Here is a 114,048-nt window from a genome sequence, read left to right on the forward strand (position 1 = left end):
AAGCAGCCACCCTTTAAAGAAAGCGTAATAGCTCACTAGTCGAGTCGGCCTGCGCGGAAGATGTAACGGGGCTCAAACTACACACCGAAGCTACGGGTTCATCGCAAGATGAGCGGTAGAGGAGCGTTCTGTAAGCCTGTGAAGGTGAGTTGAGAAGCTTGCTGGAGGTATCAGAAGTGCGAATGCTGACATGAGTAACGACAATGCGAGTGAAAAACTCGCACGCCGAAAGACCAAGGGTTCCTGCGCAACGTTAATCGACGCAGGGTGAGTCGACCCCTAAGGCGAGGCTGAAAGGCGTAGTCGATGGGAAACAGGTTAATATTCCTGTACTTCTAATTACTGCGATGGGGGGACGGAGAAGGCTAGGCCAGCTTGGCGTTGGTTGTCCAAGTTTAAGGCGGTAGGCTGACTGTTTAGGTAAATCCGGACAGTTAAGGCCGAGAGCTGATGACGACTCTTCTTATGAAGAGGAAATGGTTGATGCCATGCTTCCAGGAAAAGCCTCTAAGCTTCAGGTAATTAGAAATCGTACCCCAAACCGACACAGGTGGTCGGGTAGAGAATACCAAGGCGCTTGAGAGAACTCGGGTGAAGGAACTAGGCAAAATGGCACCGTAACTTCGGGAGAAGGTGCGCCGGTGAGGGTGAAGGACTTGCTCCGTAAGCCCATGCCGGTCGAAGATACCAGGCCGCTGCGACTGTTTATTAAAAACACAGCACTCTGCAAACACGAAAGTGGACGTATAGGGTGTGACGCCTGCCCGGTGCCGGAAGGTTAATTGATGGGGTTAGCGCAAGCGAAGCTCTTGATCGAAGCCCCGGTAAACGGCGGCCGTAACTATAACGGTCCTAAGGTAGCGAAATTCCTTGTCGGGTAAGTTCCGACCTGCACGAATGGCGTAACGATGGCGGCGCTGTCTCCACCCGAGACTCAGTGAAATTGAAATCGCTGTGAAGATGCAGTGTATCCGCGGCTAGACGGAAAGACCCCGTGAACCTTTACTGTAGCTTTGCACTGGACTTTGAGCCTGCTTGTGTAGGATAGGTGGGAGGCTTTGAAGCGAGGACGCCAGTTCTCGTGGAGCCATCCTTGAAATACCACCCTGGCATGCTTGAGGTTCTAACTCTGGTCCGTTATCCGGATCGAGGACAGTGTATGGTGGGCAGTTTGACTGGGGCGGTCTCCTCCTAAAGAGTAACGGAGGAGTACGAAGGTGCGCTCAGACCGGTCGGAAATCGGTCGCAGAGTATAAAGGCAAAAGCGCGCTTGACTGCGAGACAGACACGTCGAGCAGGTACGAAAGTAGGTCTTAGTGATCCGGTGGTTCTGTATGGAAGGGCCATCGCTCAACGGATAAAAGGTACTCCGGGGATAACAGGCTGATACCGCCCAAGAGTTCATATCGACGGCGGTGTTTGGCACCTCGATGTCGGCTCATCACATCCTGGGGCTGAAGCCGGTCCCAAGGGTATGGCTGTTCGCCATTTAAAGTGGTACGCGAGCTGGGTTTAGAACGTCGTGAGACAGTTCGGTCCCTATCTGCCGTGGACGTTTGAGATTTGAGAGGGGCTGCTCCTAGTACGAGAGGACCGGAGTGGACGAACCTCTGGTGTTCCGGTTGTCACGCCAGTGGCATTGCCGGGTAGCTATGTTCGGAAAAGATAACCGCTGAAAGCATCTAAGCGGGAAACTTGCCTCAAGATGAGATCTCACTGGAGCCTTGAGCTTCCTGAAGGGCCGTTGAAGACTACAACGTTGATAGGTCGGGTGTGTAAGCGCTGTGAGGCGTTGAGCTAACCGATACTAATTGCCCGTGAGGCTTGACCATATAACACCCAAACAATCTGTTGTTTGGTAAAGACCAGCCGAAAGCTTGGTTGAACCGCAAAATACCGATCACATACCCATTCGGGGAAACGACTAGACACCGGTTCCCCACCCGAATTGCTTGACGACCATAGAGCGTTGGAACCACCTGATCCCTTTCCGAACTCAGAAGTGAAACGATGCATCGCCGATGGTAGTGTGGGGTTTCCCCATGTGAGAGTAGGTCATCGTCAAGCACCTATACCCAGAACCCCCAGGCCTAACCGCCCGGGGGTTTTGCTTTTGCAGCAGAAATAAAAGGGATAGGCTGCTCTTTCTTGCGTGGCCTACTGGCTAATTTGGTAAGGCGATATAGCAGCCGTATAGACAGCTGCTATACAAAAGCTTTCTATGGCTTTTCGGCTATGAATGTGGCACGCAGTGGAGCCGGAAGACCTTCTATAGTGCGGCTCATATCAGTAGTGTCAAGAAAGTCGGGCAAAGATTGAAATTTCATCCATTCAGTAGAGCGCTGCTCCTGAATAGAGGTTCTGCTAATATCCGCCAGTCTTATATTTTTGAATCCCGCCCGACGCAGCCATAGTTCTAATGCTGCAGGCGAGGGCAGGAACCAGACATTTCTCATTTGAGCATAACGATCTTCTGGTACCAGTACAGTCTGCTCGTTTCCTTCTACAACTAATGTCTCGAGTACTAATTCACCTGATGAGCGCAGACATTCTTTCAGTGCTAGAAGATGATCAATAGGCGAGCGTCTATGGTAAAGCACGCCCATCGAGAAGACGGTATCGAACCCGTTGAGAGAAGGGGGAAGCTCTTCAAGCGTTAGAGGAAGACTCCAAACTGGAATATCGGGCAAATACTTTTTCATGGCCATAAACTGACATAAAAAGAGCCAGTTAGGATCAATCCCGATTACTGTATGAGCGCCGGCACCTACCATGCGCCATGCGTAATAGCCGTTCCCGCAACCTACATCCAAGACAACCTTATTGTTCAGATCCAAGTGTTTGGACACGCGCTCCCACTTCCAGTCGGAACGCCATTCTGTGTCGATGTGAATACCGAAGACATCGAAAGGGCCTTTGCGCCATGGTGATAATTGAAGTAGCGCGTTTTTTAAGGTTTGTTGAGTCTCAACGTCTAAAGGCTTTTCTAGACAAAACCTATCCTTTAAAACAATCGAATCGGGTTTTAAGTCAGGCAGGGTCTTGAGAGCCGTTTGCCATCTCGCGAGGTCGCCATGACCTTTTTCAAGCTTTGCTGCAATCGCAGGTGGCAGACTGGCTAACCACTTTTCTAAGGGGCCTTCACCCAAGCGATTGGCAAGGCCTTCAATATTTAGTGTATTGATCATGGAAGAGCTATAAATGAAGCGAAGTTGAAGCATTGAAACCAAGGGATAACCGAGCTAAAGCCAGCCTCTTTCAAGCGCGCACGATGTGCTTCAATGGAGTCGATCATCATGACATTCTCCAAAGCGCTACGCTTTTGAGCGATTTCCATTTCGCTGTAGCCGTTAGCTCGCTTAAATGCAATGTGAAGGTCGTTAAGCAGTACTTGCTCTTCCTGAGATTCAAATCTGATCTTTTCCGATAGAAGCAAAGCGCCCTTTGGGTGAAGGGTACTGTGAATTTTACGCAACAGGCCTAGGCGTTTTTCAGGGGCGATAAACTGCAAAGTAAAATTCAAAGCCACTACTGACGCAGGCTGAAAATCCAGCGAAAGGATATCCGTTTCAACAATATCAATAGGTAGCAGTTGCTCATACATTGAGCTTTGCGCAGACATGTATTCACGGCAACGCTCAATCATGGCCGCTGAATTATCAACCGCAACAACCTTTGTTGATTCACTCTGAACGTGCCGTCTCAGCGACTGGGATACTGCACCTAGCGAGCAGCCTAGATCATAGAGAATCGTATTAGGCTGAGCGAATTGTGCAGCAATAACGCCTATATTTTCGACGATAGTGGGATAGCCTGGTACTGAACGCTTGATCATGTCGGGGAAGACCCGAACGACATCTTCGTTAAACGCGAAGTCGGCAACAGTAGCCTGTGGCTTGGCAAATAAACGGTCCTGCTCACTCATTAAGAGGTACCACTAGAAAATGTAAATGGTGTAGCCGAGCGGCGAGTGGCTATTTTACTTCGATACGACAAGTAAAGGCCTTTTCGGGAGCGCTATCTGCGTCCCATGGCTGCTGATATTGCAGCTTAAGCTCAGTCGCTCCTGATTGAATTGCTTGGAAGCGCCAGGAAGATATTCCTGCCGAGCCTATTCCATCTTCGCTCTCGTCAGAGGATGAAAATACTTCAGGCCCTAGGCTTTTCAGCACGGAAGGAACCGTGTTTTCGAGCTTCCATCTATAGCCTGTTGTAGGGTCGCTGGGAAGTGAGAGGTGTAGCTCTTGACCTTGTGTTAGTAAAAGAGGTTTACAGCGCGTGCGCTCGTTGATTGCGACGGTATGCTCGGGGCTGCTTGCACAGCCGGTCATTAGCAGCGTTGTCAATAAAGCGCAAAGCGTAGCTGATTTTAACATTCGTATCTCCAACCAAACTCTTCAACCGGCTGCAAGGATAACGAAGTTAAGGTAGGCAAGGGCAAGCTTGTACACAAACTGCCCTTGCTAATGGATTAAAAAAGGATTTTGGCTACATCTGCAAAACGCTTTGCAAAGTGGACAGTCAGCCCCTCCTTCAAGTACTCAGGAAGCTCTTCGAAGTCTCCTTTGTTAGCGTCTGGCAAAATAAGCTCAAATATTTTCTGCCGACGTGCTGCGATAACTTTTTCCCTGACGCCACCAATGGGCAAAACCTGGCCGGTTAAAGTTAGCTCGCCTGTCATGGCTACGTTTTTCTTGGGTGCCTGATTTCGTGCCAAAGATAACAAGGCGCTGGCCATGGTAATACCGGCACTTGGTCCGTCTTTAGGAGTAGCACCTTCTGGAACATGCAGGTGTACAAAGGCTTGGTCGAAGAACGTAGGATCTCCCTTGAACTCCTTCAGGTGGGAGGTAACGTAGCTGTATGCAATTTCAGCAGACTCTTTCATGACCTCGCCCAATTGACCGGTCAGTTTGAATCCACGGTTTAAGGTATGAATGCGCGTAGCTTCTACAGGTAAGGTAGCGCCTCCCATGCTGGTCCAAGCCAAGCCGGTGATAATGCCTACGCCGTTTAGAACCTGTTCCTTACGGAAAACAGGCTTCCCTAGATAACTTTCGATGTCACTCGCCCCAACCTTTATTCGGAGCTCAGGTTCCTCAATGAGCTGTAGAACAGCCTTACGCACCAACTTACCCAACTGTTTTTCAAGTTGGCGTACGCCAGCCTCTCGAGCATAGCCTTCAACGATACTTTTCAACGCACTGTCGCTGATGATCAGGCGCTCTTTAGGCACACCGGCTTTTTCCAATTGCTTGGGCCACAAGTGGCGTTTGGCAATCGCTTGCTTTTCTTCCGAGATATAACCTGAGAGGCGAATGACTTCCATGCGGTCCAGAAGAGGCCCAGGAATGGAGTCCATGGTGTTTGCGGTGCATACGAACAATACATTAGATAGGTCTAGCCGCAGATCCAGATAGTGATCCAGGAAATCTACATTCTGTTCAGGGTCCAGCGTTTCCAGCAAGGCAGATGCAGGGTCACCTTGATAGCTGGCTCCCATCTTGTCTATTTCATCCAGCATAATGACTGGATTCATTACTTTCACATCACGTAAAGCTTGAACAAGCTTGCCCGGCATGGCTCCGATATAAGTGCGACGATGCCCCTTAATCTCTGCTTCGTCTCGCATACCGCCTACGCTGAAGCGATAGAAGGGGCGGCCCAGTGATTCAGCAATTGACTTGCCGATACTGGTTTTACCTACGCCGGGGGGGCCTACCAGTAGCACGATTGAGCCAGATACTTCTCCTTTGAAAGCGCCAACAGCCAGAAACTCAAGAATGCGACTTTTGATGTCATCAAGACCGGCATGGTGACGATCCAGTACCTTGCGTGCACGTTTCAGATCAAGATTGTCCTTGCCCTGAATACCCCAGGGTAAATCGGTTGCCCAATCCAGATAGTTGCGCGTGACACCATATTCAGGCGAGCCGGTTTCAAGGATAGACAGCTTATTAAGTTCGTCGTCGATGCGTTTACGTACCGGTTCCGGCAGAACTTTGCCCTCCAGGCGTTGCCTGAAGCTTTCTAGATCGCTGCTGCGATCATCTTTCGTTATACCCAGCTCTTGCTGGATCAGTTTGAGCTGCTCTCGAAGGAAGAACTCTCGTTGCCGCTCATTGATTTTTCGGTTGACCTCAGCAGACAGTTCTTTCTGCAGGCGTCCGACCTCAACCTCTTTACGCAGCAATGGCAAAACCTTCTCCATGCGCTTAAGGATCGGGACGGTATCCAAAACCTGCTGCAGTTCCTGGCCTGGTGCGGTTGTCAGGGCGGCAGCGAAATCTGTTAAAGGCGAGGGGTCGTTGGGGCTGAAGCGGTTGAGATAGTTCTTTAGCTCTTCGCTATAGAGTGGATTGAGCGGAAGCAGCTCCTTGATGGCATTGATCAGCGCCATGCCATATGCCTTGACCTCATCGCTTGGGTCAGTCGGAGTCTTGGCATGCTCAACTTCAACAAGGTAAGGGTGCTTACGTCTCAGCCAACCGCTGATCCTGACGCGTGAAAGCCCCTGCGCTACGAATTGCAGCTTGCCGTTTTCCCGACTGGCATGATGGATACGAACCAGTGTGCCGTGCTCTGGCAGGTTATCAGGGTCGAAGCTGTTTCCATCCTCGGGAGGATTGTCCATATAGAACAATGCCAGACAGTGATGATCGGTTTTGGCCACCAGCTCCAACGTTTCGGCCCAAGGCTCTTCATTCACAATAACAGGCAATACCTGCGCTGGGAAAAAAGGCCGGTTATGGATGGGAATGATGTAAAGCTTGTCGGGAAGATTTTGTCCAGGCAGTGCAAGGCCGGTCTTTGAACCGTCGCCACTGATGATTTCGGGAGTATGTTCCTGATCGCTCATTGACTTACCTTAGAATGACTATTTGCGACCAACATGGGGAGGGCTTTGAAGCTTTTCAATGTGGTCGATGGCTACTCTAGACTTGACCGCAGATAAATAGGCAAGTGCGCTTCATTTGAGTAAGTGCACATAAACAAACTGGCTCCGTCCTATGTTGTTTGCTTGGCTATTATCTCTGGAAGGGCGAGGTAAAGAGCGTGCCGCCTGCAAGCCTGCACTGCTCTTGGCGAACGTGTTTATGCTTTTGCAAGGTTAGGCGATAACCAGACGTTGATTGTCTATCTTGATGAAAATGACATGACGGAAAACGTTTCTGATGTCATGGAAAGGTTGCGTGTTTTAGCGCGTTATCCTGCGCCGGACCCAGTTTTCAACACATGTTGTATTACGCCTGTGAAGAACTGTTCTCGTTACGGCAATGACCAGCCTCTTTCCAAAGCTCTGTTGACGGGCCTGCTTCAGGCGCTTTATGCCCTTTAGATCGATAAGTGATCATTTCCATTGCCGGGGCGTTGGATTTTGAGGCGATTGAGTACTATTTAAGTGTTCACCTTGATCGCCGAATCACGATGGCGAATTAGCCTGTCAAGTCTCGCTGAGCCTAGTCATTTCCATATCCAGTTTAGGACGTTACAGGCATGACGCCGTATTGATAGCTGTTGAAGGCTCGCCTGGGTTAGACGCTCCATCTGCTGAGCGAGACGGAGATACCCTTCAGGCGAGTAGCGGCCAGATGCGGCGTTTCCTGCCTATTGGGCTTCGCCTTGGCTAGAGAGCGCTAGATTCCTTTACAAACATCATAGCGCCTCAACTATCCCGACACTGTGCCGATAAGGACGAGTAGGTAATTGCCAAGCCGTGTTCGAAGGATAACCTCATGTCTTCATCTATGATGCGTATAGCGCGGTGGCTAACCGGTGGGCTTATGGCGCTCTCTGTTCCGGCATGGGCCACTCAAGTGCATATCGCAGTTATCGATGGACAGGATAATCCGTTAGCGGATTCGGTTGTTACGTTAAGTGGAGGCACTAAACCTGCTGTGCTCCAGCCTGCGGTCATGGGTCAACGGGAACGTCGTTATGTGCCGCATGTACTGGCGGCTCATACCGGAACGCAGGTCAGTTTCCCTAATAGTGATAATGTTCGTCATCAGGTGTATTCCTTTTCACCTGCCAAGCGATTCGACTTGCCTCTTTATCACGGCATTCCAGCTGATCCAGTAACATTCGACAGACCAGGCGTTGTCGTATTGGACTGCAATATTCATGATTGGATGGTGGGTTATATCATTATTACCGATGACCCATGGTTTGCTGTCAGTAACGAAAAAGGTGAAATAACGTTCGATTTGCCACCCGGCAAGTACCATGTCTCTTTATGGCACCCCTTTGCAAAGGCCAGACAGCTGACTCATGGAGGGGATCTGATTGTATCGGCCACTGCGGCGGGCACAACTCGATACGCTATTGAGATAACGCCTGATAATGGACCCTCAGAGCCGGCGCCGAGTGCGTTGGAGCAAGCCTTTCGGAGCGCTGCCGATGACGCTGCGAAATAGCTTTCAGGCGCGCATCGCTAGCGCCATGTTTATCCTGGCGTTGCTAACCATTGGAACGGTTTATTTTGCCGTAAAGGCTGCTACCCAATCATCTGTACGGGCCGAGTCGCTTTCACAGCTCAATACCGGCGCTCGGGTATTCGAGCGTCTTGTGGAGATGCGCGGACGGCAACTGCATGACACGGTACAGGTTCTGACATCCGATTTTGCTTTCAAAGGAGCTGTCGCTTCTAGAGATGGGCTAACGATAACTTCAGCGCTAGCTAATTATGGCGCTCGGATCAAGGCGGATGAGGTGTTGCTGCTTGACCTGACGGGAAGGGTAATCAGTAGTACCGTTTCGCTCTATACAGTTGGGTCGATATTTCACGAGGGTAACAAGATCCAGGTAGACGGTGCGACTGATCAAACGATGCGTATCGTTTCTCTGCAACGTGTTCCGCATCTGATGGTAGAGGCTCCTGTACTTGCTCCTCTACCAGTTGCGCGCGTGGTAATGGGCTTTGCCATGGATCAGAGCCTGGCGAGCGAATTGCGCTCGCTAAGCGGCCTGGATGTGTCTTTTATTGCGCAAGAGGGGGGCGTTCCAGGTGAGCCGATCAGTACCCTTTCGGATCAAGCCGCTGACGAACTGCTAAGCCATCCGGCCAATGAAATCAGGCTAGGCAAACCGTTGCCGCTCAGATTGGATGGTCGTAACTATCTGACGGAGCGGCTGACGTTAACTGATGCCGATACCTTCAAGGTATCCGCTTTTCTGCATCGCCCGCTCGACGAAGCCATGAAAGCGTTTTCTCCTCTGATGCATCAGTTGTTCTGGATAGCCATACTGACGCTTGTCCTGGCGCTGGGTCTGGCTTTACTTATTGCAAGAGGGGTTGCTGAGCCTGTTCGACGATTGGCAGCTGCTACCCAGCGGATCGGTAACGGCGATTACACCACGCCAATTGCCCTGGCGCGAAGTGATGAGTTTGGCCGGTTAGCCAGCACACTTGACACCATGCGGATCGGAATCGCCGAACGAGAACGGCAATTGAGTCATAACGCACTCCATGATGCGCTTACAGGGCTTCCCAATCGGGCGTTGGCCATGGAGCGACTGTCTCACGCCATTGCGGGAGAACAGTCTGTTGCGGTCATGTATCTGGGGCTTGAGCGTTTTCGGGAGGTCAATCAGAGCAGTGGTACTGCAGGGGGAGATGTGGTTCTGCAAACCATTGCAGATCGACTTAAACGTCTTGTAGGAAATGGAGATTGTGTTTCTCGTCTGGTTGGCGATGAGTTCCTGCTCCTGCTCAATCTAGGTACGCCTGATACTGCTCTGGCAGCTGCTGAAGAAATTCAGCAGGCAATTGCTTTGCCTATTGCTGTAGGGCTGAACGAATTCAAGATGAGCTGCCGCGTAGGAGTGGCTTGCTACCCTCAGGATGGTCATGAGGCCCATGAGTTGCTCCTGCGGGCCAGTATTGCAATGCGGGACGCAGGCAGCCAGGCCGGGCGTCTGCAGCTTTACGAGAATGGTCGGGATGATGCTTATTATCGTCAGATCAGTCTTATCAGAGATCTTCAGCATGCAGGCTCAAGGGGTGAACTGCTCTTGCATTATCAGCCCAAGCTGAGTCTGGATGGACGGGGGCCTTTCATGGCTGAGGCGCTTCTACGTTGGCAGCATACTCAGTTCGGTATGGTATCGCCTGGGGAATTTATCCCGTTGGCTGAGCGTACCGGCAGCATCACCCTATTGACGATTTGGGTAGTCGAGGAGGTGTTTCGGCAGTTGGAAGAGTGGAACGAGCGAGGCCTTACTGCACGAGTGTCTCTCAATATATCCGCTGCTGACTTGGTTGATGGCGATCTCCCCAATCGTTTGGAGCGACTACTTAAAGGTTCGACTGTGCGAGCAGACCAGCTTGTTCTGGAGGTAACGGAAAGTGCCATTATGCAGGATCCTGAGCGGGCAGTAAGCATTCTGCAACGTCTCCGGGATCAGGGTATCAGTCTGTCCGTAGATGACTATGGCACCGGCTATGCCTCATTGGCTCATTTGAAACGTCTGCCGGTAAGCGAGTTGAAGATCGATCAGTCGTTTATTCGTGACCTGAGTGATAACAGCGAGGACGCTGTGATTGTTCGCTCCACTATCGATATGGGGCATAACCTTGATATGAAGGTTGTTGCCGAAGGTGTGGAATATGCTCAGGCGCTGGAGTTGTTGACGCTATGGGGCTGCGACATGGTGCAGGGCTACCTGATCAGTCGTCCGCTGCCGGCGCAGGCGTTTGAACATTGGATGAATGACCGCCGTGTTCAGACCCCTGTTGAGGCGCTAGCACTGTGACGCGCTCATGGATCGCCGTGGTCGCGATACTGCTTGTCATGAGCTTCCGACCCGCTTGGGCGAATGATGGGTATCTGCTGGCTACCCTGTTCCGACGCAAAACAGATTACTTGCGCGTCTTGCGCCTATGCGCAAAGACATTATTCATCAACGATAAGCGTGTGAGGCGCAACCAATCGGTTGCACCTGTCTCTTTCGTCGCTCAATCAATCCTGCTGACATAGAAGGTTAAGACCTTGTTTCAGGAAGCGTTTTTGATTGTCAGTGGCTATCCCAACTTGTTTGCCAATTCCGTAGAATGCTCATCCGGCTACGGTTGCACTTCGTCTGATGACGCTTTTGTCGTTTGGTAGCCCAAGGTAATACCTAGTTTGATCCAAACACGCCAGTAAACTGGTAGTTCCAAAGACAGAATGGAACTCTGTCTGGTGCATACCTGATGGGTTGCCCAACGGTGACGGCATGTGCGTCGCCCTCTGCCAACGTGGGAGCGATGAGTAATTGATCCCACAACAACAAATAATGAGGGAATAATGAGCGTCAATACTCCAACGTTGATCACTTTCCTGATCTATATCGCTGCCATGGTCCTGATCGGCTTTCTGGCATGGCGATCTACAAAAAACTTCGACGATTACATCTTGGGGGGAAGAAGCCTCGGTAGTGTAGTGACAGCGTTGTCCGCCGGTGCTTCGGACATGAGCGGCTGGCTGTTGATGGGCCTGCCAGGCGCTATTTTTCTCGCCGGTATTTCTGAAAGCTGGATTGCCATTGGCCTGATAGCAGGTGCCTGGCTGAATTGGCTTCTGGTTGCAGGTCGGCTACGTGTCCATACCGAGCACAACAATAATGCTCTGACACTGCCAGACTATTTTACGCATCGCTTTGAGGATCACAGTCGTGTCCTGCGTATTTTCTCGGCAATCATCATCCTGGTTTTTTTCACCATCTACTGTGCTTCCGGTATTGTGGCTGGGGCTCGTCTGTTTGAAAGCACCTTTGGCCTCTCGTATGGGACAGCCTTGTGGGCGGGTGCACTGGCGACCATTCTCTATACCTTTGTAGGTGGCTTTCTGGCAGTAAGCTGGACGGATACTGTGCAGGCTACGCTCATGATCTTCGCCTTGATTCTGGCGCCAGTCATGATACTCAATGCCACAGGTGGTCTTGAGCCAGCATTTGCTGCCATCGAAAGCGTAAACCCCGCCCATTTCGACCTTTTCAAAGGGGCTACCTTCGTTGGCGTTATTTCATTACTGGCCTGGGGACTGGGTTATTTTGGCCAGCCTCATATCCTGGCACGCTTCATGGCTGCAGATTCGGTCAAGTCAATGCGCTCAGCACGTCGAATTGGTATGACCTGGATGATTCTGTGCCTGGCGGGTGCGGTGGGTGTAGGCTTCTTTGGAATTGCTTATTTTGCCGCGCATCCTGAGCAGGCTGGCGCAGTGACAGAAAACCCTGAGCGGGTTTTCATCGAGCTGGCGAAGCTGCTGTTCAATCCATGGGTGGCCGGTGTTCTGCTGTCAGCCATTCTGGCAGCTGTCATGAGTACGCTAAGCTGCCAGCTGCTGGTCTGCTCAAGTGCGCTAACTGAAGATTTCTATAAGGCTTTCCTTCGCAAGCACGCATCCCAGAAAGAGTTGGTGTGGGTAGGACGTCTCATGGTTCTTCTGATTGCAGTCATTGCGATCGCAATCGCTTCCAATCCTGAAAACCGCGTATTGGGACTGGTCTCCTACGCCTGGGCAGGTTTTGGTGCAGCCTTTGGTCCGGTTGTCCTCTTCTCGCTCCTATGGAAGGGAATGACACGTAACGGTGCATTGGCCGGCATGATCGTTGGTGCTGTGACTGTGGTGGTCTGGAAGCAGCTGGGATGGCTTGGCCTGTATGAAATTGTGCCTGGCTTTATTCTTGCGAGCCTAGCTATTGTTGTATTCAGCCGACTGGGTAGCGCTCCGAGCGCATCAATGAAGCAGCGCTTCGAGGTCGCGGAGCAGGAATACCGCAATAGCTGAGAGGTGTGTCAGCTAAGCGTAAAGAATGGTGAGCAGGGGTAAAGTCGTTCGAGAAAGAACGATGTGCCGGGTAGTGTTAGCTTTAAAGGCTCCTTTGAGGAGGAGCCTTTAAATAAGCTGATCGACCCACGAGGTAAACCATGCGTCATCGTGTTTTGCTAGTGACTACTTTAGCGGTCAGTTTGCTGCTGAGCGGCTGCTGTGGATGGTGGGGGCCTCATGGAGGTCACCATAGAAGTCCCGGTGGGCCAGGGCCAGGATTTGAACAAGGGCATGGCCGTCCGTAAAAAAGCCGGAGCAATTGCTCCGGCTTTTTTATCGCTGCTTTGTAGCGTCAAACCTGGTACGTCATTTGCTCAACCGATGGTTATCGGTCAAGTATTTATCCAATAGTGTTCGGAGAATAATCATGCCATGGCTTTTTCGACATAGCCGCTGGACAACAGGCTTGTTGCTGATTGTGAGCCTAAGCGTAGCCGCAGCGCCTGCACCTTTCTTCAAATGGCGTAGCAAGTTCAACGGGCAGGTGGTATGTCAGAGGACATCGCCCGGCGATGGATGGGGACGACTGGCAGGGCCGTTTCGAGATATCGGCTGTCAGCAGTCTGGAGAGAAGCCGTTACAGCGATGGGACAGGGTAACTGCTTCCCCACGGTCCTGAGGAAGCAGTATTTATCAGGTCAAGGCGTCTCGTTGGTGTACAGGGCGGCCTTGATCAAGTCCTGCCCGATCTGTTTCTCGAAGTGCTGCCATACAGGTTGCATGGCTGCTCTCCAGCGCTGACGCTGATCATTGGTTAACGTGATGACTTCATTGTTACCAGCACTCACGATCTTGGCCTTGTCTTTCTGATTGAGTGCGTCTGCCTGTCGATTCACCTCATAGGTCACTTCGCCAAGAATAGTTTCCAGCTTGATGCGAACGTTAAAAGGAATCTGGCGCCAGAAGCTGGCGTTGGTAATGAGCATGTAATCCAGAGAGCCATGGTTGCTCTCAGTGATATAGCGCTGCTGCTCGTAAAGATGCTTGCTATAAAGGTTGGTCCAAGGGTTTTCTGCCGCGTTGATGGTCCCGTCAGCAAGTGCCTGGTTTACCTTGCTGAACGACAGCTTGACGGGCGTAGCACCCAACGACTGGAATTGAGACTCAAGGACGTCCGAATCCTGAATGCGAACCTTTAGGCCTCGCATGTCTTCCGGCTCACGCAGCGGCTTCTGAGCGGAAAGCTGCTTCATTCCGTTATGCCAGTAAGCCAGCCCTGCGATGTTCTGCTTTTCCATGGACAGGAGCAGCTGTTGTCCGGTTGGCTTGCTTTGGAACCGATCCAGTGCGGCCTGGCTGTCAAACAGGAAGGGTAGGTCAAACAGCTTCAGTTTGGGTGAATAAGTACCCAGTTTGGCCAATGCCACTGCCAGCATTTCTACCTTGCCATCTTGAAGCGCCTGAATTTCTTCCTTATCGCCATACAAGGATGAGTTGGGGTATACCTCTACCTTGACGGTCCCTCCCAGCTGTTCCTCTACCTTCTTCTGAAACAGTAGCGCCCCCTGGCCTTTAGGCGTATCTGGCGCGGCAACATGCGAGAAACGGATAACGATAGGGTCGGCTGCCATGCTTATTACAGGAGAAAGCATGGTGAGCGTGCATACCAGGAGTTTGGAAAGAGAGCGGTACATGTAGAAGTCCTTGAGGCGCATCAAGTAATTGCCAGTTCCAGGTTTGGCGGGGGCGCCACTTTATCAGTGAGATCCGTCTCAATCGAGTGCCGACAGGCAGGCGACGTATGGTCATTCCGACCTTTTGACAGAACGCAAGACAAACACGGCGTCTAAGTTCAATAGACTTCAGGAGGATCGTTCATGACTTCTACCCCTTCGGCGGCACATGGCTTTGCCATTCCCTACCTTCGCTACCACGACGCTCCCGCTGCCATTGACTGGTTGCGCCTGACGTTTGGGTTCGAGGTAAAAAGCCTGATCTCGAATGAATATGGCAGTATCGAATATGCACAGCTTGTTTATGGACAGGGAATGCTCATCGTAACGTCCGTGCTGCATAACGATGTGGATGCTTATATGGTCCAGCCGGAACAGGCCAGAGGCGTGACTCAAGGAGTGTATCTGGTAACCGATGAACCTGATGTCTTATGCGAGCGTGCCAAGGCATCGGGTGCCGATGTGATCATTGATATCCGTGAGGCGCCTTATGGAGGCCGTTCCTTTACTTGCCGGGACCGTGAAGGGCATCTCTGGAGCTTTGGCAGTTTTAATCCGTGGAGGGATAAGCCTGCCAAAACATCGGGTAACGGGTATGCCACCGAAGGGTACACGTCATGAAAACGGTTCGTTTACCTAACGGCACAACTGTCCCTGCGCTTGGCCAGGGTACTTGGCATATGGGTGAACAGGCATCAGCGCGCGAAAGAGAGATACGCGCTCTACGCCGTGGGATCGAGCTGGGTATGACCTTGATCGACACGGCTGAAATGTATGCCGAAGGAGGTGCTGAACATGTCGTTGGCGAAGCCATTCAAGGTCAGCGTGACAGTATTTTCCTAGTCAGCAAAGTCTATCCCCACAATGCGAATCGCGAGGGTGTTTTGCAGGCATGCGATCGCAGCCTCAGTCGTCTGCGTACAGATCGTATCGACTTGTATCTTTTGCATTGGCGGGGAAGAACACCGCTGAGCGAAACGGTAGAAGCATTCGAGACGCTGCGAGAACAAGGCAAGATTCTGCATTGGGGCGTGTCGAATTTTGACGTGGACGATATGCTTGACCTCGCGGACGATCGCTGTGCCGCGAATCAGGTCCTGTATAACCTGGAGGAGCGAGGCATTGAATTTGACCTCCTGCCTTGGTGCCAACGGCAGAAAATGCCTCTTATGGCTTATTGTCCGGTAGGGCAGGGTGGCGGCATGCTCCAGCATCCAGCTCTTCTGGCCGTCGCGGAGCGACTTGAGGTTACACCGGCTCAGGTAGCGTTGGCTTGGGTGCTTCGACAGCCTGGGGTGATCGCCATACCCAAGGCCGTCGGGCTTGATCATATCGAGCAAAATGCCAAATCTGCGACGCTTCAACTATCGGAGCACGATCTGGCATTACTTGACGCGGCGTTTCCTCCGCCCCAGCGAAGGCAGCGGTTAGCGATGGTATGAGTATGTCATCAGGTTTGGCCCCTGATAACGGCTCTCAGAGGAAACCGGTTGGGGTGACAGGCCTCTGCTACGGCACGAGGTAATGGCAGTGGCTCATTGTTCAACCAAGCCGCCAACAGCTCGCCGGAAAGTGGCGCGGTGATCAGGCCGCGAGAACCGTGTCCTGCGTTGACAAACAGGTTATTCAGCCAAGGTACCGGACTCTCCGGTACTTGCCGAGCATCTTTGCCGAGAATGGAATAAGTATGCGCAAAGGCGGCAGCATCAGCTATCGGGCCCACGACTGGAAGATAGTCAGGGGTCGTACAGCGAAACGCAGCCCGTCCTTCCAGTGTTGCTGGATCCAGTTGATCGGCGCCAAGTGCCTTGGCCAGCACGGGTGAGAGGGCATTAAGTAATGCAAGATTACCTTTATGTTCTTCAGTGCACAGCTCAAGATCGTCACGCTTGAAGTCGAAGCTGGCTCCCAGTGTATGGAGATGATTCCGTGAAGGAGCAATGTACCCTTCAGCGCAAACTACGCATTGCAGTGCCTGGCTTGCGCGTGTCGCTGGCAAATGAGTTATCTGTCCACGAATACGCTTGAGTGGTAGTTGGGCGTTCTCTATCAGTGTTGCCGTCTCGGTCGCGCTGGCCACCACAACAACAGACGCTTGAGCTAAAAGTGCTTCATTGCCGTACACCTTCCATTGGGTGTGGTGACACTCGAGCCGAATAGCCTCCTGATGGGTCATCAGCGTGATATTGGGATGCTGCAGTAAAAATCGACAGAGCGCAGGTGGATGAACCCAGCCCGACTCCGGAAAGTGAACTCCCCCTTGGGAAAGCTCAATTCCAGAAAGCTTTGAGGCTTCATCAGCACTGACTCGGCGCAGTAAAGCTGATGGCAACCGTTCTGCCAGTTGCTGCTGACGTTTGTCCTCGGCAGGGTCAGTAGCCAGTTGTATCGTACCGCACCCATCCCAGTTCAATGTTTTGTCCAGACCTTCCAGCAGACGACGGGTATAGCCAAAACCGCTTAAGGCTAAGCGGGTAAGCGGTGTGAAGTGAGGGGAGAGTTTAAGGTATAGAACGCCTTGCAGATTGCCAGACGCCTCTGCTGCAGAAGTTGCATGGCGCTCCAGAACCGTTACCTGCCAACCGCGCGTTGCGAGACTGGCCGCTGTCGAAGCGCCTGCCAGCCCTGCACCTATTACTATGGCTGTTCTAGGGCCAATATGGAGCGGCGGCCGCTCAAACCATGGTTTGACAGAGCCGGGTACCGGCGCCACAAGACTGCCTTTGAGCATTTCCCGCTTATGTCCAAAGCCTTGTACTTTCTTCATTGCAAAGCCCGCCTCTAGCAGACCGCGGCGAACAAATCCGGCACAAGTAAATGTAGCAAGTGTTGCATCATCAGCCGACAGCCGGGCTAGTTGCCCAAACAGAGCGCTTGTCCACATATCCGGATTCTTGGCTGGAGAAAATCCGTCAAGAAACCAGGCATTACATCGAGCATCCAGCTCCGGCAGACAATTGAGTACATCCCCTACCAAAAGCGTTAGCGTAACTCGGCCATCATCTAGGGAGAAACGCTGAAAGCCAGCATGTACGGCAATGTATTGAGCCAACAGAGCGTCGGCGTAATCCACTAATTCAGGCCAAAGGGCCAGAGCTTTTTTCAGGTCTGAAGCACTCAGCGGGAATTTTTCAACGCTAACGAAGTGCAGCCGTGCCTCAGCGGGTGCTGTCTGTGTAAAGAGCTGCCAGGCACAAAGAAAATTGAGTCCCGTTCCAAACCCTGTCTCACCAATCGTAAAGACCTCACCTGCATGAAGCGCGGCGAAACGACGTGGGAGCTCATTTTGAGCCAGAAAAACGTAACGGGTTTCTTCAAGGCCACTCGCCTTGGAAAAATAGACATCGCCAAAGGAGCGGGAGATCGGTTGACCCTGATCGTCCCAGTCCAACTCAGCGTGAAAGGTATCTGACATCGACTGCACTGCTTATTTGGGCCAAGCAAAGCGCAAGTCTAGCCGATCCGAACGCGAGATTTTAGAGGAATTAACCAGCTCGCTTTTGAATTTCAGCGGCCTGGGTCATTCTGGAGATATACCGTCCGATCTGGTGCTCGGCCTCCTCACGGGAAAAAAAAGGTCCTTCGAGCGTACCTTCTCGCGTTGTGAAGAAATAATTGCCATTAACCCAGCTAATGCGCTCGCTGCGAAAATGAGTGGCTGAAGTACTATCTTCAGTGCGCTTACCAAACATGACTGATCTCCGAACCGATTTACTTTCTGACCGCGCAAAACAGCGTTGGTTTGCTTTACCGTCAACTATTTTGGCTATGGATATATTGCCAAGCGTTTCCAGAATGGCAGGGTTACAGCGCGAGTCGTATCACTAAAGGTGTAGGTGATAATTCGCTACCTGAAAAGCTTGAGATATAACCGCTGAACATTAGAGTTCAGTTTTTAGGTATCTGTTGCATCCATTCATCCAGACACGGTTGATTGGTAGTCGCCTCGCTGTTATCTGTATATACATCCACCCTGTGTTCGAAAGACCTTCTTCATTCAACTACGCAAAAACGGGCTTCTTTTGTTAAGGCCCGTAGCGGTACTGTGACCCTCCATGCACGCTACTCGAATTCTGGAAGATCCGTTTTATTACCTGAATAATTTCCATACGGTACTGGCCTGGACCGGCGAGCGTTACAGTGATCTTCTGAATGAGACGGAGAGGGTGTTTCTCCAGGTTTTTCCTTCGCTTCCTAAAGTCTCGCAGGCCCTCTTGGTTAGAATGGTCATGCGCAAAGGGGCGCTGTTCCGAGGCAGCAAGCTGTGCTACCAGGAGATTGGCTGCCCCCATCAAGCAGTGTTGCCACTGGTTGGGCTGGGCTGGGTATCGGATAGGCCAGTACTTTCTCTAGAGCAACTGTTCGGGTTACTGAAAAAGGCAGAATTGGCTCAGGTCTTTCCTGAGCAGTTATCTCGCTCATCTTTAAAGAAGTCAGAGCAGCTTGAAGTGCTCAAGGCTGACTTTAATGATCCGAGGCTGCTGACGGAATGGTGCAGCTCGCTGGATGACCGCGTCTATGAAATTACCGTCACAAACATATGTGACCGATTAAGGCTTATGTTTTTCGGTAATTTACATCAGGACTGGAGCGAGTTCGTCTTATCGGATCTCGGAATTTTCCGTTATGAAAAGGTGGAATTTTCTGATTCATCACGAGGCTTCCGTGTCCGCAAAGACATCGATGATTACGTAGCACTGTATGACTGTCGTGAGCGCTTTCGTGACGGAACTGCATTGGACGACATTCTAGATGTGCTCCCCAGATTACCGTTAGATAATGATTGGCTGGAGGCACGCAGAGGTAAACTGACTTATGAGGTTGCCTACTGCTGTGAACAGCAGGGTAACTTTACTGCCGCCCTGGATCTCTATCAGAGTTGCCGGCATCCTGGCGCAAGAATTCGCGCTATCCGTGTACTCGAAAAAACCGAGCAGTATAAAGCCGCTTTCGAACTGGCCTGCCAGGCAGAGCGAGCTCCAGAAAGTGATAGTGAAGCCCAGCTATTGGCCCGTATGTTACCCCGGCTGCGGCGTAAGCTGAGTATGCCCAAGTTGCCCAAGCGCATCGAACGCTGCGTTGAGCGTATCGACCTGACGTTACATCGTCTGGATGCTTGTCGTCCCGTTGAGTTATGTGTTCAAGAGCATCTGTCGGAACCTGATGCGCCGGTCTTTTATGTTGAAAATATCCTGATCAATGCGCTACTTGGTCTTTTATGCTGGGACGCAATTTTTGTTCCTTTGCCTGGAGCCTTCTTTCATCCTTTTCATCGCGCTCCTGCCGACATTCATATGCCGCAATTCGCAACCAGGCGTGCACAGCAATTTGAAGCATGCCTGTCTCAGCTCGAAAGTGGCTGTTATAAGGAAACCATCAAACGCAACTTCCTGGAAAAGCAGGGTATCCAGGCCCCTTTTATTGCATGGGGAGCCGTAACGGCAGAAGTGTTGGAGCTAGCATTGCAGTGCTTGCCTCCCCAGCATTTACGCGTGTGGTTCGAGCGAATACTTCAGGATGTAAAGGTCAACCGGACAGGATTTCCAGACTTGATCCAGTTCTGGCCCCACGAGCGACGGTACCGCATGATCGAAGTGAAGGGGCCGGGCGATCGTCTCCAAGATAATCAGGTTCGCTGGTTGGATTACTGTATGGCTCATGAAATGCCGGTATGTGTGTGTTATGTGCAATGGGAGGAGTCTGTTGCGTGCAGTACAGCGTTGCTGTAAGAGCTCTGTGTGAGTTTGTTGCTAAGCAGGGAGACCTTGATCTACGTTTCACGCCATCACCGACAGCCCTTGAGGGCATTCAAGGACATGGCATCGTTACCGCACGTCGAAAGCAGTCTTACCAGCGGGAGGTAGCGCTGGAGGGTGAGTACAGGCATCTTCGCATCAAAGGGCGGGCCGATGGATACGACCCGGAGCTGAACCGGCTCGAGGAAATCAAAACTTACCGGGGCGACCTGACTCACATGCCGCCCAATCATCGTCACCTGCATTGGGCGCAAGCGAAGATATATGGATGGCTGTTATGCCAAAAATTGTCGCTTCATGAGCTTGAGCTGGCTTTGGTGTATTTTGACGTAGGCAGTCAGAAGGAAACTACTCTGCTTGAGCGGTTTACATCTGGAGTGCTTAAAGAGTACTTCGAACGGCAGTGCAGCCTGTTTCTGGACTGGGCTGAGCAGGAACTGACTCATCGCGAGCACCGCCAGCGTTGCCTGGAGACGTTACCCTTTCCACATGTCTCCTTTCGTACGGGGCAGCGTGATCTTGCCGAGGCTGTCTATAAAGCGGCCCATGTAGGCTGTAGCCTCATGATCCAGGCGCCCACGGGGATAGGCAAAACCATTGGCACCTTGTTTCCATTGCTCAAGGCTATGCCACGGCAAAATCTGGACAAGGTCTTTTTTCTTACCGCAAAGAATTCTGGTCGGCAGTTGGCTTTCAATGCGATGGGCGCTATCACCCAAGCCGCACCAGAGCTTTCGCTGCGTATTCTGGAACTGAGGGCACGCGACAAGGCATGTGAACACACGGATAAAGCATGCCATGGTGAATCCTGTCCTCTGGCCAAGGGGTTCTATGACCGTTTGCCCCAAGCCCGGCAAGCTGCCTTGAAGGGAAAGGTACTGGATCATGACTCGCTACGCACCATAGCGCTTAGGTGGCAGGTTTGTCCCTATTACCTGAGTCAGGAGGTGGCGCGCTGGTGCGATGTCATTGTAGGGGATTACAACTACTACTTTGACAGCAGCGCTATGCTTTTTGCCTTAAAGGAGCAGAGCCAATGGCGGATCGGAATCCTCGTTGATGAAGCTCATAATCTATTGGAGCGTGCGCGGGGGATGTATACCGCCTCTCTGGATCATGCTGTGGTAGCGTCACTTCGCAAAGAAAGACCTCCAGGGCTGAAGCAACCACTGGATCGGATCAATCGTTGCTGGAATGCCTTAATCAAGGAACAACCCTCAACCTATCAGGCATACGACGAAATTCCTGCGAAGTTGTTATCCGCGCTGCAAAAAGCGATTTCAGCTATAAACGACCTGCTTAACGAGACGCTGGCTCCACTGGATGCCACGCTTCAGCGTTTTTATTTTGATGCAATTCAATTCGTTCGGATGGCTGAAAGTTTTGGTGAGCACTCACTGTTCGAATTACTAAAAAAAAATGAGCTGGCACGTAAACCAGCCGTGCAACAGTCCGTTGTAACCATACGGAATGTGGTCCCGGCACCTTTTATCGGCCCGCGATTCAACGCAACCCATGCCGCTATTCTTTTTTCCGCGACCTTAAGTCCGCCTCACTTCTTGCGGGATACGCTTGGGCTTGCAGCGGGTACACCTTGGGTTAACGTAAAGTCCCCGTTTGCGGCGGAACAATTATCGGTTCGTCTCGTAGACAACATTTCGACGCGTTATCAACACCGAGAGCAATCCCTGCGGCCCATTGCAGAGTTAATGGCTTGGCAGTACAGACAGGAGCCAGGAAATTATCTGGCTTTCTTTAGTAGCTTCGACTATCTCGAAAAGACTGCATCGTTATTTTCCAATCTTTTCCCGGACATTCCGCTTTGGCTCCAGGCACGGCAGATGAATGAGGCAGACAAGACCCAGTTTCTACAACGGTTTACAAACACCAGCAGCGGTGTTGGTTTCGTAGTGCTAGGGGGGAGTTTTGGCGAGGGTGTCGACCTGCCAGGGCAGAGGCTGATAGGAGCTTTTATCGCAACACTTGGGCTTCCTCAGATCAATCCTGCCAATGAACAGATCAGGACGAAGCTCGACCGACAATTTGGTGCTGGTTATGACTATGCCTACTTTTATCCAGGTATGCATAAGGTCATTCAGGCAGCAGGCCGGGTCATAAGGACAACCTCTGATCGCGGTGTGCTGTACCTGATTGATGACCGTTTTGCTCAGTCCAAGGTCAGACGGCTATTGCCTGAGTGGTGGAAGGCGCAAACCTTTCGATGGCCTCACAGCGTTAACCGAAAATAAGTCTGAAGGAAAAAGCGTCGGCTGAAGAGGCGGTAGTAGGAGAGGAGACTCAGGACCTGAACGAGTTGTCCAGGCCCTGAGGTGAGGCACTGTTAGCGAGCCATTGCTACCAGTACTTCAGAGGCAGGAACATTGAAGTCTACCGACATCATCACGCTCAGCGCAGTGATCGTAACGATGGAGAAGACGAACAATTTTCTTGCCCAGGCATTGTCATCGTTGGTCTTGTAGCCCATTAGAGCCATGCGCAACCAATAAACGCCCATGGCTGCTGCAACCACCAAGTACTTATAACCGGCGTAGCCCCCAATCGTGAGCGCTAGCGTAGCGGCCAAAAAGGCCAGGATATAGACCGTAATATGGCGCTTGGTTACAGGGATACCCTTCATGACTGGCAATACCGGAATTGAAGCTGCCCGATAGTCGTTCAGTCTGAAGATTGCAATAGCGTAGGAGTGCGGCATTTGCCAGAGGCAGAAAATCAGCAGAAGGATAGCGGCACCCATATCGAACTCATTGCTAACGGCGCAATAGCCGATTACAGGAGGAGCCGCACCCGACAGGCTACCCACTAGGGTGCCATACACAGATTTACGCTTCAGGCACAGGCTGTATAGACCCACATACACAACGAATCCCATGAGCCCAAAGGCTGCGGATAGCGCATTTACCTTGAAGTAAAGAAGCGCGATACCCGCAATGCCCAAGAGCGTGGCATAGGACAATGTGACACTTGGAGAGATAAGTCCTTGGACGAGGACACGATTTTTCGTCCGTTCCATGACCTTATCAATGTCACGGTCAATATAGTTATTGAAGACGCAGCCGGAAGCGATGACCAGAGACACCCCTACTGCGGTAGCTAAGAAAAGTGCTAAGTCGATGCTTCCTTTCGAAGCAAGGAAAAAACCTCCGGCAACCGAGATCAGGTTGCCGAAGATAATGCCTGGCTTCGTTATAAGTAGGTATTTCTTGATCATCGAAGCGACTCTTAGTGGGCCAGCATGTTGCTATGCATGCCGTGAATGATCCACAGCGAGCCCGCGACCACGATAACAGTAATCAGAATAGTGAAAGCAAAAGCGATCACATTCCAGCGCTGCTCGGACGACGTGTTCATGTGCAGGAAGAACACTAGGTGTACAAAGATCTGCACAAGTGCCATCACCCAGATCACGATCAGCGTAGCCGACTGTGACAACACAGGGTTCATGACAATGCCGAATGGGATCACGGTCAGGATGACGGACAGAACGAAGCCGATAATGTAAGACTTCACAGTGCCGTGGCTAGAGCCCGCATGGACGATATGTCCGTGTTCGTGAGCCATTACATAACCCCCATCAGATATACAACGGTAAACACGCAGATCCAGACGATGTCCAGGAAGTGCCAGAAGAGGCTCAGGCACATCAGGCGGGTCTGGTTGGTCGCAGTCAGACCTTTCTGGCTAACCTGAATCATCAGGATTGCCATCCAGATCAGACCGGATGTGACGTGCAGACCGTGAGTACCGACCAAGGTAAAGAACGCAGATAGAAACGCGCTACGCTGAGGGCCAAAACCTTCTGCAATCAGGTGGTGGAATTCGTTGATTTCCATCACGATGAAGCCAAGGCCGAATAGGAAAGTAATCGCCAACCAACCCAGGACTTTGCTCTTCTGCTCTTTATGCGCAGCGATCATGGCAAAGCCATACGTGATACTACTGAACAGCAGCAGGAAGGTTTCTACCAGAACATAGGACAGTTCAAAAATTTCTTTACCGGTAGGACCACCGGCAAAGCTACCGCTCAGGACAGCATAGGATGCGAAAATAGTCGCAAACAGGATGCAGTCCGTCATCAGGTATAGCCAGAAGCCGAATACAGTCATGGATCCGGCATCGTGGTGCCCATGCTCCTCAGCATGGGCAACTTGGTTATGAAGAACTTGACTAGACATAGGTTTAAGCCTGACTCGCTGCTAGTTTCTGGAGATGTTCATTCTCGATACGTGCCACTTCAGCGGCAGGTACGTAGTAGTCGATGTCATCGTCGAAGCTGCGAACGATAAAGGTAGCGATCATGCCGACGAATCCAACAGCAGCTAGCCACCAGATGTGCCAGATAAGAGCAAAGCCGAGGGCTAGACTGAACATACCCATGATGAATCCAACGCCTGTGTTGCGCGGCATGTGAATGTCTTTGTAGTCAGCAGCTTTACGCTCAGCCAGACCTTTTTCCTTAGCTCCCCAGTACGCGTCGATATCATCAACAACCGGCTGCTCTGCGAAGTTATAGAAAGGTGGCGGAGAAGAAGTAGACCATTCCAGTGTACGGCCACCCCATGGGTCACCGGTTACATCCTGGTTCAGTTTACGGTCACGGATGCTGACATAGTACTGAAGCAACTGGCATAGGACGCCACACAGGATGATAGCTGTACCAATAGCCGCCACGATCAGCCAAGGATGCCAGTCCGGGTTGTCATAGTGGTTCAGACGACGAGTCATACCCATGAAGCCCAGTACATACAGCGGCATGAAGGCTACATAGAAGCCAACCAACCAGCACCAGAAGGCGTATTTACCCAGTCTTTCATTAAGTGTGAAACCGAAGGCTTTCGGGAACCAGTAGGCAACACCTGCAAAGTAACCGAATACAGCGCCACCAATGATCACGTTATGGAAGTGAGCGATCAGGAACAGGCTGTTGTGCAGAACGAAGTCGGCACCTGGAACAGCCAGTAGAACGCCAGTCATACCACCGATACTGAAGGTGACAATAAAGCCAATCGTCCACAACATGGGAGTAGTGAAGCGGATACGGCCTTTATACATGGTGAAGAGCCAGGTAAAGATCTTCACACCAGTCGGGATGGCAATAATAGTCGTAGCGATACCGAAGAACGCATTGACGTTAGCGCCGGAGCCCATGGTAAAGAAGTGGTGCAGCCATACGATAAAGGACAGCACGGTAATAGCCAGCGTAGCCCATACCATGGATACGTAGCCGAACATGCGCTTGCCGCTGAATGTAGACGCTACCTCAGAGAACACGCCAAAGGCGGGCAGAATGAGGATATATACTTCCGGGTGACCCCACGCCCAAATCAAGTTGACGTACATCATGGGGTTGCCACCAAGCTCGTTGGTGAAGAAGTGCATGCCCAGATAACGGTCAAGCGAGAGCATAGCCAATGTGGCGGTCAGAATCGGGAAAGCTGCAACGATCAGAATACTGGTGCACAGGGCGTTCCAGGTGAAGATCGGCATTCTCATTAGAGTCATGCCAGTGGTACGCATTTTTAAAATGGTTACCACAAAGTTCACACCTGTTAACAACGTACCCAGGCCCGAAAGCTGCAATGCCCAGATGTAGTAATCTACCCCTACGCCCGGGCTATATTGAATACCCGATAGTGGTGGATAGGCTACCCAGCCGGTTGCTGCGAATTCACCTATGGCTAGAGACAGGTTGATGAGGATCGCACCTACCGCGAACACCCAGAAGCTGAAGGAGTTCAGGAAGGGGAAGGCAACGTCCCGCGCGCCAATTTGCAGCGGCACGACAAGGTTCATCAGGCCAGTCACCATCGGCATGGCCACGAAGAAGATCATGATCGTGCCGTGTGCGGTGAAAATCTGGTCATAGTGATGCGGAGGCAGATAGCCTTCTGCACCGCCGGCTGCGATAGCCTGCTGTGCACGCATCATAATGGCGTCGGAGAAGCCGCGGAGCAGCATGATGAGCGCCACCAGGATGTACATCACCCCGATTTTCTTGTGGTCAACTGTCGTGATCCATTCGGACCACAGGTAACCCCATTTCTTGAAATAGGTGAGGCCGATAAATACGGCTATCACACCCAGAATCATGGCACCGACCGCACCTACGATGATCGGTTCATGATAAGGAATGTCTGCGAGACTTAATTTTCCGAACATGATTTACTCCGCCGCACCTTCGTGCGCACTCTTATTCATTGCCTGATCCATTACCTGATCTACACGCTTGCTGTAATCGCCTTTCAAGTATTTATCGATGATGTCCTGGAAAAGGTGAGGAGCCACGGATGAGTAATACTCGATCGGGTGCTTCTCGCTGGGCATGGCCAGGTCTGCATAGACCTCAGAGCTCAGTGTCTTGGGAGAAGCCTTGACCTTGTCGACCCACGCGTTGAATTCTTCAGGTGTCGTAGCGTGTGCGATGAACTTCATATCCGAGAAGCCAGCGCCGCTGTAGTTGGCCGAGCCACCGCCATATTGGCCAGTTTCATGAGCCATCAAATGCAGTTGGGTCTGCATGCCACCCATGGCGTAAACCATGCTGCCCAAGGCCGGAATAAACAGAGTGTTCATGACGGTATCGGAGGTGATGCGAAAGTTAACCGGCGTGTTGGCCGGGAATGCAATCTCGTTGACCGTAGCGATGCCCTGTTCCGGATAAACGAAAACCCACTTCCAATCGGTAGCAATAGCTTCGATGGTAATCGGCTTGACGTCAGAGTCGAGTGGCCTGAAAGGGTCAAGAGAGTGGCTGGTCTTCCAGATGAGCACGGCCAGAATAGCCACGATCACCAGCGGAACACCCCACACCACCACTTCAATCTTGGTCGAGTGCGCCCAATTGGGTGCGTAATCGGCATCCTTATTGGAGGCGCGATATTTGATTGAGAAAAGGATCGCCATGACGATGACTGGGATAACGACAATCAACATCAGGCCAGTGGCAGTCAATATAAGGTGTTTTGATTCTAAACCTACTGGGCCTTTAGGGTCTAAAAGCGTCATGTTACAACCACTGAGTAAACCAGTGGCACCTAAAGCCAATAGGCTAGAAAAAATACTATGTTTCTTTTTTCTCATCTCACGACCTCGGTTGAGGGGCACTCTTCGTTTCAGGGGGATAGCCAGTAATCGGTACCATCACTTATTTAAGTGCGGCGCAGAAATAGGTCAGGCTGATGAAGCTTTGGGTGTCGCGGTCATTACAAACGTGTCGATGACGTGGTGCGTCATTGAGTCACATGTAAGGATATGTTACGACCGAAATCCATTTGAGCCAAGCTGAGCCAGTCTTGGGCCTACGTCTGGATTGCACGTTTCACCAGTCCTCCTTACCTAGCCTGCGTAGAGTGCGGGCTTGTTCGGGCCTTAATGTTGAAATCGATCGCAACTGGAAAACAGGACTCTCCCAGACAGGCTACGCGCTCGTGGTATTACCAAGCATAGCAGGGGATACATTTAAGGCTTGGCCGTGCCATGAATCTTATTCACGTCAGTGCCGTGTACCAAAAAATAACGCTGCAACTTGGGTAGCGTAAGCTGTACCAATAAGCACGAGGCCTATGCGGACGCGCTAATGGGCAGCATCCGGACCAATCTCGCTTGCTTACCAACCCGGTGGACTTGAAGCCATCTGCTTGCGAGCGAGCATATTGTTGCAAGTTGAAAATTCACCCTGCCTTATGTAGGCATATTGCTATCAATCAGGTGTTTTTTCTCTCTCTCAAGAGCGCTTCAAGGCACGCCTTATTGGGCCGTGCGCAGTTTAAGTTCATCTAGGGTTCACGTCTATCATTGAGTCGCTTTTAGGCGATACAAGGAGCTAGCTAAGTCCTTGATTTTTCAATACCTGCTTCAATATGTCGCACCTTGGTTGAGAGATTGTTGATTGTAGGGAATTGACAGCAGGCAAGCACTACAAAAAGAAGCGGGAAAGGAGTCGAAGCGAGAGTGCTAAAAATAAAGATTGTTACATATTATGAAATTATGTTTTGTCATGAAAGTGCGCTGACAAGCATACGCCAGCGCAACTCAAATAAGGTTTGGTTTCTACGAAGTCAGTTCTGTTATGCATATTGGGGCTTTCTTATTTAAAAGACTATTTATTAAGTTCAGGTAATTAATTTAGCAGCATACCTTTTAATAAAGGTTTCTAGTTCAAGTATGACCCCATTCTTTGCACATCTTGAAGCCATCTCAATCGTTGTTCCTCGCTACTTGCTCTTATTGGTGCGAATTCCAGATGTTCACGAATCTGTATGCCACACACATCCAAGGCCTCTCGCATCATGAGGCGATGCGGAGAAAGTCCTCTCAGGCGCTTCCAGGGAGTGGGCAGGCTGTCAGCAGTGACGATAAGGTCAGCGCTTCGGCCTGATAGAAGTTGTTCACCTCCCCAGATCTGATCGCGATAAGCGAATGCAAAGCCTGGCAAGAAAACACGCTCGATAAAGCCGCTTAAAAGGGCAGGTAGACCACCCCACCAGATGGGGTAAACAAATAGAAGATGTTCTGCCCAATGAATCAGTCGTTGAGCTTCCAGCAAATCTTCTTCAAGAATCTGGCTCTTATCGTAGCCTTCTCGAAGTACCGGGTCGAAACTAAGCTCTCCCAGTCGTAGTTCACGTACCACATGATTATGTTGGCGAGCCCCTTGTATATAGGCTGCGCTCAGCGCATGACAGAAGCTTTCGCTCTTGGGCGAGCCCTGGATAACCAGGACTCGTTTGCCATCGCCCTCTAGAGGTGTTGCGCCCGTTCTTGGCTCAGCCATGGCTGCCTGCTTCCAGCATGGTTTCAGGCCTTACCCACTCATCGAACTGCGCCTCGTTCAGATGACCAAGCTCAAGGGCCGCTGTTCTGAGGGTCTTATTTTCGGCATAAGCCTTCTTCGCAATTTCAGCGGCCTTGTCATAACCAATGTGGGGGTTCAAGGCTGTTACAAGCATCAGACCTTGCTCAAGGTGAGCTGCCATTTTCTCGGCGTCAGGCTCCATGCCGGCTACGCAATGTTTGTTGAAATTGCGGCAGCCGTCGGCCAGTAAGCGAATGGATTCAAGAATGTTATAGGCAATGACAGGCTTGAAGACGTTCAGCTGCAGATGCCCCTGGCTGGCAGCGAAAGTGATGGTGGTATCGTTCCCCATTACCTGGCAGGCCAGCATGGTCAAGGCTTCCGCCTGGGTTGGATTGACCTTGCCGGGCATAATGGAACTGCCAGGCTCATTGGCTGGTAGCTTGACCTCGGCAAAGCCTGCCCTGGGGCCGGAGCCCAGCAGGCGCAGGTCGTTACCAATCTTCATGAGGGCTACGGCCAGCGTTTTCAGTGCGCCTGACAGTGCGCTAAGTGGTTCGTGACCTGCCAGGGCAGCAAACTTGTTGGGTGCAGTGACAAAGGGTAGGCCGGTAAGTGATGCAATTTCTTTTGCAATAGCCTCGTCGAAGCCTTTGGGAGAGTTGAGGCCAGTTCCTACTGCCGTTCCGCCCTGAGCAAGTTCATAAATGGCTGGAAGGGCTGCACGAATGGCGCTCTGAGCGATGTCGAGCTGAGCGACGTAGGCCGATACTTCCTGGCCGAAAGTAATAGGTGTTGCGTCCATCATATGGGTACGGCCAGTTTTGACCAGACTCATATGGCGTGCGGCCTGCTGGGCCAGACCTCCGGAAAGCTCATCGATAGCAGGCAGCAGATCTCCCAGTACGGCTTGTGCAGTTGCGATGTGCATGGCAGTCGGGAAGCAGTCGTTGGAGCTTTGGCCGCGGTTGACATGGTCGTTAGGGTGCACAGGCTTCTTGCCGCCCTTGCCCTGGCCTGCAAGTTCATTGGCGCGCCCCGCAATCACTTCATTGACGTTCATATTGCTTTGGGTGCCGCTGCCGGTTTGCCAGACAACCAAGGGAAACTGATCATCATGACGCCCTTCAAGCACCTCATTGCTTGATTGCTCGATAAGGTCCGCTATCTCTTGCGGCAATTCGCCTAGCCCTGCATTCACCCGAGCCGCTGCTTTCTTGATCAGCGTAAGTGCATGCACGATCGCCAGCGGCATTTTCTGGCCACCAATGGCGAAGTTTTCCATGGAGCGCTGTGTCTGAGCTCCCCAATAGGCATTTTCGTCGACTTCTACAGGACCTAGGCTGTCGGTTTCGGTACGGCTCATGATGCTCTCCTGCATGCAGATTTGGGTGGTCGGCGCGCTGGCCAATGAAAGGCCTTCAAGTAGTGATGAGAAACCAATAGAGCCAAGGCTAGCGCTTATCGGTGATTAGTCTATTCAGATGTGGGGTGGGTTCCGAAAACATCAGGCGGGTCAGATTTCAGCTGGATTTACCATTGAAGATGCTGAAGCTTGCCTGAACGGAGCCGGAATACGACTTGAGTCATCGGGAAACACGTGGGCAGAATACGGATCTTTTAGCTATCGCTATTCATGTTCAAAGGATGTCCGATGAAGACTTTTCGTGCTGTCTGCACCGCTGTGATGCTCTCTGGTGTCAGTGGCCTGGCCCTGGCTGATGCGGCTAGCCATGCTGCCCAAGCCGAGCGGTTTCTAAAGCTGGCCAACGCCGACAAGCTCACTACACCGGTTTATGCCCAAGTGCATGAATTGTTTGATCAGCATTTCGCCCAAGCCAAGGCTCCGGGCAAGAAGGCTGTTCTTGAAAGCTACGTTGCTCGTGCTAATGCAACACTGGACAAGTCGATTGGTTGGGACAAGGTTAAGCCTGATCTGGTCAAGCTCTATACTCAGAACTTCAGTGAAGCCGAGCTGAAAGACTTGATCGACTTCTACCAGTCTCCACTGGGTAAGAAAATGATGAACACGCTACCGCAGATCTCCATGCAGTCTGCCCAGCTGACCCAGGGCAAGCTCGAGCAGGCAGTTCCCCAGGTCAACAAGCTGCTGAGTGATATGGATAAGGAGCTGGGTGTTAAGCCACAGGCTGCTCCTGAAGGTAGCGGTTCTAAGAAATAAGCGAGACCTATCCATGAGTATGCGCGACCGTATTCTTTCAACGTTAAGCATGCTGCAGCCGCAGCATCTTGATGTTGTTGACGAAAGCCACATGCACAGCCGTGGTCAGGAAACCCATTACAAGGCTGTAGTGGTCAGTGAACAATTTGAAGGGTTGAATGCCGTTAAGCGGCATCAGAAGGTCTACGGGGCGCTGGGTGGGCTGATGGGTGAGTTTCATGCCCTGGCGCTTCATACCTACACACCCGAAGAGTGGGCCAGGCAAGGAATGGCACCTGAGTCGCCGACATGTCGCGGTGGCAGCAAGCATGACGGACTGCACGACTAGAAATGGCTGTGTTCCGCTTGAGGGCTCTGTTCAAGCCCGTTGCGCTTCCTTAGACTTGTCGCTCCAGCGCCGGCCTTTGCCGGCGTTGTGCATTAACCGGTCCGTCCCTTACGAGGACGACCACTGGAGAAGTCGACATGTCTGGTTCTATTGTTGTAGCTGCACTGTATAAATTTGTCACCCTTGAAGATTACGTCGAGCGCCGTGAGCCCTTGCTTACTGTCATGTTGGACAATGAGGTAAAGGGCACCCTGCTACTGGCGCAAGAGGGCATCAATGGCACCATTGCTGGCTCTCGGGCCGGAATTGATGCGGTTCTGGCTTTTTTGAAGGCAGACTCGCGTCTGGTTGATCTTGAGCACAAGGAATCCTATTGCGATGAGCAGCCGTTCTATCGGACCAAGGTCAAGCTCAAGAAGGAAATTGTCACCTTGGGCGTGCCGGGCGTCGATCCCAACAAGAAGGTTGGAACCTACGTAGATCCGAAAGACTGGAATGCGCTTATTTCAGACCCTGATGTTGTATTGATTGATACGCGCAATGATTACGAGGTCGGTATCGGGACCTTTACCAATGCGGTGGATCCCAAGACCAAATCCTTCCGCGAGTTTCCTCAGTATGTCAGGCAGAATTTTGATCCTTCCCGTCATAAAAAAGTGGCCATGTTCTGCACTGGTGGTATCCGCTGCGAGAAAGCATCGAGCTTCATGCTCAATGAGGGCTTTGAAGAGGTCTATCATCTTAAGGGTGGTATTCTGAAATATCTGGAAGAGGTGCCGCAGGAGGACAGTCTTTGGCAGGGGGACTGTTTTGTGTTCGATAACCGTGTAACGGTCAGGCACGATCTGAGTGAAGGGGAGTATGATCAGTGTCATGCTTGCCGGACGCCCATATCAGCTGCAGATCGGGAATCTGAGCACTACGTGCCTGGCATTAGCTGTCCTCATTGCTGGGACTCATTGCCAGAAAAAACACGTATCAGCGCACGTGAGCGTCAGAAGCAGATTGAGCTGGCCAGGCAGCGGAATCAGCCGCATCCCATTGGCCGGGATCCCCGACAGGTTTCCAAGCTATCGCAGGAGGCTTGACCTATGAAGGCGCGATTGCTCTATGTAATGGATCCTATGTGTTCCTGGTGCTGGGGGTTCGCGCCTGTCATGGAAGCACTGGCTGAGCAGGCACGTCTCTATGGCGTGCCCATGCATCTTGTCGTAGGTGGGCTGCGTAGAGAGCGAGTCGCCATGGATGCCGCAGCGCGGGTGCGTACTCTGTCTTATTGGCAAGCAGTCGAGGAAACTACAGGCCAACCCTTCACGGTTGACAATGCGCTGCCTGAAGGGTTTGTCTACGATACAGAACCGGCCTGTCGAGCACTAGTTGCAGCAAGAGGATTGGATGAGCAGGCGGTATGGCCGCTGGCAAAGCTTATCCAGCGTGCTTTTTATGTAGAAAACCGCGATGTTACCCAGCCGGCTGTTCTTGTTGAGCTGGCGGAGAAGGCAGGGCTGCCTCGCATTGAGTTTGCTCCGGCTTTCGATGCCCCAGAAACAAGAGCCGCAACCCAGGCGGACTTTGACTGGGCTCTCAATTTAGGCATTGCAGGCTTCCCAACCTTGCTGGCGGAGCGTGAGGGTCAACTAGCACTTGTCACCAATGGTTATCAGCCCCTCGATAACCTCTCCGAGCTTTTGGGCATGTGGTTGGTGCGCGGTACTGAGTTCTAGTCCGCCTATTGTCTTTAAACCCTCATGATCCCTTGAGGTCTATCAAGGTACGTTCTTGCTTATGGCTGCATATCAATGATTAGTATATCCAATACTGTTTCCCTGCCAGATACTGAAGTGGAATTGACGGCGGTGCGTGCTCAGGGGGCGGGCGGCCAAAATGTAAACAAGGTATCCAGCGCCATTCATTTGCGTTTCGATATCCGGGCTTCGTCGCTCCCGGATTTTTATAAAGAAAGGCTGCTAGCTCTGCAGGACACGCGTATTACGCGTGAAGGTGTTGTGGTACTCAAGGCGCAGCAATACAGAACGCAGGAGCAGAACCGTGAAGATGCATTAACGCGTCTTGCTGAGCTTATTCAGAGTGTTACCCGCGTTCAAAAAACACGTCGTCCAACCAAGCCAACGCTGGCGTCCAAAAAGAGACGACTCGAAGGAAAGACCAAGCGCAGTGCAGTCAAGGCAGGGCGTGGCCGGGTTGATTTTTCATAGAGGAGTTTGTACGGACATTTGATTTGTCTGCAGTGTTTCCTGAGCATGACTCCCTTCTTTTGATGTAAGCCTGCCTTTTTGATGGTAATCAGATTATCTGGCGCCTCGGCTGTCTTTCACCGGGACATCAGCGATTTACGTTCCTGTCCATGATCAAGCGGCATCAGTACTGAGATAGCCGTTAAGACCTTTGTCGAATAGTTACCAAGGCGCTCAGCCAGTAAAACGGAACTACAAAAACAACAAACTTCTCCGTTGAGGTAACCGCCATGAGTGCCGCATCCCTCTATCCCGTACGTCCTGAAGTAGCCGCCCTGACGCTGACTGATGACGCTAGCTATAAGGCTCTATATCAGAAGTCCGTGATTAATCCAGACGGATTCTGGCGGGAGCAGGCCCAGCGGATCAGCTGGACAAAGCCATTTACTCGCGTCAAACAAACTTCATTTGACGATCACCATGTCGATATCAAGTGGTTTGCCGATGGAACGTTGAACGCGTCTTACAATTGCCTTGATCGCCATCTCGAAACGCGGGGTGATCAAGTGGCTATTATCTGGGAGGGCGATGATCCTTCCGAGCATCGTCACATTACCTATCGTGAATTGCACGAAGAGGTCTGCAAGTTTGCTAATGCACTGCGTGGCCAGGATGTACACCGTGGTGACGTAGTCACCATCTATATGCCGATGATTCCAGAAGCAGTGGTAGCCATGTTGGCGTGCGCTCGCATCGGTGCGGTGCATTCTGTCGTCTTCGGCGGCTTTTCTCCTGAGTCATTAGCGGGTCGTATCAGTGACTGTCGCTCTAAAGTCATCATCACTGCGGACGAGGGTATCCGAGGCGGCAAGAAAACACCTCTGAAAGCCAACGTTGACGAGGCCTTGACCAATCCGGATACATGCTGTGTTCGTAAAGTCATTGTATGCAAGCGCACGGGTGCTCCCATTGCCTGGCATGCGCACCGCGACGTCTGGTATCACGACGTAACTCAGGTTGCCTCCGCGCACTGCGAGCCCAAGGAGATGGATGCCGAGGCGCCACTGTTCATCCTGTATACCTCAGGCTCTACCGGTAAACCCAAGGGCGTCATGCATACTACTGGCGGCTATATGGTTTATGCGTCACTCACGCATGAGCGGGTGTTCGACTATAAGCCAGGCGAGGTTTATTGGTGTACGGCTGATGTAGGCTGGATTACCGGTCATAGCTACATTGTCTACGGGCCTTTAGCCAATGGGGCTACCACGTTATTGTTCGAAGGGGTCCCCAACTACCCGGACGTAACCCGTGTCGCCCAGATTATCGACAAGCATCAGGTAAATATTCTATATACCGCTCCGACGGCTATCCGAGCGATGATGGCCCAGGGGGATGCGGCTGTTCGAGGGGCCGATGGTAAAAGTCTGCGCCTGCTGGGGTCAGTAGGTGAGCCGATCAACCCTGAGGCGTGGCACTGGTACTACAAAACCGTAGGACAAGAGCGCTGCCCGGTTGTTGATACCTGGTGGCAGACCGAGACGGGCGGAATTCTGATCAGTCCATTGCCTGGCGCTACGGCCTTGAAGCCTGGCTCCGCCACACGGCCTTTCTTTGGTGTTCAGCCAGCACTTGTCGATAATGAAGGCAATATCATTGAAGGGGCTGCGGAGGGCAATCTGGTTATTCTAGATTCCTGGCCGGGACAGGCGCGCACGATCTACGGTGACCACGATCGTTTCGTGGATACCTATTTCAAGACATTCAAGGGTATGTATTTCACCGGGGACGGCGCCCGTCGTGACGAGGATGGTTATTACTGGATTACCGGTCGCGTTGATGATGTCCTTAATGTTTCGGGACACCGCATGGGTACGGCAGAGATTGAAAGCTCAATGGTTGCACATCCCAAGGTGGCCGAAGCTGCTGTGGTAGGAATGCCTCACGATCTTAAAGGGCAGGGGATCTATGTTTACGTTACCCTTAACTCAGGTGAAGAGCCTTCGGAAGCGTTACGTCAAGAGCTCAAGCAGTGGGTGCGTAAGGATATAGGGCCTATTGCAACGCCTGACATCATTCAGTGGGCGCCGGGGCTGCCCAAAACACGCTCCGGAAAAATCATGCGTCGGATCCTGCGCAAGATTGCTGTAGGTGAATATGACGCGTTGGGCGACATTTCAACCTTAGCCGATCCAGGTGTTGTTCAGCAGCTTGTTGATACCCATCGTGGCATGAATCAGGCTGTAGCATGAGTACGTAACAACGGATGCGCCGAAATGAGGCCATGAGTAACATCTAGGCTTCATTTCGGCGCATTCTCTCTTCCCTGGCTCTACACGAATTGAGCTAAGCAGCGGTTTCATAAGGAAATATTGTCCTTGGGCGCGCTTATTGCTTCGTATATCTATTTTTAATTTTTTTCAAGCATGCTATCGTATAGCCTGTCAAGACTGTTTAGGTCTGTCTAAAACCCTTCTGTAATTACTTGTCGCATAGACGAAATAACCCTTACTAGGCTGCCGCTAGAATGCCGCTACCCACGCTGCTGCATTGCTGGTGCCATGCATGTGCATAGAGTATTGCCATGCGTATTGGTAGCCTGGGCTATTAACTAACGTCCGCAGCCCATTCCTTCGTAGGAGCTTGCATGAAAAAGCTGGCATTGCTTGGCGCTCTCGCGCTGTCTGTCCTCACCAACGTATCTGTAGCGGCCGATGGCAAGCCGGTTCGCATCGGAATTGAAGCAGCGTATCCGCCCTTTGCCTCGAAAGCAGCCGACGGCAGCATCGTGGGTTTTGACTATGACATCGGTAACGCGCTGTGTGCTGAAATGAAGGTCAAGTGCCAGTGGGTTGAGCAGGAGTTTGATGGTCTTATCCCTGCACTCAAAGTACGCAAGATCGACATGATCCTGTCATCGATGTCCATCACCGATGAACGTAAGCGTTCCGTTGACTTCACCAATAAATATTACAATTCGCCAGCCAAGCTGGTGATGAAGGAAGGCGCTCAGGTCAACGATATCAAGACTGACCTGAAGGGTAAGAAGCTAGGTGTACAGCGTGGCAGTATTCATGACCGCTTTGCTATCGAGGTACTGGAGCCTGCCGGCGTGAGCATCACCCGCTATAGCTCTCAGAATGAAATTTATCTTGATCTGACCGCGGGCCGTCTCGACGGCACATTGGCCGATGCTACCTTATTGGACGACGGCTTCCTGAAAACCGATGCAGGCAAAGGGTTTGCCTTTACCGGGCCTGACTTCAATGATTCCAAGTATTTTGGCGAAGGTATCGGTATCGCTGTACGCAAGAACGACGGTGAGCTGAAAGAGAAGCTGAACACTGCAATCAGCACCATTCGCGAGAACGGTACGTATAAGAAAATTCAGGACAAATACTTTAATTTCAATATTTACGGAAATTAACGAATCCTGATGAGGCGTGGTGGCTTCACTGCCATCGCGCCTGTTTTGTATCTGGGCGCTTGATTTTGTTGCGCTGAGGAGTTGTCCACTATGCTCAACGGCTACGGGGCGAATATTGTCGATGGTGCCTGGCTTACCATACAGCTGGCCCTGATATCCATGGTGTTGGCCTGCGGCCTGGGTCTGGCTGGCGCTGCCTTTCGCCTTTCACCGGTACGCTGGCTGGCTTGGCTGGGCGATCTGTATTCGACAGTCATTCGGGGAATTCCCGACCTGGTATTGATTCTGCTGATCTTCTACGGTGGTCAGGATTTGATTAATCGTCTGGCTCCTATGGTGGGGTATGACGATTACATAGATATCAATCCGTTTGCAGCAGGTGTTTTTACTCTGGGTTTCATCTTCGGCGCATATTTGTCCGAAACCTTTCGAGGCGCTTTTTTGGGTATTCCAAAAGGGCAGGCTGAAGCGGGTGTTGCCTATGGCATGAGCGGCATCCAAGTATTTTTCCGAATTCTTGTCCCGCAAATGATTCGACTGGCCATCCCTGGATTTACCAATAATTGGTTGGTACTGACCAAGGCAACCGCGCTGATCTCTCTGGTGGGACTGCAGGACATGATGTTCAAGGCCAAGCAGGCGGCCGATGCTACCCGCGAGCCCTTCACGTTTTACGTGGCTGTTGCGGCGCTTTATCTGATTATCACCAGCGTGTCGCTTCTGTTGTTGAGGCTGGTTGAAAGACGTTATTCCGCAGGCGTTAAGGTGGCTGACCTATGATCTTTGACTACAACGTCATCTGGGAAAATTTGCCGCTTTATTTTAACGGGCTTCTGGTTACCTTGAAGTTGCTGGCTGTTTCTCTGGTCATTGGGCTGGCCGCTGCCATCCCGCTGGCGTTTATGCGGGTATCCAAGCGTATTCTGATCAATTTTCCTGCCTGGCTTTACACGTATGTAATTCGAGGAACACCAGGCTTGGTGCAGCTTTTCCTGATCTATTACGGCTTGGCTCAATTCGAGGTGATAAGGGAAAGCTGGCTCTGGCCTTGGCTCTCGAACGCCACGTTTTGTGCATGCCTGGCCTTTGCCATCAACACGAGCGCTTATACCGCCGAGATCATTGCGGGTAGCTTGAAGGCAACGCCGCACGGTGAGATCGAGGCGGCTCAGGCGATGGGAATGTCCCGTTCGCTCATGTATCGGCGGATCGTATTACCTTCTGCATTGCGTCGCGCACTGCCTCAGTACAGCAATGAGGTCATCATGATGCTGCAGACGACTAGTCTGGCCTCGATCGTAACCCTGGTCGACATTACCGGCGCAGCCCGTACAGTCAATTCCCAGTTTTATCTGCCTTTCGAGGCCTATGTCACCGCCGGCGTGTTCTACCTTGCGCTGACGTTTATTCTGGTCCGGCTATTCAAACTGGCCGAGCGGCACTGGCTCGCCTATCTGGCGCCTCGTAAACATTAAATATCGAGTACGAGCCGGGGCCTGTGCACTGGCTAGACTAATCAAGGCTTTGAAACCATGTTCAAACTTGAAATACAGGATCTACACAAGCGTTACGGTGATCATGAGGTGATCAAGGGGGTTTCGCTTGCGGCCAAGGCCGGCGATGTCATCAGTATCATCGGCTCCAGCGGTTCGGGTAAATCGACGTTGCTACGTTGCATCAATATGCTGGAACAGCCCCATGCGGGCAAAATCCTGCTTAATGGTGAAGAGCTCAAGCTGCAGTCTACCAAGCAGGGTGCGCTCAAGGCGGCAGATCCCAAGCAGCTGCAGAAGATGCGCTCGCGCTTGGCGATGGTGTTTCAGCATTTCAATCTATGGTCACATATGACGGTGATGCAGAACGTGATCGAGGCGCCAATTCATGTATTGGGTGTTCCCAAGGCTAAAGCCATCGAGCGAGCTGAGCGTTATCTGGCCAAGGTCGGGGTATCTCATCGTAAGGATGCATACCCTGCCCATATGTCGGGAGGCGAGCAGCAACGTGTAGCAATAGCTCGCGCGCTGGCCATGGAGCCTGAAGTCATGCTGTTTGATGAACCTACCTCTGCGCTGGATCCTGAGCTGGTAGGAGAGGTGCTCAAGGTGATGCGTGACCTGGCGCTTGAAGGGCGTACCATGGTGGTGGTTACCCATGAGATGGGCTTTGCCAGAGAGGTCTCCAATCAGGTTATCTTTCTGCATCAGGGGCGCGTCGAGGAGTCTGGCAATCCTCGTGAAGTCCTGGCTAATCCGAGCAGTGTGCGACTACAACAATTCCTGTCTGGCAGCTTGAAATAACATATGGCCATTCGTATAGGCTTTTTGATTTGGCCCGAAACCCGCCCTTTGACGGTAGCCCTGGCCGAAGAAGCCTTTCGAGTGGCTAGACGGCAGCAGGCCAGCGCTGAATACGTGCTTGAATTGATACGCATCGATCAGGCCGAGCAGCGCTTGACGCATATCTCCTGGCCCGCTCAACTGGAGCACTTCCAAAGAGTGTTTTTGTTGGCGGATGAGATTCCGCAATCACTCTCGGTCCCGCTGAGTACGGCGCTAAAGCAGTGCGCTCGATCCGGAGTGCAGGTAGGGGCTATTTCAGCAGGCGTATTTCCGCTGGCTCAGTCAGGTCTGCTTGACGGGTACCGCGCTGCGGTGCACTGGCGCTGGCTGGATGATTTCACAGAGCAGTATCCCAAGGTTATCGCAACTAATCATCTGTTTGAGTGGGACCGTGACCGGCTCTCTGCCTGTGGCGGTCTGGCTATCCTGGACATGGTCTTGGCCATGCTGAGCCATGACCATGGGGCGGACCTGGCTGGTGTTGTTTCGGAAGAGCTGGTTGTCGAGCGAATCCGCGAGGGTAATGAACGCCAGCGAATCCCACTGAAAAACCGGCTGGGCTCCAGTCATCCGAAGCTGACCCAGGCAGTGATGCTCATGGAGGCTAATATTGAAGAGCCGCTTACCACTGATGAAATCGCACAGCATGTCTGCGTGTCACGTCGTCAGCTCGAGCGCATTTTCAAGCAGTACCTGTCACGTGTGCCAAGCCAATACTATCTGGAGCTTCGGCTGAATCGGGCACGCAAGATGCTGATGCAGACCAGCAAATCTATTATTCAGATTGGGCTGTCGTGCGGTTTTTCGTCGGGGCCTCATTTCTCCAGCGCCTACCGAAATTTCTTTGGTGTGACGCCGCGTGATGATCGTAATCAGCGGCGTGGTGCAGGACCGGATGTCGCGGTTGTTACCGAACGTTGAACCGGGGCTTGGGCTTGCTCAGCCAAACAGTAGAGACAGTTCATGCGCAGGTAATGCCTTGCTGAAATGAAAGCCCTGTACCTCGTCGCAGGCATCGCCACGTAGGTGCTCAAGTTGCTCTGCTGTTTCTACGCCTTCAGCCGTAACCGTCATGCCAAGGGATTGGCCCAACGTAATGATGGCCTGGACGATAGCGCGATCGTCTGGGTTTGTACCGATACCAGCGACAAAGCTGCGGTCTATCTTGATGCCATCAAAGGGGTAGCTGCGTAGGTATCCCAGAGAAGAAAAGCCTGTACCAAAATCGTCCATGTGGAGACGTATCCCGAGCGCCTTCAGGCTGTTGAGTGTCTCCAGCGCTCCGTCAGCATCGTCCAGCATGACGCGCTCGGTAATTTCCAGTTCAAGTCTGGAAGGATCCAGCCTACTCTCGGTCAGCGCATTTTGTACCTGATTGATCAGGTCGTGACGACCAAACTGTCGGGGCGAGAGATTCACAGAAATACCCACCGGTTGTGGCCATTTGACGGCTACGTGGCAGGCGCGTTTCAGTACCCAGTTTCCGATGGGAACGATAAGGCCGGTGTCTTCTGCCAGTGCAATGAAACTATCGGGTAGCAGCATGCCATGCTCAGGATGCTGCCAGCGTAATAGCGCTTCGAACCCGGTCAGCCGATTTCCCGTAAGCGAATAACGTGGCTGAAAATGGAGGCTCAATTCTTCTCTTTCCAACGCCTGACGGAGATCGTTCTCCAAGCGTCGACGGCTGGTAATCAGCTTGTTCATTTCGTGGGAGTAGAAGCGCCATGTATTACGGCCCGCAGCCTTGGACTGATAAAGCGCAATATCGGCGAGCCGCAGAAGCTCCTCTGCGTTATTTGTATCAGAGGGCGCTAGTGCAACGCCTATGCTTCCTCCAATAAACACGGTCTGGTCATCCACTTTGATAGGCTGATGGAGCTGATCAATGATTCGTGAGCTCAGCGCAGAAATTTCTTCATGGTTCTGAAGGCGGGTCATCACGACAATAAACTCATCACCACCGACCCGCGCGACTAGATCGGCTTCTCGAATGCAATTACGCAGGCGCTTGGCTACTTCCCTGAGCACTCTGTCGCCCGCTGCATGACCCAGCGCATCGTTGACCGGTTTGAAGCGATCCAGATCCACACTTAACAAGGCCACAGGGGCAACGCGTGTTGATGGGCCTACATGCTTTTTTAGAAACTCGTTCAAACGGTTGCGATTGGGCAGATCGGTTAAGGGATCATGCAGAGACAGGTGCCTTACCTGAGCTAGCGCCTTGACCTCGTCGGTAATATCGCTGGCCGTGCCGCGAAACCCTTGCGTGCCGTCTTTTATCGGTCGCGCCGAGACGCGGCAGGTCCGCTGCTTACCTTGTCGGTCATGATAATGACAGACGAGTGGAGTAGATGTAGAGGCGTTCCTTCGATGGTTCAGCCATGTTGTTAATGACTCATGGTCTGCTGTCAGCAGTTCATCAAGGTTTTTACCAAGCCACTGCTCAGGTGTAGTGCCTGTAACTTCCTCGAAGCGCCCTGAAAGATAGGTCAGGCAGTACTGAGCATCGATTTCCCACAGCCAGTCCGACGCGGCTTCTGCTACGTCTCTAAAGCGCTCCTCGCTAACCGCTAAAGCTTCCTTGCTCTGAGTCAATTCAACGTAATGAGCCTCCATGAGTCGTGCGGTAGAAAGTGCATTACGCAGGACTAGCCAGGTTGACGCGATCAGCATGAGGCCCGCGATACCGAAGTAGGGAAGAATCGAGTCAAGCAGCGCCTGGCCATGACGTGGCGGGTCCCAGGCCAAGTAGCTATCAGCGCCAGGTGCTAGACGAAGCGTGGACGAGCCTTCAATCTGAGGCGTCTGTGTAGTCCGCAGATTGATTAATCCATATTGCGTACCCAGCGCTTTGAGCTTGTCTGGTGTAAGGATATCGACGAAGAGAAGTACTGAGCGGGTGCCGGGCCGCTCTTTAACGGTTGGGTCTTTTCCTGGCGTGATGGATCCAGCCGCAACGATGGCAGGTACTGAGTCGACTTTCAGGAGCTCACTGACTACCTCTTCCTTATTTTCAGGCGCGCGTGCCTTCTTCAGCAGAGCGTCAAAATCGCCTTGTAGCCATTGCCGGGCATCAAGAGGGGTTTGCTCACCTTCAAACAGTGAATAGACGGTTTTGTCCTGCGCATCTAAAACAAGTAATCCCTGAAAGCCATAGAGCTCATAAATCGATTCGCCCAGGTTTTCTCCGTCATACGCCCAGCTGATGTTGAGCTTAAGGTGCATGTTCTTGTAAAGCTCACCCCATTTGGAATAGTCAGATATGTCCTTTTTTATGCTTGTATTCAGGTCTTCAAGGGCTTTTTGAGCAGCGTATAAGGTGTCTGCCTGAGCCTGTTGATCCTGGCTACGAGCGTTGTGGATCAACAGCCCACATGCGAGCGAAAACATCAGGAACAGCAATACTGTAACCAAGGGGAATACGCGGCGGGTAAAAGTAGTACTGAGCATAGTAGGCAAAGGCGGCGCAGAGTGGTCTTGAAATATAGGCATTGATGGCAGATGGCCACTCTTGGGAAGGGGAGGCATCCTATAAGATGTCGACTGATGTGTGAAATAATTCAGCTAAAACAGATATTAAACTAGCAGGCCTAGTGAGCTTGGCGAAATAGATATTCGTCTAATGTAAGGCGGGCGCCCATGAGGCAGTAAACGAAGAACCTTGGATAAGAGACTTTCATTGCCAATGCGTGCTGTTTGAGGCTTAGTAACAGCACGCAGGACTGGATTTCTTTAATGGGTGTCAGTAGCACCGCCATAGTGCGCGCAGCCTGACATGCTCTTGCCATTGACACGCAGCTCCGCCTGAAGGGATTGAACCGTACCAGTGCTTTCATCAACACAGCGCTGCGGACTGACCCATAGCTCGACACGCTCGCCGTTGGCTTCGGTAGACAGGCTACGACTACCGTCGGGTAGTTGCTCCTGCAAATATGGAAGAGCCTGCTGGCTGCGATCGGTCGAGGCTATAACCATGCCTTGGCCACTTACTACCACATTCCATTCTGGAGTATGACCGGCTGCGCGAAGCGTCAGGCGCTTGAAATTAGGGTCTGAACAGCCGGGCCCGGTGTACTGCATGCGATACACTTCGGAAACGGCAAATACGCCATCGCTTCCAGCCGGCCCTCCAGATTTCATCTTTCCGCGTAAATCTGCGAATAGGCTGCTGGCACCGCTATCGGCCGTCAACTCATGAGCATCGTTGATAATAGACGTGTTGGCCGCATCGTCTATTTGAAAGTAGCGATGCTCCTGACAGGGGCGAAAGAGTAACTGGTCATTCGCTAACCGCAAATCACCTTGCAGGCGTACGCCTTGAGACGCCTTGGACGAAGCGATGCTATCGCTCGGGGTGCTATGGCAGCCTGCCAGCAACGTGGCCAGCAAGGTCAGGGGCAGCAGCAAGCGTGGCGCTAACATCTAGAGCTCTCCATTGAAACAAGGGTGGCAACGTTACTGAGCTATATCCGTTAGGACAAGGCTGAAATGAACTTGTGCGCTCTTTTTGAACGGAGCGCACAAGCGATCCTTTAGCCTCCCAGGTAGGCCTTGCGTACGTCAGGGTTGGCCAATAGGGCTTCGCCGGTATCCTGCATGACGATATGACCATTTTCTAGAACGTAGCCACGGTCTGCTAGTCTGAGCGCCTGGTTGGCGTTCTGCTCGACCAGAAATACCGTTACGCCATCCTCGCGCAGTTGTTCGATGATATCGAAAATCTGCTGAATGATGATGGGGGCTAAACCCAGTGAGGGCTCGTCAAGCAGCAGGAGACGCGGATGACTCATCATCGCACGACCGATGGCCAGCATCTGTTGCTCCCCACCGGACATCGTGCCTCCGCGCTGGTGATAGCGCTCCTTCAAGCGAGGAAACAGGCCAAGAACCTTTTCAAGCTGACGATCATAGTCATGCTTGTCGGTAAAAAAACCGCCCATGGCGAGGTTTTCCTCGACAGTCAGGCGAGCAAAGACGCGGCGACCCTCAGGAACCACGGCGATACCCTTGCGCATGATTTCGGAGGAGTCTTTCCCGACCAGCTCTTCACCTTCGTAACGAATACTACCGCCAGCTGCCTTAGGAGAACCGCATAGCGTCATCAGGAGGGTAGACTTGCCAGCGCCATTGGCGCCGATGAGTGTCACGATCTCCCCTTTGTTGACGGACAGGCTGACCCCATGCAGCGCCTGGATCTTGCCATAGAAAGTCGAAACGTTTTCGAACTGCAGCATCACGCTTCTCCCAAATAGGCTTTGATCACGTCAGGGTTATTACGGATTTGCTCCGGCTTACCATCGGCCAGGGGGGTGCCCTGATTGATAACGACAATATGATCCGAGATGCTCATGACCAGGTGCATGTCGTGCTCAATGAGCAGAACAGTTACGCCATGCTCGTCTCGCAGCAGGGAAATCAGCGCTTTCAGGTCTTCCGTCTCGCGAGGATTAAGGCCAGCGGCAGGTTCATCAAGCATGAGGAGTTGAGGACGTGTCATCATGCAGCGAGCAATCTCAAGACGGCGCTGTTGGCCATAGGCCAGATTGCCGGCAGGTCGGTTGGCGACCTCGGTGAGGTTGACCTGCTCAAGCCAGTGGCGGGCAAAGTCCATGGCTTCAGATTCTGCGCGGCGAAAGTCGGGAGTTTTGAAAAGGCCAGCTAGAAAATTCGTATTCAGATGGCGGTGTTGAGCAACCAGCAGGTTTTCAACCGCCGTCATTTCCTTGAACAACCGAACATTCTGGAAGGTGCGTACGATGCCGCGTCGGGCGATCTGGTGACCCGGCAAGCCATGAATGGGCGTACCTCTAAGTAGAATTTCGCCTCCTGTTGGTTGATAGAAACCGGTCAGGCAGTTGAACACGGTCGTCTTGCCGGCGCCGTTCGGTCCTATCAGGGAAACGACCTGCTTTTCCTCGACGCTGATATTGACGCCATTGACTGCCAAGAGGCCGCCAAAACGCATGGTCAGGTCTTTAGCTTGAAGAATAAGTTGGCTCATTTACGCAGCTCCAAATGGGGGCGCTGCATCGGGAGCAGGCCTTGCGGCCGCCAGATCATCATCAGGACCATCATAGCGCCAAACATCAACATGCGATATTCACTGAACTCACGCATCAGCTCTGGAAGCAGAATCATGACAATGGCTGCCAGAATGACGCCCAATTGTGAGCCCATTCCACCCAGAACAACGATCGCCAAGATGATGGCTGACTCAATGAAGGTGAACGATTCCGGCGACACCAGCCCTTGGCGAGCCGCAAAGAAGCTGCCCGCGAAACCTGCAAAGCAGGCACCCAGCGTAAAAGCGGAGAGTTTGATAAGGGTCGGATTCAAGCCTAATGCACGGCAGGCGATCTCATCTTCACGTAAGGCTTCCCAGGCGCGACCGATGGGCATGCGCAGTAATCGATTGATCACGAAAAGCGTAAGCAGGACGAGCAGTAACGCAACCAGGTAAAGAAAGATCACCTTGTAGTTCGAGTTGTAGGCGATGCCAAAAAACTCATGGAATGTCTGCATGCCTTCAGGGGCACGCCGCTCAAACGTCAGGTTGAATAGCGTAGGCTTGTCGATTCCGCTAATGCCGTTGGGGCCGCCGGTGATGCTGGTAAGGTTGCGTAGCAGAATACGGATGATCTCGCCGAAGCCGAGCGTTACGATGGCGAGATAGTCACCTCGCAGGCGCAGCACGGGAAAGCCCAGCAAAAAGCCGAATAGCGCAGCCATCAAACCGGCAATGGGCAGGCAGATCCAGAATCCAAGGCCGTAATAGTGGGAGAGCAGGGCGTAACTATATGCCCCTACGGCGTAAAAGCCGACGTAGCCCAGATCAAGAAGACCCGCCAGGCCGACCACAATATTCAGACCAAGCCCCAGCATCACATAGATGAGAATCAGCGTAGCGATATCCACGGCCCCCCGTGAGCCGAAGAATGGCCAGACTAGCGCGACAAGAACCAGCCCGAGGATGACCCAGCGTTGAACAGATGGCTCGGTGAGCTGGGCGCCTAGTTTGGTCAGTGGTGAGGTGTGGGTGCCCCTGGTTCGGCGCGGCATGGGAATGCGATCACGTACCAACTGCCATACGAACATAAGGGCGGCCGCCCCAAAAATGATCGTCAGGGTGGTTGGGCTGGCGCCATGGACTTCGAGCCCGATACCCACTGTGGTCAGTTTTAGCCCCAAAACAGGGTAGGCCACTGCGAGTACGAGAAGCGCACTGAAAAAAGCCGTTTTAAGCTGTTTGTTGAAAGGGGTACTGCTCATACTTTTTCTACCTCCGGACGGCCCAGAATGCCGGTCGGCCGGAACAACAAAACGAGGACAAGAAGTGTGAATGCCACGACATCCTTGTACTGATCACCAAAAATATCGGCCCCGAACGCTTCGGCTACCCCTAGCACCAGTCCGCCCAGCATGGCGCCTGGAATACTGCCGATCCCGCCCAGTACTGCGGCAGTAAACGCCTTGATACCTGCCAGAAATCCCAGGCTCGGATTAATGACGCCGTATTGCATACCGAGCAGAACAGCCGCGATGGCTGCCAGGGATGCGCCGATAACAAAGGTCAGGGCGATAATGTTGTTGGTGTTGATGCCAAGCAGGTTGGCCATCTTGATGTCTTCGGCGCAGGCTCGGCAGGCGCGGCCGAGACGCGAACGTGAGATGAACAGTGTCAATCCGAGCATGGCCAGAAACGTGACTACGAAGATCAGAATCTGCATGTACGAAATGACGACTCCACTCATGGCATCATTGCCAAATATGATGTTGCCAGGCAGCAGGCTGGGAATGGCCTTGTCCTTGGAGTCCTGTGCCAATAGCACTTCGTTTTGCAGGAAGATGGACATGCCGATGGCTGAGATCAGCGGAATCAGGCGATTACTGCCACGTAGCGGACGGTAGGCAATACGCTCAATACTGTAGCCATAGGCACTGGCAACAATAATGCTGGCAGCAAAGGCCGCAATCATGATGATCGGCAAACTATGAATGCCCATGAGTGCTAATCCGGCGATGACAATGAAGGCTACATAGGAGCCAATCATGTATACCTCGCCATGGGCGAAGTTGATCATGCCAATAATGCCGTAGACCATTGTGTAACCAATGGCTATCAAGGCGTAGGTGCTGCCAACGGTCAAACCGTTTACCAGCTGTTGAAGATAGTGGTAGAGCTCAGGCATTACTTTCTCCTGAATAGCGGCCACAGTGCTTTTGGCGTCTTGGCACGCCTACTCATTTGGAATGAACAAAGCCCACGGAGGATACCGTGGGCTTTTGAGGACGTTTGCCAGACAACGTGCTGGCAAGTTCCTGCTTAACGGTTACTTGGCTTCGGTCTTGGTGCCGTCGGCGTGCCACTCATAGACGACAAATTCGAAGTTTTTCAGGTCGCCTTTTTCGTCAAACGCCAGGTCGCCTGTAGGTGTGCTGAACGTATTGCTGCGCAGGGCCTCTGCTACAGCATCGGTTTCAGTGTTGCCTGCCTTCTTGATGCCATCAGCAATAACTTGCACGGCTGCGTAGGAGGGGAAGACGAACGGGCCGCTCGGATCCTGCTTCTTGGTTTTGAATGCTTCAACCAGGGCTTTGTTTTTCGGATCCTGATCGAAAGAGCGGGGAAGGGTTACAAGCATGCCCTCTGAGGATTTGCCTGCAATGGCGGAAATTTCAGAGTTACCCACACCTTCCGGCCCCATGAAGCGAACTTTCAAGCCTTTTTCCTGTGACTGGCGCATCAGAAGGCCGAGCTCCGGGTGATAGCCGCCGTAATAGACGAAATCCACACCCGCCTGCTTCAGCTTGGAGATCAGAGAAGAAAAGTCCTTGTCGCCGGCATTGATACCTTCGAATACGGCAACTTTGACATTGGCGCCTTCAAGTGTCTGCTTGACGGCCGTGGCAATGCCTTCACCGTACTGCTGCTTGTCGTGGATGATGGCGACTGTCTTGGGCTTGATATGCTCGGCTATATATTTGCCGGCAGTAGGGCCTTGCATGTTGTCAAGACCAATGGTGCGGAAGATCAGTTTATGTCCGCGTGCCGTGAGATCAGGGCTGGTTGATGCTGGGGTGATCATCAGGATGCCTTCGTCTTCGTAGATATCGGACGCCGGCTGGGTGGAGCTGGAGCACAGGTGGCCAACCACGAATTTCACTTCGTCGTTGACGATCTTGTTGGCAACGGCAACCGCTTGCTTGGGGTCACACGCATCGTCATAGACTACGCCTTCGAGCTGCTGGCCATTGACGCCGCCAGCCTTATTGATTTGCTCGATAGCCATTTTGGCGCCGACAAATTCCATTTCCCCATATTGCGCTACAGGACCGGTAACCGGGCCGGCCAAAGCGATTTTTATTGTATCGGCAGCGACGCTGTAGCTGGTGAGTCCAGCCAGGGCCATGGCGGCGAATAGTCGGGAAAGACGCTGAGTTGCCTTATTCATAGTGCTCCACTCGAAATGCTTATTGGTTTTGGCAGATCACAAACGTTTATTGCAGTATTTATTCTTATTGCTGGCTTTCTTGTTATGACGATAAATCGGCATCGCAACGTGCGGAGTGTAGAGTGCCGATCACGGAATTGAAAAGTGGCACATCGACTGTATCGATACACTTTGTCGCATCATGTATCGGATACGAGCCGAAACCGGGCTGAAGACATGTCAATCCTGTCGACAATAAGCGGCAGCCGCTATCATGTCGCTTTATTTTTAGGGGTGACGTGATGTCCGAAACCAGCACTCTGTACGCTACGCTGTTGGGCCAGACCGCTGAAATCACATGGCAAGAGTTACAGCCGCACTTTGCCAAGGGTTCGTTGCTTCGGGTGGATGCCGAGATAGACTTGATAGAGGCGGCAGAAGCCATTGTTCAGGACAATACAGGCAAGGTTTCTGCCTGGCTGACGTCCGGGCAAATGGCCAAGGTGACCGAGGATGAGGCACGGGGGTTTTTGGTAAGCGATCCAACCTTTTGGGCGGTGGTCGTTGCGCCCTGGGTGCTTATACAGGCTAGAAACGGTAACAGCGGCGAGGCATGAGACCGCCAGGGTGGATCAATGATTGATCCACCGCTGCCGGATCCAGGCACTGAAAGCGTCTACCAGCAGTACCAGGGTCAGCATGGCCAGGATAATAGTTGCAGCCTGAGCGAGCTGAAACAGGCTGAGGCTGATTTGAAGCATTTGTCCTAGGCCGCCAGCGCCCACGAATCCCAATATCGTCGCCATGCGGATATTGTTTTCCCAGCGATAGAGAATATAGGCAAGCAGCTGAGGCCAGACGCTTGGCAGAATGCCATAGGCGAAGGCGGCAAGGCGTCCGCCGCCAGCCAGTCTGATCGCATCGCTGGGGGCGGACGGAGTGTTTTCCAGCGCCTCGGCAAACAGGCGACCCAGTACACCCGCCGTATGCAGTGCCAATGCAAGCGTGCCGGCGTTGGGCCCTAGCCCTGCAGCCAGTACCATCAGTGCCGCCCACACCAGTTCCGGGACGGCGCGGAGGGCATTGAGCAAGAACCGCGCAACTGCTTTGAATAGAGTACCGAGTCGGCCTGCCGCAGGCAGGGCCAGTATTATGCCAAACAGGGCTGCCAATAGGGTTCCCATGGCTGACATGGCCAGTGTTTCCAGGCAGGCCCAAGCGATGGCGTATAGGTGACTGCGGGAGAAGTCCGGGGTAAGAAATCCGTTGGCAAACTTCGCCATTTGCGCAAGAGAGGTCCGCGAAAACAGCTCGATAAAATTCGTCTCAAGGTAAGCAAAGGACGAGGCAATGGCGGCTAGTACTACGATAACGGCGGCAAGGCCCTTGATTTTCATCGTTACGGCTCTCGCAGCAAGCGGCTGATCAGGTCGGCCAGCATGACCAGTATCAGAAAGGTCAGCATCAGGCTGGCAACTTCTCCGCCAGCAAACATTCGCAGAGACAGATCGACCTGTTGCCCCAGCCCGCCAGCGCCGACAAATCCCATGACGACCGATGCACGGATAGCACACTCCCAGCGGTAGATCGTATAGGAGATCATTTCGCCGCTGGCGGCCGGTAGCAGTCCATATGCGAATGCCTGAAGTCGCGAGCTGCCACCCAAGAGCAATGCTCGCGTCGCGTCAGCAGGTACGGATTCGAAAATCTCGGCGTACACCTTACCCAGCATGCCACCATACGTGATGGCAATGGCCAGGACGCCCGCGGTTGGACCCAGGCCTACCGCTCGTACAAATAACAAGGCCCAGACAATTTCGGGAATGCTGCGCAGAATTACAAGAACGATACGTACCGTATTGCGAATCGTCTGACCCAGCCACGAAGGGCGTCCTTGCCGATGAAGCGCGGAGATGGAAAGCGAGCGTGTTGCCAGCAGGGCTGCTGGAAAGGCGATCACCCAGGCGAGTGTCATGCCGGCCGTGGCAATGGCTAGGGTTTCCAGCGTGGCTTTGCCAACTATCGAGAGAAACTCCGAATCGTAGGCTAGCGGCCAGAATCCTGCCAGAAAGCTACCCATGATTCTGGCGTTCTCACCGGTGAGCAAACCAGGAATATCCAGCTCAGACAGGTGAAGCCCAGGCCAGAGCAGTATGATTGCCAGCAGGCTGATGCCTAGACGAGGCAGGGTGGCAGGATCATGCGAGGGGGCAGTCAGCATCGCGGTGGTGTGGCAGGCATGAAATAAACACTGGATGAGTTCTCTGGTGCCAATTGCTCATTGGCATACAACTGCTCCAGATCATCGGAGGTAACGGCTTGCGTTGCTTTGTCGAATACAATAACGCCTTGGCGTAGTCCAATGATTCGCGGAAAGTGTTTGAGCGCCAGCTCTACGCTGTGCAGGCTGGCGATCAGCGTTGCGCTTCGTGTTTCGGCCTCACGAGCGAGAATGGTTAGTGTATGGCTGGCAAGTACCGGATCCATGGCGGAGACAGGCTCATCCGCCAGTATCAGCTCAGGCGCCTGGTATAACACGCGGGCAATGCCGACGCGCTGGAGCTGGCCCCCCGAGAGCTGATCGCAACGCTGATACAGCTTTTCTGACAGGTCCAGCTTTGCCAGAGCCTGTTGGGCGCCCGGACGATCCAGTGGATAGACAAGGCTGACCAGGCTCTTCCATAAAGGCCATTGGCCCAGGCGCCCAGCCAGTACCGCCGTTACGACGCGTTGCCGCGCCGGGAGGGGAGGTGCCTGGTGAATCAGACCGATATGTGCACGAAGCGACTTCAATCGGGACACGCTCAATGACCACGGATCGGTCTGCAATACGGTGAGTTGTCCTGCCGTTGGCTTGTGGCTTGTCGCCATCAGGCGGAGCAAGCTGGTCTTGCCTGCTCCAGAAGGGCCAATCAGTGCGACGCATTCACCTTTGGTGATCTTCAGGTCAAGCTTTGAAAGCGCGCGATGCCCATTGGCGTGAAGAAGCTCCACGCCAGCTAACTGGACGCTCACTTCAACAGACCGGCCGCACGTGCAGAGCCTTCGATGCCCTTATAGTTTTCAGGAGAAGTTTCTACAAAACGACTGGCTGCCTGTAGATCCAGAATGGCTTTGTCTTCAGGCTTCGAAGGATCCAGTGCAAGAAAGGCCGCCTTGATTTTGGCCGCCAGTTGCGGATCCAGATTGCCTCTGACGGTCCAGTTGTAATCGTAATAGGGCGGAGTGGTCGCGAAGACCTTGACCTTGCTTGTGTCTACTTTCTTGGCATCAACCAGCTTCTGCCAGACCGAAGCGTTCAAAACGCCTCCATCCACTTTTCCAGCCTGTACCCAGGCGGCAGTTGCATCATGGGCTCCAGAATAGGCTACACGTGAGAAAAACTGCTCCGGTACTACCCCTTCCTGCTGCATGAAGTAACGGGGCATCAGGCTGCCGGAGGTCGAAGAGATCGAACCAAAGGCGAACGTTTTGCCTTTCAGGTCTTGAACCGATTTGACGTTTGGATCAGCTGTAATGAATTTGCTGGTGAACTTCTGATCTTCTTCCCGTTGTACCAGCGGATTCATAGGCGCTTTGAGTTGGGTCTGGACAAAGGTAAAGCCACCCAACCATGCCATGTCCAGTCTGTCAGAGGCCAGCGCTTCGACCACGCCTGCATAATCGGAGACCGGCACGAAGGTAACAGGCATGCCAATCTGCTTTTCCAGGTACTCTCCCAGCGGTTTGAACTTGCGAAGCAATTCGGTGGGTGCTTCATCCGGGATAGCCGAGACGCGTAGTGCATCTGCTGCCTGGGTAAGAAGAGAAGTGGCGCACAGGGTAAGACCGGCCACGAGGGCCAGGGAACGCTTCAACATGAGTTTCTCCGGTTCAATAGCGGAAAAAATAGAGCCGCGAAGTATACGGAGATTGACGAAATTTCACAGCCGCTTAATGGCACCCTGGTGTGGCGACGTGTAACTAGGCAGGAGCTGCAAAGCTATTGCAGCTCCTGCTCAAGCCATCAAGTTTCGTCAAAGAAGCGTTCGTGCCACTCTACCAGTGGCTGAGGCATATTGAGTTTTTGGCCGTAGATGACAGCATACGCCAGCACGTTTTGGACATATTGACGGGTTTCGTCAAACGGAATGGTTTCTACCCAGACATCGAACGCCAAGTGCCGGGCGTCCTTCAGCCATCTTTTTACACGTCCGGGACCGGCGTTATAAGCCGCTGAGGCTAGAACACGGTTACCGTTGAATTGCGCATGAACCATGCTCAGGTAAGCGGTGCCCAGCTGGATGTTCGTGTCCGGTTGCAGGGCTGATTGAGGGCTGGCCAATGGAATAGAAAACTTGCTGGCTGTATGTTTTGCCGTCGCAGGCATCAACTGCATCAAGCCCATGGCTCCCACGCCTGAACGGGCATCGGACATGAAGCCGCTCTCTTGCCGGGTAATAGCGAAGACCCAGCTGCTATGCAAGCCTCGCTGGCGCGCTTCACGAACGAAACTGTCGCGGTAGGCGATAGGGAAGCGGATGTCCAGATCGTCCCAGTACTTGGCTTGGCTAATTGAGCGAATAGCCGGGAAATACCATTGCATGTCGTAGGCCATTCGGGCCTGGGCAACCAATTCGTCCCGGTTGAAGCTGCGGCTGACATGAAACCACTCGCGCCGCGCATTTACAAATTCACCACGTGCATAGAACTCGAGCGCGCGCTGAATACCAGGCGTGGTGCGCACGCGGTTGCGAAGGCTATTGCTCAGTACGAGCGGACGATTGTTCAGCTGATAAGGTGCCTTGATGCGGTCGGCTGCTAGAAAGCCGTAGAAATCGCGCTCACGCGAAACTGGCTGGTAATCGGCCAGTACGCTTGAGCTTTGCGGCTGAGACAGCTCCAAGGTACGGGCGCGCCAGTATTGCCAGCGGTTGGTTTCCAGAAGCGATGGGGGAAACCGCTGGATTAACTGGTAAGCCTCTTTCCAGCGGGCCAGGCGCAGTAGAAGGCGCGCACGCCATTCGCTGACCGTGTCATCACGGAGTTCTGGATCGTAACGCTCCATGAGCGGAAGGGCTCGTGGGTCAAAGTTCTTGGCCAGGGTCAGCCCGATCTCACGCGCAATGGATACTTTTTCGTCGCGCGAAAAGGGCAGGCGCTGACTATAGGTATCGAGTAGGCCCAATGCTTTCTCGGGATCCTGTTTGGCAAGGCGTCGCAAACCCAGACCAACCACATCGGCCATGGGCTCGCTGGCAGGTGTGAAGCGCTGCACATCGGCTAGCTGTTGGGGTTTCTGAGCGATATCGCTCATCAGGTTGGCAAGTGAGCCCAGGGTGGGCATCTGCTGTCCCAAATGGGTGACCAGCCCGTAATTACGCGCTTCGGCCGCCAGCTTGGCACGTTTCCAAACCATGCTTTCAGGCATCTGGCCGCGAGCAGCCCAGGCACTGAAAAGGCCATCACAGGCGGCTGGCTGTGACTTGCCTACCAGCCAGAGCTTTTCCGCTGTTTTGAAGGGTTGTGTTGTCTGGCCTTCCTGAATCTGGTGCTGGGCATTTAGGCAATCCAGCTCGGTAAAGTTGAGCTTGGAGTCATAGTAGCGGTCAAAGGTACTCCAATCGCCGCGCTCGGAGAGCCAGCGCAGCCAGCGCAGCTTCATCCAGTTTGCCTGCGGGAGATCGCCATGCTCGGCAAGAAAGGCCTCTATTTCTGTATTGCTGGCGTTCTTGAGGCGTGCGGTCAGCTCGTCATATTGCAGGTAGGGCTCCAGGGGATACCCTTGCAACGCATTGCGTGACTGCAAATAGAGACTGGCATCTCCTTTGGCCAGCGCTGCCTTGGCTTGGTCGTATAGGAGACGTTGTTGCTCAATGGGGGCCGCGTGAGCGGTTTCCAATCCAATGAGAGAAGCAAAGACACAGGTCAACAGCTTGAACAGACGGCCGCGCATGAGATTCCCGGAGAAGACTGCTGGTACATGCGGCTCGGCCGCACAAAGGCGATTACTTTAGCTTGTCGGCCATTACGACGAAAGCGTATGAGCTACCAACGGTCAGGCTAATAATCTTGTCGTCATATGTACGAAAACATTGAGTGCCGTCGGTAGGAAAACATGCAGTTCGTGCGGATGGGCACTAGAATGCACGTCCTTTTTCTTGGAGATGCCTATGACCTTGCTCAAATTCACCGGCGTATCCCTGGCTTTCGGTGCCATGCCATTGCTGGACGGTGTGTCCTGGCAGATCGCTCGGGGTGAGAGAGTCTGCGTGATCGGGCGCAACGGTACTGGCAAGTCCAGCATGCTGCGCCTGGTCAAGGGCGAGCAGATGCCAGACGATGGCGAGATCTGGCGTGCTCCGGCGCTGAAGATCGGAGAGTTGCCCCAGGAGTTGCCTCGGGCAGATGATCGTACCGTATTCGATGTTGTGGCCGAGGGATTGACTGGCGTAGGGGAGTTGCTGGCGGAGTATCATCGACTGTCCCAGAACATTCACACTGACGAAGACCTGACGCGTCTGATGCGCGTTCAGCAGGATTTGGAAGCCAAGGATGGCTGGCGACTGCAGCAGCTGGTCGAGAGCACGCTGAGTCGCCTTCAGTTGCCTGCAGAAAAGACCCTTGCAGAGCTTTCCGGTGGCTGGCGTCGACGTGTGCTATTGGCGCAGGCCCTGGTGGCCGAACCTGACTTGCTATTGCTCGATGAGCCAACCAACCATCTGGATATCGGGGCTATTGCCTGGCTGGAAGAGGCCTTGAGTCAATATCCGGGTGCGATTCTGTTCATCACCCACGACCGAGCCTTCTTGCAAGCCCTGGCGACACGTATTCTTGAGTTGGATCGAGGCCATCTCATCGACTGGCAAGGCGATTACGCCAGTTTTCTGGTGCATAAAGAGCAGCAGCTTGCAGCGGAAGAGACCGCCAACGCACTGTTCGATAAGCGTCTGGCTCAGGAAGAGGTCTGGATTCGTCAAGGCATCAAGGCTCGACGTACCCGCAACGAAGGGCGAGTGCGTGCATTGAAGGCCATGCGCTTTGAACGCAGCGAACGACGCGAACGCCAGGGTAAGGCAAATCTGCAGCTGGAAACCGCCGACAAGTCTGGAAAACAGGTCATTGTTGTCGAGCACGTGGATTACGCCCATCCAGGCAGCGAACCCATTATCCGTGATTTTTCCCTGGTGGTGCAGCGAGGCGACCGGATGGGCTTGTTAGGCCCCAACGGCTCTGGAAAGACAACGCTGCTCAAACTGCTGCTGGGTGACCTTGAGCCGACAGCAGGAAAAATCGTGCATGGTACCAAGCTTGAAGTGGCCTATTTCGATCAGTTGCGACATGCGCTTGAGCCTGAAAAAACCGTCATCGACAATATGGCTGAAGGACGTGAAATCATCACGATCAACGGTCAGGATCGTCATGTCCTCAGTTATCTGGGGGATTTCCTGTTTAGCCCACAGCGTGCCCGGACGCCCGTGAAAGCGCTTTCAGGTGGCGAACGTGCCCGACTGCTGCTAGCGAAGCTGTTCAGCAAGCCGGCCAATCTGCTGGTGCTCGACGAACCTACCAACGATCTGGATGTGGAGACGCTGGAACTGTTGGAAGAAGTGCTTCTGGGCTTTGAGGGCACCGTGCTGATGGTCAGTCACGATCGGGCGTTTCTCGATAACGTCGTGACCAGCACCCTGGTATTTGAAGGCGAGGGCCTCGTGCGCGAGTACGTCGGAGGCTATCAGGATTGGCTACGTCAAGGTGGATCGCCTCGCTTGTTAGGTGCGACAGGGTCGAAAATGGGGGCCAAGTCGGATGCGGCGGCCACTCAAGCGACACCCGTAGAAGCATCCAAGGCAGCAGCGCAGCAGGCGCCTGCCCGTAAAAAGCTCAGTTATAAGGATCAACGCGAGCTGGATGCCTTGCCGGCACAAATCGAGGCGACGGAAAACGAGCTGGCGAGCCTGCAAAGCCAGATTTCCGATCCGGCGTTCTACCAGCAGCCGCTTGAAACGACGCGTGTCGTTGTTGAGCGCTTCGAGGCTTTACAGCGTGAGCTCGATCAGCTGCTGGAGCGATGGGCTGAACTGGAAGAATGAAAAAAGGGCTCCTGAGGGAGCCCTTTTTAGTATTACTTCCGGGTCAGGGAGACCGCTAAGGTGTCACACGGGGCACCATGTAACAGGTCATTGGCGGTCGAGCCCAGAAGAAGGGCAAGGCCATGGCGGCCGTGGCTGCCTACAACGATCAGATCACAGGCATTTTCGCGAGCAAAGCGGTGGATTTCCTGGCGAGGCTGCCCATAGGCCAACTGGCACTGGCCCTCCAGAAGGCTGTATTGCGCAACAAAGCTGTCCAGGCGTTCACGGGACTGTTCGATCTGCTGTTGTTGAAGGGAGGAAAGGTCCATGGGCACGTCACCGCCGAACGCCATAGCCATTGGTTCGACCACATGGACTAGGGAAACCTTGCTTTGGAGGCCGGTAGCCAGATCGACAGCACGACGGATTACGGCATGGCATTCATCAGTCAGGTCGATGGCTACCAGAATGTGTTTATAAGACATTTTATTTCTCCTCCTTAAGGATGGCGAACATTTCAAGTATGGCCTGTCTGGTGCGGCTCGCACCTGCTATCCAGATACCGTTTGGACCGCATTTCGCGGTACTTGCTCCTTGCTGCGGGTGTTGCGCCTCGCTGTTGTTAACAGATCGCTGCGCCAATTGCACCTATCCTTTGTAGAGATTGACGATTTTTCAGTCCCATGCCGTCCGGGCTCAATGGGTTGTTATGCCACGTTAACGCATGGGTCGAATTGACATAACGCAGGTTTTGAATGATCGTGTAGGGGCTGTCAAACACTTGTATGAATCAGATGTTTGTCTTGCGGGCCCTGTAGTGCTCGGGCAGAGAAGAGAAGGTTGCCGCAAGGTATAGCTTTCGCGTTCCGCCCGGGCTTGACGAATCCTAGTATCACGCCATGCAGTTGGCTGCCTGCCTGAATGGGCAAACAAGGCTTGGATGTGAGTGTTCCGCTTCCACGTATGGAGATCAGTTGATGATTTACGAAGGTAAAGCCATCACGGTTAAGGCTCTAGAAAACGGTATCGCCGAGTTAAAGCTTGATCTTACTGGCGAGTCGGTCAATAAATTTAATCGCCTGACCTTGAACGAGCTGCGCCAGGCTGTCGATGCCCTCAAGGCCGACGCTTCGGTCAAGGCCGTCATTCTCAGTAGCGGAAAGGATGTTTTCCTCGTAGGGGCAGACATCACCGAGTTTGTCGAAAGTTTCCGTATGCCAGACGAGGATCTGCTGGCAGGAAACCTCGAGATCAATCAGATCTTCAATGACTTTGAAGACCTCAACGTCCCTACTGTAGCGGCAATTAACGGCATCGCGCTTGGTGGTGGCCTTGAAATCGCCATGGCCGCCGACTTCCGGGTCATGAGCGAGACCGCAAAGGTTGGTCTGCCAGAAGTAAAACTGGGCATTTATCCCGGTTTTGGCGGGACTGTTCGGTTGCCTCGCCTGATCGGTAGCGACAATGCTATCGAGTGGATTGCTTCGGGCAAGGAGAACTCTGCTGCCGAGGCGCTCAAGGTCGGTGTCGTGGATGCAGTTGTTGCACCCGATAAGTTGCAGGCCGCGGCGTTGGATCTGGCACGTCGAGCCATTTCTGGCGAGCTTGACCACAAGGCCCGTCGTCAGCCCAAGCTTGAAAAGCTCAAGCTAAACCCCATTGAAGCCATGATGGCATTCGAGTCGGCCAAAGGCTACGTTGCAGGTCAGGCGGGTCCGAATTATCCCGCGCCAGTAGAAGCGATCAAGACCATCCAGAAGGCCGCTAATTTCGGACGAGAGAAGGCGCTTGAAGTCGAAGCCAAAGGCTTCGTGAAGCTCGCCAAGACAACTGTTTCGCAAAGCCTGATCGGTCTGTTCCTGAATGATCAGCTGCTCAAGAAAAAGGCTAAGGTTTACGATCAGCAGGCGGGTGAGATCAAACAGGCCAGCGTCTTGGGGGCAGGTATCATGGGCGGTGGTATCGCCTATCAGTCTGCGCTCAAAGGCACGCCGATTCTCATGAAGGATATCCGTGAGGAAGCCATTCAGCTCGGTCTTGATGAAGCGAGCAAGCTTCTCAACAAGCGCGTCGAGAAGGGCCGTCTCGAGCCGGTGAAAATGGCTGAAGCGCTCAATCGTATTCGCCCCACTTTGTCCTATGGCGACTTCAAGTCGGTGGATATCGTGGTTGAGGCTGTTGTTGAGAATCCCAAGATCAAGCAGGCTGTGCTGGCAGAGGTCGAAGATCAGGTTGGTGAAGAAGCCATTCTGGCGTCCAATACCTCGACCATCTCGATCAGCTTGCTTGCACAAGCCCTGAAGCGTCCTGAAAATTTCTGCGGTATGCACTTCTTCAATCCGGTGCACATGATGCCTCTGGTTGAAATAATCCGCGGCGAAAAGACCAGCGAAAAAACGATTGCGACCACTGTGGCCTATGCCAAAAAAATGGGTAAGAACCCTATCGTGGTCAATGATTGTCCGGGCTTTCTGGTCAATCGGGTGCTGTTCCCTTATTTCGGTGGTTTTGCTGGCCTGATCGGGCAGGGCGCTGATTTCCAGCGTATCGACAAGCTCATGGAAAAGTTTGGCTGGCCTATGGGGCCGGCTTACTTGATGGATGTTGTAGGGATGGATACGGCGCATCATGCCCGTGATGTGATGGCGGAAGGCTTCCCTGACCGGATGAAAGAGTCCCGTAAGACCGCTGTTGATGCGCTGTACGAGGCTAAACGTCTTGGACAGAAGAACGGCAAAGGGTTCTATGTGTACGAGACCGATAAAAAGGGCAAGCCAAAGAAAGTCGCTGATGCAGAAACCTACGCCTTGCTCAAGCCTGTCGTGTATGAGCAGCGCGATTTCACGGATGATGAAATCGTTCAGCGCATGATGATTCCGCTGTGCCTGGAAACGGTTCGTTGCCTGGAAGATGGCATTGTCGAGTCGGCTGCAGAGGCGGACATGGGATTGATCTATGGCATTGGCTTCCCTCCCTTCCGAGGCGGTGCGCTGCGTTATATCGATTCCCTGGGCGTTGCCGAGTTCGTGGCACTGGCCGACCAGTATGCAGACCTGGGGCCGCTGTATCACCCGACTGAAAAGCTGCGCGAAATGGCCCGTGACGGCCAGTCCTTCTTTGGTTAACGCAGACAGTACAGAGCGAGAATTCTTATGAGCCTGAATCCAAGAGACGTTGTTATCGTCGACTTTGGCCGCACACCGATGGGTCGCTCCAAGGGTGGCATGCACCGTAATACCCGGGCAGAAAACATGTCTGCCCATCTGATTACCCAGCTTCTGGCACGCAATCCGCAAATCAACCCGGCAGAAGTGGAAGATGTGATCTGGGGGTGCGTAAACCAGACGCTCGAGCAAGGCTGGAACATTGCGCGAATGGCGTCCTTGATGACGCCCATCCCTCATACTAGCGCAGGGCAGACCGTAAGCCGGCTCTGCGGGTCTTCGATGAGCGCACTGCATACAGCGGCGCAGGCCATCATGACCGGTAATGGGGATGTGTTCGTGGTAGGTGGCGTCGAGCATATGGGACATGTCAGCATGATGCATGGCGTTGACCCTAACCCGCATCTGTCGCTTTATGCTGCAAAGGCCTCTGGCATGATGGGGCTCACAGCAGAGCTGCTGGGCAAGATGCACGGCATTACCCGGGAAGCACAGGATAAATTCGGCTACCGTTCGCACCAGTTGGCTTGGAAGGCCACTCAGGAGGGTGCGTTCAAGGACGAAATCATTCCCATGGAAGGACATGATGAAAATGGCTTCCTGAAGATGTTTGACTATGACGAGACCATCCGTCCTGATACAACGGTGGACGGCCTGGCTGAGCTCAGACCTGCGTTTAATCCAAAGGATGGTACAGTAACTGCAGGTACGTCATCCCAGATCACCGACGGCGCCTCCTGTATGATTGTGATGTCCGGTCAGCGGGCAATGGACCTTGGCCTGCAGCCACTGGCACGTATTCGGGCCATGGCGGTTGCTGGCGTAGACCCTGCGATCATGGGCTATGGTCCTGTTCCGGCTACCCAGAAGGCCCTCAAGCGTGCAGGGCTGTCGATGGGCGACATTGACTATGTCGAACTCAATGAGGCTTTCGCAGCCCAAGCATTACCGGTGCTGAAAGACCTCAAGCTCCTCGACAAGATGGACGAAAAGGTCAATCTTCATGGTGGGGCCATCGCGTTAGGTCATCCCTTTGGTTGCTCTGGAGCCCGTATTTCCGGCACGCTATTAAATGTCATGAAACAAAAGGGTGGTGCACTGGGCGTAGCAACCATGTGTATCGGCCTGGGTCAAGGCATTACGACGGTGTTCGAACGCGTCTGAGAATGGCGTTTATGCTACCGAAACCGGGGCCTGGCCCCGGTTTTTCTTTCTGGAGGGAACATGTCCTTACAACCTGGGCTCTATCGGCATTACAAGGGGCAGGAGTACCGTGTCCTGGGCGTAGCCAAACATTCTGAAACGGAAGAGGAGCTTGTTTTTTACCAGGCGTTGTATGGTGAATACGGCCTTTGGGCGCGTCCGCTCAGCATGTTTCTGGAAAGCGTCGAGGTGGACAGCGAGCGTGTTCCCCGCTTTGCTTTAGTAAAGGTTGAGGAGAATCCGTTAGGGCTTGCCGATAACGCGCAGCCTTGACCTTTCTCCAACAGCCACTATATATAGCGGGGCCGTACAGCCACGCTGTCATGGTTCGTCAGTCACTGCCTCACTGCCAAATGTCTGTCAGACTGTCTCGCCTTTCTCTTTACATCTTTTAATAACGCAGGAATCAACCGATACATGGGCAAATCGCTGGTCATCGTGGAATCCCCGGCCAAGGCCAAGACCATCAACAAGTATTTGGGCAACCAGTACGTGGTGAAGTCGAGTATCGGCCATATCCGTGACCTGCCTACCAGTGGGTCGGCAGGCGCGTCAAAAGAGTCCGCCACGAAAGGACGCAAGTCTGCTGCCGAAGCTCCAGCCCTTTCTCCAAAGGAAAAGGCCAAGCGCCAGCTTATCGCTCGCATGGGGGTCGACCCTGAGCATGGCTGGAAGGCGCACTACGAGATCCTGCCTGGAAAGGAAAAGGTGATCGAAGAGCTTAAGCGTCTGGCTAAGGAAGCTGACACTGTTTATCTCGCAACCGACTTGGACCGCGAAGGGGAAGCCATTGCCTGGCATCTTCGTGAGGCCATCGGCGGAGACGAAAGCCGCTTCAAGCGGGTCGTCTTCAACGAAATCACTAAAAAAGCGATTCAGGATGCGTTCTCCAAGCCGGGCGAGCTGGATATCAATCGAGTCAATGCTCAGCAGGCCAGGCGCTTTCTGGACCGTGTAGTAGGCTACATGGTCTCGCCTCTGCTATGGCAGAAGATCGCCCGAGGGCTTTCGGCTGGACGTGTTCAGTCCGTTGCGGTCAAGCTGCTTGTGGAGCGTGAGCGGGAAATTCGTGCCTTCGTCCCTGAAGAGTACTGGGAAGTTCACGCCGATTTGGCGAACCCCAAGAATGCCAAGGCGCGTTTTGAGATCGTCCGGCAAAACGGCGATGCATTCAAGCCGTTGAACGAGGCGCAGGCAAGTGCTGCCGTCGAGAAGTTAAAGGCTTCCAGCTACAGCATTAGCAAGCGTGAAGACAAGCCTACCAGCAGCCGACCTTCCGCTCCGTTCATTACATCGACTTTACAACAGGCTGCCAGCAATCGGCTGGGCTTTGGTGTAAAGAAAACCATGATGATGGCCCAGCGTCTTTACGAGGCGGGTTATATCACTTACATGCGTACCGATTCGACGAACCTGTCCAGCGATGCCATTACCATGGCTCGGGCGTTTATCGAAAATGAATTTGGCGACAAATACTTACCGGCCAAGCCTAATTTCTACAGCAGCAAGGAAGGTGCGCAAGAGGCTCACGAAGCAATTCGTCCGTCTGACGTAAACACGCGTCCTGACCAGCTGTCTGGCATGGAGCGAGACGCCGAACGCTTGTACGATTTGATCTGGCGTCAGTTCATTGCCTGTCAGATGCCTCCTGCGGAATATCTTTCTACGACCGTTACGGCAAAGGCCGGTGAGTTTGAGTTGCGCGCCAAAGGGCGAATCCTCAAGTTCGATGGCTTTACCCGAGTTCTGTCGCAACAGAGCAAGCCTGGCGAAGACGACGTACTGCCCGAAATGAACCAGGGCGATGCCATGAAGCTGCTGAAGCTGGATCCCACTCAGCACTTCACCAAGCCGCCGGCACGTTTCTCTGAGGCCAGTTTGGTCAAGGAGCTGGAAAAGCGCGGTATTGGTCGTCCATCTACCTATGCAGCCATTATTTCCACGATTCAGGATCGCGGCTATGCCACTGTGCATAATCGCCGTTTCTACGCAGAAAAGATGGGTGACATTGTTACTGACCGGCTGGGCGAGAGCTTCTCTGACCTCATGGATTATGGTTTTACCGCCAGCATGGAAGGTGATCTTGATACCGTAGCGCAGGGCGAGCTTGACTGGAAAAACCTGCTAGATGAGTTCTATAGCGATTTCAAGAAAAAGCTAGAAGCCGCTGAGAGCGCTGAAGGAGGAATGCGTGCGAATGTGCCGACTCTCACGGACATCCCTTGTCCGACATGTAGCCGGCCGATGATGATCCGTACCGCTTCAACGGGTGTATTCCTTGGATGCTCGGGTTATAGCCTGCCGCCCAAAGAGCGTTGCAAAGGAACGATCAACCTTGTTCCGGGTGATGAAATTGCTGAGGACGACGAAGGCGAGTCGGAATCGCGTGTGCTGCGTGGCAAGCACCGCTGCGATATTTGCGGAACTGCGATGGATGCTTACCTGATTGACGAGCATCGCAAGCTCCACATCTGTGGCAATAACCCCGATTGCTCGGGTTATGAAGTTGAAACCGGTAACTATCGCATCAAGGGCTATGAAGGGCCTTCACTGGAGTGTGACAAGTGCGGCAGTGAAATGCAGCTCAAGACGGGTCGTTTCGGCAAATTCTTTGGATGTACCAATCCTGAGTGCAAGAATACGCGCAAGCTGCTGAAGAACGGCGAGCCGGCTCCGCCCAAGATGGATGCCATTGCAATGCCTGAGCTCAAGTGCGAGAAAGTCAACGATACGTATGTATTGCGAGATGGAGCTTCAGGTTTATTCCTGGCGGCCAGCCAGTTTCCAAAGAATCGCGAAACTCGCGCACCGTTGGTCAGCGAGCTGTTGCCGCACAAGGATGAAATCGATCCGAAATACCATTATCTATTAAGTGCACCGGCCAAAGACCCGGATGGCCGTTCTGCTGTTATTCGCTTCAGTCGCAAGACGAAGGAGCAATATGTACAGACAGAAGAGAATGGTAAGCCGACCGGTTGGAAAGCCTATTTCGATAATGGGAAGTGGAAGGTAGAAGACAAGCGTAGTTGATGCGCTGTATCTGGTTGCCAGGTCTGCAAGCCTGGCAATTGGTGTCTGTGTAGCGGGGCAGTTGGCACCGCTTTGCCTTGGGAGGATTCAGGCATGTCTCATGAGATCTATACTCGTACCAACCAGAAGTTGTACTTCGCCGGTTTAAGCCTTGAATCGTGGCGCAGGGCGGAGCACGAGCAGAGCATGAATGCCCAGGGGCAGATTCAGGCCGAGCGAGAGGCGACGTTGTTTCATTTGTATGGTGCTGTTTTGGGGTTGTGTCATGAAGTGGCAGGTTATTACCGCCTGCCTAACGCCCAGGCTGCCTCAATCGATCAGTTTTTAAATCCACAAGCTTTGAAAGATTCGCCAAGTCCTGAGTTGGCTGAATTGTTTGAGTTGGCAAGTCATCAGCAAACATGGCTGGCTCAATTGCTGGATGGGTTCTCCGCATTGCAAAAACCACCGCAGCCTATCAAGCAAGCTAAGGTTGATCCTGGTCTGCCGCTGATTGAGTCGGTTACGCTTGATGAAGAGAAGAGGCTGCTGAGCCATACTGAGCTCGAGGCCTGGAGAAAAAACATCAAGGAGTTGGCGCTGCGCTTTCGTGGTTCATTGACCGAATGGTGAGGCACAGACGCCAAAAATGTGTAGATCTTCTTGATTGAAGAGCTGTCTTGCAACATTTTAGTCTTTATTGCATTACGTTAATCGATAGAGCCTAGGGAAGGGCAGGTGCGACTGCTACAATGCCAGCGCCTGCTGGAGATGCACATATGTCTACGTCTTATCTTGAAATTGTCGAACTGGCTGATGGCCGTATCGTTCTTCGCCGTGCCGATGGTGAAGAGGCACTGGTGACATTGGAGTTTTCTTCCGATGCAAAGGATTTTCTGCATGGCCAGCAAGTTGAAGTGGCTAAAGCCATGTTCAATTTGGGTGTGCAGATGGCGGGGCGTCTAGCCGAAGGGGATATGATAGAACGCGAAGATACTCCCCGCGTTCTTCATTGATCAGCCCAAGCGAATGTTAAGGCTTTGGGCGTTGCCTGTCTGAGCGGCCAAAGCCAGCTTTTTCTTCTCGGAAGTCTTCATGCCGTGGAGCCAGCTCACCACGGTATGGCTTCTTCCTGAACGTAAGGCTTCACAAGCAAGCTCTAGTGTCTGCATGCTCTGACGCGGTTGCAGCAGCAGGATTCTATTTAGATTCAAATCCCTTGAGCGCAGCCACTTTGTCGTTAGCAGCGTCGGAGGTGCTATCAGTGTCAGCCACCGGGGATCCTGTTCGTCACTCAACTCCCGCAGCATGGGTGCTAGCAAATGCAGGCAATGGTCTTGAGCGCCGTTTAGAGTCACTTCACTAAAGCAATCAGGCAAAGTCGCCGCCTGAATAGGTCCAGCCAAAAAAGGATTGAGCGACGGTTGAACCAGTGCGTCGTGAAACAACGGCAACTGTCCATGATCCGGCGGCAATAAAGATTGCACTGAACACCTCCTTATAGATACGTTGACTCGTTAACGCCTGATGACACCTACGCTCAGGCCTTCGATTACTAGATCCTGCTTATTGAGGTCCACCTCAATAGGCTGGAAATCAGGGTTTTCAGCAATCAGCCAAACCTTGTTGCCCTCACGTTTGAACCGCTTGACCGTAACTTCTTCTCCGACACGAGCAACCACGACTTGCCCGTTGCGCGCCTCACGAGTGACGTGAACCGCCAGAAGGTCACCATCAAGAATACCAATGTTCTTCATGCTCATGCCTTCTACCTTGAGAAGGTAATCCGCACGTGGTTGGAAGAAGTCAGGGTTAATATTGCAATTTTCTTCCACGTGCTGCTGGGCCAGGATTGGCGCGCCTGCAGCGACACGACCGATGACAGGGAGCTCACTGTCAGAAGGTTTCTGTGTTTCCAGTCCAGGAATGCGGATTCCGCGAGAGGCACCAGGCGTCATTTCAATAGCGCCTTTACGTGCAAGCGCCTTGAGGTGCTCCTCTGCCGCATTCGGGGATTTGAAGCCAAGCTCCTGAGCGATTTCCGCACGGGTGGGCGGGAATCCATTTTCTTCAAGGCAGCGCTTGATGAAGCTCAGGATTTCAGACTGTCTCGGAGTTAGTTTTAGCATGATAGGTGTCTGGCTTTATATACAGTTCCTGGGATTATATACAGTATTGGTTTGAGGGCAACCGACTTTTTATCAGCCAAATGCCATTACGGCACTTAGCTATCCCAGGCATTGACTCAGGAATGTTTTAAACATATGTTTAAAACATTTTATGATCAGGTAGTTAAGCGATGGCTCAATCTGAAACGGTCGAGCGGATATTGGATGCCGCTGAACAACTTTTTGCTGAGCGTGGCTTTGCTGAAACATCGCTCCGCCTGATAACCAGCAAGGCGAATGTAAACCTTGCAGCAGTGAATTATCACTTCGGCTCGAAGAAATCCCTTATCCAGGCGGTATTCTCTCGTTTTCTGGACCCTTATTGCGCGTGTTTGGAAAATGAGTTGGACCGACGGTACGGCAAGTCCGGGACCAAGGCAGACCTTGAGGAGCTTCTTTATCTGCTGGTAGATCAGGCGTTAGCCATCAAACCGCGTCACGGTAATGATCTTTCCATTTTCATGCGGCTTTTAGGGCTGGCATTCAGTGAGAGCCAGGGGCATCTGAAGAAATACCTCGAAGAGGCATACGGACGCGTTTTTCGTCGCTACATGGAGCTGGTTGCCATGGCTGCGCCTGCCATTCCTCCGCTGGAGCTGTTCTGGCGCGCTCACTTCATGATAGGGGTGGCTGCATTCAGCATGTCAGGTATCAAGGCTTTGAAGGCCATGGCTGATAATGATTTTGGTGTACATACGTCAACGGAGCAGGTATTGCGTTTGATGGTGCCTTTCATGGCCAGTGGCATGCTGGCGGAGAGTGCAATGACGGATCAGGCTCTGGCATCTGCGCAATTCAAGCCCCGCAAGCCTGTCAGTCAGGATGCTCAGCGCTTCTGAGTGAGGATATGCCAGCGCTTTCAGCAAAGGCATTACTGACACATTGATTGAAACGAGTTGAAAGGGCACCATGCCTCACTTGTTTTCTGTGCCTCAGGAATGCCTATGCAAGGCTCATTAATGGTGGACATTGGCGGCACATGGCTGACCGCTGAAGACCGACATCTCCTGCGCCAGCCCGAAGTGGGTGGGCTCATTCTTTTTGCTCGCAATATCGAGCATCCTCGCCAAGTGCGTGAGCTATGTGAAGCCATACGCGCCGAGCGGCCGGAGTTGCTATTGGCTGTCGACCAGGAGGGCGGCCGCGTCCAGCGACTTCGACAGGGCTTTGTACGTCTGCCTGCCATGCGGCGATTTGCCGATCATCCAGAGGCCGACCGCCTTGCCGAGGCATGCGGGTGGATAATGGCAACCGAAGTGCTGGCCGTCGGGCTCGACTTCAGCTTTGCTCCGGTTCTGGATCTTGATCATGGCCGTAGCGTGGTAATCGGTCAGAGAGCCTTCGAGGGAGCGCCGGACAGGGCGACCGATCTGGCAGGCGCCTTCGTTCGCGGCATGCATGCTGCCGGCATGGCTGCAACCGGCAAGCATTTCCCGGGGCATGGATGGGCAGAAGCCGACTCGCATGTGGCCATCCCCCGTGACGAGCGTAGCCTGGAAGACATCAAGGCCGTTGATCTTGTACCTTTCAAGCGTCTGAGTGGGCAGCTGGAAGCGATCATGCCTGCTCATGTGATCTATCCCTGCGTAGATGAGCAGCCAGCCGGGTTTTCGCGGCGGTGGCTGCAGGACGTGCTTCGCGGCGAGTTGGGTTTCAAGGGTGTTATTTTCAGCGACGATCTATCCATGGCCGGTGCGCATGTTGCCGGTGACGCGGCAGGACGCATAGAGGCTGCCTTGAGTGCTGGCTGTAACATGGGGCTCGTTTGTAATGACCGTGCCGCGGCTGAGCTGGCGCTAACCGCGCTGCAGCGCTTGAAAGCCAAGCCTTCGCAGCGGTTGAAACGCATGAGTGCAAAAGCATTTCCATCCATTGAATACCGTCAGCATCCTCGCTGGCTTGCGGCTTTATCTACTCTGCGCCAAGCAGGTTTGATTGATTAAGGAGTTTATATGACCGTTTACGCCATTATTGGCGGGACTGGCCTGACGCAGCTGGAAGGTCTGACGCTGGATGAGTCCCTCAGAATAAACACGCCCTATGGCGCGCCTTCGGCGGACATTCTCAAAGGCCGTTATGCAGGACGCGAAGTATTGTTCCTGGCGCGCCATGGTCATCCGCATCGCATCCCGCCTCATCAGGTCAATTATCGCGCCAATATATGGGCGCTCAAGCATGCCGGTGCAGAAGCAATCCTGGCCGTTAATGCGGTAGGCGGTATCCATTCAGCAATGGGTAGCGGGCATCTATGTGTACCTCACCAGATCGTCGACTATACATGGGGTCGTGAACACACCTTTTTTGAAGGGTCTCTGGAAGCGGTAACCCATATCGATTTCAGCTACCCCTATGATGAGGCGCTTCGCCAGCAATTGATCAGTGCGCTGCGTCAACACGGCTATGCCCACAGTGATCAGGGTGTCTATGCATGTACACAAGGGCCTCGTTTGGAAACGGCAGGGGAGATCGTTCGACTGGAGCGTGATGGATGTGACATCGTGGGGATGACAGCCATGCCAGAAGCCGCACTGGCTCGGGAGCAGGATTTGGCTTATGCCTGTCTGGCGTTGGTCGTTAATCCAGCTGCAGGTAAGGTAACTGGCGTTATCACCATGGCTGAAATAGAGCAGGCGCTGCATGAGGGTATAGGCAGGGTTAAAGCTGTACTGGCAACAGTACTGGCAGGTTAAGCCCGACTGGCCGGGCACCTCCTGAGTGCCCGGCCGGTTACCTGGACTAGACGTTTTCCGGGGTCAAGCGCTCGAAAAGTGCCTCAATGATATTGAAACGCTCTTCAGGACGTTCCATCGGTACCTGGAATTTAAAGATGGTTGCACCCTCAAGGCGATACTTGTTGGGCTGGCTTTGTATCATTTTGACCAGTACCAACGGATCAACCTTCGTATCAGGAGTGAACTCGATGCGACCGCCTTGCGGGCCGGCATCAACCTTCACAACACCTAGGGCTTCTGCCTTGATCTTCATAAGTGTCAGGCGGACCAGGTTTTTGACGGCATTGGGCAAAAGGCCAAAGCGGTCAATCATCTCGACCTGTAGCTCCTTGAGTGCATCTTCATCGGCTGCAGAAGCAATACGCTTGTACAGAATCAGGCGAGTATGGACGTCTGGCAGATAGTCCTCTGGAATGAGCGCAGGTACCCGCAGATTGATGTCCGGACCACCCCCAAGGGGCTGTTCCAGGTTCGGTTGTTCACCTTTGCGAATAGCCTTGACCGCCCGTTCCAGCATTTCCATGTACAGCGTAAAGCCTACAGCCTGGATCTGGCCGCTTTGACCTTCGCCCAGGAGTTCGCCGGCGCCCCGTATTTCAAGGTCATGGGTGGCCAGAATGAAGCCTGCGCCCAGGTCCTGCGCACCAGCAATCGCCTCAAGACGTTTTTCAGCATCAGGTGTCATGCTTTTTCGTGGCGGTGTTAGCAGGTAGGCATACGCTTGGTGGTGACTTCGTCCCACGCGTCCACGCAACTGATGCAGTTGCGCCAGGCCAAACTTGTCTGCACGCTCGATAATGATGGTATTGGCGCTGGGCACGTCGATACCGGTCTCGATAATAGTTGACGCTACCAGCACGTTGAAGCGCTTGTGGTAGAAGTCGCTCATGACCTGTTCCAGTTCCCGTTCGCGCATCTGTCCATGACCAATGCCAATACGGGCCTCCGGCACCAGCTCCGCAAGGTCCCGGGCGCACTTTTCAATGGTCTTTACTTCGTTGTGAAGGTAGTAGACCTGTCCGCCGCGTAGCAGCTCGCGCAGAAGGGCTTCCTTGATAACCGCGTTCTGCTGCTCCATGACGAACGTCCGGACCGACAAACGTCGAGCCGGCGGAGTGGCGATGATGGACAGATCGCGCATACCTGCAACAGCCATGTTGAGCGTGCGCGGAATCGGTGTGGCCGTAAGGGTCAGAATATCGACTTCGCTACGTAGCGCTTTGAATTGCTCCTTCTGACGCACGCCGAATCGGTGCTCCTCATCAATGATGACGAGTCCCAGATTCTTGAGCTTCACGTCGTCCTGCAGCAGTTTGTGTGTGCCGATAATAATGTCGATATTACCGTCAGCCAGTTCCTGTACGGCCTTTTCAACATCCTTGGCAGACTTGAAGCGAGACATCACCTCGACACGCACAGGCCAGTCGGCAAAGCGGTCGCGAAAGCTGTTGTAGTGCTGCTGCGCCAACAGTGTTGTAGGAACCAGGACGGCCACCTGCTTGCCGCTGTGTACCGCTACAAACGCCGCCCGCATGGCGACTTCGGTCTTGCCAAAGCCTACATCGCCGCAGACCAGACGATCCATGGGCTTGCCTGACAGCATATCCTTGAGTACAGCATCGATAGTAACTTGCTGGTCAGGTGTTTCTTCAAACGGAAAGCCTGCTGCGAAGGTTTCGTAATCCGCCTTGGGATCAGTAAACGCAAATCCTTCCCGAGCGGCTCGACGGGCATATACATCCAGCAGTTCGGCGGCAACATCGCGCACCTGCTCAGCTGCCTTGCGTTTGGCTTTCTGCCAGGTTTCAGAACCTAGTTTGTGTAGTGGAGCAAGCGCGTCGTCAGCGCCTGAATAACGGGCAATCAGGTGCAGGTTGGCAACCGGAACATAGAGCTTCGCTTCGTCTGCATATTCCAATAGTAGAAATTCTTGCGCCTGGCCCTCCAACTCAAGCGTTACCAGACCCATATAACGCCCAACGCCGTGATCAATATGCACGACCGGCGCGCCCTCGCGTAGCTCGGTCAGGTTCTTGACGACGTTGTCACCATGCTCGTTGCGCTTTTCCCGGCGACGACGCTGCATGATACGCTGACCAAACAACGGACTTTCGGCAATGAGGGCTACATCGGGTTTTTCGAGTAGCAAGCCTTCGTCGAGCGGCGCGACTGTAATCGACAGGCGCTCGTCAGTTTCCTGAAAATCTTCCCATCCCTCGACCGATGTAGGGCGCAGGTTGATACGTGCCAGCAACTCAAGCAGCACCTCCCGACGGCCGGCGGATTCTGCTGTAAACAGGATGCGTCCATCAAACTCAGCCAGGAAATTTTGCAAGGCCGCCAATGGCTGATTAGCCTTGGCCTCAATGGCAAGATTGGGCAGAGGCCGCGCTGAAAAACGCTCACGACCCACACCCGGCTCGATATCATCGCTACTGATAACAATGCGTGGCCATTGCTTGAGACGAGCGAAGCACTCTTCTACCGGGAGGAAAACTTCAGCCGGTGGTAATAGAGGACGCTCCGGGTCAACGCGACGGTCTTCGTAACGGGTCCGTACGTCCGTCCAGAACTGTTCAGATGCCTGCTCGATGCCTGGTAACGAAAAAACCTGTGCGCTCTGGGGCAGGTAATCAAACAGCGTCGACGTCTCATCAAAGAACAACGGCAGGTAGTACTCAATGCCCGCGGGCGTCAAGCCACTCGCCAGATCCTGGTAAAGAGGGCTGCGACGATAATCCACATCAAAACGCTCTCGAAAGCGTGCCCTGAACCCTGTGACGGCTTCTTTATGCAGCGGAAATTCTCGAGCAGGAAGCAGTCGGATCGAATCTACCTTGTCGATTGATCGCTGCGTCTCTGGATCAAATGTGCGTAATGTCTCAATTTCGTCATCGAATAAGTCGATTCGGTACGGGAGACTACTGCCCATCGGGAAGAGATCAATCAGTGCTCCACGGACTGTAAATTCGCCATGCTCGTAGACGGTATCGACATAGCGGTATCCGGCTGCCTCCAGGCGAGCCCGCGTAGCCTCTACATCCAGACGTTGTCCCACATCCAGCACAAGACTGCTGCCTAACAGGAAGCGTGTAGGTGCCATACGATGTAGGGCTGTTGCGATAGGCACTACCAAAATGCCGTGATCAAGCTCTGGTAGACGATAGAGCGCCGCTACACGTTGGGAAATAATGTCTTGATGCGGCGAAAAAATATCGTAAGGCAACGTTTCCCAATCAGGGAAATGCAGTACGGGAAGCCTCGGGGCAAAGAAGCGCAGTTCTTGCTCCAGGCGTTCGGCGCTCTGGCTGTCCGGCGTTAAAAGTAGGGTGAATCGTTGGCTGGCAGCGCTTGCAGCCTCGGCAATAGCCAGACTTAGCGCGGCTCCGGGGAGATTTCCCCAATGCTGTCGTCCGGCGGTATCAGGAATTGATGGAATGCGCAAAACGGGCACGCTGGTTAGGCTCCGTTGAAAAAAATCTGAGTTGGGATTGTAACGACGGTCTCGTCTCGCTGTCAGTGCATCGACGCGCGAAGATTGCCGGTTCAGGCAGGTGCGGTCATAATGTAGTTCCTTTTGTTAGCCCCTACATATGGAAGGTATCACCGTGAGTCAGAACTCCGACCAGTGTCTTGGTGAATGGATCGATCGTGAGGCGATTGCGGAGGCAATGATTCCGCTGATCGGTCAGCTCTACCGTAATAATAATGTTGTGACCTCTATATATGGGCGTGGTTTGGTTAATCGTTCAGTGATCGCCATTCTCAAGGCGCATCGCTTTGCACGTCAGGTCGATGATGTCGCATTGTCTGTACACGATACCTATCCGCTGCTTAAGGCTATTAGTGAACTTGAGCTAGGTGCCGCTTCCATTGATTTGGCGCGTCTGAGCTTGAAATTCAAGCAGGCGGGGGCAGGGCGTGATCTAAAAGAGTTCCTACGCGAAGAACTGGCTGCCGTTGTAGGTAAGCAGGGCACCGAAAAGCGCCAGGGAACCGATGTGGTTCTGTATGGCTTTGGCCGTATCGGACGTTTGCTTGCACGTATCCTTATCGAGCACTCTGGAAGCGGCGATGGCCTGCGTCTACGTGCCATTGTGGTGCGTAAAGGCGCTGAAAACGATCTGGTCAAGCGCGCCAGCCTGTTGCGTCGCGACTCGGTACATGGCTCCTTTGAAGGCACCATCACCGTTGACGAGACCAACAATACGATTTGTGCAAATGGCACCTTGATTCAGGTGATCTATTCCAACGATCCGACCACAGTCGACTACACCCAGTACGGTATCAATAATGCGATCATTGTTGATAACACCGGTAAATGGCGTGATGCAGAAGGCCTGTCGCAACATCTGAAGTGCCCGGGTGCTGCGCGTGTTGTGCTGACGGCGCCTGGCAAGGGGTCGCTCAAGAATATCGTTCACGGTATCAACCACAACACTATCAGCCCAGAAGACAGCATTGTTACGGCGGCTTCCTGCACCACCAATGCTATCGTGCCCGTGCTGAAGGCCATCAATGACAAGTACGGCATCATCAGCGGTCATGTAGAAACGGTTCACTCCTTCACCAATGATCAAAACCTGATCGACAACTTCCACAAAGGTGATCGTCGCGGTCGTAGTGCACCGTTGAACATGGTGATTACCGAGACGGGCGCCGCCAAAGCGGTCGCCAAGGCGCTGCCAGAATTGGCTGGCAAGCTGACAGGTAATGCCATTCGCGTTCCAACGCCCAACGTGTCGATGGCTATCCTGAACCTGAACCTTGAAAAAGGCACCAATAAGGAAGAGATCAACGATTATCTGCGTTATATGGCGCTGCACTCTGATCTTCACAAGCAGATCGATTTCGTCAACTCGCCTGAAGTGGTATCCAGCGACTTCGTTGGCTCTCGTCATGCTGGCATAGTAGACGCAGGTGCTACCATTTGCAGCGATAACCGTGTCGTTCTCTATGTGTGGTATGACAACGAGTTCGGCTATAGCTGCCAGGTTGTTCGTGTGCTTGAGGAAATGGCTGGTGTAAACCCACCGGCTTATCCAGCGGTTTAAGCATTGTTCATATGAAGACGGGAGCTTAGGCTCCCGTTTTTATTTATCGCTTTAAATTGAAAAGATTTTCTAGTGTGACGAAAGGTCGCAACGAGAGGATAGGTGTAACCTATATAGAGATCATCGCTTAAATCGGGTTGCCGTAGAGCCGGTGATGATGTGCTCGACGCTCATGAGCGATCGGTTCGTTTTTTCGAGGAGTAATCATGGCTGTCTATAACTATGACGTAGTGGTGCTGGGATCGGGCCCGGCAGGCGAGGGGGCTGCAATCAATGCAGCCAAGCACGGACGCAAGGTGGCGGTCGTGGACAGTCGCCAGGTCATCGGTGGAAATTGCATTCACCTTGGCACCATTCCGTCAAAGGCTCTGCGTAACTCAGTCAAGCAGATCATCCATTTCAACAATAATCCGATGTTCCGCACGATTGGCGAGCCTCGCTGGTTTTCCTTTCCTGACGTGCTCAAGAGTGCTGAGCGCGTCATTGGAAAGCAGGTTAATTCACACACATCCTATTTTGCTCGTAACCGGGTCGATGTGTACTTCGGAACCGCAAGCTTTATCGACGAGCACACGATCAACGTCATAAATCCCAATGGCGGTACCGAACAACTGGTTGGCAAGCAGGTGGTTATTGCAACGGGCTCGCGTCCTTACCGCCCAGCTGATGTTGATTTCTCCCACCCGCGTGTTTATGACAGCGATACCATCCTGACCTTGAGCCATACACCACGGCGCCTGATCATTTATGGAGCAGGTGTCATTGGGTGTGAATACGCCTCCATCTTCAGTGGCCTGGGTGTGCTCGTCGATCTGATCGATACGCGCGATCAGCTGCTGAGCTTCCTGGATGATGAAATCTCCGATGCGCTTAGCTACCACTTGCGCACCAATAATGTGCTCATTCGTCACAATGAAGAGTATGAGCGTATTGAAGGCCTGGAGCATGGGGTCGTTCTTCACCTTAAGTCAGGCAAGAAGCTGCGAGCTGACGCGCTTCTGTGGTGTAACGGGCGCACCGGCAATACCGACCAGCTGGCGTTGGAGAATGTTGGTATCGAGGTGAACAGCCGCGGCCAAATTAACGTGGATGAGAATTACCGCACCAGTTGCCCCAATATCCTGGCGGCTGGAGATGTCATTGGTTGGCCTAGCCTCGCCAGTGCAGCGTTTGACCAAGGTCGTTCAGCTGCCGGTAATATTCTGGATGATGATTCAGCGCGCTATGTCGATGATATTCCTACTGGAATTTATACCATTCCCGAAATCAGTTCTTTGGGTAAAAACGAGCGCGATTTGACGCAGGCTAGAGTACCCTACGAAGTTGGCAAAGCGTTCTTCAAAAGCATGGCGCGAGCGCAGATTTCAGGCGAGCCGGTAGGCATGCTCAAAATCCTGTTCCATCGCGAGACTCTGGAAGTCCTTGGTGTTCACTGCTTTGGCGATCAGGCGTCCGAGATTCTTCACATCGGACAAGCCATCATGAACCAGAAAGGTCCTGGCAATAACATCAAGTACTTCATCAATACGACGTTTAATTATCCCACCATGGCTGAGGCGTACCGCGTAGCTGCCTTTGATGGGTTGAACCGGCTTTTCTAAGCCGGCTTAGCCTGTGGTTTGTGATCATCCAGCACGGTTCTGGCCAGTGCTGGATAATCCGTAATTAAACTGTCTGCACCGAAGTCGATTAGGCGTCGCATCAAGGAGGGCTCATTTACCGTCCATACCGATACATGCAGGCCCTGGCGCTGGGCCTTCAAGAGTCGCTCAGGGGTGCACAGCGTCCAATTGAGCGCAAGTAAATGGCAGCCGTAGTTAGCAGCCACTTTCAGCGGATCCAGCCAGGCGTATTCTGCCACCAGCCCACGTTGAAGCCAGGGAGTGTCACGGTTAAGCGCCCTTAATACTTCCCGTGAGCTGGACGTTACCGTAATACGGTCGCTGAGATTGAAACGTTTCGCCAGCTCATCGATGGCTTTGATGGTGCGTGCAGCCCGGACGCGTGAAGCGCTTTTGACTTCAAGCTGCCAATGCTCGAAATCCACTTGCTTGAAAAGATCCTCAAGGCGTGGAATAGGGCAGGGTCGAGGCCATGAGGGACCTGCCAAGCGTGCGTCGTAGGTAACCAGCGTATCGGCAGGCAACTCGGCAACCTTACCTCGACGTCCCGTAGTACGCTTGAGGGTAGGGTCGTGAATGACCATCAATTCTCCATCACTGGACAGGTGGAGGTCCAGCTCGCAGCGGGTTACGCCCACCTGCAGGCACTGCTCAAAGCTGGCTAGCGTGTTTTCCGGGGCCTCGCCTTTGGCTCCTCGATGGCCGTAGATGACTGTCATGGCGTTTCCCTGCGATTAAGTGGCTGATGGTCACGAACCGCATCAATGACACGGTCATTCTCAAAATAGACGCTGAAGTCGCGATAGTCCCAGCGAGTAATGGGCGGCTTACCTACGGCTGGATGTTCTTCGTCCGGCAAACCAAATCGATTCAGCACCTCGGTGCGAAGTTGCCCAGGTTGGGGCAGGGCCGTGTGGGTGTCACCTTGACGACTAATAGGGATCGAGAGCGTATCGGCGAAAACAGCTGTTGGGCCGAGCAACAGTAAAAAACTCAGCCAGTAGTTCACTATTGCTCACCCTTGGGCTGTGCTCTGAGCGTACGGCGCTCATGGGCCTGCTTCTTGAAGATATGCCGAGCAAGCAGCTGGCGTTGTGCATCGCTGATGTCTACGAAGCTGGTGCCTATCTCATAACTGTCTGGCGTAGCCGGCTGGCAGTGAATCACTTCAGCTTTCAATTCAAGGCCCAGTGCCTGAGGCATCAGTATCATGCGCAGGCTTAGCTGGCTACCCAGTGAAAACGCCTCTGAATGTTGAAAGCTGATGCCACCCTCGGACAGCACGACAGGTCTGGGTTCTCCGACTTCATGAATCAAATTCCAGGTCAGTGCCTGACCCAGTAAATCGATTCGCTTGTTGAGCAGCTTTATACAGGCGGCAATTGGGCGGTCGCGCTCATTGACGCTACGCAGAAGGTGCTGTGATTCGAACTCCAGAAGATGCATTTCACTTAGCAGATCGAACAAAGGTGACACATTAGGCGTGGCGGATTGTTCTGTCCCGGCAAGTGGGGTGATTTCCAGTGCGATCGAGTCTGTGATGCGATAGTATTCGCGGCGTTCATCCGCGTCTGGTGCGGTCATGGTAAACCCACGGCGATGATCGAAGCGTTGAGTGTAATGCCTGCTGATGGGGGCTTGCCAGTCTGTAAGCTGGCGCTTCGTCAGGGCTGTGAAGCAACAGGGATTCGCTCCGCCTGAAGTGGCGAACGCTGCATATATGAGTGTAGTCGAGCTTGGGACTATAACGGCCAGTTCTGTATTGTTTGCCGTTTCCCTTGTCCATAAGGACTCGCTTGCGTCCCATTCCTGCTTAAGCCTGGATATGTTTAGACCACTACCTATCTACATCGGCATGCGTTATGTGCGTGCCAAGCGAAGAAATCACTTCGTTTCATTTATTTCCCTGACCTCTATGGTTGGGCTGGCGCTGGGTGTGCTGGTCATGATCGTAGTGCTTTCGGTCATGAATGGATTCGACCGTGAAATGCGCGACCGCGTCCTGGGGATGATTCCCCATGCCACTGTAGAGTCCTACCAGCCGATTAATGATTGGCGGACTATTGCCGATCAGGCCAGAAAAAACCCTCAAGTGGCCGCGGTTGCGCCGTTTACCCAGCTGCAAGGCATGCTGACCCAGGACAAGGCCGTTCAGACCGTACTTCTCAACGCCATTGATCCGGATGAGGAGCCGAAGGTTTCGATCATCAGTGACTTCATGCGTGAAGGTAAGCTGACGGATCTCAAACCGGGCGGTTTCGGCGTTATTATCGGAACGCTGGCTGCGCAGAAACTGGGCGTTAAAGTGGGTGATAAGGTTACCTATATCGCCCCGGAAGTAGCCGTGACGCCTGCCGGTATGTTTCCCCGGATGAAGCGGCTTACCGTCGTAGGTATTTTTAGCGTCGGGGCCGGAGAGCTGGATGGTTCGGTGGGTCTGATCCATGTTGAGGATGCGGCGCGCCTGCAGCGGTGGCAGCCCAGTCAGGTCCAGGGCATCCGCCTGAAACTGCACGATCTGTTCAAGGCACCCCAAGTCTCGTGGGATATTGTCCGGTCGCTGGCAAGTGACAACGAAGACTTCTATGCACGTGATTGGACTCGCACCCATGGCAACCTGTATCAAGCCATCGGTATGGAGAAGACTATGATTGGCCTTCTCCTTCTTCTGATCGTGGCGGTAGCTGCCTTCAATATCATCTCGACATTGGTCATGGTGGTAACTGACAAGACGTCCGACATTGCCATTTTACGGACGTTGGGTGCCACGCCTCGCCAGATCATGTTTGTTTTCATGGTTCAGGGTACTTTCATCGGCGTAATCGGAACCCTGCTTGGCTGCGCCTTGGGAGTTGTCGCTGCGCTTAATGTCAGCGGCTTCATTGCTTGGCTGGAACGTACGACAGGACATCAGTTCCTGAACGCTCAGGTGTATTTCATCAATTATTTGCCGTCCCAGTTGCAGCTCAATGATGTCTTGTGGGTGTGTGGTGCCTCGCTGCTGCTGAGTTTCCTTGCCACCCTGTACCCTTCCTGGAGTGCTGCTCGCACCCAGCCTGCCGAGGCGTTGCGTTATGAGTGATAAAGCCGTACTGCGTTGCCAGAACCTGGGCAAGCGCTACGAAGAGGGACCGCAAACGGTCGACGTCCTGACCGGCGTAGAGTTGGAGCTGCTTCCAGGAGAGCGTGTTTCGATCGTAGGCAGTTCCGGTTCAGGAAAAACTACGTTGCTGAACCTGTTGGGCGGACTGGACACCCCAAGTCAGGGCAGTGTATGGCTGGATGGGGAGGAGCTTTCGGCGCTCAATGAGAAGGCACGCGGCCTGTTGCGTAACCGTGCCATGGGCTTCGTTTATCAGTTTCATCACTTGCTCCCTGAGTTCAGCGCACTGGAAAACGTCTGCATGCCATTGCTTATCGGTCGAATGTCGATAGCTGAAGCCCGCAGGAAAGCTTCTGCATTGCTGGAGCGGGTGGGGCTGGGACATCGACTAAGCCATAAGCCGGCTGAGTTATCCGGAGGCGAGCGCCAGCGGGTAGCCATCGCACGTGCATTGGTCAATGAACCCAAGCTGGTTTTACTGGACGAGCCTACAGGCAATCTGGATCAGCATACGGCCCATGGAATTCAGCAAATGATGCTTGAGCTTTCAACGTCCTTGCGTACGTCCTTTCTTGTAGTAACCCACGACCAGTCGCTGGCCGCTCAGATGGATCGCACGCTGCGCCTGGAAGATGGCCGCCTGGTTCCGGCCTGACGGCCATTCTTCTCCTGAAACAGTGTAAGGCGAAATGTTCAGACCTTTATCTCTTTTCATTGGATTGCGATATACACGGGCAAAGCGCCGTAAATCGTTTATCTCATTCTTCTCGCTGGTCTCCATGATCGGGCTGACGCTGGGCGTATTGGCCATGATTTTGGTGCTATCAGTCATGAACGGCTTTCAGCGGGAGATGCGTACCCGAATCCTGGGAATGGTGCCTCACGCAACCATTAATGCAGAGCAGCCATTCTCGGACTGGAAAAGCGTAGCGGACAAGGCGGTGCAGCAGCCTCATGTATTGGCTGCGGTTCCCTATACCCAGCTGCAGGGCATGCTATCCCAGCGCGGACGCATGCAGCCGCTGTTGGTGGATGGCGTTGATCCTGAGCTGGAGCCCAAGGTCTCGATCATCGGTGATCGCATGGTTCAAGGGCAGCTGGATAACCTGAGAGCGGGTGAGTTTGGCATCGTTATTGGCGAGATCACGGCTCATCGCTTCCAGCTGGGTATGGGTGACAAGGTCACCGTTATCGTCCCTGAGGTAACCTCTGCGGCAGGCAACATCACGCCACGGATGCGTCGCTTTACTGTGGTAGGTATCTTCAAGGTCGGTGCAGAGCTTGATGGTTCCCTAGGGCTTATCAATGTAGCGGACGCCGCTCCATTGAAAGGATGGGAGCCAGGGCTCGTTCAGAGCGTTCGTCTGGCATTCGATGATCTGTTCAAGGCGCCACAGTATTCCCGTCAAGTAGCTAATGCCATGGGGCCGGGTTATCAGGCGCAGGACTGGACCAGTACTCAGGGAAGTCTGTTCCAGGCAATGAACATGGAAAAGACCATGATTGGTCTGCTGCTTCTACTGATCGTAGCGGTAGCGGCCTTTAACATCATCGCCACGCTGATCATGGTTGTTGCCGACAAGAAGGCAGATATTGCGATCTTGCGTACATTGGGTGCTACGCCTCGCCAGATCATGTTTGTTTTCATGGTGCAAGGGACCATAATTGGAGTTATCGGCACGCTTGTTGGCGGTGTCCTGGGTGTTATTGCTGCGCTTAATGTAAGCCAGTGGATTTCAGCCCTTGAACGTATTGTCGGGCATAAGATATTTGGCTCTGACATGTACTTCATCAGCAACCTCCCGTCTGAGCTCCAGCTAGAAGATGTAGCGCTAATCTGTTGCGCCGCGTTGTGCATGAGTTTTTTGGCTACGCTTTACCCTGCCTGGCGTGCATCGCGCACAGAGCCTGCCGAGGCATTGCGATATGATTAACGAGGCCGTGCTGCGTTGCGTTGATCTGGGCAAACGCTATGTCGAAGGTCCTGAGACCGTCGAGGTTCTTTCAGGGGTCAATCTGGACCTTCAGCCAGGTGAGCGCATTTCCATTGTAGGCAGCTCTGGTTCAGGCAAAACCACATTACTGAACCTATTAGGTGGCCTGGATACACCGTCTCAGGGCGGTGTTTGGTTGGCAGGCGAAGAGCTTTCCCGACTGGGTGAGAAAGCGCGCGGTCTATTGCGCAATCGTGCCATGGGCTTCGTCTATCAGTTTCATCACTTGCTCCCGGAATTCAGTGCATTGGAAAACGTCTGCATGCCGCTGCTTATTGGCGCTACGCCGATCTCGGAGGCGCGGGAGCGTGCCGCTCAACTGCTTAAGCGGGTGGGGCTGGGGCATCGGTTGAGTCACAAGCCTGCTGAATTATCGGGTGGTGAAAGGCAGCGGGTCGCGATAGCCAGGGCCCTTATCAATCAGCCCAAGGTTGTTTTGCTGGACGAGCCTACAGGCAATCTGGATCAGCATACTGCACACAGTATCCAAGAGTTGATGCTTGAGTTGAGTGACTCGCTGAGCACAGCCTTCCTCATAGTGACGCATGATTTGGCGCTCGCAGCGCAGATGGATCGGTGTTTGAAATTAGCTGACGGACAATTGGCTGACGTATAAGGTTGAACCCGGCAGGATGCCGGGTTGTTGTTCTTGGGCTTCGATGGAGCGGAGTCATGCGCACAGGGATCGTTGCGTTCATTGCAGGCCTATTGGTGCTGCGCTTTCTACCCGAATTGCCTGATCGAGAGGTTCTTGTTGCCTGCTTGATAGTGGCATTCGGTCTGATGTTCCTGCCCCGTGTCTACGTGGCAGGTACCTTCTTGATAGGCTTTGGCTGGGCCTGCCTGTCGGCTCATTGGGCGCTGGATGAGCGACTGGATGATGGTCTGGATGGACGAATAGTCTGGCTTGAGGGAACAGTTGTAGGGCTTCCTGAGTTGCGCGAAGGTTCGACGCGTTTTCTTTTGGAAAATGCGCAGAGCCGTCGAGGGGCTTTACCAAGCCGTATCCGAGTCTCCTGGTCAAATGCGCCAGCCGTACGATCAGGTGAGCAATGGCGTCTCGCTGTAGAGTTGCAAAAGCCGGGCGGGCTCCACAATCTCCGGGGAATGGATGGCGAAGCCTGGATGCTGGCTCATCGAATCGGTGCAAGCGGTGTCGTTAAGGCAGGGCAACGACTTTCCCGTCAGGCCACCTTGGATGCCTGGCGAGACGCATTAAGGCAGCGGTTATTGCATCTTGACGCCTTTCAGCGAAACGGTGGACTGGCTGCATTGGTTCTGGGCGACGGCTCAGGCGTTTCGACTCAGGATTGGCAGCTTTTACAGGCCACAGGCACCACGCATCTGATGGTTATTTCCGGTCAGCACATTACGCTGCTTTCGGGATTTGTATTTGCGCTGATCGCCGGATTGGCGCGTCTGGGCTACTGGCCTGTCCGGATACCGTGGTTTCCTGTTGCTTGCCTGTCTGCGCTTGTATCGGCGGTAGGATACGGATTTCTGGCAGGCTTTGACGTTCCTGTAAGACGAGCCTGCGTCATGATCGCGCTGATTACACTATGGCGATTACGGTTTCGTCACCTGGGGGCATGGATACCGGTAGGTATTGCCTTGGCGGCTGTGCTGGTGGCTGAGCCGCTGGCAAGCCTTACGGCAGGCTTTTGGTTGTCTTTTATCGCTGTAGGTCTCTTGATATGGATCTTTGGCGGCCGTTTGGGTCAATGGAATCCTTGGCGCAGTTGGGGGCGGGCCCAATGGATGATGGCAGTCGGGCTAGCGCCGGTTTTACTGGCTCTGGATCTGCCTGTCAGTCTGTCGGGGCCGATCGCTAACCTTGTTGCCGTGCCTTGGGTAGACTTTTTAGTGGTGCCAGCCGCCTTGCTGGGTACCGTGTTTCTTCTGATCCTTCCTCCCCTAGGCGAGTTGCTACTGTGGTGTTCAGGCGCGACCCTTGATGGTTTATTCGCATTTCTCGGGTACGTGTCGGCACTGGTTCCTGCGTGGCAGGGAGCATGGATGCCTGCGTGGGCTGTCGCTTTAGGCATGCTGGGTGTGTTGCTATGGCTGGCTCCCGATGGGGTGCCGGTCAGGCCTTTGGCAGTATTTCTGCTGATTCCGTTGTTCTGGCCGCCAGTGACCCGACCAGCGTCAGGACTGGCAAAGGTAACCGTGCTCGACGTCGGACAGGGGTTGTCTGTATTCATACAGACCAAAGGCCACGCCATGCTATACGACGCCGGGCCGCTTAGCGGAAGCTATGATGCTGGCGAAAGGGTGGTAGTCCCCAACCTGAAAGCTACAGGCGTCAGTCATCTAGACATGATGTTGGTCAGTCATGGGGACGCAGATCATGCAGGAGGCGCCGCTGCTGTTTTCAGTGCCTTGAAGGTGGACAAGGTGGTGAGCGGGGAAGTGAAGCGGCTTCCTCCTGGCTTGCATCCGACACCCTGCGAAGATAATCAGCGCTGGGTGTGGGAGGGAGTCTTATTTACTGTCTGGCAGCCTAGCCCCTTGATGAAGGGAAACGCTGCATCGTGCGTGCTGATGGTAGAAGCAGCAGGCGAGCGCCTTTTGCTAACCGGTGATATAGACGAAAAGGCCGAGCGTCGCCTCGTTGAATCTGGGCGGGATATACGGGCTCAATGGTTATTGGCACCTCATCATGGCAGTCGAACGGCTTCGAGCGAGCGTTTTGTCAGTCTGGTAAAACCTGAATATGCCTTGATCTCGAGGGGAATTCACAACAACTTTGGCCATCCACATGCACAAGTGATCAGTCGTTATGAACGTCATGGCGTCCGGATTTACGATACAGCCTTGAACGGTGCAATATCATTTACCCTCGGTAAGCATGATTTGCCGCAAGGCGCTCGTCAGAAGCGTTATTTCTGGCAAGAAAAATAATTGGCGCTTCATGATAGAGTTGCGCACTTTTAAGGAAAGGGTTCAGGGCGTGTTCGAACTGGTCAAAGCAGGCGGCTGGATGATGCTGCCAATTATTCTGAGTTCTATTGTAGGCATGGCTATCGTAGCCGAGCGGTTATGGACACTGCGCCGTGCACGTGTCGTTCCGCCGCAACTGTTGGCTCAGGTATGGAAGTGGCTGCAAGATAATTCGCTCACAAGCGAGAAGCTTAAGGAGTTGCGCGCCAATTCGCCTTTGGGTGAGGTAATGGCTGCAGGGCTTGCCAATTCCCGTCATGGCCGTGAAGTCATGAAAGAGGCCATTGAAGAGGCTGGTAGCCGCATCGTGCATGATCTGGAGCGCTATCTGAATACCCTGGGTACGATTGCTGCCATGGCACCCTTGATGGGACTGCTAGGCACGGTGTTTGGCATGATCGAGATCTTCAGCTCTTTCATGGAAAGCGGTCTGGCCAACGCTCCGGTTCTGGCTGGCGGTATTTCCAAGGCCTTGCTGACCACGGCGGCTGGTCTGATCGTGGCTATTCCTGCCGTATTCTTCCATCGCTTCCTGCTGCGTCGTGTCGATGAACTGATTGTCTCTATGGAACAAGAGTCCATCAAGCTGGTTGAAGTCGTTCAGGGTGATCGTGAAGTAGACTTCGTCACGGAAGGTATCAAAGCGTGAAGTTTCGGCGTAGATCAGGCGGGGCAGCTAGAGACGAGGCCTACGTCAACCTGACATCACTGATCGATGTTGTATTCGTGTTGTTGCTGTTCTTTGTCGTAACCACCACTTTCAACAAGCCGAGCCAGTTGAAACTGGAGCTGCCTGAGGCGCAAAGTGCAGAACCTGCCGAAGCAGCTGCCAAGGACTTGGAAATCAGCATTTCAGCAGACGGCGTCTTTTCTCTGAACGATCAAACGTTGGCTAAAGGTGATCTGACTTCGCTCATGACTGCATTGCAGCGTGAGTCGGGTGGGGATAACAGCGTGCCACTGATCATCTCTGCTGATGGCCGCACGCCTCACCAATCAGTGGTGACGGCAATGGATGCCGCTGGAAAGCTGGGCTTTTCACGAATCCGCATCACAACGGTTGAGGCTCAGGCAGACAAACAGTGAGTATTTCCTCACGGCTTCTCAGGGCTTGGTATCGTGGTCATCCGGCCCTGAATGTACTGAAACCCTTGGAGGCCCTGTATTGTCACGTTGCTCGACGAAAGCGTAGGCGCTTTCTGGAGAGCGACAAGGGTGTTTTCGTTTCACCTGTTCCTGTGCTGGTCGTGGGAAACCTCACAATAGGTGGAACGGGCAAAACTCCGATGATCCTTTGGCTCATCGAGCACTGCCGCGGTCGTGGATTGCGAGTCGGTGTGGTGAGCCGGGGCTATGGTGCAAAACCTCCACATTTTCCCTGGCGGGTAATGCCGGAGCAGCTGCCTGCGGTAACGGGTGATGAGCCTTTGCTTATTGTTCAACGGACCCGGGTTCCGCTTGTCATCGCTCCGAATCGTCCTGCTGCGGTTCAGGAGTTGCTGCGAACCGAGTCGCTGGATCTCATCCTCAGTGATGACGGTCTACAACACTATGCGCTTGCACGTGACCTTGAGCTTGTCATGGTTGACGCGGCAAGGGGCTTTGGCAACAAGCGCTGTCTTCCGGCGGGGCCACTTAGAGAGCCTATTGAGCGACTGCTAAGCGTTGACGCCATTCTTTATAATGGTGGCACCAGCGATACGGAAGATGGCTACTCGGTTCAATTGAAACCAACGGCCTTGATCAATCTAGTATCAGGTGAGCGCCGGCCTCTCAATTATTTTTCTCCTGGCCAGGAGGTTCACGCACTGGCTGGGATTGGTAATCCTGATCGCTTCTTCAAGACGCTCGAAGCATTGCAGTGGCGACCCATTGCCCACCCATTCGCCGACCATGCAGTTTATACCTCTGAGCGACTACGCTTTCAGCCGGCTTTACCATTGATAATGACTGAGAAAGATGCCGTCAAATGCAGAGCCTTTGCCGCTCCTGATTGGTGGTATCTTGCGGTTGATGCTCAGCCTTCAGCAGCTTTTGTTTCGTGGCTGGACAGACGACTAGACCTGTTACAGGCTCAATAACTTATTTACCCAACAAGGATTCCTTATGGATCTCAAGCTTCTCGACATCCTGGCTTGTCCTATTACCAAAAGTCCGCTCAAGCTAAGCGAAGACAAGACCGAGTTGATTAGCAAGGCCGCAGGGCTTGCGTATCCTATCCGGGATGGCATCCCGGTCATGCTGGAAAGCGAAGCCCGTGTCCTCAGCGTTGATGAGCGTCTGGATAAATGACTGTCTCCTATACCGTAGTCATTCCTGCGCGTTTTGCTTCGAGCCGTTTGCCCGGCAAGCCGTTGCAGGATATTGCAGGCAAGCCCATGATTCAGCATGTATGGGAACAGGCGAGTAAGAGCGCAGCCGGTCAGGTGGTTGTGGCTACAGATCATTCCGACATCATGGCAGCCTGCGAGCGTTTCGGTGCACATGCGCTGCTGACGCGTACTGATCACGCTTCAGGTACGGACAGGCTGGCAGAGGTAGCCGAACTTATTGGCCTCCCGGACGATGCCATTATCGTGAATGTTCAGGGGGATGAGCCGCTTGTTCCGCCTGCCATTATCGATCAGGTTGCTCAGAATCTTGCCGCTCATTCCGAGGCGGGCATAGCCACCTTGGCTGAGCCCATTCATGATATCGCCGCGTTATTCAACCCGAATGTTGTTAAGGTTGTCAGCGACAAGAATGGTCTGGCCTTGTCATTTAGTCGAGCGCCTATGCCTTGGGCGCGTGATGCGTTTGTCACAAGCCGCGATATCTTGCCCTCAAGCGTGCCGTACCGACGTCATATCGGTATCTATGCCTATCGAGTAGCATTTCTGAAGGACTTTGTGCGCTGGGGTGCATGCTGGCTTGAAAATGCTGAAGCCTTGGAGCAGCTACGTGCACTTTGGCATGGCGTGCGTATCCATGTAGCAGATGCCATTGAGTCACCAGAGGCCGGAGTAGATACAGCTGAAGATCTGGAGCGGGTTCGCCGAGTCTTGGGAGGCGAATAATGCGTGTTCTGTTTGTCTGCATGGGCAACATTTGCCGCTCCCCTACGGCCGAGGCCATCTTTCGCGACAAGCTTGTCAAGGCTGGCCTATTTGACCGTATTGTTGTCGACTCGGCGGGAACAGGCGACTGGCATGTCGGTAAAGCCCCCGATCCTCGCTCGATCCAGGAAGGTGCTAAGCGAGGATATGATCTTTCAGGTCTGCGGGCTCGACAGATTACGGCTGAAGATTTTCGCTCATTTGACCTTATCTTGGCGATGGACCATGAGAACATGGCCTTTTTGTCCAGGCTTCGTCCTTCCAACGCTTCAGCTGAAGTGGATCTTTTGCTTCGCCGTTATGGTCTTGAGCAGGATGAAGTGCCGGATCCCTATTTTGGCGGAGTTGCTGGCTTCAAGCATGTTATTGACTTGCTTGAAAAGGCATGTGAAGCGCTTGTGCATGAGGTAAGGGGGCCACTTGAGCCTTACTGTACGTGAGTGGGTTTGTCTTAAACCTTTTAATACATTTGGTTTCGATGTGCGGGCACGCTTCTATGCAGAGGCTTACACGGATAATGATGTTCGTGAGGCTATGGCGTTTGCCGACAAGCAGGATGTGCCGCTCTATATCTTGGGCGGAGGCAGCAATCTGGTGCTTACGGAAGATGTTCAGGCTCTGGTGCTGCACATGCGTAGTCAGGGGATCCGACTTCTTGAGGAGGGCTCCTCAGGCCGTGTGATCGTTGAGGCTGAGGCAGGCGAGTCATGGCATGGGCTAGTCGAGACTTCATTGAGTATGGGGCTGAGCGGGCTGGAGAACCTGAGTCTCATACCGGGTACTGTGGGCGCCTCTCCCATGCAGAATATCGGTGCCTATGGTGTTGAGCTAAAGGATGTGTTTCATGGCTTAACGGCATTGGATCGCAAAACTGGCCAGACTTGCGAGTTTACCCTTGAAGAGTGCTGTTTTGGGTATCGAGAAAGCCGATTCAAGCAGGAGCCTGGCCGTTGGGTCATATTGCGGGTTCGTTTCAATCTAAATCGACACGGTACTTTGCGTCTGGATTACGGTCCTGTTCGCCAGCGCTTGGTGGAACAGGGCGTTGATGAACCGTCTCCCCAGGCAGTAAGCAAGGCCATTATTAGTATTCGACGGGAAAAACTGCCTGACCCTGCCATGTTGGGCAATGCGGGCAGTTTCTTCAAAAATCCTGTGGTTTCAAATCAATTGGCTACAAGACTTAAGGAGCGCTATAGCGATCTGGTCGTTTACCCTGTCACGGATGACCAGGTAAAGCTTGCAGCGGGTTGGTTAATTGATAAGGCTGGCTGGAAGGGCTTTCGGGAAGGGGACGCAGGCGTTCATGCGCAGCAGGCGCTTGTACTGGTTAATTACGGTGCAGCGTCGGGTAAGGATATTCTTGATCTTGCTCAGCAAATTCGCACTGATATCGAGAGTCGGTTTTCTGTCCTGTTGGAGATGGAGCCCGGAGCGCTGAATTAGCGGTAACGGCATAATAAAAAGGGATGCATATGCATCCCTTTTTATTTGTTGAGGTATCAGGGCTGCGGTTTAGGCGCCTGCTTTTCCTCTTCGCTTTCAGATGGCTTTTGCTCTTCCACAGCATCCTGCTGAGGTTGTTGCTGCTCTACTGCTGGCTTTGGCAGGGCAAGCTCTGCAGGAATTTCGGCAGACTCAACCCTTTGAGCTGGCAGTTGATTCAAGCTTTCCGGGCTTGGCATAACAATCTCGGCCGTCATGGCAGGCTGGCTTTCTTTCGAGGGCTCATCCAATGGTTTTTCCACATGTACATTCTCCAGGCGTTCTTGTGCCTGAGTAATGCCAGAGGGGGGGGCGACTTCAACAACAGGTTCTGAATCGGCCGCCAGGACTGGGGAAGCATGCTCTTCGATCGCTGGGATTTCAGCAGGCGAGGAGGTAGCCGGAGCCGTCGGGCTGACAGATGTTGCAGCCTGTGCCACAGCAGCTTCCTCCTGTTCACGCGCCAAGCGCTCGGCCTCACGCTGACGGCGACGACGCTCACGGGGATCGTTAGGCGCACGTCCAACGGCCGGTGGGGTTAACTTAGGCTGTGCTCCAATGTCAGGCGTGTCTTCGCTTGCCTGAACGAGGGGCTGAGCCTCGGAAGAGACCTCCACGGGGGATGCGGCTTTCTCTTTCTGCACAGGCGCCGTTTCATTGACTGCCTGGGTAGGCTCCTCGGCTTGAGGAGCTTCAACCTCTACTACCGCTACCGTCTGATGAGTTTTCAAAGTAGTCTCGTGCGAGACTACTTCAACGACAGGCTGCTCTTCAGTGTGGTTAGGTGCAGAAACATCCTGGGCGACGACTGCTTCTGCTTCCGCCTGGGTCTGATTTTCCTGTTTGGGCTCGTTTCTTTCCGTTACGGTTGTGGCTTCAGCTGCTTGGGCATTGACCACTTCGGCAACCACAGCGGCGTTGGCAAGAGATTCAGTGTTGGATTCTCCCGTCAAGGCAACAGATTCGTTGTCGTTTGACTCGCCATGAGTGTCACGCTGACGTTCACGGCGATTGCTGCGACGACGCTGGCCGCGGGAGCGACGGCGTGGACGCTCATCGCTGTCTTGATCGTCATTCTGATCGTTCAGCTCTTCGTCGTTCAGTTGCTCGGCGTCAACTGTTGCATCCTGACGTGTTTCGGCCTCTTCTCTGGTCTGACGGCGTTCGGCGCGGGAAGGACGTTCGCTGCGGCTGGGTTGTTCCTCGCGGGCAGGGCGCTCGTCCTTGTTTGCACGCTCTTCACGGGCAGGACGCTCTTCGCGTGGTTGGCGTTCCTCACGGGCGGGACGCTCTTCGCGTGGCTGACGTTCCTCGCGGGCAGGGCGTTCTTCACGGCTCTGACGCTCTGCTCGTGGCTGACGCTCTTCACGTGGTTGGCGCTCTTCACGGGTCGGACGTTCTTCTCGAGCGGCCTGGCGCTCTTCGCGTGGAGGGCGCTCGGTACGCGGTTGGCGCTCTTCACGGGTCGGACGCTCTTCGCGATTGTCACGGGCCTGCGACTGACGTTCTTCGCGAGGCTTGCGTTCTTCATCGCGACGGTTGTCACGGCGACGATTCTGCTGACGACCATTGCGGCGCTCATCAGTACGACGTGCTTCGCCATTGGGCTGGGCAGTTTCGGCTACAGCGGCAGGTTCTTCCGTCTTGCCAGCAAACAGACTGACCAGGGAGCGCACTAAGCCCTTAAAGAGGCTTGGCTCCGGCTGATGAGCAGGTTTGCTGGGTGCTTCGACCTGAGGTGCCGGAGTGCGCTCGGGTGCGACCTTGACTGCAGCTTCTTGGCGAACAAGGGTTCGTGTAGCGCTTGCGGGCTGGATCTCTTCGGCCTCGCTGTGAGTCATTTCATAGCTGGACTGGCCGTTCAGAAGATCCGGGTTGTCATCACGCAGGCGTATCACTTCGAAATGCGGGGTTTCGATGTGATCATCCGGTAGGATGATGATGCGAACCCGTGTGCGTAGTTCAATTTTGGTGATGCTGTTGCGCTTTTCATTCAATAGGAACGAGGCGACCTGTAAGGGTACGCGTGCTCGAACCTCTGCTGTCCGATCCTTGAGTGCTTCTTCTTCGATCAGGCGCAGGATGGCAAGCGACAAGGATTCGACGTCTCGGATAATGCCCTGACCGTTACAACGTGGGCAGACGATGCCGCTCGTCTCGCGTAAAGAGGGGCGCAGCCGCTGGCGAGACATTTCCAGAAGGCCAAATCGAGAAATGCGACCGATCTGTACTCGAGCACGATCAGCCTCAAGCGCCTCCCGCATGCGATCTTCAACGGCGCGCTGATTTTTCACCGGTGTCATGTCGATGAAATCAATAACGATCAAGCCGCCGATATCCCGTAAACGCAACTGGCGAGCGATTTCCTCGGCCGCTTCTAGGTTCGTTTGCAGGGCTGTCTCTTCAATATCGCCACCTTTGGTAGCGCGTGCAGAGTTGATATCGATCGAAACAAGCGCTTCAGTAGGGTCGATAACAATCGAGCCGCCAGAGGGCAGCTTTACTTCACGTTGAAAGGCAGTTTCGATCTGACTTTCGATCTGGAATCGATTGAACAGCGGTACGCTGTCCTGATAGAGCTTGATCTTGCTCTGGTACTGAGGCATGACCTGACGAATGAAGCTTAGTGCTTCTTCCTGAGCCTCTACGCTATCAATAAGCACTTCGCCGATATCCTGGCGAAGATAATCACGAATGGCTCGAATGATGACGTTGCTTTCCTGATAGATCAGGAAAGGCGCACTACGCTCGACAGAGGCTTCCTTGATAGCGGACCAGAGCTGCAGTAGGTAGTCCAGATCCCACTGCAGCTCTTCGGTGCTGCGGCCAAGGCCCGCTGTGCGGACAATCAGTCCCATGTCGGCTGGGGCATCCAGTCCATTCAGGGCTTCGCGCAGCTCGTTGCGCTCTTCACCCTCGATGCGGCGGGAAATGCCACCTGCACGTGGGTTGTTTGGCATCAGAACCAGATAGCGACCAGCCAGGCTGATAAAGGTAGTTAACGCAGCGCCCTTGTTGCCACGCTCTTCCTTTTCAACCTGAACAATGACTTCCTGCCCTTCGGACAGAACTTCCTTGATGTTGATGCGACCTTCTGGCGCTTTCTTGAAGTATTCGCGAGAGATTTCTTTGAGAGGGAGAAAGCCGTGACGCTCTGAACCGAAGTCGACAAATGCGGCCTCGAGGCTGGGCTCGATACGAGTGATGCGGCCTTTATAGATATTGGCCTTTTTCTGTTCACGAGCCCCTGACTCGATATCCAGATCAAATAGTTTTTGGCCATCTACTAACGCAACACGTAGCTCTTCAGGCTGCGTGGCATTGATGAGCATTCTTTTCATGTAATACCGTCGGTTTCCGGGCTACCGGAAACGGCGTGCGGCACACACGACTCGCCGAGGGTCGGTGCTTGGGGTCGTATCAAAGGCGGAGCCATCCGCCTTCGTGTCCAGCAGTACTCGGTTGTATGCCGAGCCGCGACTACGTCTCCTGCTTGCTGTCGTAACAGCAGCAACGTCAAACAGTCAGGAGGAGGAATAAGCTGTCAAAAGCGGACGAATAAGCGTCTAAGCCAGGCATTACCGGCTACACAGTTCAACAGCGGTACATCTCCACCCTTCACGTATCCTTCAGGAATCCTGGTGCCGCTCGCAGAATCCGGAGCGGTTGTTTTTTGTACTCACCTTCAACAGTGGGCACGGTGTTTTTATAAGGCTTTTGTTTTAAGTGGCACGTGTACTGCTTATAGCCATACGAACCACTCGAAGGACGGCCTGACGTCCACTGAACATGTTTATGACAGGGAGCTTATTTACAAGCGCTGTGTCATGCCAGGGTTATTGGCTTCCGGGACTATAACAGCAACCATTAAGTGCTTCAATTAAGTGGAAATTGCTATTATGTAGCAATGACTAATCCTACTTCTTCCAACAATGGCGTACAGCTCTTCGAAGTTTCTTCAGAGCTGGCTGGCCAGCGTATCGATAACTATCTGCGTACTTTGCTCAAAGGTGCGCCGAAAACCTTCATTTATAGAATACTTCGCAAGGGTGAAGTACGTGTTAATAAGGGGCGTATAAAGCCGGATTATCGGCTGCAAGCCGGCGATATCATTCGTGTCCCTCCTATGCGGTTGCCTGAAAAAGATGAACCTGCACCTGTCTCCCAGGCGCTTGCCGAGTTGATGGAGGCTGCGATTGTCTATGAAGACAAGACACTGATCGTTATCAATAAGCCTGCAGGTATTGCCGTTCACGGAGGGAGTGGTGTCAGCCTAGGCGTTATAGAGGTCTTTCGTCAGATTCGTCCAGATGCCAAAGACCTTGAGCTGGTTCATCGCCTGGATCGGGATACCTCGGGTCTGCTCATGATTGCCAAGAGGCGCAGCATGCTGCGTCATTTGCATGAGGCCTTGCGTGGAGATGGAGTCGACAAACGCTACCATGCGCTGGTTCGTGGTCACTGGCCTGCAGCAAAAAAACAGATTCGAGCGCCTTTGATGAAAAACAACTTGCGTTCCGGTGAGCGGATGGTTGAAGTCAATGTAGAGGGTAAGGACGCTCTCACGGAATTTCGAGTGCTCAGACGCTACGGTGATTTCGCTACTCTAGTAGAGGCAAAGCCGGTCACAGGACGTACTCACCAGATTCGTGTTCATGCCAAGCACGCAGGTCATTCCATTGCAGGGGATCCTAAGTACGGTGATGAGGCGTTTTCCAGGGAGATTCGGGATTTGGGCGGTAAACGGCTGTTTCTTCATGCTGCCAGTCTTAATGTACCGCTCCCCGATGGGGAAACATTGCAACTGACTGCTCCTGTTGATGAGACCTGGGCGGCTACATTGAGTCGACTGGATGCCTAATTACGACTTGCTGGTATTTGACTGGGACGGGACGCTCTCTGACTCGGTTGGTCGCATCGTGGACGTTATGCAGGCAGCTGCCGCCGACCTTCGGCTCCCCGTTCGAAGCGATCGATCGATTAAGTCCATTATCGGGCTGGGCTTGCCAGAGGCCATCCAGACGCTTTACCCGGAGATGACGCCAGGAGCTGTGGAGCGTTTTCGTCAGTGTTATAGCGATCATTTCGTTATGCGTGAGCAAGAGCCTTCTCCGTTTTTCGAGGGTGTGGCTGAAGGCTTGGCAGCGTTTCGGCGCAAAGGCTATCGTTTGGCTGTTGCTACCGGTAAAAGCCGAAGAGGGCTGGATAGGGTGCTTGCAGCCAAGGGGCTGGCTGACTTCTTTGACGTAACGCGTTGCGCTGATGAAACGGCCAGCAAGCCGGATCCGTTAATGCTTAACGAGATCTTGGCGCATTGTCAGGTGCATCCGTCAAAGGCGCTGATGATCGGGGATGCACCATTCGACCTTGAAATGGCTCGCAGAGCGCAAATGGCCTCGGTTGCAGTCAGTTACGGTGCTCAGCCAGTTGAGGTGCTGCGTAATTACGAGCCAACGCTTGTGGTTGATCGTTTTGAGGAGTTGCGTGTCTGGTTGGATGCGTAACGATTAATTGAACCAAGCAGGACTACCAATGGCAGATGATTGGAAAGCGTCGGATCGCCCGGCGGATGAAAAAAGCTGGAAGCTCATCGAAAAGGCGATGCTGGCCAGCGTGCATGAGCAAAGAAGGGCACGTCGTTGGGGAATCTTTTTTAAATTCCTAACGTTTACTTATCTTTTTATCATGCTGGCGCTCTTTGTTCCTTTTTCCGGGCTCAAGGGAGAAGCCTCGCGTGAGGGTTCCCATACGGCGCTTATTGAGGTGAAGGGAACCATTGCGGCTGATGAGAAGGCGAGTGCCGACAATATTGTTGGAGCACTGCGCGATGCCTTTAAAGACGAAGGTACCAAAGCCGTTATCCTTCGTATCAATAGCCCAGGAGGCAGTCCTGTGCAGTCAGGTTATGTCTATGACGAGATCAAGCGTCTGCGTGGATTGCATCCTGACATCAAGCTTTATGCCGTGATTTCTGATCTGGGAGCTTCGGGCGCCTATTACATCGCCAGTGCTGCCGATGCCATCTATGCTGACAAGGCCAGTCTTGTGGGCTCAATCGGCGTAACGGCAGCATCCTTTGGCTTTGTCGGAACCATGGATAAGCTAGGCGTTGAGCGTCGCGTTTACACATCCGGTGAGCACAAGGCCTTTTTGGACCCCTTCCAGCCTGCTAAAGAAGAGGAGACCCGCTTCTGGCAACAGGTGCTCGATACTACACATCAGCAGTTTATCGATAGCGTGAAAAAGGGGCGTGGTGATCGCTTGAAGGTCGAGGGTCATCCTGAGTTGTTTTCCGGGCTCGTATGGTCTGGAGAGCAAGCGCTTGGGCTGGGGCTAATCGATGGCCTGGGCAGTGCTAGCTTTGTGGCTCGGGAGGTGGTTGGTGAAGAAAAGATTGTGGATTACACCGTTCAGGAGAGCCCATTCGACCGCTTTGCCAAGCGCCTGGGGACCAGTGTGGCGGAGCGCCTGGCATTGCTGGTGGGGTGGCAGGGACCTGTGTTGCGATAAGTTGATAGGCTGATGCTAGGGTACTACCACGCCCTCATTGAGTAGGAGATCGGTCAGCCGAATAAGCGGCAGGCCGATCAAGCTGGTCACGTCCTCTCCTTCGGTAGAGCGAAAAAGGGTAATTCCCAGCCCCTCGACTTTAAAGCTTCCAGCGCAGTCATAGGGTTGTTCAATATTGAGGTAACGCTCGATTTGATCGCTTTCCAGCGTACGGAAATGAACGGTAAACGGTACGCAATCCAGCTGGCAGGTTCCGGTTTGAGTATTGAGCAGCGCGAGCCCGGTCATGAACGTCACGCTTTTTCCGCTGGCATTCGACAGTTGCTTATGGGCGCGCTCGTATGTCAGAGACTTGCCAAGTATCTGGCCGTCAAGCGAGGCGGTTTGATCGGAGCCAATAATAAGATGGTTGGGGTAATTAGGCGCCAGCGCGCGGGCCTTGGCTTCAGCCAGTCGCATAGCCAAATGACGAGCGCTTTCGCCTGGATGAGAGCTTTCGTCTATATTAGGTGAAGCGTATGTAAAGTTTAGTTTCAGGCGAGCCAGCAGTTCGCGTCGATAGGGTGAGCTTGAAGCGAGCAGTAACGGAAGCATTATAATGAGTCTCTGTGAACGCAGAATCGTCGGTCTAACCGACCAAAAGTCAGCAAAGGATACTATCCTTTGCCTAATTTCCTTTGACAGGCCTGAGGTCGTCTCTATAATGGCGCGCTTATGTTGAATGGGCCACTTCCACCTCACGTAGATCCACGCAAACTGGCTGATCGCGGTGTCACGCTTCGGGGTGAACTGCCGGTATCTAGTTTGCCACGTCTTTGCGAGCAGCTGTCGAGCACTGAGGGAACGGTGAAGGCCGTCCTCGAGTTCTTCCGTGATGAGCAAAGGCTTGTCGTCATTCATGGCGCACTGGATACTGAAGTGCAAATGGTATGTCAGCGATGCCTGGAGCCGGGCGCGTTTCCTGTACACGGCGAGTACGATTACGCAGTGCTATGGGAAGGGCAGTCGGCGGATGCGTTGCCAAAAGGTTATGACGCACTGGAAGTCGGTGAAGAGCCTTTGGATCTGATTGGTTTGATTGAGGATGAGCTTTTGCTTGCCTTGCCAATCATTCCAACTCATGAGCCCGGCATCTGCCATCATCCAGCAGGATTCGAAGCGCCTGAAGCGCCCGAAGAAAGCGCGGACGAGGAAAAGCGAGCCAACCCGTTCAGCGTACTGGCGCAGTTGAAGCGTGACCCAAACGTTTAGGAGTTAATGAGTTATGGCTGTTCAGCAGAACAAAAAATCCCGTTCCGCCCGTGATATGCGTCGCTCCCACGATGCGCTCGAGCCGAATGCATTGTCTGTAGAAAAGAGCACTGGTGAAGTTCACCTGCGTCACCATGTGTCTCCGGACGGTTTTTACCGTGGTCGTAAAGTGATCGATAAGGGTTCCGACGAGTAATCCTTGTCGTCACCTGTCATCGCTATCGATGCAATGGGCGGGGACTTCGGTCCCCGCTGCATTGTGCCTGCCTGTATTTCCTTCCTCGCTAGTCATCCTGCCGTTACGTTGATCCTTGTTGGTGATCCTGATGTCCTCCAAGGCCATGTTGGTCAGTTCTCATTTGATGATTCTCGTCTGCGTATCCATGTAGCCACTCAGGCCGTTGATATGGCGGAAAAGCCTTCTTATGCCCTTCGTAACAAGCCTGACTCTTCCATGAAGGTTGCGCTGGGGCTGGTTGCTAGTGGCGAGGCTGACGCATGCGTTAGTGCAGGTAATACTGGCGCTCTGATGGCCTTTGCTCGACAGACGCTGGATACGCTTCCTGGGATAGAGAGGCCGGCCATCTATACCCATCTGCCTGTGATGGGGCGTCAATGTGTATTGGTGGATCTTGGCGCTAATCTGGACTGTTCTGCTCTCAATCTTTACCAGTTTGCATGCCTGGGGGCTGCTGCTGCTAAAGCAAAAGGGATACATGAACCTCGAGTCGCTCTTTTGAATGTAGGTGTTGAGCCGACCAAGGGTAATAGTGTCGTCCAGCAAGCATCAATCCTGCTGGAGAAATGCAGACGCCTTAACTATGTCGGCTTCATCGAGGCGAACGCAGTGTTCCGGTCTGAAGCGGATGTGGTGGTGTGTGACGGATTTGTTGGCAATGTCCTGCTTAAAGGAAGCGAGGGGCTTATTTCCATGCTTTTCAAGCAGTTGGAAGGGGCGCCTGTTTTGCTAAGGCTCCTGGCTGCTCCCCTGTTATATCGTCTGCGAAAAGAGATGATGCCTGCCCGCCATAACGGTGCCGGTTTTCTCGGGTTGTGTGGACTGGTTATTAAAAGTCATGGCAGTGCTGATGAGTTCGGCTTTCAGCGTGCGATAGAGCAAGCAGTGCAGGCAGTAGAACTTCGCCTGGATGCCTTGATAAAGGCGAATTTTCTGGACCTTTATGAGGATTCAGTGCCTAAGTGTGACTGACCTCGGTTGCCTGACATCAAACCAAGAACCTGCTGCGGCATGCTGTTAGGCTGTGGCTTTTGATGAGACTAAAAAGAGATCGACTATGTCTGCTTCTTTCGCTTTCGTATTTCCAGGCCAAGGCTCACAGTCCTTGGGTATGCTGGCCGATATTGGAGCTCAACATTCGCAGATACGCGATACGTTTGCTGAGGCTTCTGATGCGCTTGGCTACGATATCTGGTCACTGGTTCAGCAAGGTCCGGAAGAGCGGTTGAATCAAACGGACAAGACTCAGCCCGCCATTCTGACGGCGTCTATTGCCTTGTGGCGACTGTGGGAGGCAAGGGGAGGCGTACGTCCTTCTTATGTGGCAGGTCATAGTCTTGGCGAATATTCCGCTCTGGTTGCTGCAAGTGCTCTGGCCTTTACTGACGCTGTAAGGCTCGTTGAGCGCCGTGGACAGCTGATGCAGGAAGCTGTGCCAGCGGGCGAGGGCGCAATGGCCGCTATCCTGGGGCTAGAAGATGCAGATATCGTTAACGCCTGTGCTGAAGCGGCCCAGGGTGATGTTGTGAGCGCAGTGAATTATAATGCGCCTGGGCAGGTAGTCATTGCAGGTAACGCAGCTGCAGTGATGCGAGCTGTCGAGCTATGCAAGGCGCGTGGCGCAAAACGTGCGGTTCCGCTTCCGGTAAGTGTGCCCTCCCATTGTGAGTTGATGCGTCCGGCAGCGGAGCGCTTTGCCGAGGCTGTTAACGCGATCCAATGGCAGCAGCCCTCCATTCCGGTCGTTCAGAATGTAAACGCCGGAGTCAGTGCAGGTCTTGCAGCGCTGAAGCAGAACCTGCTGGCGCAACTGTACAGTCCGGTGCGCTGGGTCGAGTCCGTTCAACTGCTTGCGGACAAAGGGGTTACTCAACTGGTAGAGTGCGGGCCCGGAAAAGTCCTGGCAGGTTTGAACAAGCGGTGTGTCAAAGGTATAGAGACCTATAGTCTTGACGCGCCTGATGCTTTTGCTGCTACCCAAGCAGCATTGGCTTGATTTAAGGAGAAAACATGAGCCTCCAAGGTAAAGTCGCATTGGTAACCGGTGCAACACGTGGCATCGGACAGGCCATTGCTCTTGAGCTCGGACGCCTCGGGGCTACCGTGATCGGTACGGCTACCAGCGAAAGCGGTGCCTTCCGTATCAGCGAAAGCCTGAAGGCCAATGGTATAGAGGGCACCGGACTGGTGCTGAACGTTGCAGACAACGCTTCGGTGACGGCGGCGTTGGAACAGATTCAGCAGCAATATGGTGCGCCTGCTATTCTGGTCAATAATGCGGGCATCACGCGAGATAATCTGATGCTGCGCATGAAAGACGACGAGTGGTTCGATGTAATCGATACCAACCTGAACAGCCTGTTCCGTTTGTCGAAAGCCGTATTGCGTGGGATGACCAAAGCTCGTTGGGGGCGCATCATCAGCATAGGCTCTGTTGTTGGGGCTATGGGTAATGTTGGCCAGGCCAATTATGCTGCCGCCAAGGCCGGTCTTGAGGGGTTTACTCGGGCGTTGGCTCGTGAAGTAGGTTCCAGAGCGATCACGGTAAATGCCGTGGCTCCAGGGTTTATTGATACTGATATGACACGTGAGCTGCCAGACGCTCAGCGTGAAGCGCTTCTGACTCAAATTCCACTGGGTCGATTAGGGCAAGCTGAAGAAATTGCAAAAGTTGTCGCCTTTTTAGCAACGGACAGTGCTGCGTACGTTACAGGTGCTACTGTTCCAGTTAACGGCGGAATGTATATGAGTTAAGCGATTTTTGACGGGTTGAACGACTTTTTGTGAATTTTCAAGACTAGCAAAAAGTCAGTTCAGAGGTCAGGATGTCGCGTCAGCTTGAAATATTGAAAACCCTTTCTATACACTTACGCGCAGTCCGGCTGCACGGATTATTCCATAGGAGTGAAAACACGGTATGAGCACCATCGAAGAACGCGTTAAGAAGATCGTCGCTGAACAACTCGGCGTGAAAGAAGAGGAAGTAACCAACAGCGCTTCCTTCGTCGAGGATCTGGGCGCCGACTCCCTTGACACCGTTGAGCTGGTGATGGCTCTGGAAGAGGAATTCGAAACTGAAATCCCGGACGAACAAGCCGAAAAGATCACCACTGTTCAGGAAGCTATCGACTACATCGTTGCTCACCAGCAATAAGTCGGTTCTTCTGTAGAACACGAAAGCCGCACGCCTGTCCAGGCGTGCGGCTTTTCTATATAACGATCATCAATGTAATAACTTTAGATGATCGAACAAACGAGCTATGAGGAAATCGTTGTGTCACGTAGACGCGTCGTGATCACGGGCATGGGCATGGTATCGCCGCTGGGCGGGGACGTGCAAAGCAGCTGGGAAGGCATTCTTGCTGGTCGCAGCGGTATTGCCCCGATTGAACACATGGACGTTTCTGCCTTTGCTACCCGCTTTGGGGGATCAGTCAAAGGATTCAACGTAGAAGATTATCTCTCTGCGAAAGAAGCTCGGAAACTCGACCTCTTTATTCAATATGGCCTGGCGGCTAGCTTCCAGGCTATGCGTGATTCCGGACTTGAAGTGACAGATGCCAATCGGGATCGAATTGGTGTCGCCATGGGGTCTGGTATTGGTGGTCTCTCCAATATCGAGAACAACTGCAAGGCCTTGTTTGATCAAGGTCCCCGCCGTATTTCGCCATTTTTTGTCCCTGGCTCGATCATTAACATGGTCTCCGGCTTCCTTTCCATCCACTTGGGATTGAAGGGGCCTAATTATGCAATCGCTACAGCATGTACAACCTCCACGCATTGTGTAGGTATGGCTGCACGTAACATTGCCTATGGTGATGCTGATGTCATGGTGGCTGGCGGTGCCGAAATGGCTACCTGCGGGCTAGGGTTGGGTGGTTTTGGTGCTGCACGGGCACTTTCTACCCGAAATGAAGAGCCTACTAAGGCCAGCAGACCTTGGGATCGTCAGCGAGACGGCTTTGTGCTGTCTGATGGCGCGGGTGCATTGATTCTGGAAGAGCTAGAGCATGCTCAAGCGCGTGGCGCCCATATTTATGCTGAGCTTATTGGGTTTGGCATGAGCGCTGATGCGTTTCATATGACGGCCCCCCCTGAAGATGGCGCTGGCGCAGCACAGTGTATGAGCAATGCACTGAAAGATGCGCGAATCGATCCATCCCAGGTCGATTACATCAATGCGCACGGTACGTCCACGCCTGCTGGTGATATGGCAGAGGCTTCTGCGGTCAAGCGGATCTTTGGTGAGCATGCCTACAAATTGTCGGTGAGCTCTACCAAGTCAATGACTGGGCATCTGTTAGGGGCTGCCGGGGCTGTTGAAGCCATTTTCAGCATCCTGGCCATTCGTGACCAACTGGCGCCACCTACCATCAACCTGGATGATCCGGATGATGGCTGTGATCTGGACTTTGTGCCGCATAAGCCAAAGGCAATGCCTATCGAGATCAGCCTGTCCAACTCCTTCGGCTTCGGTGGTACTAATGGTAGTTTGATCTTCCGTCGCTTTTCTGAGTGATGAAAGACTGGGTTAATGGTCAGCCGGATGAGGCTGGCCTTTCCTTCCGGGATCGTGGTTTGGCATATGGCCATGGGCTTTTCGAAACGATAGGCGTCCATAACGGCCAACCACGATTCCTTGATGATCACCTGATGCGGCTGCTTGAAGGATGTCGTCGTCTGGCAATTCCCTTGGAGCTTGATGCAGTCAGGCTTGAAATTCTTGAGTATGCTGCGTTGTTACGCAACGGTGTAGCCAAGCTGATCATTACGGCCGGCCTCGGTGAACGGGGTTATGCGGCTCCGTCGAATCCACTACCGCAACGTCTTCTGCTGGCCTCTCCTGTGCCTCGCTATCCATCTGAGAATGCTGAGCAGGGGATCCGTCTGTTTCCCTGCCAGACACGTCTGGCTTGCCAACCGCTATTGGCTGGACTCAAGCACCTGAGCCGTCTTGAGCAGGTATTAGCGCGGGGAGAGTGGCAGGGAGCAAACTATGCTGAAGGCCTCATGTGTGATGCATTTGGACATGTTGTAGAAGGCGTTTTCAGTAACCTTTTTATCGTGTCCAGGAACACATTGATAACGCCCGTGCTTGATAAGTGTGGTGTTGCTGGTGTGATGCGCTCCTATCTTCTTCGTTGCGCGGATGGGCTTGGCGTCATGACCGAAATCAGGCCGGTGACGTTGAGTGAGTTCATGGCCGCTGATGAGGTATTTATGTGCAACAGTCAGTATGGTGTTTGGCCAGTATGTACGTATGCTGAGCATGAATGGCCAATAGGCCCGTTGACACGTCAACTTCAACAGATTGCCTCAAAGGCTCTGGATTCGTAATGCGAAAATTATTGGTTCTGCTCGAGGGCGGCTTGCTCTTGATGGGGCTGGCGCTAGCCGGAATGGGCTGGTTGCAACACAAGGCACTCGAGCAGCCTGTGGCGGTTGGCCAGGAACAGCTTGTCGAAATACCCAAGGGCGCTACGCCGGGCGGTATGCTCCGGCATCTTGAGGAGGAGAAGTTACTGAGCGGTTCCTTCTGGTTGCGTTTGTATTGGCGTTTCAATCTTTCCGGACAGGCTCTGCACAGCGGTGAGTACCGAGTAACGCCAGGGATGAGTGTTCGTGAATTACTTGCCCTCTGGCAAAAAGGCGAGGTGGTCCAATACAACGTTACGCTTGTTGAAGGCTGGAACTTCCATCAGGTTCGGGATGCCTTGGCTCGTCAGGAAAAGCTGGAGCAAACATTGGCTGGACTGAGTGACGAAGACGCCATGGTACGTTTAGGTAAGCCTGGTATGCATCCCGAAGGACGTTTCTTTCCCGACACCTATCGTTATGTAAAGGGAATGCGCGACGTCGAAATTCTGAAGCAGGCCAGTCAACGTTTGGAGCAGGTTCTTGCCGAGGAGTGGGAGGCGCGCGCCCCGGATGTGCCCTATCAAGAGCCGTATCAGGCTCTGATCATGGCCTCTTTAGTGGAAAAGGAAACAGGGGTTCCGCAAGAGCGGCCTCAAATAGCAGGCGTTTTTGTTCGCCGTCTAGCGTTGAATATGCTCTTGCAGACAGATCCTACGGTTATCTACGGGCTGGGTGACAACTACAAGGGCAAGTTGACCCGAGAGCACCTGCGCCAACCTACGCCTTACAATACCTATGTGAATCCTGGTTTGCCGCCTACGCCTATCTCCATGGTAGGGCGGGAGGCGATTCATGCTGCGCTGCACCCCGAACCAGGTAAAAGTCTTTACTTCGTAGCGCGCGGAGACGGAACGCATGTGTTCTCCGATAATATCGATGCCCATAACCGCGCTGTTCGTGAGTATCAACTTAAACGCCGAGCCGATTACCGTTCGAGTCCGGCACCTATTACCAAGGAGTCTGAGTGAGCGGGTTGTTTATTACGCTGGAGGGGCCGGAAGGGGCAGGTAAAAGCACTAACCGTGATTATCTGGCAAGGCAATTACAATCGCATGGCCTTGAAGTGGTGCTGACACGTGAGCCTGGTGGAACGCCATTGGCCGAGCGCATCCGCGGACTTCTGCTCGACCCCTGCGATGAGGGCATGCATGCGGATACTGAGCTGCTGCTTGTGTTTGCTGCACGTGCACAGCATTTAAACACTGTAATTAAGCCTGCGCTTGATCGTGGTGCGGTTGTCCTGTGTGATCGATTCACTGATGCGACCTACGCGTATCAGGGCGGGGGACGTGGGCTTTCGGAAGCACGCATTGCCACCCTGGAGCACTTTGTTCAGTCAGGCCTGCAGCCTGATCTTACCTTGGTGTTCGATTTACCTATCGAAATAGGTCTTGAAAGAGCAGCCAAACGAGGTCGCCTCGACCGGTTTGAGCGGGAACAACACAGCTTTTTCGAGGCCGTAAGGCAGACTTATCTCTCCCGTGCCGCGGCTGGTACCGACCGCTATCGGGTGGTTGACGCAGCCCAGTCGCTTGCCGATGTACAGCAACAACTTGATCAGCTTGTGCCTGAGTTGTTGGAGCGCGCCCGTGGTTGAGCGGTACCCGTGGCAATCGGAACTATGGGAGCGGCTGACTCATCGTGAACGGCATGCCCATGCTTATCTATTTCATGGGCCAGCGGGTATTGGCAAGCGGGCGCTGGCCGAGCGGCTTGTAGGGCGTTTGCTTTGCCAGAACGTAGCAGCAGGGGAGGCATGCGGCCAGTGTAAGGCTTGTCTTTTGTTAAGGGCTGGAACGCATCCTGACTATTTTCTTGTAGAGCCGGAAGAGGTGGAAAAGCCTATCCGCGTTGATCAAATCAGGAGCCTGGTCGACTTCGTTGCCCAAACCGCACAGTTGGGCGGCCGCAAGGTTATTCTGCTGGAACCAGCTGAGGCGATGAACCTCAATGCCTCAAATGCTTTACTAAAAAGCCTAGAAGAACCTTCCGGTGACACGGTCCTGGTGTTGATCAGTCATCAGCCGAGTCGACTATTGCCTACCATCAAAAGTCGTTGTGTGCAGCAGGCCTGTCCCGTACCTCGTCCAGAAGAAAGCCTGGCTTGGCTAGCGCAGGCCTTGCCTGATCTCTCCTCGGAAGATCTCAATGATGTGCTGACGCTGGCTGGTGGTTCGCCTTTAACGGCTGCTCGTTTGCATGCGATGGGCGTTCAGGCTTACCGGTCACATGTTGTAGACGGCTTGAAAAAGCTCTTGAAGCGGCAGATCGCGCCAAGTCCATTAGCCGAAAGCTGGAACAGCATTCCGTTACTGCTATTGATGGACTGGTTCTGTGAGTGGGCATTGTTGATCCTGCGCTATCAAATGACTCGGGATCAAGCGGTGACCGGTTTGGCCGATATGAGCAAAGTAATCCAGTATCTGGGTGATAAGGCCGATTCTACCCAGGTCATAAATCTGCAGAACTGGCTGCTCGAGCAGCGGCAGAAAGTAATGGGTAAGGCTAATCTGAATCGCGTGCTGCTACTTGAAGCGCTGTTGATACGGTGGGCAAGCCTACCGCAGCAGGGCTAGAATTCACTTAATAATGGTTGAGTACTGTCGTATGAGTTTGCCTCCGAATCTGGGTCCTCGAAACGGAATTCTGTCCCTTACGATCAAGGACAAATCAGTACTGTATGCCGCCTATATGCCTTTCATCCGTAATGGTGGCCTGTTTATTCCAACAAACAAGTCATACAAGCTAGGGGATGAAGTATTCATGCTGCTCAACCTGATGGATGAGCCTGAAAAAATCCCTGTTGCCGGAAAAGTCGTCTGGATAACGCCCCGGGGCGCACAGGGAAATCGTGCTGCTGGGGTTGGCGTTCAATTCAATGACGGCGATAACACGGCTCGAAACAAGATCGAGACCTATCTGGCGGGTACGCTCAAGTCGGACCGCCCTACGCATACCATGTAATTCTTTCTTTCGTGCAAGCATGGCCTTGCTGAAAGCGCACGTTTTTACCAGGAAAACCCATGAAACTGATCGACTCCCATTGTCATCTAGATCGCCTTGATCTAACGGCTCATAATGGATCGCTGGACGCGGAGCTTGAGGCGGCAAGGGAGAGAGGCGTAGGGCACTTTCTATGCATTGGTGTAAGCGCCGAAAATGCTGCCGATGTGAAGACTGTTGCCGAGCGTTACCCGGACGTGCATTGCTCTGTTGGAATTCATCCATTGGATGTTTCTGCTGAAAAGGAGCCTGCGCTGGAGTGGCTGTTGCGCGAGCTGGATCATCCTCGTGTGGTCGCCATCGGAGAAACTGGGCTGGACTATCATTACGAGCCTGAAAGCGCTGAGCTGCAGAAGCAGTCCTTTCGGTTGCATCTTGAGGCGGGGCGGATTACCGGTAAACCTGTCATTGTGCATACCCGTGAAGCTAGAGCTGACACGTTGGCCTTGCTCAGAGAGGCTGATCTGACTGCTGCAGGGGTATTGCACTGTTTTACCGAGGACTGGGAAATGGCCAAGGCTGCCCTGGACCTGGGTTTTTATATCTCTCTTTCAGGAATCGTGACGTTCCGAAATGCCGAGGCATTGCGTGAAGTGGCTCGTCAGGTGCCAGCCGATCGGCTTCTTGTGGAAACCGATTCGCCTTATCTGGCGCCTATTCCTTATCGTGGCAAACCGAACCTCCCTCAATATGTGCGTGAAGTGGCTGAGTTTTTAGCTTCGGTTCGTGGTGTCGAGCTGGAAGCACTGGCCGAGCAAACTACAGAAAATTTCTACCGGCTCTTTCCTCTGGCAAAAGCTGTATAAAACCAATAGTCAAAAAAAACCCGGTTTTTGCTAACCGGGCCAAGACCATTAGGAGTTTAACGGGATGCACCAATAGCGATGTATCCCACCGATAACGCCTCGGGGGAGTGGCGCTGCCGGTAAGTAGAAGTATTGATCAGCCATGGGGAACATCCAGTCGGGATTGATCATTTTTTAAACAGATTTGGAATAGGCAACCTTTCATTGAGCACTTATCGCGACAGCTTCCGGATGATATCCAGCGTCTCATCCAGTACCTGTTGCGGTGTGTAAAAGTGTGGCGAAAGGCGGATGCCTGCACCGCGTTGAGCGCAGATAATGTTCTCGCGCTTCAGGCCTTCAAAAAGAGTCGTATTGTCTTTGCCATCCAGCGTAAACGTTAGAATGCCAGCTCTGCGATTGGGATCTATCGCACTGTGGACATGAGCACCGGGAAGTGCTTTCAGTCCTTCAATCAACATGTGCATTCTGGTATGTAATTCCTGCGCAACTTGCACCATGCCTACCTCATCGAGCAATGAGAGACTGGCCTTCAAGGCGACAGCGCCGAGCATGTTGGGGCTACCGCATTCGAAGCGGCGGGCGGTGCGTGCAGGTTTCCATTCTCGACTATTATAATCACCAGCATTATCGAGCATATGCCAGCCATATTCATTTAACGTCAGCTGCTCTCTAAGATCACTCCGACAATAAAAAACGCCAAGCCCCTCTGGGCCTAGCATCCATTTATGCCCGTCTGCCATGGCAAAGGCGCACTCGCAGGCTTGTACGTCCAGAGGAAGTGCGCCTAGCTGTTGAATTGCATCAACACACAACAGTACGCCTTTCTGGCGACAGCCCTGGCCTACTTTGACTAAATCCAGGCGTAGGCCGCTTGCATATTGCACTGCGCTGATCGCCAGCAGGCGTGTCCGGGACGTACAGGCCTCTAGCAGCGCCTGTTCAGGATTTGTCCCAGCTAGACTGACCTCAATGACTTCGACTCCAAAGCGGGACAGTGCCTCCCAAACGATTCGGTTCGATGGGAATTCTTCATTGCTGATGACCACTTGATCGCCGGCCCGCCAGTCCAGACCAAACGCAACAAATGACAGAGCCTCTGACGTATTCTTGACCAAGGCTATATCTGCCGTGCTGGGCGCATTAAGCAGCTTCATCAGAAGCGCTCTCAATTGCTGCTCGATTTCAAGCCAGGCGGGGTAATCCTTGGCTCCCTGGATAACGTTTTCCTGTGCAAACGCCGCTACGGCCTGCGATGCACGCGCTGGCCAAGGCGCTACTGCGGCATGGTTGAGGTAGCGCAGGGTTTCATGATGCGGAAACTCGTTCATCCAGGTGTTCATAAGAGGCTCATCCATACAAAAATATGTATTTTTAGGCATAATGCCGTAATCAATGTGACATCGCCTGTCAGATGCGTATCGTCCATCTCGCGTTGTGCCAGCCGATGGTAATAGCTTCCCCTACCGATACCTTCCGCATTCAGACTCTAAAAAGAAACTTATTCTATGCAGAAAGAACCTCGAAAGGTCCGTGAATTTCGCCGCCGTGAGCAGGAGATTCTAGACACAGCCCTCAAGCTTTTCCTGGAAGAAGGGGAGGACAGTGTTACTGTAGAGATGATCGCTGACGCGGTCGGGATTGGAAAAGGAACGATTTATAAACATTTCCGATCCAAAGCCGAGATCTATCTTCGCCTGATGCTGGATTACGAGCGAGACCTGGCTTCGCTGTTTCACTCGGAAGACGTGGCACGTGATCGGGAGGCTCTGTCCCGGGACTACTTTGAGTTTCGTATGCGCGACCCTCAGCGCTACAGGCTTTTTGACCGGCTGGAAGAAAAGGTGGTCAAAGCTAATCAGGTTCCTGAGTTGGTCGAACAATTGCATAAGATCAGAGCGTCAAACTTCGATCGTTTGACTCAGCTGATCAAGGGACGAATCGCTGAAGGGAAGCTGGAAGATGTTCCTCCTTATTTTCACTATTGCGCTGCCTGGGCGCTGGTGCACGGGGCGGTAGCCTTGTACCACTCTCCCTTCTGGCGAGATGTCATTGAAGATCAGGACGGATTTTTTCAGTTTCTTATGGACATCGGCGTGCGTATGGGTAACCGCCGTAAGCGAGACACGGAAATACCGGCTTCCCGGTGAGGTCCGAAAGTCTGAGCTTGAATAAATCGTTCTCGACCCAGATATCTTTTTTCTCTGTTAAGCAGTTGGAGTTCAAGCATGATCGTTGACCGTCAGGGTCGAGCCTTTCGCAACCTACGGATCAGCTTAACCGCTGCATGCAATTATGCATGTACATATTGTGTTCCCAATGGGAAACGCCTCGTAGCGGCTCAAGATGAGTTATCGGCTGATGCCATGGCTCGTGGTGTTGAATACCTTATTGAGGCTGCAGGCATCGAGCGTCTGCGTATTACTGGTGGTGAGCCACTGGTCACTCCCAAGTTCGAGCCTTTCTTGCAGGCGGTTTCCGCCTTAAAGCTCAAAGACATTAGTCTTACCACTAACGGCCAGCTGCTGGCTAAAAAGCTGCCCATTATCATCGACAACGGGGTTCGCCGTCTGAATGTCTCTCTGGATACGCTCGATGCGGGAGCCTTCCCTGTACTCGCGCGGGGAGGCGACCTGAAGACGGTGCTTGCAGGTCTTGAAGAAGCCCGTCAGGCAGGACTTAAAATCAAGGTCAATATGGTCCCATTGCGTGGCCAGAATCTTGATCAGATATTGCCGCTGCTCGAATACTGTCTCGAGCGCGGCTTCGAGTTACGGTTTATCGAGCTGATGAGGATGGGGCATCTCGCGCGTGATCCCAACGGCTTCCAGCAGCAGTTCGTACGGTTGGCAGAGCTTTTAGAGATCATCGGTGCGGTCCATCCCTTTGTACAGGCTGATGCGCCTGTAGACGCCACTGCCTTGCGTTATCAGGTAGAGGGTGGGGGCTACTTCGGCGTTATTGCGAATGAAAGCGTACCTTTCTGCCGTAGCTGTTCGCGTCTACGCTTGTCTTCAACAGGTTGGCTGCATGGCTGCTTGTCATCCAGTAATCGCCACTTTGTTGGTGATTTGCTGGATAAGCCCCGTCATCTAGCGCTTCCGGCGCTACAGCGGTTGCTGGTCAAGGCCTTGGGCGATAAGCAGGACGTTGCGTTCTCTGGTGGTGTAACGGTGATGAAGATCATCGGGGGTTAGCGTATAGATTGGCCTGGAAACTGCTAGACGCGTGTCAGCGCCGGTTTTTCGTCGCCGGTTCAGGAGAAAGAGATGCGTCGTTTCCTCGCCATTTGTGCGATTGTATTGTTGTCCGGTTGTATGAATGTCAGCGATATGGCTGCTGGTACTACTTATCACCTGCGGGATGCTGGGTTTCTCGACTACAGCCATACACAGCGATTGAACAACTTCCGGTTGCAGCCGGACTCTTATATCTATATCGCACAAGGCGCGTTCGTGCCGCCAGGGCATCCATATGCCAGGCCCAATGTCGTAGCGGAACAGGCCTTCAATGGTTTCGTGGAATATTTTCCACGGGTACGTCGTGCCAAAGGGCCCATTGGATTGGACGAAGCCATACTCGAGGCACGTAACCTGGGGGCTCACTATCTGCTGTATACCCGCTTTGCAGCCGCTGATGATGCCATTGGCAACTGGCAGGAGTGGGAAGATCAGGAAGCGTTGGATCGAGTAGGTCGGGACCGCAGTGTGGTTCAGGTCATGCTGATCGAAACGGCAACTTATTATCTGGTCGATACGGCCCGTATTCGCAGCCGGGGCGGTTTCCTGACATTTTACAATGAGAAACCCGAAGACCTGCTAGCGCCTCCGCTTGCGGAGTATGCTCAGCATCTGTTGGGTTTGACGCGATAAGGAGTGTTCATGAGTGAGTCGCATAAGGTTGATGACCTGATCGCCCAGTTACCGAGCGGGGAGGGTAAGGCATTGCCGCCGGTTCATTCATGGAATCCCCCCTTCTGCGGCGATATCGACATGCGTATCGCGCGCGATGGCACTTGGTTTTACCAAGGCTCTGCTATAAATCGACCTGCCATGGTCCGGCTGTTTTCAACCATCCTGCGTAAGGATGAGCAAGGCTATGTGTTAGTGACGCCTGTTGAGAAGGTAGGTATTCAGGTTGAGGATGCTCCCTTTGTGGCCATTGATTGTGATGTACAAGGTCAAAGGCAAAATCAGGTTTTGTGCTTTACAACCCAAGTAGGCGATACGGTGGAAGCCAATGCTGATCATCCCCTGCGCGTGGTCATTGATCCTAGTACGCAAGAGCCTTCGCCATACGTGCTTGTAAGGGATAGCCTCGAAGCCTTGATTCATCGCAATGTCTTCTATCGGCTCGTCGAATGTATGTCGCTGGAACATTATGAGGGGGCGATGTGGCAGGGCCTATGGAGTGGCGGGGCGTTTTTCCCGGTGGCTCGGCAGGACTGAAATAAGAAAGGGCTCCCTGGGGAGCCCTTTTTGTTACATGTTAGGGTAGTTGGGGCCGCCAGTGCCTTCTGGCGGTACCCAAGTGATGTTTTGGGAAGGATCCTTGATATCACATGTCTTACAATGCACACAGTTTTGGGCATTGATCTGGAAGCGTTTCTCGCCGTCTTCCTGCGTCACAACTTCGTATACACCAGCGGGGCAATAACGCTGCGCAGGCTCGTCGTAGAGCGGAAGATTGCGGTCGATCGGAATGGACGGGTCCTTGAGCTTCAGGTGAACAGGTTGGTCCTCTTCATGGTTAGTATTGGAGAGAAACACCGAAGACAGTTTGTCGAAGCTGATTTTGCCGTCAGGCTTGGGATAATCGATCCGTTTGGATTCAGACGCCTTTTTCAGGCAAGCGTAGTCGGGCGTTGTATCGTGCAGCGTAATGGGCAGCTTGCCGCCAAACAGGTTCTGCTCGATAAAGTTGAAGGCGTTGCCCTTTATTGCTCCATATTTATGGATGGCGGCGCCGAAGTTGCGGCTCTTGTAGAGTTCCTCGTATACCCAACTGTTCTTGAACGTATCCAGATAACAGGTCAGCTCATCGGCTTCACGCCCGGCTACCAGGGCTTCGGCAATGGCTTCAGCGGCCAGCATGCCGGTTTTCATCGCCGTGTGGCTGCCCTTGATCTTCGAGAAGTTGAGCGTACCGCCGTCACAACCGATCAATGCACCGCCTGGGAGCGTCAGTTTGGGAAGTGAGTTCAGGCCGCCCTTAGTAATGGCGCGAGCGCCATAAGATACACGTTTGCCGCCCTCCAGATATTGCTTGATTACCGGGTGATGCTTGTAGCGCTGAAATTCATCAAAGGGCGAGAGGTAAGGGTTGCTGTAGGACAGATCCACGATCAGGCCCACTACGACCTGGTTGTTTTCCAGGTGATAGAGGAATGAGCCACCCGGGTTATCATCATCTAGCGGCCAGCCTGCTGTATGCACAACGAGGCCCTGCTCATGCTTGGCAGGGTCGACATCCCAGATTTCCTTGATGCCTATCGCGTAGTGCTGCACATCGGCATGGGCGCCCAGGTTGAAACGCTGGCTTAATTGCTTGCCAATATGCCCACGGCTACCTTCGGCGAATAGCGTGTATTTGGCACGTAGTTCCATGCCGGGCGTATAGTAGCCTTCCTTGGGGTTTCCTTCTCGGTCTACGCCCAGGTCGCCGGTTACGATACCTCGCACGATGCCGTTCTCATCAATCAGGGCTTCCTGCGCAGCGAAGCCTGGATAGATTTCTACACCCAGTCCTTCAGCCTGCTGGGCTAGCCAGCGGCACAGGTTCCCTAGGGAAATGATGTAGTTGCCTTGGTTGTGCATGGTCTTGGGGACAAGAAAGTCAGGCAGCTTCCTGGCACGTTCGGCGTCCTTGAGCAGGTAGATATCGTCGCGCTTGACTGGCGTATTCAGCGGGGCATCCAGTTCCTTCCAGTTGGGGAACAGTTCATCGAGTGCGCGCGGCTCGAACACGGCGCCAGAGAGAATATGAGCACCGACCTCGGAGCCTTTCTCTACAACGCAGACGCTGATTTCCTGACCGGTCTCAGCCGCCTTTTGCTTCAATCGGCAGGCAGCGGAAAGGCCTGCCGGGCCGGCGCCGACAATAACAACGTCGAACTCCATAAATTCGCGTTCCACGGACAGTCTCCTCAAAGCATTGATGCTAGTTATATTTTGGCGGCTGTAATAAAGAAAAACATTATATAGGCGTCTTTCCAGAGGTCCAATACAAACGTTTGTTTGAATTTTCTCTCGGACTGGTACATTCTGCTTGTGCTGCCTCCAGAAGCGGCTAGGGTTATGTCGGGTAACTGCCTGTTTGCATTATGGCTTGGTTAAAAAAGCGTTCGGACGGCCTTTGCTAAAGGCAAGTACCCTTTAACTGTGATGCCTTTAGCCTATCGCATTTCCTTCTGGCAGCACGCCGACTTGCCTTGGAGCGTTGACCCTCTCGACTGATGCAGTCAACATACGGCGGTTAATGGTTATTTGTAAGCCGAGAGCCGTTATTTGGTCGATTCGATCGGCTAGGCCTGCCTGGCTACCGTATTTATTCACTACAGAATAATGAGGAACTCATGAAGGTTCTTGTAGCTGTAAAAAGAGTGGTGGACTACAACGTCAAGGTCCGTGTCAAACCCGATAGCTCCGGTGTTGACCTGGCCAACGTCAAGATGTCCATGAACCCCTTCTGTGAGATCGCCGTTGAAGAAGCGGTGCGCCTGAAGGAAAAAGGTATCGCTACCGAAATCGTGGCCGTGTCTGTAGGTCCGACTGCTGCACAGGAGCAATTGCGTACTGCGTTGGCTCTGGGAGCGGACCGTGCCGTTCTGGTCGAGACCAATGAAGAGTTGAGCTCGCTGGCGATTGCGAAGCTGCTCAAGGCGGTTGTCGACAAGGAACAACCCCAGCTGGTTATCATGGGCAAGCAGGCTATTGACAGTGATAACAACCAGACGGGTCAGATGCTGGGTGCACTGACCGGCTTTGCCCAAGGGACCTTCGCTTCCAAGGTCGAGCGTGATGGCGACGTATTGAACGTGACCCGCGAAATCGATGGAGGGCTGCAGACCGTTGCTCTGAACCTGCCTGCTATCGTGACCACTGACCTGCGCTTGAACGAGCCGCGTTATGCCTCGCTGCCAAACATCATGAAGGCCAAGAAAAAGCCACTGGATGTCTTAACGCCGGACGCTCTGGGTGTTAGCACGGCTTCGACTGTCAAGACGCTGAAGGTGGAAGCACCGGCTGGCCGTCAGGCAGGTATCAAGGTGAAGTCGGTTGCTGAACTGGTCGAAAAACTCAAGAACGAAGCGAAGGTGATCTGATGGCTATTCTGGTCATTGCCGAACACAGTAATGCTGCGCTCAATGGCGCAACGCTCAATACCGTGGCTGCAGCCAAAGCCATCGGTGGTGATATTCATGTTCTGATCGCCGGTCAGAGCTGCGGTGGTGCGGCTGAAGCTGCTGCCAAAGCCGAGGGCGTTTCCAAGGTGTTGGTTGCCGATAATGCTGCTTACGCCTACCAGTTGCCAGAAAACGTGGCGCCGTTGGTTGTTGAGCTGGTTAAAGGCAATGGGTACACCCACGTACTATCGCCAGCCGGTTCGAACGGCAAGAATTTCATGCCACGTATTGCTGCGCTACTAGACGTGGATCAGATTTCCGAGATCATTTCGGTAGAAAGTCCGGATACCTTCAAGCGGCCCATCTATGCCGGTAATGCGATTGCAACCGTGCAGTCATCCGCTCCGGTAAAAGTTATTACCGTGCGCGCTACTGGTTTTGATCCGGTTGCTGCCGAAGGTGGTTCTGCCGCTATCGAAGCGGTTTCTTCCGTACAGGATGCAGGTATTTCCCGCTTCGTGAACGAAGAATTGGCCACGACAGGTCGCCCGGACTTGGGCGCTGCGAAAGTGGTGGTATCGGGCGGTCGTGGTTTGCAGAACGGTGATAATTTCAAGATTCTGTACTCCCTGGCAGACAAGCTGGGTGCTGCCGTAGGCGCTTCTCGCGCAGCGGTGGACGCAGGCTTCGTACCCAATGACATGCAGGTTGGTCAAACAGGCAAGATCGTTGCGCCGCAGTTGTACATTGCGGTAGGCATCTCCGGTGCGATTCAGCACCTGGCTGGTATGAAAGACTCGAAAGTCATTGTGGCCATCAACAAGGATGAAGAGGCGCCAATCTTCCAGGTGGCTGATTATGGACTGGTAGGTGACCTGTTCGAGTTAATC

103 protein-coding genes and 2 rRNA genes (2 of these 105 cut by a window edge) are annotated in these 114,048 nt (G+C 53.3%); 68 read left to right on the forward strand and 37 right to left on the reverse strand.

The genetic code is table 11. The annotated features are described in order from the left end of the window. Together AC4LF3_RS06545 and rrf are read left to right on the forward strand one after the other, a co-directional pair. Positions 1-1,832, forward strand: a 23S ribosomal RNA gene (locus tag AC4LF3_RS06545) (it extends 1,059 nt beyond the left edge of the window). A 119-nt stretch (positions 1,833-1,951) separates the two neighbouring features. Next, positions 1,952-2,067: ribosomal RNA gene (rrf, locus tag AC4LF3_RS06550) — 5S ribosomal RNA — on the forward strand. A 152-nt stretch (positions 2,068-2,219) separates the two neighbouring features. On the opposite strand, the gene cmoB is transcribed toward rrf, so the two are convergent. The 4 genes from cmoB to lon form a co-directional block, all read right to left on the reverse strand. Continuing rightward, a complete protein-coding gene (gene cmoB / locus AC4LF3_RS06555; protein ID WP_074827559.1) occupies positions 2,220-3,188 on the reverse strand; it encodes a tRNA 5-methoxyuridine(34)/uridine 5-oxyacetic acid(34) synthase CmoB in 969 nt (322 codons plus the stop codon). Further along, on the reverse strand, positions 3,185-3,925 hold the full coding sequence (cmoA, locus tag AC4LF3_RS06560) for a carboxy-S-adenosyl-L-methionine synthase CmoA (RefSeq protein ID WP_074827558.1): 741 nt from the start codon (positions 3,923-3,925) through the stop codon (positions 3,185-3,187). The genes cmoB and cmoA overlap by 4 nt, the downstream gene beginning before the upstream one ends. Positions 3,926-3,974: 49 nt before the next feature. Next, on the reverse strand, positions 3,975-4,376 hold the full coding sequence (locus AC4LF3_RS06565) for a protease inhibitor I42 family protein (RefSeq protein WP_074827557.1): 402 nt from the start codon (positions 4,374-4,376) through the stop codon (positions 3,975-3,977). Between the two features lie 95 nt (positions 4,377-4,471). Next, positions 4,472-6,859: an endopeptidase La gene (gene lon, locus AC4LF3_RS06570; protein ID WP_010797647.1), complete on the reverse strand. Its 2,388-nt coding sequence runs from the start codon at positions 6,857-6,859 to the stop codon at positions 4,472-4,474. An 877-nt stretch (positions 6,860-7,736) separates the two neighbouring features. On the opposite strand from lon, the gene AC4LF3_RS06575 reads away from it, so the two are divergent. The 4 genes from AC4LF3_RS06575 (at position 7,737) to AC4LF3_RS06590 (ending at position 13,166) form a co-directional block, all read left to right on the forward strand. Next, the gene (locus tag AC4LF3_RS06575; RefSeq protein WP_491834970.1) at positions 7,737-8,417 is read left to right on the forward strand and encodes a methylamine utilization protein; all 681 of its coding nucleotides are present in this window, start codon (positions 7,737-7,739) and stop codon (positions 8,415-8,417) included. Next, positions 8,401-10,755: a putative bifunctional diguanylate cyclase/phosphodiesterase gene (locus AC4LF3_RS06580; RefSeq protein ID WP_491834971.1), complete on the forward strand. Its 2,355-nt coding sequence runs from the start codon at positions 8,401-8,403 to the stop codon at positions 10,753-10,755. Before AC4LF3_RS06575 ends, AC4LF3_RS06580 begins: the two co-directional genes overlap by 17 nt. A gap of 533 nt (positions 10,756-11,288) precedes the next feature. Next, positions 11,289-12,773: a sodium/proline symporter PutP gene (gene putP / locus AC4LF3_RS06585; RefSeq protein ID WP_010797651.1), complete on the forward strand. Its 1,485-nt coding sequence runs from the start codon at positions 11,289-11,291 to the stop codon at positions 12,771-12,773. A 219-nt stretch (positions 12,774-12,992) separates the two neighbouring features. Further along, a complete protein-coding gene (locus tag AC4LF3_RS06590) occupies positions 12,993-13,166 on the forward strand; it encodes a hypothetical protein (protein ID WP_167517249.1) in 174 nt (57 codons plus the stop codon). Between the two features lie 287 nt (positions 13,167-13,453). On the opposite strand, the gene AC4LF3_RS06595 is transcribed toward AC4LF3_RS06590, so the two are convergent. Continuing rightward, positions 13,454-14,449, reverse strand: a complete 996-nt coding sequence (locus AC4LF3_RS06595; protein ID WP_010797653.1) for a DctP family TRAP transporter solute-binding subunit — start codon at positions 14,447-14,449, stop codon at positions 13,454-13,456. A 183-nt stretch (positions 14,450-14,632) separates the two neighbouring features. Here AC4LF3_RS06595 and AC4LF3_RS06600 point away from each other — a divergent pair, with 183 nt between their 5' ends. Together AC4LF3_RS06600 and AC4LF3_RS06605 are read left to right on the forward strand one after the other, a co-directional pair. Next, positions 14,633-15,109 (forward strand): VOC family protein, encoded by a 477-nt coding sequence (locus AC4LF3_RS06600; RefSeq protein WP_491834972.1) that lies wholly within the window; start codon positions 14,633-14,635, stop codon positions 15,107-15,109. After that, positions 15,106-15,930, forward strand: coding sequence for an aldo/keto reductase (locus tag AC4LF3_RS06605; RefSeq protein ID WP_491834973.1), 825 nt, complete (start codon positions 15,106-15,108; stop codon positions 15,928-15,930). The genes AC4LF3_RS06600 and AC4LF3_RS06605 overlap by 4 nt, the downstream gene beginning before the upstream one ends. Positions 15,931-15,938: 8 nt before the next feature. Here AC4LF3_RS06605 and mnmC read toward each other — a convergent pair whose 3' ends face one another. Both mnmC and AC4LF3_RS06615 read right to left on the reverse strand, forming a co-directional pair. Continuing rightward, positions 15,939-17,903, reverse strand: a complete 1,965-nt coding sequence (mnmC, locus tag AC4LF3_RS06610; protein ID WP_491834974.1) for a bifunctional tRNA (5-methylaminomethyl-2-thiouridine)(34)-methyltransferase MnmC2/FAD-dependent 5-carboxymethylaminomethyl-2-thiouridine(34) oxidoreductase MnmC1 — start codon at positions 17,901-17,903, stop codon at positions 15,939-15,941. Positions 17,904-17,973: 70 nt separating this feature from the next. Continuing rightward, positions 17,974-18,180 carry a DUF6316 family protein gene (locus AC4LF3_RS06615; protein WP_491834975.1) on the reverse strand — a complete coding sequence of 69 codons (207 nt, stop codon included), beginning with the start codon at positions 18,178-18,180 and terminating at the stop codon, positions 17,974-17,976. A gap of 363 nt (positions 18,181-18,543) precedes the next feature. Here AC4LF3_RS06615 and AC4LF3_RS06620 point away from each other — a divergent pair, with 363 nt between their 5' ends. Then, positions 18,544-20,217 (forward strand): VRR-NUC domain-containing protein, encoded by a 1,674-nt coding sequence (locus AC4LF3_RS06620; RefSeq protein ID WP_491834976.1) that lies wholly within the window; start codon positions 18,544-18,546, stop codon positions 20,215-20,217. Continuing rightward, positions 20,196-22,493: an ATP-dependent DNA helicase gene (locus AC4LF3_RS06625; protein WP_491834977.1), complete on the forward strand. Its 2,298-nt coding sequence runs from the start codon at positions 20,196-20,198 to the stop codon at positions 22,491-22,493. Before AC4LF3_RS06620 ends, AC4LF3_RS06625 begins: the two co-directional genes overlap by 22 nt. Before the next feature lie 92 nt (positions 22,494-22,585). Here the strand turns inward: AC4LF3_RS06625 and cyoE are convergent, their stop codons facing one another. The 7 genes from cyoE to AC4LF3_RS06660 all read right to left on the reverse strand — a co-directional run bounded on the left by cyoE (position 22,586) and on the right by AC4LF3_RS06660 (position 30,422). Continuing rightward, the gene (gene cyoE, locus AC4LF3_RS06630) at positions 22,586-23,473 is read right to left on the reverse strand and encodes a heme o synthase (RefSeq protein WP_010797660.1); all 888 of its coding nucleotides are present in this window, start codon (positions 23,471-23,473) and stop codon (positions 22,586-22,588) included. Between the two features lie 11 nt (positions 23,474-23,484). Beyond that, positions 23,485-23,823, reverse strand: a complete 339-nt coding sequence (cyoD, locus tag AC4LF3_RS06635; RefSeq protein WP_010797661.1) for a cytochrome o ubiquinol oxidase subunit IV — start codon at positions 23,821-23,823, stop codon at positions 23,485-23,487. Further along, positions 23,823-24,437 carry a cytochrome o ubiquinol oxidase subunit III gene (locus AC4LF3_RS06640; RefSeq protein WP_491834978.1) on the reverse strand — a complete coding sequence of 205 codons (615 nt, stop codon included), beginning with the start codon at positions 24,435-24,437 and terminating at the stop codon, positions 23,823-23,825. The genes cyoD and AC4LF3_RS06640 overlap by 1 nt, the downstream gene beginning before the upstream one ends. A 4-nt stretch (positions 24,438-24,441) precedes the next feature. Further along, positions 24,442-26,421, reverse strand: coding sequence for a cytochrome o ubiquinol oxidase subunit I (cyoB, locus tag AC4LF3_RS06645; RefSeq protein WP_010797663.1), 1,980 nt, complete (start codon positions 26,419-26,421; stop codon positions 24,442-24,444). Positions 26,422-26,424: 3 nt separating this feature from the next. Then, positions 26,425-27,342 (reverse strand): ubiquinol oxidase subunit II, encoded by a 918-nt coding sequence (gene cyoA, locus AC4LF3_RS06650; protein ID WP_026003959.1) that lies wholly within the window; start codon positions 27,340-27,342, stop codon positions 26,425-26,427. 1,072 nt (positions 27,343-28,414) lie between these two features. After that, positions 28,415-29,035: an NAD(P)H-dependent oxidoreductase gene (locus AC4LF3_RS06655; RefSeq protein ID WP_122043095.1), complete on the reverse strand. Its 621-nt coding sequence runs from the start codon at positions 29,033-29,035 to the stop codon at positions 28,415-28,417. Then, on the reverse strand, positions 29,028-30,422 hold the full coding sequence (locus AC4LF3_RS06660; protein WP_491834979.1) for a class II fumarate hydratase: 1,395 nt from the start codon (positions 30,420-30,422) through the stop codon (positions 29,028-29,030). Before AC4LF3_RS06660 ends, AC4LF3_RS06655 begins: the two co-directional genes overlap by 8 nt. Positions 30,423-30,710: 288 nt before the next feature. On the opposite strand from AC4LF3_RS06660, the gene AC4LF3_RS06665 reads away from it, so the two are divergent. From AC4LF3_RS06665 to AC4LF3_RS06715, 11 genes are all read left to right on the forward strand, one after another. Continuing rightward, positions 30,711-31,238 (forward strand): DUF2059 domain-containing protein, encoded by a 528-nt coding sequence (locus AC4LF3_RS06665; protein ID WP_239383634.1) that lies wholly within the window; start codon positions 30,711-30,713, stop codon positions 31,236-31,238. Between the two features lie 13 nt (positions 31,239-31,251). After that, positions 31,252-31,566, forward strand: coding sequence for a BolA family protein (locus AC4LF3_RS06670; protein ID WP_010797668.1), 315 nt, complete (start codon positions 31,252-31,254; stop codon positions 31,564-31,566). Between the two features lie 137 nt (positions 31,567-31,703). Further along, positions 31,704-32,654 (forward strand): oxygen-dependent tRNA uridine(34) hydroxylase TrhO, encoded by a 951-nt coding sequence (gene trhO / locus AC4LF3_RS06675; protein ID WP_019365884.1) that lies wholly within the window; start codon positions 31,704-31,706, stop codon positions 32,652-32,654. A 3-nt stretch (positions 32,655-32,657) separates the two neighbouring features. Continuing rightward, the gene (locus AC4LF3_RS06680) at positions 32,658-33,290 is read left to right on the forward strand and encodes a DsbA family protein (protein ID WP_312271376.1); all 633 of its coding nucleotides are present in this window, start codon (positions 32,658-32,660) and stop codon (positions 33,288-33,290) included. Between the two features lie 75 nt (positions 33,291-33,365). Continuing rightward, positions 33,366-33,782, forward strand: coding sequence for an alternative ribosome rescue aminoacyl-tRNA hydrolase ArfB (gene arfB, locus AC4LF3_RS06685; protein WP_074827520.1), 417 nt, complete (start codon positions 33,366-33,368; stop codon positions 33,780-33,782). A gap of 269 nt (positions 33,783-34,051) precedes the next feature. Then, positions 34,052-36,013 (forward strand): acetate--CoA ligase, encoded by a 1,962-nt coding sequence (gene acs, locus AC4LF3_RS06690; RefSeq protein WP_491834980.1) that lies wholly within the window; start codon positions 34,052-34,054, stop codon positions 36,011-36,013. Between the two features lie 395 nt (positions 36,014-36,408). After that, positions 36,409-37,188, forward strand: coding sequence for an ABC transporter substrate-binding protein (locus AC4LF3_RS06695; protein ID WP_491834981.1), 780 nt, complete (start codon positions 36,409-36,411; stop codon positions 37,186-37,188). A 90-nt stretch (positions 37,189-37,278) separates the two neighbouring features. Further along, positions 37,279-37,968, forward strand: a complete 690-nt coding sequence (locus AC4LF3_RS06700; protein ID WP_010797674.1) for an ABC transporter permease — start codon at positions 37,279-37,281, stop codon at positions 37,966-37,968. Then, positions 37,965-38,663 (forward strand): ABC transporter permease, encoded by a 699-nt coding sequence (locus tag AC4LF3_RS06705; RefSeq protein WP_010797675.1) that lies wholly within the window; start codon positions 37,965-37,967, stop codon positions 38,661-38,663. The genes AC4LF3_RS06700 and AC4LF3_RS06705 overlap by 4 nt, the downstream gene beginning before the upstream one ends. A 57-nt stretch (positions 38,664-38,720) precedes the next feature. Continuing rightward, positions 38,721-39,485, forward strand: a complete 765-nt coding sequence (locus tag AC4LF3_RS06710) for an ABC transporter ATP-binding protein (protein ID WP_010797676.1) — start codon at positions 38,721-38,723, stop codon at positions 39,483-39,485. 3 nt (positions 39,486-39,488) lie between these two features. Next, positions 39,489-40,448, forward strand: a complete 960-nt coding sequence (locus AC4LF3_RS06715) for a GlxA family transcriptional regulator (RefSeq protein ID WP_019365888.1) — start codon at positions 39,489-39,491, stop codon at positions 40,446-40,448. Between the two features lie 18 nt (positions 40,449-40,466). On the opposite strand, the gene AC4LF3_RS06720 is transcribed toward AC4LF3_RS06715, so the two are convergent. The 7 genes from AC4LF3_RS06720 to AC4LF3_RS06750 all read right to left on the reverse strand — a co-directional run bounded on the left by AC4LF3_RS06720 (position 40,467) and on the right by AC4LF3_RS06750 (position 48,982). Continuing rightward, a complete protein-coding gene (locus AC4LF3_RS06720) occupies positions 40,467-42,980 on the reverse strand; it encodes a bifunctional diguanylate cyclase/phosphodiesterase (protein ID WP_491834982.1) in 2,514 nt (837 codons plus the stop codon). A 282-nt stretch (positions 42,981-43,262) separates the two neighbouring features. Continuing rightward, complete coding sequence (locus AC4LF3_RS06725; protein WP_010797680.1) at positions 43,263-43,952, reverse strand: hypothetical protein; 690 nt, start codon at positions 43,950-43,952, stop codon at positions 43,263-43,265. 110 nt (positions 43,953-44,062) lie between these two features. Then, on the reverse strand, positions 44,063-44,764 hold the full coding sequence (locus tag AC4LF3_RS06730; protein WP_010797681.1) for an ABC transporter ATP-binding protein: 702 nt from the start codon (positions 44,762-44,764) through the stop codon (positions 44,063-44,065). Continuing rightward, the gene (gene livG, locus AC4LF3_RS06735) at positions 44,764-45,531 is read right to left on the reverse strand and encodes a high-affinity branched-chain amino acid ABC transporter ATP-binding protein LivG (protein ID WP_010797682.1); all 768 of its coding nucleotides are present in this window, start codon (positions 45,529-45,531) and stop codon (positions 44,764-44,766) included. Before livG ends, AC4LF3_RS06730 begins: the two co-directional genes overlap by 1 nt. Next, complete coding sequence (locus tag AC4LF3_RS06740; protein ID WP_010797683.1) at positions 45,528-46,799, reverse strand: high-affinity branched-chain amino acid ABC transporter permease LivM; 1,272 nt, start codon at positions 46,797-46,799, stop codon at positions 45,528-45,530. The genes livG and AC4LF3_RS06740 overlap by 4 nt, the downstream gene beginning before the upstream one ends. Continuing rightward, a complete protein-coding gene (gene livH, locus AC4LF3_RS06745) occupies positions 46,796-47,719 on the reverse strand; it encodes a high-affinity branched-chain amino acid ABC transporter permease LivH (protein WP_010797684.1) in 924 nt (307 codons plus the stop codon). The genes AC4LF3_RS06740 and livH overlap by 4 nt, the downstream gene beginning before the upstream one ends. A gap of 141 nt (positions 47,720-47,860) precedes the next feature. Next, positions 47,861-48,982 (reverse strand): branched-chain amino acid ABC transporter substrate-binding protein, encoded by a 1,122-nt coding sequence (locus tag AC4LF3_RS06750; protein WP_491834983.1) that lies wholly within the window; start codon positions 48,980-48,982, stop codon positions 47,861-47,863. Positions 48,983-49,263: 281 nt separating this feature from the next. Between AC4LF3_RS06750 and AC4LF3_RS06755 the strand changes: the two genes are divergently transcribed. Then, on the forward strand, positions 49,264-49,578 hold the full coding sequence (locus tag AC4LF3_RS06755) for a DUF2288 domain-containing protein (RefSeq protein WP_019365894.1): 315 nt from the start codon (positions 49,264-49,266) through the stop codon (positions 49,576-49,578). Between the two features lie 15 nt (positions 49,579-49,593). Here AC4LF3_RS06755 and phnE read toward each other — a convergent pair whose 3' ends face one another. The 5 genes from phnE to AC4LF3_RS06780 form a co-directional block, all read right to left on the reverse strand. Beyond that, on the reverse strand, positions 49,594-50,358 hold the full coding sequence (phnE, locus tag AC4LF3_RS06760) for a phosphonate ABC transporter, permease protein PhnE (protein WP_074827505.1): 765 nt from the start codon (positions 50,356-50,358) through the stop codon (positions 49,594-49,596). A gap of 2 nt (positions 50,359-50,360) precedes the next feature. After that, on the reverse strand, positions 50,361-51,182 hold the full coding sequence (locus AC4LF3_RS06765) for a PhnE/PtxC family ABC transporter permease (RefSeq protein ID WP_286789182.1): 822 nt from the start codon (positions 51,180-51,182) through the stop codon (positions 50,361-50,363). Next, positions 51,176-51,976 (reverse strand): phosphonate ABC transporter ATP-binding protein, encoded by an 801-nt coding sequence (locus AC4LF3_RS06770; RefSeq protein ID WP_491834984.1) that lies wholly within the window; start codon positions 51,974-51,976, stop codon positions 51,176-51,178. The genes AC4LF3_RS06765 and AC4LF3_RS06770 overlap by 7 nt, the downstream gene beginning before the upstream one ends. Beyond that, positions 51,973-52,821, reverse strand: a complete 849-nt coding sequence (locus tag AC4LF3_RS06775; RefSeq protein WP_491834985.1) for a putative selenate ABC transporter substrate-binding protein — start codon at positions 52,819-52,821, stop codon at positions 51,973-51,975. The genes AC4LF3_RS06770 and AC4LF3_RS06775 overlap by 4 nt, the downstream gene beginning before the upstream one ends. A gap of 146 nt (positions 52,822-52,967) precedes the next feature. Beyond that, entirely contained in the window at positions 52,968-54,896 is a 1,929-nt protein-coding gene (locus AC4LF3_RS06780) for a transglycosylase SLT domain-containing protein (protein WP_491834986.1), read from the reverse strand. 217 nt (positions 54,897-55,113) lie between these two features. Between AC4LF3_RS06780 and AC4LF3_RS06785 the strand changes: the two genes are divergently transcribed. Further along, positions 55,114-57,033: an ATP-binding cassette domain-containing protein gene (locus AC4LF3_RS06785; RefSeq protein ID WP_491834987.1), complete on the forward strand. Its 1,920-nt coding sequence runs from the start codon at positions 55,114-55,116 to the stop codon at positions 57,031-57,033. A 32-nt stretch (positions 57,034-57,065) separates the two neighbouring features. Here AC4LF3_RS06785 and AC4LF3_RS06790 read toward each other — a convergent pair whose 3' ends face one another. Beyond that, positions 57,066-57,500 carry a universal stress protein gene (locus tag AC4LF3_RS06790; protein WP_010797693.1) on the reverse strand — a complete coding sequence of 145 codons (435 nt, stop codon included), beginning with the start codon at positions 57,498-57,500 and terminating at the stop codon, positions 57,066-57,068. 492 nt (positions 57,501-57,992) lie between these two features. Here AC4LF3_RS06790 and fadB point away from each other — a divergent pair, with 492 nt between their 5' ends. From fadB to AC4LF3_RS06820, 6 genes are all read left to right on the forward strand, one after another. Continuing rightward, a complete protein-coding gene (gene fadB, locus AC4LF3_RS06795; protein WP_491834988.1) occupies positions 57,993-60,140 on the forward strand; it encodes a fatty acid oxidation complex subunit alpha FadB in 2,148 nt (715 codons plus the stop codon). Positions 60,141-60,167: 27 nt separating this feature from the next. Beyond that, complete coding sequence (gene fadA, locus AC4LF3_RS06800; protein ID WP_407363095.1) at positions 60,168-61,343, forward strand: acetyl-CoA C-acyltransferase FadA; 1,176 nt, start codon at positions 60,168-60,170, stop codon at positions 61,341-61,343. A gap of 60 nt (positions 61,344-61,403) precedes the next feature. Continuing rightward, positions 61,404-61,655, forward strand: coding sequence for a DUF1653 domain-containing protein (locus AC4LF3_RS06805; RefSeq protein ID WP_010797696.1), 252 nt, complete (start codon positions 61,404-61,406; stop codon positions 61,653-61,655). Between the two features lie 144 nt (positions 61,656-61,799). After that, positions 61,800-64,412 (forward strand): type I DNA topoisomerase, encoded by a 2,613-nt coding sequence (gene topA / locus AC4LF3_RS06810; protein WP_491834989.1) that lies wholly within the window; start codon positions 61,800-61,802, stop codon positions 64,410-64,412. Between the two features lie 93 nt (positions 64,413-64,505). Continuing rightward, positions 64,506-65,024, forward strand: a complete 519-nt coding sequence (locus tag AC4LF3_RS06815) for a DUF6586 family protein (RefSeq protein WP_125888970.1) — start codon at positions 64,506-64,508, stop codon at positions 65,022-65,024. 146 nt (positions 65,025-65,170) lie between these two features. Continuing rightward, complete coding sequence (locus tag AC4LF3_RS06820; RefSeq protein WP_010797699.1) at positions 65,171-65,407, forward strand: hypothetical protein; 237 nt, start codon at positions 65,171-65,173, stop codon at positions 65,405-65,407. On the opposite strand, the gene sulA is transcribed toward AC4LF3_RS06820, so the two are convergent. Both sulA and lexA read right to left on the reverse strand, forming a co-directional pair. Continuing rightward, positions 65,408-65,878, reverse strand: a complete 471-nt coding sequence (gene sulA, locus AC4LF3_RS06825) for an SOS-induced cell division inhibitor SulA (RefSeq protein ID WP_010797700.1) — start codon at positions 65,876-65,878, stop codon at positions 65,408-65,410. A gap of 30 nt (positions 65,879-65,908) precedes the next feature. Continuing rightward, positions 65,909-66,520 carry a transcriptional repressor LexA gene (lexA, locus tag AC4LF3_RS06830; RefSeq protein WP_010797701.1) on the reverse strand — a complete coding sequence of 204 codons (612 nt, stop codon included), beginning with the start codon at positions 66,518-66,520 and terminating at the stop codon, positions 65,909-65,911. Between the two features lie 170 nt (positions 66,521-66,690). Between lexA and AC4LF3_RS06835 the strand changes: the two genes are divergently transcribed. The 3 genes from AC4LF3_RS06835 to AC4LF3_RS06845 all read left to right on the forward strand — a co-directional run bounded on the left by AC4LF3_RS06835 (position 66,691) and on the right by AC4LF3_RS06845 (position 69,249). Beyond that, positions 66,691-67,398, forward strand: a complete 708-nt coding sequence (locus AC4LF3_RS06835) for a TetR/AcrR family transcriptional regulator (RefSeq protein WP_019365906.1) — start codon at positions 66,691-66,693, stop codon at positions 67,396-67,398. A gap of 105 nt (positions 67,399-67,503) precedes the next feature. Continuing rightward, entirely contained in the window at positions 67,504-68,502 is a 999-nt protein-coding gene (gene nagZ / locus AC4LF3_RS06840) for a beta-N-acetylhexosaminidase (RefSeq protein WP_312507757.1), read from the forward strand. A 9-nt stretch (positions 68,503-68,511) separates the two neighbouring features. Next, positions 68,512-69,249, forward strand: a complete 738-nt coding sequence (locus tag AC4LF3_RS06845) for an S-methyl-5'-thioinosine phosphorylase (protein ID WP_312507758.1) — start codon at positions 68,512-68,514, stop codon at positions 69,247-69,249. A gap of 46 nt (positions 69,250-69,295) precedes the next feature. Here the strand turns inward: AC4LF3_RS06845 and mfd are convergent, their stop codons facing one another. Continuing rightward, on the reverse strand, positions 69,296-72,745 hold the full coding sequence (mfd, locus tag AC4LF3_RS06850) for a transcription-repair coupling factor (RefSeq protein ID WP_491834990.1): 3,450 nt from the start codon (positions 72,743-72,745) through the stop codon (positions 69,296-69,298). A gap of 139 nt (positions 72,746-72,884) precedes the next feature. Between mfd and AC4LF3_RS06855 the strand changes: the two genes are divergently transcribed. Continuing rightward, positions 72,885-74,345: a glyceraldehyde-3-phosphate dehydrogenase gene (locus tag AC4LF3_RS06855; RefSeq protein WP_181123845.1), complete on the forward strand. Its 1,461-nt coding sequence runs from the start codon at positions 72,885-72,887 to the stop codon at positions 74,343-74,345. A 206-nt stretch (positions 74,346-74,551) separates the two neighbouring features. After that, entirely contained in the window at positions 74,552-75,946 is a 1,395-nt protein-coding gene (gene sthA, locus AC4LF3_RS06860; protein ID WP_010797707.1) for a Si-specific NAD(P)(+) transhydrogenase, read from the forward strand. Here the strand turns inward: sthA and AC4LF3_RS06865 are convergent. Genes AC4LF3_RS06865 through AC4LF3_RS06875 form a run of 3 tightly spaced genes read right to left on the reverse strand, consistent with a single transcriptional unit; the run spans position 75,943 to position 77,551 of the window. Further along, on the reverse strand, positions 75,943-76,686 hold the full coding sequence (locus AC4LF3_RS06865; protein WP_239380288.1) for a glycerophosphodiester phosphodiesterase: 744 nt from the start codon (positions 76,684-76,686) through the stop codon (positions 75,943-75,945). The genes sthA and AC4LF3_RS06865 overlap by 4 nt on opposite strands. Further along, positions 76,683-76,976 (reverse strand): phosphodiesterase, encoded by a 294-nt coding sequence (locus AC4LF3_RS06870; RefSeq protein ID WP_122043068.1) that lies wholly within the window; start codon positions 76,974-76,976, stop codon positions 76,683-76,685. The genes AC4LF3_RS06865 and AC4LF3_RS06870 overlap by 4 nt, the downstream gene beginning before the upstream one ends. Then, complete coding sequence (locus AC4LF3_RS06875) at positions 76,976-77,551, reverse strand: PilZ domain-containing protein (RefSeq protein ID WP_010797710.1); 576 nt, start codon at positions 77,549-77,551, stop codon at positions 76,976-76,978. Before AC4LF3_RS06875 ends, AC4LF3_RS06870 begins: the two co-directional genes overlap by 1 nt. Before the next feature lie 241 nt (positions 77,552-77,792). Here AC4LF3_RS06875 and AC4LF3_RS06880 point away from each other — a divergent pair, with 241 nt between their 5' ends. Genes AC4LF3_RS06880 through murB form a run of 12 tightly spaced genes read left to right on the forward strand, consistent with a single transcriptional unit; the run spans position 77,793 to position 88,548 of the window. Beyond that, entirely contained in the window at positions 77,793-79,049 is a 1,257-nt protein-coding gene (locus tag AC4LF3_RS06880; RefSeq protein ID WP_037030120.1) for a lipoprotein-releasing ABC transporter permease subunit, read from the forward strand. After that, entirely contained in the window at positions 79,042-79,725 is a 684-nt protein-coding gene (lolD, locus tag AC4LF3_RS06885) for a lipoprotein-releasing ABC transporter ATP-binding protein LolD (protein WP_010797712.1), read from the forward strand. The genes AC4LF3_RS06880 and lolD (AC4LF3_RS06885) overlap by 8 nt, the downstream gene beginning before the upstream one ends. 34 nt (positions 79,726-79,759) lie before the next feature. Continuing rightward, positions 79,760-81,004, forward strand: a complete 1,245-nt coding sequence (locus tag AC4LF3_RS06890) for a lipoprotein-releasing ABC transporter permease subunit (protein ID WP_074827482.1) — start codon at positions 79,760-79,762, stop codon at positions 81,002-81,004. Next, complete coding sequence (lolD, locus tag AC4LF3_RS06895) at positions 80,997-81,680, forward strand: lipoprotein-releasing ABC transporter ATP-binding protein LolD (protein WP_010797714.1); 684 nt, start codon at positions 80,997-80,999, stop codon at positions 81,678-81,680. Before AC4LF3_RS06890 ends, lolD (AC4LF3_RS06895) begins: the two co-directional genes overlap by 8 nt. A gap of 56 nt (positions 81,681-81,736) precedes the next feature. Next, positions 81,737-83,968: a DNA internalization-related competence protein ComEC/Rec2 gene (locus AC4LF3_RS06900; RefSeq protein ID WP_491834991.1), complete on the forward strand. Its 2,232-nt coding sequence runs from the start codon at positions 81,737-81,739 to the stop codon at positions 83,966-83,968. A 49-nt stretch (positions 83,969-84,017) separates the two neighbouring features. Then, positions 84,018-84,656 (forward strand): MotA/TolQ/ExbB proton channel family protein, encoded by a 639-nt coding sequence (locus AC4LF3_RS06905; protein WP_491834992.1) that lies wholly within the window; start codon positions 84,018-84,020, stop codon positions 84,654-84,656. Continuing rightward, the gene (locus AC4LF3_RS06910) at positions 84,653-85,093 is read left to right on the forward strand and encodes an ExbD/TolR family protein (RefSeq protein WP_010797717.1); all 441 of its coding nucleotides are present in this window, start codon (positions 84,653-84,655) and stop codon (positions 85,091-85,093) included. Before AC4LF3_RS06905 ends, AC4LF3_RS06910 begins: the two co-directional genes overlap by 4 nt. Next, positions 85,090-86,088 (forward strand): tetraacyldisaccharide 4'-kinase, encoded by a 999-nt coding sequence (gene lpxK / locus AC4LF3_RS06915; RefSeq protein WP_010797718.1) that lies wholly within the window; start codon positions 85,090-85,092, stop codon positions 86,086-86,088. The genes AC4LF3_RS06910 and lpxK overlap by 4 nt, the downstream gene beginning before the upstream one ends. 25 nt (positions 86,089-86,113) lie before the next feature. Then, on the forward strand, positions 86,114-86,299 hold the full coding sequence (locus AC4LF3_RS06920) for a Trm112 family protein (RefSeq protein ID WP_010797719.1): 186 nt from the start codon (positions 86,114-86,116) through the stop codon (positions 86,297-86,299). Beyond that, entirely contained in the window at positions 86,296-87,063 is a 768-nt protein-coding gene (gene kdsB, locus AC4LF3_RS06925) for a 3-deoxy-manno-octulosonate cytidylyltransferase (RefSeq protein WP_010797720.1), read from the forward strand. Before AC4LF3_RS06920 ends, kdsB begins: the two co-directional genes overlap by 4 nt. Next, positions 87,063-87,542 carry a low molecular weight protein-tyrosine-phosphatase gene (locus AC4LF3_RS06930; RefSeq protein WP_010797721.1) on the forward strand — a complete coding sequence of 160 codons (480 nt, stop codon included), beginning with the start codon at positions 87,063-87,065 and terminating at the stop codon, positions 87,540-87,542. The genes kdsB and AC4LF3_RS06930 overlap by 1 nt, the downstream gene beginning before the upstream one ends. Further along, a complete protein-coding gene (murB, locus tag AC4LF3_RS06935; protein WP_010797722.1) occupies positions 87,523-88,548 on the forward strand; it encodes a UDP-N-acetylmuramate dehydrogenase in 1,026 nt (341 codons plus the stop codon). The genes AC4LF3_RS06930 and murB overlap by 20 nt, the downstream gene beginning before the upstream one ends. 56 nt (positions 88,549-88,604) lie before the next feature. Here murB and rne read toward each other — a convergent pair whose 3' ends face one another. After that, positions 88,605-91,928, reverse strand: coding sequence for a ribonuclease E (gene rne, locus AC4LF3_RS06940; RefSeq protein WP_434140666.1), 3,324 nt, complete (start codon positions 91,926-91,928; stop codon positions 88,605-88,607). 566 nt (positions 91,929-92,494) lie between these two features. On the opposite strand from rne, the gene rluC reads away from it, so the two are divergent. Genes rluC through AC4LF3_RS06955 form a run of 3 tightly spaced genes read left to right on the forward strand, consistent with a single transcriptional unit; the run spans position 92,495 to position 95,097 of the window. Further along, positions 92,495-93,448 (forward strand): 23S rRNA pseudouridine(955/2504/2580) synthase RluC, encoded by a 954-nt coding sequence (gene rluC, locus AC4LF3_RS06945; RefSeq protein WP_010797724.1) that lies wholly within the window; start codon positions 92,495-92,497, stop codon positions 93,446-93,448. Next, complete coding sequence (locus tag AC4LF3_RS06950) at positions 93,441-94,091, forward strand: HAD-IA family hydrolase (RefSeq protein ID WP_010797725.1); 651 nt, start codon at positions 93,441-93,443, stop codon at positions 94,089-94,091. The genes rluC and AC4LF3_RS06950 overlap by 8 nt, the downstream gene beginning before the upstream one ends. Before the next feature lie 28 nt (positions 94,092-94,119). Next, a complete protein-coding gene (locus tag AC4LF3_RS06955) occupies positions 94,120-95,097 on the forward strand; it encodes a S49 family peptidase (RefSeq protein ID WP_010797726.1) in 978 nt (325 codons plus the stop codon). Between the two features lie 15 nt (positions 95,098-95,112). Here AC4LF3_RS06955 and AC4LF3_RS06960 read toward each other — a convergent pair whose 3' ends face one another. Next, a complete protein-coding gene (locus AC4LF3_RS06960) occupies positions 95,113-95,691 on the reverse strand; it encodes a Maf family protein (RefSeq protein WP_010797727.1) in 579 nt (192 codons plus the stop codon). Between the two features lie 120 nt (positions 95,692-95,811). Here AC4LF3_RS06960 and AC4LF3_RS06965 point away from each other — a divergent pair, with 120 nt between their 5' ends. From AC4LF3_RS06965 to AC4LF3_RS07025, 13 genes are all read left to right on the forward strand, one after another. Next, positions 95,812-96,348, forward strand: coding sequence for a YceD family protein (locus tag AC4LF3_RS06965; RefSeq protein ID WP_010797728.1), 537 nt, complete (start codon positions 95,812-95,814; stop codon positions 96,346-96,348). Between the two features lie 13 nt (positions 96,349-96,361). Next, on the forward strand, positions 96,362-96,544 hold the full coding sequence (rpmF, locus tag AC4LF3_RS06970; RefSeq protein ID WP_010797729.1) for a 50S ribosomal protein L32: 183 nt from the start codon (positions 96,362-96,364) through the stop codon (positions 96,542-96,544). Between the two features lie 3 nt (positions 96,545-96,547). Next, positions 96,548-97,558, forward strand: a complete 1,011-nt coding sequence (plsX, locus tag AC4LF3_RS06975; protein WP_491834993.1) for a phosphate acyltransferase PlsX — start codon at positions 96,548-96,550, stop codon at positions 97,556-97,558. 85 nt (positions 97,559-97,643) lie between these two features. Further along, entirely contained in the window at positions 97,644-98,582 is a 939-nt protein-coding gene (fabD, locus tag AC4LF3_RS06980; RefSeq protein WP_491834994.1) for an ACP S-malonyltransferase, read from the forward strand. Between the two features lie 14 nt (positions 98,583-98,596). Beyond that, a complete protein-coding gene (fabG, locus tag AC4LF3_RS06985; protein ID WP_074827461.1) occupies positions 98,597-99,340 on the forward strand; it encodes a 3-oxoacyl-ACP reductase FabG in 744 nt (247 codons plus the stop codon). A gap of 163 nt (positions 99,341-99,503) precedes the next feature. Then, positions 99,504-99,740: an acyl carrier protein gene (gene acpP, locus AC4LF3_RS06990; protein WP_007160597.1), complete on the forward strand. Its 237-nt coding sequence runs from the start codon at positions 99,504-99,506 to the stop codon at positions 99,738-99,740. A gap of 120 nt (positions 99,741-99,860) precedes the next feature. Continuing rightward, positions 99,861-101,105 carry a beta-ketoacyl-ACP synthase II gene (gene fabF, locus AC4LF3_RS06995; RefSeq protein ID WP_074827562.1) on the forward strand — a complete coding sequence of 415 codons (1,245 nt, stop codon included), beginning with the start codon at positions 99,861-99,863 and terminating at the stop codon, positions 101,103-101,105. After that, a complete protein-coding gene (gene pabC, locus AC4LF3_RS07000; protein ID WP_491834995.1) occupies positions 101,105-101,923 on the forward strand; it encodes an aminodeoxychorismate lyase in 819 nt (272 codons plus the stop codon). Before fabF ends, pabC begins: the two co-directional genes overlap by 1 nt. Beyond that, positions 101,923-102,972: an endolytic transglycosylase MltG gene (gene mltG / locus AC4LF3_RS07005; protein WP_491834996.1), complete on the forward strand. Its 1,050-nt coding sequence runs from the start codon at positions 101,923-101,925 to the stop codon at positions 102,970-102,972. The genes pabC and mltG overlap by 1 nt, the downstream gene beginning before the upstream one ends. Beyond that, complete coding sequence (gene tmk, locus AC4LF3_RS07010; RefSeq protein ID WP_407363110.1) at positions 102,969-103,601, forward strand: dTMP kinase; 633 nt, start codon at positions 102,969-102,971, stop codon at positions 103,599-103,601. The genes mltG and tmk overlap by 4 nt, the downstream gene beginning before the upstream one ends. After that, positions 103,594-104,580 carry a DNA polymerase III subunit delta' gene (locus tag AC4LF3_RS07015; RefSeq protein WP_491834997.1) on the forward strand — a complete coding sequence of 329 codons (987 nt, stop codon included), beginning with the start codon at positions 103,594-103,596 and terminating at the stop codon, positions 104,578-104,580. The genes tmk and AC4LF3_RS07015 overlap by 8 nt, the downstream gene beginning before the upstream one ends. 31 nt (positions 104,581-104,611) lie before the next feature. Next, complete coding sequence (locus tag AC4LF3_RS07020) at positions 104,612-104,968, forward strand: PilZ domain-containing protein (protein ID WP_010797738.1); 357 nt, start codon at positions 104,612-104,614, stop codon at positions 104,966-104,968. 59 nt (positions 104,969-105,027) lie between these two features. Then, complete coding sequence (locus AC4LF3_RS07025; protein ID WP_491834998.1) at positions 105,028-105,813, forward strand: TatD family hydrolase; 786 nt, start codon at positions 105,028-105,030, stop codon at positions 105,811-105,813. A 212-nt stretch (positions 105,814-106,025) separates the two neighbouring features. Here the strand turns inward: AC4LF3_RS07025 and AC4LF3_RS07030 are convergent, their stop codons facing one another. After that, positions 106,026-107,156 carry an aminotransferase class V-fold PLP-dependent enzyme gene (locus AC4LF3_RS07030; protein ID WP_491834999.1) on the reverse strand — a complete coding sequence of 377 codons (1,131 nt, stop codon included), beginning with the start codon at positions 107,154-107,156 and terminating at the stop codon, positions 106,026-106,028. Positions 107,157-107,321: 165 nt separating this feature from the next. On the opposite strand from AC4LF3_RS07030, the gene AC4LF3_RS07035 reads away from it, so the two are divergent. The 4 genes from AC4LF3_RS07035 to AC4LF3_RS07050 all read left to right on the forward strand — a co-directional run bounded on the left by AC4LF3_RS07035 (position 107,322) and on the right by AC4LF3_RS07050 (position 110,261). Then, positions 107,322-107,963 (forward strand): TetR/AcrR family transcriptional regulator, encoded by a 642-nt coding sequence (locus AC4LF3_RS07035; RefSeq protein WP_010797741.1) that lies wholly within the window; start codon positions 107,322-107,324, stop codon positions 107,961-107,963. A 78-nt stretch (positions 107,964-108,041) separates the two neighbouring features. Further along, a complete protein-coding gene (locus AC4LF3_RS07040; RefSeq protein WP_491835000.1) occupies positions 108,042-109,010 on the forward strand; it encodes a GTP 3',8-cyclase MoaA in 969 nt (322 codons plus the stop codon). A 72-nt stretch (positions 109,011-109,082) separates the two neighbouring features. Then, on the forward strand, positions 109,083-109,685 hold the full coding sequence (locus AC4LF3_RS07045) for a DUF4823 domain-containing protein (protein ID WP_074827447.1): 603 nt from the start codon (positions 109,083-109,085) through the stop codon (positions 109,683-109,685). A gap of 9 nt (positions 109,686-109,694) precedes the next feature. Next, entirely contained in the window at positions 109,695-110,261 is a 567-nt protein-coding gene (locus tag AC4LF3_RS07050; protein ID WP_313552016.1) for a DUF1285 domain-containing protein, read from the forward strand. A gap of 33 nt (positions 110,262-110,294) precedes the next feature. On the opposite strand, the gene AC4LF3_RS07055 is transcribed toward AC4LF3_RS07050, so the two are convergent. Then, a complete protein-coding gene (locus AC4LF3_RS07055; protein ID WP_491835002.1) occupies positions 110,295-111,947 on the reverse strand; it encodes an electron transfer flavoprotein-ubiquinone oxidoreductase in 1,653 nt (550 codons plus the stop codon). Between the two features lie 440 nt (positions 111,948-112,387). Here AC4LF3_RS07055 and AC4LF3_RS07060 point away from each other — a divergent pair, with 440 nt between their 5' ends. Then, positions 112,388-113,137, forward strand: a complete 750-nt coding sequence (locus tag AC4LF3_RS07060) for an electron transfer flavoprotein subunit beta/FixA family protein (protein WP_491835003.1) — start codon at positions 112,388-112,390, stop codon at positions 113,135-113,137. Beyond that, positions 113,137-114,048 carry the 5' portion of an electron transfer flavoprotein subunit alpha/FixB family protein gene (locus AC4LF3_RS07065; protein WP_010797747.1) on the forward strand. The gene runs 24 nt beyond the window's last position, so 912 of the gene's 936 nt are visible here — the first part of the coding sequence; the start codon lies at positions 113,137-113,139; its stop codon lies off the right edge, out of view. The genes AC4LF3_RS07060 and AC4LF3_RS07065 overlap by 1 nt, the downstream gene beginning before the upstream one ends.

The organism is Pseudomonas sp. C2.3V, assembly GCF_058536325.1.

Excerpts from the sequence above, each read along its gene's own strand:
- cmoB (WP_074827559.1), bottom strand. The coding sequence starts at position 3,188 with ATGATCAATACACTAAATATTGAAGGCCTTGCCAATCGCTTGGGTGAA.
- cmoA (WP_074827558.1), bottom strand. The coding sequence starts at position 3,925 with ATGAGTGAGCAGGACCGTTTATTTGCCAAGCCACAGGCTACTGTTGCC.
- AC4LF3_RS06565 (WP_074827557.1), bottom strand. The coding sequence starts at position 4,376 with ATGTTAAAATCAGCTACGCTTTGCGCTTTATTGACAACGCTGCTAATG.
- lon (WP_010797647.1), bottom strand. The coding sequence starts at position 6,859 with ATGAGCGATCAGGAACATACTCCCGAAATCATCAGTGGCGACGGTTCA.
- AC4LF3_RS06575 (WP_491834970.1), top strand. The coding sequence starts at position 7,737 with ATGTCTTCATCTATGATGCGTATAGCGCGGTGGCTAACCGGTGGGCTT.
- AC4LF3_RS06580 (WP_491834971.1), top strand. The coding sequence starts at position 8,401 with ATGACGCTGCGAAATAGCTTTCAGGCGCGCATCGCTAGCGCCATGTTT.
- putP (WP_010797651.1), top strand. The coding sequence starts at position 11,289 with ATGAGCGTCAATACTCCAACGTTGATCACTTTCCTGATCTATATCGCT.
- AC4LF3_RS06590 (WP_167517249.1), top strand. The coding sequence starts at position 12,993 with ATGGAGGTCACCATAGAAGTCCCGGTGGGCCAGGGCCAGGATTTGAAC.
- AC4LF3_RS06595 (WP_010797653.1), bottom strand. The coding sequence starts at position 14,449 with ATGTACCGCTCTCTTTCCAAACTCCTGGTATGCACGCTCACCATGCTT.
- AC4LF3_RS06600 (WP_491834972.1), top strand. The coding sequence starts at position 14,633 with ATGACTTCTACCCCTTCGGCGGCACATGGCTTTGCCATTCCCTACCTT.
- AC4LF3_RS06605 (WP_491834973.1), top strand. The coding sequence starts at position 15,106 with ATGAAAACGGTTCGTTTACCTAACGGCACAACTGTCCCTGCGCTTGGC.
- mnmC (WP_491834974.1), bottom strand. The coding sequence starts at position 17,903 with ATGTCAGATACCTTTCACGCTGAGTTGGACTGGGACGATCAGGGTCAA.
- AC4LF3_RS06615 (WP_491834975.1), bottom strand. The coding sequence starts at position 18,180 with ATGTTTGGTAAGCGCACTGAAGATAGTACTTCAGCCACTCATTTTCGC.
- AC4LF3_RS06620 (WP_491834976.1), top strand. The coding sequence starts at position 18,544 with ATGCACGCTACTCGAATTCTGGAAGATCCGTTTTATTACCTGAATAAT.
- cyoE (WP_010797660.1), bottom strand. The coding sequence starts at position 23,473 with ATGATCAAGAAATACCTACTTATAACGAAGCCAGGCATTATCTTCGGC.
- cyoD (WP_010797661.1), bottom strand. The coding sequence starts at position 23,823 with ATGGCTCACGAACACGGACATATCGTCCATGCGGGCTCTAGCCACGGC.
- AC4LF3_RS06640 (WP_491834978.1), bottom strand. The coding sequence starts at position 24,437 with ATGTCTAGTCAAGTTCTTCATAACCAAGTTGCCCATGCTGAGGAGCAT.
- cyoB (WP_010797663.1), bottom strand. The coding sequence starts at position 26,421 with ATGTTCGGAAAATTAAGTCTCGCAGACATTCCTTATCATGAACCGATC.
- cyoA (WP_026003959.1), bottom strand. The coding sequence starts at position 27,342 with ATGAGAAAAAAGAAACATAGTATTTTTTCTAGCCTATTGGCTTTAGGT.
- AC4LF3_RS06655 (WP_122043095.1), bottom strand. The coding sequence starts at position 29,035 with ATGGCTGAGCCAAGAACGGGCGCAACACCTCTAGAGGGCGATGGCAAA.
- AC4LF3_RS06660 (WP_491834979.1), bottom strand. The coding sequence starts at position 30,422 with ATGAGCCGTACCGAAACCGACAGCCTAGGTCCTGTAGAAGTCGACGAA.
- AC4LF3_RS06665 (WP_239383634.1), top strand. The coding sequence starts at position 30,711 with ATGAAGACTTTTCGTGCTGTCTGCACCGCTGTGATGCTCTCTGGTGTC.
- AC4LF3_RS06670 (WP_010797668.1), top strand. The coding sequence starts at position 31,252 with ATGAGTATGCGCGACCGTATTCTTTCAACGTTAAGCATGCTGCAGCCG.
- trhO (WP_019365884.1), top strand. The coding sequence starts at position 31,704 with ATGTCTGGTTCTATTGTTGTAGCTGCACTGTATAAATTTGTCACCCTT.
- AC4LF3_RS06680 (WP_312271376.1), top strand. The coding sequence starts at position 32,658 with ATGAAGGCGCGATTGCTCTATGTAATGGATCCTATGTGTTCCTGGTGC.
- arfB (WP_074827520.1), top strand. The coding sequence starts at position 33,366 with ATGATTAGTATATCCAATACTGTTTCCCTGCCAGATACTGAAGTGGAA.
- acs (WP_491834980.1), top strand. The coding sequence starts at position 34,052 with ATGAGTGCCGCATCCCTCTATCCCGTACGTCCTGAAGTAGCCGCCCTG.
- AC4LF3_RS06695 (WP_491834981.1), top strand. The coding sequence starts at position 36,409 with ATGAAAAAGCTGGCATTGCTTGGCGCTCTCGCGCTGTCTGTCCTCACC.
- AC4LF3_RS06700 (WP_010797674.1), top strand. The coding sequence starts at position 37,279 with ATGCTCAACGGCTACGGGGCGAATATTGTCGATGGTGCCTGGCTTACC.
- AC4LF3_RS06705 (WP_010797675.1), top strand. The coding sequence starts at position 37,965 with ATGATCTTTGACTACAACGTCATCTGGGAAAATTTGCCGCTTTATTTT.
- AC4LF3_RS06710 (WP_010797676.1), top strand. The coding sequence starts at position 38,721 with ATGTTCAAACTTGAAATACAGGATCTACACAAGCGTTACGGTGATCAT.
- AC4LF3_RS06715 (WP_019365888.1), top strand. The coding sequence starts at position 39,489 with ATGGCCATTCGTATAGGCTTTTTGATTTGGCCCGAAACCCGCCCTTTG.
- AC4LF3_RS06720 (WP_491834982.1), bottom strand. The coding sequence starts at position 42,980 with ATGCTCAGTACTACTTTTACCCGCCGCGTATTCCCCTTGGTTACAGTA.
- AC4LF3_RS06725 (WP_010797680.1), bottom strand. The coding sequence starts at position 43,952 with ATGTTAGCGCCACGCTTGCTGCTGCCCCTGACCTTGCTGGCCACGTTG.
- AC4LF3_RS06730 (WP_010797681.1), bottom strand. The coding sequence starts at position 44,764 with ATGCTGCAGTTCGAAAACGTTTCGACTTTCTATGGCAAGATCCAGGCG.
- livG (WP_010797682.1), bottom strand. The coding sequence starts at position 45,531 with ATGAGCCAACTTATTCTTCAAGCTAAAGACCTGACCATGCGTTTTGGC.
- AC4LF3_RS06740 (WP_010797683.1), bottom strand. The coding sequence starts at position 46,799 with ATGAGCAGTACCCCTTTCAACAAACAGCTTAAAACGGCTTTTTTCAGT.
- livH (WP_010797684.1), bottom strand. The coding sequence starts at position 47,719 with ATGCCTGAGCTCTACCACTATCTTCAACAGCTGGTAAACGGTTTGACC.
- AC4LF3_RS06750 (WP_491834983.1), bottom strand. The coding sequence starts at position 48,982 with ATGAATAAGGCAACTCAGCGTCTTTCCCGACTATTCGCCGCCATGGCC.
- AC4LF3_RS06755 (WP_019365894.1), top strand. The coding sequence starts at position 49,264 with ATGTCCGAAACCAGCACTCTGTACGCTACGCTGTTGGGCCAGACCGCT.
- phnE (WP_074827505.1), bottom strand. The coding sequence starts at position 50,358 with ATGAAAATCAAGGGCCTTGCCGCCGTTATCGTAGTACTAGCCGCCATT.
- AC4LF3_RS06765 (WP_286789182.1), bottom strand. The coding sequence starts at position 51,182 with ATGCTGACTGCCCCCTCGCATGATCCTGCCACCCTGCCTCGTCTAGGC.
- AC4LF3_RS06775 (WP_491834985.1), bottom strand. The coding sequence starts at position 52,821 with ATGTTGAAGCGTTCCCTGGCCCTCGTGGCCGGTCTTACCCTGTGCGCC.
- AC4LF3_RS06780 (WP_491834986.1), bottom strand. The coding sequence starts at position 54,896 with ATGCGCGGCCGTCTGTTCAAGCTGTTGACCTGTGTCTTTGCTTCTCTC.
- AC4LF3_RS06785 (WP_491834987.1), top strand. The coding sequence starts at position 55,114 with ATGACCTTGCTCAAATTCACCGGCGTATCCCTGGCTTTCGGTGCCATG.
- AC4LF3_RS06790 (WP_010797693.1), bottom strand. The coding sequence starts at position 57,500 with ATGTCTTATAAACACATTCTGGTAGCCATCGACCTGACTGATGAATGC.
- fadB (WP_491834988.1), top strand. The coding sequence starts at position 57,993 with ATGATTTACGAAGGTAAAGCCATCACGGTTAAGGCTCTAGAAAACGGT.
- fadA (WP_407363095.1), top strand. The coding sequence starts at position 60,168 with ATGAGCCTGAATCCAAGAGACGTTGTTATCGTCGACTTTGGCCGCACA.
- AC4LF3_RS06805 (WP_010797696.1), top strand. The coding sequence starts at position 61,404 with ATGTCCTTACAACCTGGGCTCTATCGGCATTACAAGGGGCAGGAGTAC.
- topA (WP_491834989.1), top strand. The coding sequence starts at position 61,800 with ATGGGCAAATCGCTGGTCATCGTGGAATCCCCGGCCAAGGCCAAGACC.
- AC4LF3_RS06815 (WP_125888970.1), top strand. The coding sequence starts at position 64,506 with ATGTCTCATGAGATCTATACTCGTACCAACCAGAAGTTGTACTTCGCC.
- AC4LF3_RS06820 (WP_010797699.1), top strand. The coding sequence starts at position 65,171 with ATGTCTACGTCTTATCTTGAAATTGTCGAACTGGCTGATGGCCGTATC.
- lexA (WP_010797701.1), bottom strand. The coding sequence starts at position 66,520 with ATGCTAAAACTAACTCCGAGACAGTCTGAAATCCTGAGCTTCATCAAG.
- AC4LF3_RS06835 (WP_019365906.1), top strand. The coding sequence starts at position 66,691 with ATGGCTCAATCTGAAACGGTCGAGCGGATATTGGATGCCGCTGAACAA.
- nagZ (WP_312507757.1), top strand. The coding sequence starts at position 67,504 with ATGCAAGGCTCATTAATGGTGGACATTGGCGGCACATGGCTGACCGCT.
- AC4LF3_RS06845 (WP_312507758.1), top strand. The coding sequence starts at position 68,512 with ATGACCGTTTACGCCATTATTGGCGGGACTGGCCTGACGCAGCTGGAA.
- AC4LF3_RS06855 (WP_181123845.1), top strand. The coding sequence starts at position 72,885 with ATGGAAGGTATCACCGTGAGTCAGAACTCCGACCAGTGTCTTGGTGAA.
- sthA (WP_010797707.1), top strand. The coding sequence starts at position 74,552 with ATGGCTGTCTATAACTATGACGTAGTGGTGCTGGGATCGGGCCCGGCA.
- AC4LF3_RS06865 (WP_239380288.1), bottom strand. The coding sequence starts at position 76,686 with ATGACAGTCATCTACGGCCATCGAGGAGCCAAAGGCGAGGCCCCGGAA.
- AC4LF3_RS06875 (WP_010797710.1), bottom strand. The coding sequence starts at position 77,551 with ATGACCGCACCAGACGCGGATGAACGCCGCGAATACTATCGCATCACA.
- AC4LF3_RS06880 (WP_037030120.1), top strand. The coding sequence starts at position 77,793 with ATGTTTAGACCACTACCTATCTACATCGGCATGCGTTATGTGCGTGCC.
- lolD (WP_010797712.1), top strand. The coding sequence starts at position 79,042 with ATGAGTGATAAAGCCGTACTGCGTTGCCAGAACCTGGGCAAGCGCTAC.
- AC4LF3_RS06890 (WP_074827482.1), top strand. The coding sequence starts at position 79,760 with ATGTTCAGACCTTTATCTCTTTTCATTGGATTGCGATATACACGGGCA.
- lolD (WP_010797714.1), top strand. The coding sequence starts at position 80,997 with ATGATTAACGAGGCCGTGCTGCGTTGCGTTGATCTGGGCAAACGCTAT.
- AC4LF3_RS06900 (WP_491834991.1), top strand. The coding sequence starts at position 81,737 with ATGCGCACAGGGATCGTTGCGTTCATTGCAGGCCTATTGGTGCTGCGC.
- AC4LF3_RS06920 (WP_010797719.1), top strand. The coding sequence starts at position 86,114 with ATGGATCTCAAGCTTCTCGACATCCTGGCTTGTCCTATTACCAAAAGT.
- kdsB (WP_010797720.1), top strand. The coding sequence starts at position 86,296 with ATGACTGTCTCCTATACCGTAGTCATTCCTGCGCGTTTTGCTTCGAGC.
- AC4LF3_RS06930 (WP_010797721.1), top strand. The coding sequence starts at position 87,063 with ATGCGTGTTCTGTTTGTCTGCATGGGCAACATTTGCCGCTCCCCTACG.
- rne (WP_434140666.1), bottom strand. The coding sequence starts at position 91,928 with ATGAAAAGAATGCTCATCAATGCCACGCAGCCTGAAGAGCTACGTGTT.
- rluC (WP_010797724.1), top strand. The coding sequence starts at position 92,495 with ATGACTAATCCTACTTCTTCCAACAATGGCGTACAGCTCTTCGAAGTT.
- AC4LF3_RS06950 (WP_010797725.1), top strand. The coding sequence starts at position 93,441 with ATGCCTAATTACGACTTGCTGGTATTTGACTGGGACGGGACGCTCTCT.
- AC4LF3_RS06955 (WP_010797726.1), top strand. The coding sequence starts at position 94,120 with ATGGCAGATGATTGGAAAGCGTCGGATCGCCCGGCGGATGAAAAAAGC.
- AC4LF3_RS06960 (WP_010797727.1), bottom strand. The coding sequence starts at position 95,691 with ATGCTTCCGTTACTGCTCGCTTCAAGCTCACCCTATCGACGCGAACTG.
- AC4LF3_RS06965 (WP_010797728.1), top strand. The coding sequence starts at position 95,812 with ATGTTGAATGGGCCACTTCCACCTCACGTAGATCCACGCAAACTGGCT.
- rpmF (WP_010797729.1), top strand. The coding sequence starts at position 96,362 with ATGGCTGTTCAGCAGAACAAAAAATCCCGTTCCGCCCGTGATATGCGT.
- fabD (WP_491834994.1), top strand. The coding sequence starts at position 97,644 with ATGTCTGCTTCTTTCGCTTTCGTATTTCCAGGCCAAGGCTCACAGTCC.
- fabG (WP_074827461.1), top strand. The coding sequence starts at position 98,597 with ATGAGCCTCCAAGGTAAAGTCGCATTGGTAACCGGTGCAACACGTGGC.
- acpP (WP_007160597.1), top strand. The coding sequence starts at position 99,504 with ATGAGCACCATCGAAGAACGCGTTAAGAAGATCGTCGCTGAACAACTC.
- pabC (WP_491834995.1), top strand. The coding sequence starts at position 101,105 with ATGAAAGACTGGGTTAATGGTCAGCCGGATGAGGCTGGCCTTTCCTTC.
- mltG (WP_491834996.1), top strand. The coding sequence starts at position 101,923 with ATGCGAAAATTATTGGTTCTGCTCGAGGGCGGCTTGCTCTTGATGGGG.
- AC4LF3_RS07020 (WP_010797738.1), top strand. The coding sequence starts at position 104,612 with ATGAGTTTGCCTCCGAATCTGGGTCCTCGAAACGGAATTCTGTCCCTT.
- AC4LF3_RS07025 (WP_491834998.1), top strand. The coding sequence starts at position 105,028 with ATGAAACTGATCGACTCCCATTGTCATCTAGATCGCCTTGATCTAACG.
- AC4LF3_RS07030 (WP_491834999.1), bottom strand. The coding sequence starts at position 107,156 with ATGAACACCTGGATGAACGAGTTTCCGCATCATGAAACCCTGCGCTAC.
- AC4LF3_RS07035 (WP_010797741.1), top strand. The coding sequence starts at position 107,322 with ATGCAGAAAGAACCTCGAAAGGTCCGTGAATTTCGCCGCCGTGAGCAG.
- AC4LF3_RS07040 (WP_491835000.1), top strand. The coding sequence starts at position 108,042 with ATGATCGTTGACCGTCAGGGTCGAGCCTTTCGCAACCTACGGATCAGC.
- AC4LF3_RS07045 (WP_074827447.1), top strand. The coding sequence starts at position 109,083 with ATGCGTCGTTTCCTCGCCATTTGTGCGATTGTATTGTTGTCCGGTTGT.
- AC4LF3_RS07050 (WP_313552016.1), top strand. The coding sequence starts at position 109,695 with ATGAGTGAGTCGCATAAGGTTGATGACCTGATCGCCCAGTTACCGAGC.
- AC4LF3_RS07060 (WP_491835003.1), top strand. The coding sequence starts at position 112,388 with ATGAAGGTTCTTGTAGCTGTAAAAAGAGTGGTGGACTACAACGTCAAG.